Here is a 115,343-nt window from a genome sequence, read left to right as displayed (position 1 = left end):
CAGAAAGTTTGCAGGAAATGATCCTGCACGGCGCCGGCGCCATTGCCGCCGGTGGACCATTTGTGCAAAATGAAGATAAAATCCGCCAGCATATGAACCTGCTGACACAAAATACTGAAAACATGTACCGCCTGCTGGATTATATGGCAGCGCTGTAAATAAAATATGATTGTATGACTGCTGCGTTTGACGTATTGATTATCGGCGGAGGACCTATTGGTCTTGCCTGCGGACTGGAAGCTAAAAAAGCGGGGCTTAGTTACATCATCCTCGAAAAGGGCTGTGTGGTGAACTCCCTCTATAACTACCCGCTGTACATGACTTTTTTCTCTACCTCCGAGCGGCTGGAAATTGGCAACGTTCCCTTTGTGTCCATCAATCCCAAACCCACCCGGCCGGAAGCCCTGGAATATTACAGGAGGGTAGCTACTTCACATGAACTGAACATAAAACTGTTTGAAGAAGCGGAGCAGGTAATACCCAACGCCAACGAATATACGGTTATAACCAAAAAGAGTAGATATCATGCACGGCACGTAGTTATTGCTACCGGCTTTTACGACATTCCCAACCTGCTGAACATACCCGGCGAAGATCTTCCTAAAGTAACACACTATTATAAAGATCCCCACTTCTACGCCACACAGGATGTAGTAGTGATAGGCGCTCATAACTCCGCCGTGGATGCCGCCCTGGAAACTTACCGCAAAGGCGCCCGCGTAACCATGGTGATCCGCCAGGAAGACATTGGCTCCCGCGTAAAATACTGGGTACGGCCGGATATTGAAAACCGCATCAAAGAGGGATCTATTAAAGCATGGTTTAATTCTTCACTTACCGCCATCCGGGATAAGGAAGTGGATATCGCAACGCCTGACGGTCCCGTTACCATTGCCAATGATTTTGTGATCGCTATGACTGGCTACCAGCCTAATTTCAGCCTGCTGCAAAAGGCAGGCATTGCGCTGTCTGATGACAATCTCAAACTCCCAACATATAACCCTATCACCATGGAAACCAATATGCCGCGCATCTACCTGGCCGGCGTGGTTTGCGGGGGGATGAATACCCACGTGTGGTTCATTGAAAACTCGCGGGATCATGCGGAGAAGATTATGGCGCATGTCCGTGCGAATGCGTAGAGCGGGGGGCGCCTTCGGCGCTGGTAAATTGTCTTGGAGCGCTGATTATACTGATTGGCTTGATTTGATTATGTTTGATTTTACTTTTTTGATTTTTATTTGATTTTATTTAAGATTTAAAAATAGATAAGGGAAATACATGCGGATCTATCCGCTTATATCTCCCTTCATTCTTATAAAAATCAAAAAAGTAAAAATCAAGCCAATCAGTATAATCAGCGTAATCAGCGCTCCAAGACAATTTACAAGCGCCGAAGGCGCTCCCTCCGTATCAAACAATGTTCACCTCGCGCTCCAGTTCCACTCCGAATTTGGCCTTTACGCTGTCCAGTACCTGTTGGGACAGGTGGTAAATATCGGCGCCTTTGGCGTGGCCGTAATTTACGAGTACCAGTGCCTGGCGGGCGTGTACGCCTGCATCGCCGTTACGGTATCCTTTCCAGCCGCATTGCTCGATAAGCCAGCCGGCGGCCAGTTTGAAATGGTTGTCCGCTACGGGGTAGGCTACCATGGCAGGAAATTCGGCGTGCAGCTTTTCGTATTCCACTTTGGTGATGGTTGGGTTTTTAAAGAAGCTGCCTGCATTACCTATTTCTGCGGGGTTGGGCAGTTTGGAAGAACGGATGTTTATCACTGCCTGGCTGATGGCCTGGATAGACAGCTCCTGCACATTCATCCGCTGGAGCTCTTCATTGATAGCGCCGTAGCTGGTATTGAAATGTGGCTGCTTGCTTAACCGGTAGGTAACAGATAAAATAGCAAACTGGTTTTTATATTCTTTTTTAAAGATGCTTTCGCGATAACCAAAATGGCAATCGGCATTGTTGAAGGTAACGATGCTGTGATCCTTCAGGTGGAGCGCTTCCAGCTCATGAAATACATCTTTTATTTCCACACCATAAGCGCCGATATTTTGCATGGGACTGGCGCCTACGTTACCCGGTATCAGGGAAAGGTTTTCCAGGCCGGCGAGATTTTGCGCGATGCAGTGCTGCACAAACCCGTGCCAGTTCTCTCCTGCGCCTGCTTTCACATATACGTAGTCGTTATCTTCCCCAGTAACGGTGATACCTTTGATCTCGTTTTTCAGCAGCCAGCCATTGAAGTCCTGTGTGAACAGGATGTTGCTGCCACCACCCAGGACCATCCGGGGCAGGCCGTCGCTCTGCGGTTGTTCTGTGAATGACTTCAGCTCTTCTGCTGAGGAAAAGGACGCGAAATAACGTGCAGTGGCGTTGATACCAAAAGTATTATATGATTTGAGCAGAACATTTTCTGATACCTGCATAATAACTTAAATTTATGGTGAGCAAAGATAGCCGCAAATCATTTAGAAATCATAAATCCAGTTTCATGAATAAAACGGCGATTGTAATAGGCGCAACAGGACTCACAGGCACCCACCTGGTGGCGGCCCTGCTGCATGACCCGGCATTCAGCAAAGTAAAGGTGCTGGTCCGGCAGCCCTGGGCCCATGACCGGCCGAAACTGGAAAGCATTATTGCAGACTTTGAATCGGATGAGAGCCTGGCGGCAGCGCTACAGGGAGATGTTCTTTTTTGCTGTATCGGTACCACCATCAAAAAAGCCGGCAGCCAGGAAAATTTCAGGGCGGTGGATTACGGTATTCCTGTAAAATGCGCCAGGATCGCCAAACAACAAGGCGTCACACAATTCCTCCTGATGTCGTCCATTGGCGCCAATCCGCACTCGCGCAACTTTTATCTGCGTACCAAAGGAGCAACCGAAGAAGCCATTCAACAGGTGGGTTTCCACAGTGTTAATATCTTCCGTCCTTCGGTACTGATCGGGCAGCGGAAAGAATTCAGGTTAGGCGAATGGATCAGCAGATATCTTATCCAGCTTTTTTATTTTTTATTACAGGGAAGATGGAAAAAATACCGGGGCATCAAAGCGGCAACCGTTGCCAATGCCATGATCATAGCAGCAAAAGAGAATGATGAAGGTGTGAGCATCTTTGAATCAGATGCTATCCAGAGCATGGGCGAGTCGTGAAAATCCGGAATTTGAGTCTTATCTTTAACCCGTATGAAAAAATGGGTCCTTCTTCTGGCTGTTGCAGTTATTGCAATACTGCCGCTATCTATGCAGGCGCAGGTAAACAGCTACTTTCCTGAAATATGGAAAGACAATCCACAGCTGCATACCACTCCAGCTACCGATGCTCCTTACACGATCGTGGATTACAGAATGGTCAGGGATTTTAATGTTAGTCCGCGTGATAAAGCACAAGCCACTTCCCACTATAAAACACTCTACAAAAATATAAAAGTCAACACCCAGCGTGCAGCCGACAGCCTCACCCGCCTGGTAATGTCGATGGAGCCCAGCGAAGCGTTGCGTGGCCTGCGCATCCGCGTAATACATCCGGGCGGCAGCGTGACCAGTCTCAACGAGCAGGTACGGATGATTGAAATGGATCGCGAGCGGAAAGCAATAGTAGCCAACAACCTCGTACTGGAAGCCGGCTGTGAAATTGAATATGAGCTGAGCCTGAAAGTGCAGTACGATTATGCAGGCACCGATTACCTGCAATCCGGTATCCCGTGCGACCAGCTTAGCTTTGTACTGATAGCGCCCAAAACTTTGGATTTTGTAGTGAAGCCCAGCACCGGTTTGCCAGCACTGAAGGACAGTATTACGGATACCAACCACTACTACCAGCTGAATATGCAAAATATGCCGGCCCTGCCCAGCAGCGACCTGTATTTTTACCTGCCACAACTAAAGCGGATTGATTTCGGATTGAAGCAGGCAATAGAAGGAAAAGATACAGTACACATGACGTGGCAGAAGTTTGGGGAAGATAATTATATCCCTTTTGTGGCGGTATCAAAAGCAGAATATAAACAACTGGAAAAAGAACTGCAGAAATGGCCTTTCCTGAAACAACGGATTCCTGTTCCGCAGATGATCTACCTGGTAGAACAATTTATAAAATCTAATTACCGGCTGGTAGAGCCTTCTGAAACCGGTGAAACGGTGGATATCATTTCCATCATCCGTAATAAGCAGGCAGAAAAAGCAGGCTTTACCCGTTTGCTGAATGCGGTGTATTATATGCTGAATATTCCCACGCAGATATTATTTACTACTTCACGCGACAGTTTGCTGATGGACAGCCAGCTGGTATACCGGCAGCTGCCAACCAATGTACTACTGTATTTCCCGGGATTGCAACAGGCGCTGGCGCCAACGGAAATGAATACACGCTTTCCGTGTTACCCGTCGTTATGGACCGGCATTCCTGCGCTGCGCTGCCGTGATACGCTGGTGGCGGGGGAGAGCAAGGTGCTGACCGATTTTATTCAAACGCCGGCGCCGCCATACACACTCAGTAACATTACCACCGAGGCCACGCTCCGGTCAGTAACAGATCCTACCTGGGAGGTGAAGCAATCTTTTGGTGGTTATCCCGCATCCAATCTGAAAACAGCTTTTGGCGGTACCGGCAGTACGCCGGATGGCAGGCTGCAGGTATACAATGCCATCCTTCCTTTTGAACCTGGTATCAGGAAACCCACGGAAGTGAAAGCAGAAAACGAAGTGTTTAATAACCGCTCCCTGGATAAACCTGTATTGCTGAACAGTACGTTGCTTACCACATCTTCGGTAGAAAATAAAAACAACAGCATTGTTATCCACGTGGGTCCTTTACTGGGTGGTAATATGCCGGTTGACATCCCGCTTCCGCCGGGCGATCTTCCTGTGCAGATCACATTTCCCTATTACCAGGAAAAACGCGTGATTGTTCCGGTGCCGGCGGGTTATAAAGTAGCGAATAAGGGAGATTTTTCGGCAGAAATAAGTGATAAAGGAGCCGATCCTGCGCTGGGTTTTAAAATGCGGTGTGAACAGGACGGCAACCAGCTGCGCATTTTTGTACTGGAGTGGTACAAACAGACTGATTTCTCCGGAAGCAGTAAAGCGGTATTCGGTCAATTGCTGGAAAGGATCCATACACTCCAGCAGCAGGACCTGATACTGGTGAAAGAATAATTTTATACGCCGTCTACATCCGGTATGATCACTACCGAACGGAACCTTTTTTCCGTTTTCAGCTGAATAATAAATTCCTGTAATACCCTTTTGATATGAGTGATCAGCCTGGCTTCACGTGGCAGTTTGATCAGCATTTCCTGTAAATAATTATTACGTACCCTTGCTACCAGCGGAGCTGCTGGTCCTACCAGTTGTGCACCGATATGCGGCTGCAGCCAGCTGGCCAGGATCTGCGCCGCCTGTTCAGCTGTTTGCTGGTTTTTATGCCGGATAGTAAGCTTCAGTAAACGGAAAAAGGGTGGGTAACCAAATACCTGCCGTTCAGCGATTTCTGCTTCAAACATGCCTTTATAGTCGTGCGCCATTACATAGTGCAATACCGGGTGCCGGGTGTTGCTGGCCTGGATCAATACTTTTCCCAGCCCGTTTTTACGGCCGGCACGGCCGCTTACCTGTTCCATCATCTGGAAGGCCCTTTCATTCACCCTGAAATCGGGGAAGCCCAGGAGGTTGTCGGCGCTGAGGATGCCTACCAGGTTCACGTTTTCAAAGTCCAGCCCTTTTACCACCATCTGCGTGCCTACGAGTATATCTATACTGCGATCCTCCAGCAGCTGGATGATTTTATTGTGGCTGTCTTTGTTCCTCACCGTATCCACGTCCATACGGGCGATACGAGCTTCCGGGAAGGCCACCTGGAGGTCGTCTTCTATTTTCTCGGTACCAAAGCTTTTGGGTTCAATGGTTTGCGAGCCGCAGGCTGCGCAGGTATGTACGTATGGGTACCTGGTGCCGCAATAGTGGCAGTGCAGTTTATCCTGGTTTTTATGATAGGTGAGGGAAACATCGCATTGTTTGCAATGCGGGATCCATCCGCAGGTAGTACATAGCAGGAAAGGTGCATAACCACGGCGGTTCTGGAACAGGATCACCTGTTTACCATCGGCGATAGTTTGTGTGATGGCTGCTTTCAGGGCGGAGGTAAAATGGCCGTCCATTGTTTTTTCCGCCATTTCTTTTTTGATATCCACTATTTCTATCACCGGCATTTCTACACCACCGAAGCGTTCTTTCAGTTCAACAAGCCCATATTTTCCCTGTTGGGCGTTAAAATACGATTCCAGGGAAGGTGTGGCGGAGCCGAGGAGCACTTTGGCCTTAAAGAGGCCGGCATAATAAATAGCGGCATCCCTTGCATGGTAACGGGGAGCCGGGTCCTGTTGTTTATAGGAGGCATCGTGCTCTTCATCGAGGATAATAAGGCCCAGGTCGCGGAAGGGCAGCAACAGGCTGGAACGGGCGCCCAGTATGATTTGCAGCTCCCCTGTTTTCACCTTGTTCCATATTTCCACGCGTTCGTTGTTATTGAACCGGGAGTGATAGATACCAATGCTGGTGCCGAAATGCTTCTGCAGGCGGCGGATGATCTGCGCTGTGAGTCCTATTTCGGGCAACAGATACAGCACCTGTTTGCCCGCAGCCAGGCATTCTTCCATCATCTTCACGTATACCTGTGTTTTACCACTGGAGGTAACGCCGTGAAGCAGGGTTACCTGTTTATCTTTGAAGTGTGTTTGTACTTCTGCGAAGGCAGCTTCCTGTGCAGGGCTCAGGTCAAAATCGATCTGTGTATCTACCTTACCGGTAGGAATCCGGTCTACCGTGCGTTTTTCTATCCAAAGGATATTTTTATCTACCAGTCCTTTTAACTGGGCGGTGGTGGCGCCGGATTTTTTCAGCAGTTCTTTCTGCAGTACCACGCCCTGTGTTTTGAGCAGGTGGAGATAAGCGAGCAGCAGCTCCATTTGCTTGGGTGCGCGGCCCATATCGTTGAACAATGCGGCCAGTTGTTCTTCTTCCTGGTAGTCCGCATGCAGCTGCACATAATTCTCCTGTTTCTCGCGGTATACTTCTTTCAGTTCTTCATATACCAGCAATACTTTTTTCTCTATCAGGGATTTGATAACAGAGTAAACTTCTGATTTATCGAGAATCAGCTGTACTTCTTCGATGCGCAGTTCCTTGCGGATGAGGAGGGCTTCCGCGATGAGGTATTCATCATCGTTGAGGGAAGTGAAGTCGTCACCGAAGGCATCGTTGAAGAGCAGGAGTGTTTCGCTGGACAGCTTGAGATGGGCTGGCAGGGCGGCATTCAGCACTTCCCCTTCCGTACACATATAGTAAGCGGCCACCCATGTCCAGAAGGCTAACTGTGTGGGATACACGATAGGTTCTGCATCCAGCATATCCAGCAGCGGCTTGGTTTTATACAGGGGGGCCTGTTCGTGAATGGCTTTCACAATACCGGCGTACTTCTTTTGTTTCCCTAGCTGAACGGCTACCCGGCTTCCTACCTTGAGGGTGGACATATTTTCGGGAACCGCGTAAGTATAATTTTTTGGTAACGCCAATGGCAATATTACGTCTGCGTACTTCATCCTATTGGCTGCAGGGTTGGATATTTGTGATACTTGCGTAATTCGGTGTCCATTGCATCAAACACCTGTTGTTTGAGGGTGTTGATATCATCGAGTGTCATTCCTGTTACGGGTATTGGTGGCAGGAATACCACGCGGCATTTGCCGGGGGAGATGTGCATAGGTCCTTTATGTGGTAAGCGGTGGCCTGCATCGAGGTAGAGCACCGGTTTGATTGTTTTTTGCAATTCGATGGCCATACGGAATGCACCGTTATGAAAGGGGCGTAATGGCTGATCGGTATCGTTGGTGGTGCCTTCCGGGAACACGAGGATGGAAATACCTGCTTTGAGGGCGGTCATCATTTCCCGTACGCTGCGGGCCCTGGCGGCTGCGCTGGAACGGTCCACCGGTACTACTGAATTTTTATAGATAAAACCGAAGAAAGGAATTTTAGACATTTCTACTTTTCCCAGCGGGCGGAAAGGGAGGCGCATTACTTTTACGGCGATGGCTGCATCAAGATAAGAGCGGTGGTTTACCACATAGATGCAGGGTTCATTGTCGCGTTCGCATAAATATTTGCGGGTAACCCACATGCCTACCAGCGGAAACCAGGTATGTGCCCAGAAGCGCAGGAAATAAAATATGATGTTACCTCCTTTTTGCCGGCCCAGTAAAGAGGCCAGGAAAATGGGGGGCAGTATCAGGAACATGATGCCCAGGAAAGTAGCGGCGGCGTATATCACATAAATAACACGCAACGGTTTCAGTAAAAAATTCATAAACGCCTCGAAAGGTTTAATATGGCGGAAAACTACGAAGAAAATTACTAATTACACCGAACCGGTGGCCGATTTAATCGCAGTGGCAGACCCAGTCCTTATCCAGGTCGATGCAGGTAATTACTTTGGCGTGCTGTGAATCGCAGGGCGCAAAAACGATCCGCAGGTGCTGACCTTCACTGGAATAACCTTCCAGGGCATACGTTGGGCAGGGGCGGTCTTCCGGGTTAGACTTTTCCGCATTGATCTTGCCTTCCGCCAGGATCTCCTCCACTTCTGCGGTTGTCACCTGACGGCAATCCATCCGACAAATGGCATGTTTGGTATATTCAAGATGGGCATGCCTGTTAATTACCTCATTGGCGATAGCGGGACTGCTGGAGTTATTGCGAACCACTACAGGGCGGCTGCCTGGGGAAGGAGCTGCGGGCGCGCTTTTCCACCACTTCTGCTGCCAGCCGGCAAGCAGTAAGATGGATAACAGGAAGACGGGCAGGTATTTTTGCATTGATTTCATAAAACAATAGAACGCCGCGCAAAATAGTCAAAAATTCCTTACCTAACTATGACATAAAAAGTTCCTACCTTTGCCTCCCTTTATGGAACAGGTAAAAACAGTAGCATTTCATACTCTCGGCTGTAAGCTGAATTTCTCAGAAACCTCCTCAATAAGCAGGTTGCTGGAACAGGATGGGTTTGTAAAAACGGATTTTGACGGAACAGCGGATGTGTATGTAATCAACACCTGCTCTGTAACAGATAATGCTGATAAAGAGTGCCGTATGCTGGTGCGCCGCATACAGCGCCGCGCACCCGGCAGCATGGTAGTAATCACCGGCTGCTATGCCCAGCTGAAACCTGAGGAAATTGCTTCTATTGAAGGGGTGGACCTGGTACTCGGCGCCGCTGAAAAGTTCAACATCGCCGAACACCTGAAAACGCTCACCAAAGGCGACAGCGCTAAAATCTGCTCCTGCGATATTGAAGAGGTGAATAGTTTTCATGCTTCCTATTCTCTTAACGACCGTACCCGCACCTTCCTGAAAGTACAGGATGGCTGTGATTATACCTGTGCCTTTTGCACCATTCCAATGGCGCGGGGCAAAAGCCGCAGCGACAGTGTTGCCAATGTAGTAAAACATGCGCACGACCTGGCCGCTACCGGCGTAAAGGAAATTGTGCTCACGGGTGTAAACCTGGGTGATTTTGGAAAAGGCTTTGAAGGCGGCAAGAAAAGGGAAGAAACCTTTTTTGAACTGGCACAGGAGCTGGATAAAGTAGAAGGTATTTCCCGGTATCGCATTTCTTCTATAGAACCTAACCTGCTCACTAACGAGATCATTGAATTTGTGGCCAACAGCCGCAGGTTTATGCCTCATTTCCATATTCCACTGCAAAGCGGCAGTAATGAGATCCTTGGCCTGATGCGCCGCCGTTACCGCCGTGAGTTGTATGCAGAGAAAGTAGCGCTGATCAAACAATTTATGCCACATTGCGCCATCGGTGTAGATGTGATCGTAGGCTTCCCGTCTGAAAGCGATGCGCATTTCCGTGAAACGTACGACTTTCTGCATGAACTGGATGTATCTTATCTGCACGTATTTACCTACTCAGAACGCGCCAACACTGGTGCGCTGGATATTAAACCGGTAGTACCTGTGCATATCCGGAACGAACGCAATAAAATGCTGCGTAACCTCAGCCACAAAAAACAGCAATACTTTAATGAGCAACACCTGCATCAAACCAGGAAGGTGCTGTTTGAATCGCTGGGAAAAGATGGTATGATGGAAGGTTACACCGATAATTACATCAAAGTAACGACTCCTTTCCGCCAGGAATGGCACAATCAGCTGATCGACTGGGATCTGCGCTAACCGGATTTTCTGCGGAGTAAAAATCCGCGGAAATGGTCATGCCACGAAATCAGGTTGCCGATCAGGTAATAATCTTTCAGGTTATTTTTAATACTGCTGCGCATAATGCGTACGACTATACTTTTGCCCACTTCTCCCTTTTCCTGCACCAGCAGCAGCAGTTCCAGTGATATCAACGACAGGATGGCGCTAATGAGGAACAGGAAATTCCATTGATGCAGGGCCAGCAGGTGCAGCACCTTTGATTTGTGTGGACCCGTGAATGTTGCATCAATCTGTATATGTCTTGACTCAAAAAAGTCGGCCAGGATACCACCAACCAGCGGCGCCAGGGCGGAAAAAACGGCGGTAATGATGTTCCTGGCGGATAAGTATACCACCGCATCCTTTACCGGGGCCAGTTTAAGCCCGATATTGGTTAACGAGAGATTGATACCTGCATTGGCAATACCAGTGAAAATATGGATGAGCACCAGCAGGATTATATTAGCATACATCTCCGAATAAATTCCAACAAAACACCACCCGATCACGCAAAAAATATATAACGGACCGCTGATGGCCAGGATGGTTTTATTGCTGTACCTGTCTGCAAACACGCCCCACATCCGGAAAGTAAATACTCCTGTGAGCTGGCTTACCATCAGCAATATAGTGATAACAGACAGGGACAAATGCATCCCCTGCATCATGAATACCGTAAAAAAAGGTGTGGCAATATTCAGGGCAAACACCCAGGCTGAATTGAAAACGAGCAGCCGGAGAAAATTATTGTCGCGCAACGGGCGCAGCAATAATTTGAAAAAATTTTCCTTGTCCATATACGACTGTGGTTCCGGCGCTCCTGCCAATATAAAAGCCCCCGCGATGCCGGCAACACCGGCAGCAATAAACATACAGTAATAGGTAGTAAGTTCATATGCAGGGTAATGCCTGCGGATATAATCCACGCCAAAAGCGGCTGCCAGGCTCAGTACTACGTTTAGTCCCTGCGTATAGCTGCTTCGTTTGGCAAAATAGGTGCCCATGATCTGTTCCGGGATAAGGTCTTTTATCCAGGCGTTCCAGCTGGGACCGGCGATAGAGCCAAAGAAGTAGAAAAAGAAAAGAAAGAAGATGAGGAAATTGATATTGCCTGTTTGCGGGAACATCAGAGGAATAGCGCCTATCAGTAACAGCGGTATCCTTGCCAGCAGGGAACACAGCACTGTTACCATTCTCCGGTTGTTGGTGCGCCGCACCAGCCAAATGGATATTAATTGAAACACGTTGGTGAAAGTGGGTAAGGCAGACAACAATCCTATCTGCAGATTATTGGCGCCCATGAGCAGTGCCATTGCAATCAGGAAGGCGCCGCCGGTGAGTGTGATCATGGCTTCCGCCGCCAGCCCGTCGCCTATGATCAGCCTCATGCCAATTTTCCTTTCGGGTTCAGTAATGTCGGTGCGCGGTCTCAGATTCATACTTTTGTATTTCAGTATAAACAGATACATGTGCACCGGCAATGATTATACCATGCCAACAGCAGGGATGGCTATATTACTTCGGAAAACCGGGATCAGCTTTTACTTCTTCCAGCTGTTGTGTGTGCCGGTTAGTATGCGCCGCATCCAGCAATAGTAACTGGTAAGCATCTACTGGTCCCAGTGCCGGGTGATCCATAATATGATCCCGCAACGCATCTTTTGTGTTGGTGACATATTCAATCAGTTTATCCCGCTGGTCTGTAAAAGCTTTTATGGTTTCTGCATTAGAGGAATAAGTGTGTTTTGGAACACCATATTCGGGCGCCTTTACTTTATGGCTGCGGTCTTCCACATTCTTAATAATCTGTTCGTCGGTGGCTTTAATATCCTTTTTTCTTTCAGGATTGGCAGGTTGTTGTATGAGGTGTTGTTCCCCTTCCATAATTGCTTTTTCAATCAGGGTAATATGCTCCACGCACTCAATCACTGACCAGCGATCGGCGGCGGGCTTATATTCCAGCTGTGCATCGGTAAGTCCCTGCACATCTTTGAGGAGCTGTTCCTTTGTTTGTTGCAGTTGATTGAGCAGAAGGGACCTGTCTTCCCTGGCGCTGGTTACAGGCTGGAATGCGGTAACAGCAGAAAAGACTGCAATAGCAAACAGCAGCGATAGCTTTTTCATCGTGGATTACATTTAGGAGTTAAAAAGAAGATAGGTAAGTTACGAAAAACCAATGATCTCCAGAAATTCCTCGCGGGTAATAAAACCTGCGCCCAGCGAGGCCAGGTGGTCGGTATGCACCTGGCAGTCGATCATTTCCAGTTCGTGTGCATAAGTTTGCACAAAGGTGATAAAAGCTGCTTTGGAGGCGTTGCTCACAGTGGCAAACATCGACTCGCCAAAAAAGAAGGGACCTGTTTTAACACCATAAAGACCGCCCACCAGTTCGTCGTTTTGCCAGCACTCCACCGACATCGCGTAGCCGGCGTGGTGCAGCCGGATATAGGCTTCCTGCATTTCGGGCGTGATCCAGGTACCGGTTTGCCCCTCCCTGGGAATGCTGCTGCACCGGGCAATTACGCCTGCAAAATCTTCATTGAAGGTAATCCGGAACTGTTTTTTGCGCAGTACCTGTTTCATGCTGGCGGATACCTTTAATTCATCCGGAAATAATACGAAGCGGGGATCAGGGCTCCACCATTGGATAGGCGGTTCATCGTACCAGGGAAAGATCCCGGAACGGTAAGCGAGCAGCAATCTTTCTACCGACAGATCACCGCCCACGGCGAGTAGTCCGTCCGGCTCCGAAAGCTGAACAGGGGGGAAAATCAGTTGTTTGTTAAGACGGAAAACGGACATATCAGGAATCAGCTGCCTGCCATTTCTTCAATAGTAACGCTTAGTCCTCTCTCCTGCAGGGCTTCACACAGGGGACGCAGTTTCAGGTATTCTCCCTGTTTTACGGCATACTTTCCATTAAAATGAATGATCAGCGCGCACTGCTCTGCCTGTTCATGCGTGTGACCACATACCTCCATCAGTGAAGCAATGACCCAGTCGAATGTATTCACCTCATCATTCCAGACTACCAGGCTGAACGGAAACTGTTCATCTTCCGCCACCAGCACATCTACCTCTTCCTCCGGTAATCCTTTTGTACTTGTACGATCGCTCATCTTTAATAAAAGCTTTATGCAAAATTACATGGATTATTCGTTAATTTATCCATATTTAGCAGAGATCTGTTGATTTCAGGATACTTCCGAATTTAAAAAATGGTTATGATGAACGGACTGGTTTTATTGATGAATACAAATTTACCGCTGAAAGATCCGGTGCCTATCTTTTCGCTGGTGTTGTTTATAATATTGCTGGCGCCCATCCTGTTACGTAAACTGCGGATACCGAGTATCATAGGGCTGATTATTGCCGGTATGCTGATCGGCGATCATGGTTTTAAAATTATACAGAAAGACAGTATTGACCTCTTTGCCAAAGCCGGGCTATTGTATATTATGTTTCTCGCGGGGTTGGAGCTGGACATGACAGAATTCCGTAAGAACCGCTACCGCAGCATGGTTTTCGGCGCTTTTACCTTCTTTATTCCTCTTACAATGGGGTTTGTGGTATGCACCTATGTACTGCAATTTAACTTCATGGCTACCCTGCTGGTATCCAGCATGTTTGCTACTCATACGCTGGTGGCATATCCGCTGGCAAGCCGGCTGGGTATTACAAAAAACGAGGCCGTTACCGTAGCCGTGGGTGGTACCATTATCACCGACACTGCGGTGTTGCTGATACTGGCCGTGATCACCGGTGCGCAGGCCGGCAACCTGAATACTTATTTCTGGGTGCGGCTTGGCATTTCACTGGCCATTTTTGCCGCCATCATCCTCTGGCTGATGCCTATGCTTGGCCGGTGGTTTTTTAAAAAGATTAAAGACGATAAAACTTCACATTTCATTTTTGTGCTGGCGCTGGTATTTGCATCCGCATTCCTGGCCGAGCTGGCCGGCGTAGAAGGTATTATCGGCGCCTTCCTGGCGGGGCTTGCGCTTAACCAGCTGATCCCACATACTTCCCCGCTGATGAACCGGATTGAGTTTGTGGGCAACGCTATTTTCATCCCGTTTTTCCTCATCAGCGTAGGTATGCTGGTAGATTTGCGGGTATTACTGAAAGGCCCTGAAGCCCTGATCATTGCCGGCGCGCTTACCCTGATGGCGCTTAGCAGCAAATGGCTGGCCGCCTTGTTTACACAACTGGTTTTCAAGTACAGCGCCAACCAGCGCAAAGTGATCTTTGGACTCAGCAGCGCGCACGCCGCTGCTACCATTGCGGTAATACTGATTGGGTACAACATGCATATCGTAGATGAACATGTGCTGAATGGCACCGTGATACTCATTCTCATTACCTGCCTGGTGGGCTCTTTTGTAACCGAAAATGCCGGCCGCCGGCTGGCCATACAGGAAGCTGAAGGCAAACCGGAAGTGGACGATCAGCCAGAGCGCATACTGGTGCCGGTTTCCAACCCCGACCGTATTGAGGCCCTGCTTGACTTTGCAGTAATGATCAAAGACAGTAACGCCCCTACTCCTATTTACCCGTTGGCGGTAGTTCAGGATAATGAAGAGGCGAAAGAGAAGATCCATCTCACCAACAAGATGCTGGAAAAAGCGGTGATACATGCCGCTGCCACGGAAAGTGACGTGCAGGTGGTGACCCGCATAGACCTCAACGTTTCCGATGGCATTACGCGTGCCACTAAGGAACTGCTGATCAGCGATGTGATATTGGGCTGGACGGATAAAACAAGTACCACCGACCGTTGGCTGGGCAACATCTTTGGTACCACCCTCGATAACGTGTTACAGCGGGTATGGGAAACCGTGTATGTGTGCAACTTCCACTCACCGCTGAATACCACCAAAAAAATGGTGCTGGTGATGCCGCCCAACGCTGAATACGAGCTGGGCTTCCTGCATTACATGCAGAAAATGTTTATGCTGGCCAAACAGGCAGGCGCCAGGTTGCTGGTTTTCTGTAATGAAAAAACACAAACGATCACCACCGCTTTTGCAGAGCAAACGAAGATGAGCGTGGACCTGGGTTTCCGCCAGTTTGATACCATCGAGGACTTTCTGGTTCTTTCCAGGGAAATTACCCGGGACGACCTGGTAGTGGTGGTTACCGCGCGTAAAAGCACGCTCTCCTATCATGCATATATGGATGGTATTCCTGCTAAATTAGAGCGGCATTTTAAGGACAATAATGTAATCCTGCTGTACCCGGAGCAAAGAGAGTTTGATTCACTGGAAGCGGGCCTTCAATCGGAAGATCTGACGCTGGCGCCTATACAGGAACAAATTGCCAACCTGAATAAACTGGGTAAAGCGGTAAAACGGATATTTAAGAAATAACTATTACAGTCCTTAGTGGCTAAACGCAAAAAGGTCCCGCATTGCTGCAGGACCTTTTTATTTGTGTGTAGTGTGGGAGCTACTGGATTCGAACCAGTGACCCTCTGCTTGTAAGGCAGATGCTCTGAACCAGCTGAGCTAAGCTCCCGTAAAGATCTTTTGGAGGTAGGTGTAGTGTGGGAGCTACTGGATTCGAACCAGTGACCCTCTGCTTGTAAGGCAGATGCTCTGAACCAGCTGAGCTAAGCTCCCTCTTTAAGATCTTTGGAAATATGTCAAATTACTATTGTGTGGGAGCTACTGGATTCGAACCAGTGACCCTCTGCTTGTAAGGCAGATGCTCTGAACCAGCTGAGCTAAGCTCCCTCTTTTGTTTCTTTCCTATCGTCCCTTTCGTTCGATTGGATCGCAAAGGTATAAACTATTTTTATTCTACCAAATATTTTTTAAAAAAACGCGGGGATCGCCTTCGGCGATTTTAAATTGTCTTGGGCACTGATTACGCCGATTATACTGATTTGCTTGATTTTTGTTCATTGGATTTTTTGGATTTTTTTAAAAGATTCCTAAAAAGATTTGGGAAGATACAAGCAAATCTATTCGCTTATATCTTCCCAAATCTTTTTAAAAATCCTTTATAAAATCAAAAAAGTAAAATCAAACGAATCAGTATAATCAGCGAGAAAGACAACATCCGCGTTATTTCTTTTTCTTCTTCTCCGCCTTCTTCGCGAAGCCGCCTTCAAAGAAGCATTTGATGCCGCGATAAGCGCCGCAGCCGCCTATTTCGCGGATATTCACCCGGTTGCCGGTGAACTGGAAGGCGATACCACAGGAAGATTCCTTGTCTTTGTATTCGCCCCGGTTGCCACCAATATAATGTCCCCGGCCGCTCAGTTCTCCCTTGCAGTTACCGTTATCTTTTGAGAAGGTGATGAAGAACTGGAAGGATTTTGGATCATCACCATCCCTGATGGATACAATGCTCATGTCGCCGGCTGTATAATCGCCGGAAAATTTGTGTTTGCGGGGTAATGTATCAATCGGGTTGAAGATCTGGCCGGCGTTCGTAGGTCCGTTGGAGTTAGTCATGATAAGTGTTACCGATCCATCAGGATTCACCATGTAAAAATCTTCTTTCAATGCGCTCCGGCTGCCCGACAATTTTGTTTCGCTGCTGATCTTCACTACATTTTTACTGTCTATCAGCAGGGAGGTAACCGTACCGTCCGCACTACCTGTGTTGGCTACACGGATCCGGTTGAGATACTTGCCTTTTTTATCCAGGAAGCAGAGATAACCTACCGATTGTGACCTGCCGGCAGCTTTTATAGTCATATAGTTCACAGTGTTGCCGGGAATCCGCTGCAGCGGGAAATATTTCACCGGTTCGTTTTTACCGAAATCACCTTTCGTCAGCGTATCTGTTAAAAACCGCATGGCGGCTGTATCCAGTCGCAGTGAATCCGGTTGTTTCAGTTGGAGCGTATCCGGTGTAAGCCGGTATGGCAGGGTACCAGGTGTAAACAATGCCTGGAAGTCTTCAAATGTCATGGGCTCAGTGCCGCTGCCTGATTTCTTCTTCGATTTGCAGGCCGCTAAAACTCCGATTGCCAGTAATAATAAAAGGAAACGCTTCATTAGAAAAGTTAATTCTGGGCGAAAAGTTAGATATAATTTTTATATGTGCGCGTTAAAAATCAAAAAACATACCGGATAGAGAAATGTTCAGAATTATTATTTAGATTTGTCTAAATAATATTTTAGATAGCATGAATTTATCTATCGCAGAGGAAAACCATATTAAGTCGATATATAAGCTGCAGGAAGGCGACGCTGTTGTAACCACCAACGCGCTGGCTTATGAACTGGAAACCAAGCCTGCATCGGTAACAGACATGGCCAAGAAGCTGAAAGAGAAAAAGCTGATTGAATATGAAAAGTACAAAGGCATCACGCTGTCGGCAGACGGCAGGAAAGCAGCCCTGCAAATTGTGCGGCGACACCGCCTGTGGGAGTGTTTCCTGGTAGATAAGCTCTCCTTCAGCTGGGAAGAAGTGCATGAGCTGGCGGAAGAACTGGAACATGTGCGCAGTGAAAAGCTCACCAACCGGCTCAGCGAATTCCTGGGCAATCCCGTGATAGACCCGCACGGCGACCCGATTCCCGACGCCAATGGCAAACTGGCAAAACCTCGCCCCCAAACTTCGCTGGATCAGGCCAACGCCAAACGGCTGGTGGTAACAGCCGTATCAGATCAATCTACCGCGCTGCTGGCCTTTCTCAACGCCAAAGGGATTAAGCTGGGTACTCAGCTGGAAATAGTGGCGCATTACGAGTACGACAATTCTATTGAAATAAAAGTAAAAGGACAACCGGCCATCACCATCAGTGAACAGGTTGCAAAAAACATTATGGTCAGACCCGTTTAATTATCAGCAATATACTATGAGCATCGAGCATACACATTCATCAGCATCGTTAAGTGAGGTACATCAGAGTGTAGAAACGAGTGGAAAATCCAGGTGGAAAAAGATCTTCGCCTTCTTCGGCCCCGCCTATCTCGTAAGCGTTGGTTATATGGACCCTGGCAACTGGGCCACCGATCTGGCCGGCGGCAGCCAATACGGCTACAAATTATTGTGGGTATTACTCATGAGTAACCTCATGGCCCTGCTGCTGCAAAGCCTGAGTGCCCGGCTGGGCATTGTGCGCGGCCGCGACCTGGCACAGGCTAACCGGGAAACCTATCCGCCGGTAGTGAATTTCATCTTATATGTGCTGGCGGAAATCGCCATAGCAGCTACCGACCTGGCAGAAGTACTGGGGATGGCCATTGGTATTCAACTGCTGACGGGGCTGCCACTTGTATGGGGCGTAAGCTTAACCGTACTCGACACTTTTCTGCTCCTCATATTGCAACGTTATGGCATCCGCAAAATGGAAGGATTTATTATCAGTCTCGTTGCCATTGTGGGCGCTTCTTTCCTCGTGGAGCTGATCCTCGTGAAGCCGCAAATGCATGAAGTAATACGGGGCTTTATCCCCGGCATCCCCGATAACACCGCGTTGTATATTGCCATCGGTATTATCGGCGCCACCGTAATGCCGCACAACTTGTACCTCCATTCGGCACTGGTACAAACACGGAAAATAAAAAGGGATGATGCGGGTATCAGGCAGGCCATTAAAATGAACTTTATCGACAGCACCATTGCACTGAACCTGGCGTTCCTGGTAAATGCTGCTATCCTGATCCTTGCTGCCGCCGTATTTTTCAAAAGTGGCAGAACAGATGTGGCGGAGATCCAGGATGCACACCGCCTGCTGGATCAGCTGCTGGGAAGCAAACTGGCTCCCATCCTGTTTGCCGTGGCATTGATTGCGGCCGGTCAGAGTTCCACAGTAACCGGCACCCTGGCCGGGCAAATTGTAATGGAAGGCTATCTTCGCCTGCGTATCAACCCCTGGCTGCGGCGATTGATCACCCGGCTGCTGGCCATCATCCCTGCCCTGCTGGTAATCCTTATTGCCGGCGACGAAGAAGTAGGTGCGCTCCTGGTGTTCAGCCAGGTATTGCTCAGCCTGCAACTGGGCTTTGCCATCATCCCCCTTATCCATTTTGTAAGCGATAAAAAAACGATGGGCACGTTTGCCATTAAACCTGTTACCAAAATTTTCAGCTGGCTGGTCACCAGTTTATTGGTGTACCTTAATATGCGGATGGTATTATCAGAAGCCTTTGATTATATGTCTGGTACCGGGAATATTTTTGTAGACGGATTAATTATGGCCGGCTGCCTCGGCTTCGTGGTGTTGCTACTTATCACCATTGTATACCCGCTGCGCCGCCGTTACCGCGAAGATGCTGCGGCAGGCATCCATACTACCCAGGTTACACTGGGAGAAATGGAAAAGCCCACCTATCAGTGTATTGCCATGGCCCTCGATTTTTCGCAACGCGATAAAGATATTGTAACCAACGCTATCGCTCACGGTAACGAACACACGCAATATATCCTCATTCATATCGTGGAAAGCGCTTCCGCCAAATACTTTGGAAAAGAGTCGGACGACCTGGAAACACGCCGCGACCAGGAACAGCTGGACACCTACATTGCGCTGCTGAAAAGCCGCAACATCAGCGCCAGAGGCGTGCTCGGCTTCCGCAGGCGCGCACGTGAAATTGCCCGCATCGTACACGAAGAAAAAGCAGACTTCCTGGTATTGGGCGGCCACGGCCACAGGGGCTTTAAAGACTGGCTGTATGGTGAAACAGCTAACCAGGTAAGACACCAGGTAAAGATCCCGGTACTGGTAGTGCAATAAAATTTAAAAAGTATGCTTCCGTTATTCAAACCCGGTGATACCAAACATTTCAGCCGCACCGTGCGGCAGGAAGACTGTGCCTCTTTTGACAGCGGCCATGTTCATCCCGTATACGCCACCTTCGCACTGGCGCGGGATGCAGAATGGTGTTGCCGCCTGTTTGTGATGGAAATGAAGGAAGCACAAGAAGAAGGCATTGGCACCCGCCTTACCGTGGAACACTTCTCCCCCGCTTTAGCCGGCAGCCAGGTGGACTTCACCGCAGTGATCACCGGAATACAACACCACGAAATCACCTGCAGCTACGAGGCCGTTTGCAATGGCCGCGTGATTGCTACAGGCATACAGGTGCAGAAAATTCTTCCCAAAGCAAAGCTGGATCGGTTGTTTGCTGGATTGTAGCGAGTTTTGTCTTTCTCGCTGATTACGCTACAATCCCAGCGCCGCCTTCAGTCGCGGGTAACCGGTTTTGCTCACCAATACCCTCGCGCCACTGCGGAGAATGGCCAGGTGGTTTTCTTTTTCGTAGGGGTCTATACGGGTTACCTGGTTTACGTTGAGTATGTAAGAGCGGTGTACCCGTGTGAATTGTTGCGGGTCCAGCATTTTTTCGAAGAACGACATGGTTTTATTTTTCAGGAAGCTGCCTTCCTGAGTTACTATTTTTACGTAGTCGTCTGCTGCTTCCAGGTAGTGGATATCCTGTACCGGGATAATTTTAATTTTACCGTTAATCTTTATTACCACGCGGTTGCTTTGCAAAGGGGTGGTGGCGGCGGTTTCCAGCAGGGCTTCTGTGTTGGTGGCGGCGGGTGTTTGAAAATGATCCAGCCATTTTTGTACGGCCTTATCAAAGCGATCGCTGGAAAAAGGTTTCAGCAGATAGTCGACCGCATGTACTTCAAAGGCCCTGATGGCATGTTCTTCAAAGGCCGTGGTAAAGATCACTGCGGGCATATTTTCCACGAGTTCCAGCATTTCAAAACCGGTGATCTTTGGCATCTGTATATCCAGGAAGATGATATCCGGCTGATGCTGTTGTATGGCCTTTAGTCCTTCAAACCCATCATTGCATTCCTGCACCACTTCTATTTGCGGGAAGCTTAACAGGTATTCCTTCACCACTTCACGGGCCAATGGTTCATCATCAATTAATACTGCTTTTATCATGCGATTGTGGTACTTTAATAATGGTAGTAAAAATATTGTCAATGGCGGTGGTTTCCAGCAGGTCTTGCCGTGCAAACAGCAGGTACAGCCTGCGTTGTATGGAAGTTAAGCCGAAACCGGTTCCTTTGTTTGGCTGTTGCAGTTCGTTGTCGAACGGATTTTGTATGGCGATATACAACATGTTATCCTGCAACCATGACCTTATGCTGATGGTGATATCACCGGTGGTATCGTATAGTCCGAATTTAATTGCATTTTCTACTACGGGCTGCAGCAGCATTGGCGGCATCATCATTTTATCCGCTTCTTCGTAAGGGATAACGTTGGTGGTTAAACGATGCCCGAAACGCACTTTCTCTATATCCAGGTACAGCTGCAAATAGTTTAGTTCGTCGGCTAGTGTGATCCATTGATCATCCTCGCGCTTCAATGACCCTCTTAAAAAATCGGAGAGCTTCAATACCATCTCGCGAGCTTCTTTTGGCCGCAGCATGATGAGTGCGTTGATGGAGTTGAGGCTGTTAAACAGGAAATGCGGCTGCAGTTGCTGCCGCAGTTTAAAGAGCTCTGCTTCTCTCACTATCTTTTCCGTAGCTTCCTGGCGCTGGCGGTATTCCTGTTGTTCTTCCGCATCGTACCACATCTGGCTTCTGAAGCCGATACCTGCAATCAGCATGCACCCTACGATGGCGTGAACGGGGATGGCGTTGTTCAGCCAATTGAGATACAGCGGATCAGCGGGAAATGCGGATACCAGTATCCAGCGGCTCAGGCATACCCACAAAACAGACAGGGCAAAGCTTACTATGGCTACGTAGCCAAACTTCATGGTGCCGTCTGCCGGGCGGTAGTAAGCCACGTTATGGCTTATTACAATACCGGCGGCCCCCAGGAGTATAACGTGCACTGCACTGTCTGTGGCCGATAGCCAAATGGGAAGGTCGAACCAGTACCACAGCAGCCCGCCATAAAGGAACATCCAGATGGCGAAGGATGCGAGGAAAGCCCACCAGGCGTTACCTTTAATCATTTGTTTTACCAAAGAAGGTGATTTATCAGTTATACGTTAAGCTCAAAGTATTGTTGTCCCTGTAACTGGGCAGATTTCATCTGCAACCAGGCGATGTAGGAATTGGGGTCTCCCGGTTCTTCAATGCGGGAGTACAGTTCCATGCCGTCTGTCAGCTGATCCAGGGTATATACTTCCGGTACGTTGATGAACTTCCATTGTACCAGTTCCTGTTGTTGATTTTTAAAAGCATATTGTTCCTGCATACCAATTTCGCGGGCTTTATCGCAGGCGTCTTTCTTGGTAACAGCGCTGATTAATCTTAATTGTTCATCAAATTGCGGGGTATGATTGCCTTCACCGCAGATGATCTGGTATACAACTTTCGCAACAAACCAATGCATAAAATTAAAATTTAAAAGTTGGAGAAGATAGAATACAGGTTGAGAGATATGGATGTTTTATGATCAGTAACTTTTTATTTCTACACCACCGAATACGCAGGATCCTTTCAGGACCAGCAGTTTCTCAATGGATCCGTTAGACATCATGCCGGTGTGACGTTTGTCTTCCACCCCGCCGAGCACAACATCAATATCCACCTGAACTTTCCAGTGGGCCGGTACAATGATTTCACAACCACCGAAAATGGCTGAAACATCCATCACAGCGGTGCCATTGACATCTGCATTCATGAAGTTGATAACGGCGCCTCCAAAGACAGCGCTTACATCGCCTCCTTTAAAGTTTTTAGACATCACCATTTTATTCACACTGCCAAAGATAGCGTTGGCACTCAGCGTATCCTCGCCACTGGCAAATTCCTGGCTGGAGCCGAAGGCGTGTTTTTTGAATGTCCAGTCCGTACCGTGATAACTCTTTTTAAAGATCAGCACCACACCTACCAGGATCAGCAATACCGGCCATATAAACTGGGCGGTGGCGTATGGCAGCTCGAGTATTTCGTTTGCCATGAAAATTCCGCCTACCAGGACCATCACAATCCATCCCCCGAACCTGAATTTATGTTTTGCCCCTACAACGATACCGATAGCGATCAGGATCATTTGCCAGGAGAACAGCCAGTGGGGCAGATTAAGATCCAGGCGTTGCAATAACAGGCAGGCACCAACGATGATGAAAACTGCACCGCCTATAAAGCGGCCTTTTCTTTTTGATGCTTCGATATCCTCGTTTTTCATTTGTTTTACTATTTATGATACAAATGTAGAACGGCGCACTGTTATTGGAAACAGGGTTTAGGCTAATAAAGTACCCTTACCGGTAAAAAGCAGGAAATCGCCGGTGAAAACGGCGGGCTATATTTCTACCGTTACCAGGGCATCGTTTCCGGCCAGTTTTACCAGGATGGCTTTCAACTGCTGTACCATAGGATCGGGGCCACAGATATAGAAATGCTGGTTGAAATCACTGATCTTCTCTTTCAGGTAGCTTTCATCGATGGTGTGGTGGTCGTAGCCCGGCACTTCCTGTGCTGTCAGCGTATTAATAAAGCGGTTGCTCAGCATGGCTTCAAATTCATCTTTCAGAATAATATCCGACAGGGTTTTATTAGAGCAGATCAGCTGGTTGCTGCCCAGTTGGCCTTTGTGCTGCAGGTCACGCAGGATGGCGATGAAAGGGGTAACGCCTGCGCCGCCGGCGATGAAGGTGCCTTCTCCTTTATACTGAATGGTCCCCCATACATCGTGCAGGATAAGTTGATCGCCGGCTTTCAGGTGTCCGAGTTCGCGGGTAACGCTGTTATGGTCGTCGTAGCTCTTGATCGTGAATTCCAGGTGATCCCATTCGGTGAGACTGGTAAAGGTAAAGGGGCGTCTTTCTTCTTCCCATCCGGGTTTATTAACGGCTACTTCTGTAGCCTGACCGGGTACAAAGGTATATCCGGCGGGCTTTTCCACGGTGAATTGACGGACGTTGTGTGTTACGGGGGTAACGGCCAGGATTTTTACAATATGGCTTTCCATTGGTTCAGGTTTTCTTTAAGATGAATGTAGGATATTTTTTTTCTCAGTGCAACGCTTGTAGCAACAAAGGCAGCAGGGCTTTGGCCCAGCGGCTGTAGTCCTTTCCGGAAGGGTGCAATCCGTCGCCTGCCAGCAGTTCGGGATCCTGAGCGGCTTCCCTGGTAAAGTGCGTGATATCCAGGTAAGGCACCAGCCACTCTTCCGCAATGGCTTTATTGACCGCGTTATACGCATCAATTTCCCGGCGGATCAGTTCCCGGTCGCGGCCGGTGGCAAATGGCGTTACGCCCCAGTCGGGAATAGACAGCACTACCACATGTGAAGGATTGTTGCCGGCAAAAACGATGGCCTTTTGCAAAAGGGCGGTAAATGCTGTTTCATACTCTTCCACGGAACGGCCACGGTATTGGTTATTTACACCTATCAACAGTGTTACTATATCGTAGGTTTTACTTATATGTGCTGCGGCAATGCCGGCTTCCAGTTCGTCGGTGGTCCACCCGGTGGTGGCGATGATCTGCGGATCTGATACGTCAAAGCCTTGTTCCCGCAACAAAGCGGCCGCCTGCACAGGAAAACGTTCGGAGGGGGAAACTTGTTCACCTATAGTATAACTATCGCCGAGGGCGAGGTACGTAACAGGAATCATGATGGTATGTAAGATTTTGTTGCTGCGAAAAATGACCAGCAAAATAACATTAATCCTAACATAAGCAAAAAGTTATATGTAGGTGTTAAATTTGGGGAATAAAGGGTAAATGTTCCCCCTGCGTAAACGGAAAAGCCTTACCTTTGCCCGCGATTACAACAATTACGTAACGCATAAGAAACCGTTTTATGCCGGCAGAAAAAATATCGATGAACAATGGCCTGTTACAGGTCCCTGCACACCCCATCATTCCATTTATAGAAGGCGACGGAATAGGTCCGGACATCTGGAGAGCCAGTGTACGTGTATTCGACGCAGCTGTAGAAAAGGCTTATGGCGGTGACAGGAAAATTGAATGGAAAGAAGTACTGGCAGGTGAGAAAGCCTTCCAGCAAACAGGTGAATGGCTGCCAAAGGCTACACTGGATGCGCTGAAAGAATACCTGGTATCTATCAAAGGTCCCCTGTCTACTCCCGTTGGCGGTGGCATCCGCTCCCTGAACGTTGCCATGCGCCAGGAGCTCGACCTCTACGCCTGTGTAAGGCCTGTACGCTGGTTCAACAAAGTACCTTCCCCGGTGAAACACCCGGAGAAAGTGGACATGGTGATTTTCCGCGAAAATACGGAAGACATCTATGCCGGCATTGAATATATGACGGGTACGCCTGAAGCAAAGAAACTGCTCGATTTCCTGCAAAATGAAATGGGCGTTAAAAAGATCCGGTTCCCGGAAACCTCTTCCCTGGGTATTAAACCGGTATCTATTGAAGGTACGGAAAGACTGGTACGCGCCGCTATCAGCTATGCGCTGGAGCACAAACGTCCGTCGCTCACCCTGGTGCACAAAGGCAACATCATGAAATTCACCGAAGGTGGTTTCAAAAACTGGGGCTATGCACTGGCAGAAAGAGAATTCGGTGATAAAGTATATACCTGGGAACATTGGGAAAAAACCAAGAAAGACCTTGGCGAAGAAGAAGCCAACAAAGAACTGAAAGTAGCCCTGGCAAAAGGAAAGCTGCTGATCAAGGATGTAATTGCGGATAACTTCCTGCAACAGATCCTGCTGGCACCACAGGATTATTCTGTAGTAGCCACACTGAACCTGAACGGCGACTACATTTCTGATGCACTGGCCGCTGCGGTAGGCGGTATTGGTATTGCCCCAGGCGCCAACATCAACTACCTGACCGGCTATGCTGTATTTGAAGCCACACACGGTACTGCACCCCGCTTCGCCAACACCAACACCATGAACCCATCCTCCGTGATCCTGAGCGGCGTAATGATGCTGGAATACATGGGCTGGAAAGAAGCGGCTGAAATCATTGTTCACGGCCTCAGCACCGCCATCATGCGCAAACGTGTTACCATCGACTTCTACAACCTGATGGACGATGCCACCCTGGTGAAAACCAGCGAATTTGCGGATGAAGTGATCAAGCAGATGCTGCATTAAGCGCGAATTTTGTCTTTCGCGAATTTTGTCTTTCCCGCTGATTACGCTGATTTTACTGATTTAGGGATTTGATCATTTTAGATTTAAAATGATTTGAGGAGATATCAGCGAGTGGATTTAAAATAATTCCGAGAAAATATAAGTGATATTTTTTTTGGGGAGATGTAAACGGATATATCCGCTTATATCTCCCCAAATCATTTTAAATCTAAAATGATCAAATCCGGGTAATCAGTAAGATCAGCGTAATCCTGAAAAAGACAAAATTCGCGAAATTTTGTTTTTTTCACAGCTATTCGTATTTTTCGTGATTATCCCAATTGGGACTCGCTTGAATAATTGTTGTGAAATGCTTTTAATTTAATTTTAAAAAACCCGAAATGGCAGAAAAAATTAAAGTTGCTAATCCGGTAGTTGAACTGGATGGTGATGAAATGACACGAATCATCTGGAAATTCATCAAGGATAAACTGATACTTCCATACCTGGATGTTGAAATTAAATATTACGACCTTGGCATGGAGCACCGCGATGCTACCAACGACCAGGTTACCATTGATGCCGCCAATGCTATCAGGGAAGTAGGCGTAGGTATCAAATGCGCTACCATTACGCCCGATGAAGATCGCGTAAAGGAGTTCAACCTGAAGCAGATGTGGAAGTCCCCCAACGGCACCATCCGTAATATCCTGGATGGCACTGTATTCCGTGAACCAATTGTAATGAGCAATGTTCCCCGCCTGGTGCCTAACTGGACTGCCCCGATCTGTATTGGTCGTCATGCTTTCGGTGATCAGTACCGCGCTACCGATTTCGTTACAAAAGGAAAGGGTAAACTTACTATTAAGTTTGAAGGCGAAAATGGCGAAGTGATCGAACACGAAGTATACAACTTCAAAGGCGATGGCGTTGCATTAGCCATGTATAACACCGACGAATCTATCAAAGGCTTTGCCCGTGCATGTTTCAACCAGGCACTGATGAAAAAATGGCCTTTATACCTGAGCACCAAGAACACCATCCTGAAAAAATATGATGGCCGTTTCAAAGATATCTTCGAAGAAATCTATCAACAGGAGTTTAAAGCTGAATTCCAGGCAAACGGCTTAACTTATGAACATCGTTTAATCGATGACATGGTGGCCAGCGCACTGAAATGGCATGGTAACTTTGTATGGGCCTGTAAAAACTACGATGGCGACGTACAGTCTGATACCGTTGCACAAGGCTTTGGCTCTCTCGGCCTGATGACTTCTACCCTCATTACCCCCGATGGTAAAACAATGGAAGCAGAAGCCGCACATGGTACTGTAACCCGTCACTACCGCGATCACCAGGCAGGTAAACCTACCTCCACCAATCCCATCGCTTCCATCTTTGCATGGACCCGCGGTCTGGAATTCCGTGGTAAACTGGACAACAACGAGCAACTGATCAAATTCTGCCAGGCACTGGAACAGGTTTGTATTGAAACCGTTGAAAGTGGTAAAATGACCAAAGATCTGGCTGTTTGTATCCACGGTAACAAAGTAGAACATGGTAAACACTACCTGTATACAGAAGAATTCCTGGAAGCACTGGATACTGCGCTGAAAGCGAAACTGGCGTAAGTTCATAAAGACAATAAAAAAAGCAGCGGATAAAGTATCCGCTGCTTTTTTATTTTAACCAGATGGGTTGCTTACAACTTCATCCTCTTTCTTAATATTTTATCTTCTCCATAAATATCATCGTAAAAAACAAGATTACCATTTTGTCCTTCTGCAGTAAAATACCGCAGGTAAATAGGAATATGTTTAGGCAGATCTACCTGTTTCTTTTCCTCCCTCGCCAGCCATACGCGAACACTGTCTCCAACATGCCGTAAGCTATCCGCCCGCACCAGGTACTGCGCCAGGCTATCCCATTGCTGCACCCGCACACAACCATGACTCATGGCGCGCATGGAATTTTTAAACAGTCCGCGGTTATTGGTATCATGCAGGTATACGCTGTACTTATTCCTGAAGTTAAATTTCATGATGCCCAGTGAATTATCTATTCCATCCATCTGGCGTAACACATAAGGAAAATGCCCTTTACCGAGTTTCGACCAGTCGATGGTATAAGGATCTACTGTATTGCCATCTCTATCTATTACTTCCAGGTTCTTAGCCGCAAGATAGCCGACATTCTTTTTAATAGCCGGCAGCATTTCCTTAAATACAATACTGTAAGGTACCCGCCAGTAAGGGAACATCATGAAGTTGGTCATATAGGAATTGAGCAACGGCGTGCGGGTACGGGGTGTACCCACAATTACGCGCGATTCCAGCACCACTTCTCCGCTATCCACTACCTTCAGATTGTAGCCGGGCAAGTTTACCATGATATACCGGGACGGCAATGTATCCGGCAGCTTACGCCATCGGTCGAGGTTTACAGCGGCCTGCATGATCCAGTCGTGCATAGAGCGGTTCATTGCCATCACTGTTCTCTTTCCTGCTACGCCATCGGCATAAATATTAAATTCTTTCTGGAAAGTTTTTACACCGGTTTTCAGTAAGGCTGAATCCAGCTCCCGGCCCGTGGTATCGAGATGGCCGCTTTGTACCAGCCGGTTGATCACCAGTTGCCGGAATCCAAGCGTGTCGGTATAATTGAGCGGTAAGGTATCCCAGTGATAGTTTTCGTATTTGGCTTTGAAAGACTGGATCCCTTCTTTCAGGGCGATATACCCTTCATGCGTAGGCTCCAGTGAATGCAGGATGTTTGCTACATTTTTTTCGTTCAATGCCTGCCGCAATTGTGTGATCAGTTGTTCGTCGGTAAACGCTGAATCCTTTTTAAGAGTGATGCTGTCACGCGGAGCAACGCCGTAGCGGAGATCGGACGCCATTTTCATGAAGGCGTCTGTCATCAGCACATCGACTTTTGCCCACAGGGCGGCATCTTTTTTTGCGGTAGCATCGTTGGTAATCTGTTCCCAGGCAGCTGTTAGCGCGGGCTCATGATATTGCGCAGGCAACAGCCCCACGTCTTCCGCGTGCTGGATCATATACAGCATGGAATCGGCTGCGGGATTGGTAATCCCGTTCTTTGACCATTGGCTGGACGGTTTATCGGCTCCGTAAAAATCCTGTATAGCTGAAGCACGGAAAGATTGCAAACTGTCTTCCAGTTCGCCATCATTATCTTTCAGGGCCGACAATCGTTCGGTGATACTCTCCGTGATCACTTCATCCAATTGTTTGATGTTTGCTACAATCTGTTTTTGTTTGGGGGCGGTATGCTTTTTTTTATTTACACAGGCTAACAACAAGCACATTCCAGATCCGCATAACAAACTGATAATAAAAATTTTGTTCTTCATCTGCAGTAAATCGCTATGGTAAAGATAGGAATTTACAAATACTGTGCTGAAAATTTTTGGAGAACGGGAAATGGAAGCGGTTAGCCTTCTACTACGGCTGCCACTATAGAAAATGAATGTTTTCCGGTTTACAACTATGAATCATGAAGCATGTTACATAAAAAATTGCAGTGAGGAATATGACGTTGAAGGGTTTGCTGGTGTATGAGTATTCTTCTGCATAAAGTGAGAAAACCAACTTTTACCGGAAATGGTAATCCGGATCAAAGTTTTACACTATAATCTTATATTTTAATCATGAGTAAAGAAAGAAAAGAAATGGTTTTACATGATGAGGTATTAATCAGTAAAATCTATTATATCAAGGGACAGGAGGAAGTGGAAAGCATGGTATCGCAAAATGCGATACCATCCAAAAAGCACCTTGGTGACTATCTTCCATATGTTTTTACTGAACATGGTGTGTTAATGCTGGCAAATGTATTACGCAGCGAAAGGGCTATACAGGTGAGCATCCGTATTATTGAAATCTTCGTAAAAATGCGGGAAATGTTGTCTACGCACAAAGATATTTTATTGAAGCTGGAGCAACTGGAAAAGAAGCCCGGTAGCCACAATGCTGACATACAACTGTCTTTGAATATCTCAGGGAATTACTGAGTCCACCCCAGCAGCCGCGTAATATGATTGGCTTTAAACGGCATGATGAAGCAGGAGGATAGTCTCCCACAAAACCCTTTCTGCAACAATCCTGCTTCACAAAAAGCGACCGAGTTGGTATCCTACTAGTATATTTAGCTGACTTTGCTTTATCCTCCCTTTTATTTTGCTTGCATTCGCTACCAGTAAATCATAATGCCCGCTTTAATTTACCTACGCAGACAACACACATATCATTTATTCGCCATCTGAAACGGGACATAGTGTATTGGGAGTGCATGGGGAGTGCATCAGGAGTCCATGAGGAGTGCATGAAGAGTCCATGGATTCCCCATAACATACGCATGTCTGAAGCATGGCTGAGGCATCTGCGAAATAACAACGCGCCAAAATACAAAAGCCGCAGACACTACATCTGCGGCTTTAAAAATCATTCTCCCTGCTATCTATCTGCAACAATCTTTCTTCACAAAAAGCGACTGAACAAATTTCAATATGCTTATAACAACTTTCTTCATGTCCGGATTTTTTAAAAAGAGAAGCCACGATGTGCAGCAGCTTCTCTTTAAACTAAAACTAAAACAACTAACTTCTATATCTTATCTAATGGTATACGCTCAGGCGCTTTCAATTGTTTGAATTTACTTGGCGTGAGACCCGTTACTTTTTTGAACTGTGCTGAAAGATGGGCCACGCTGCTGTATCCCAGCTTGTAACTAATTTCACTTAAGCTTAATTCATTGTATACCAGCAACTCTTTTACCCGTTCTATTTTCTGCTGAATAATATACTGTTCAATGGTAGTGCCTTCCGTTTCAGAGAAAAGATTACTCAGATAGTGATAGTCCTTCTGCAACTTTCCTGCCAGTAAGGTGGAAAAGTTTTCTTTCATTTCATCCAGCTCTGAATGATGCACCGCCTGTACAATAATACTTTTTATGCCGGCAATCAGCTGCTGTTTTTTATCATCTATCAGTAAAAATCCTTCCTGCTGAAGCGCTTCGGACAACTGCTGCAGCTGTTTCTCTGAAACATTACCTGCAACGGTTACCTTGCCCAGTTGTATATCCTCAACGTCCAGTTGCTGCGCGGCAATGGTGGTAGTAACCACTTTGATGCAGCGCGGACAAACCATATTCTTTATAAACAGATCTGTTGTTGCCATCGGTTACTTTTTGATATTAAAAATGTTATGCTCCACCCTGATTAAAAAAGAGTTGGAGGTATTCCTAGCCATATCTCCGGTTAACTGGGTGCGGTAAGACAAGTCCAGCCTGGTGGTGCTGTTAAAAATAAACTGCACTGCGGGCGCTATGTCCAGGTAGGAACCTCTGCCCACCGCGTCTGTATTGGTTTTGCCCAACAGTTCCACGTAAAGGTTTAAATTGGTTTGCTGGAAGCTTTTATACTTCACCGGCAAAACCAGGTACCCTGCAGAGAGACTATAATTTACGGAACTCCGGGAGAAGTCGTCCGGAATTTCATCCTTCACATTGTTCATATAACGGGAGTAGCCCAACGTTGTGGACAATGCCAGTTTATGTAACAGTTGTGTAGCAATAATACCCCCGTTTACACCCGAAGTAGCTCCTTCCAGATCCAGTTCCTTATTGTCGTACGGTCGCATGGCATGTGAGCCATCGGGCATTTCCGGGTAATATGGATTGTTGATCACGGCGCCTCTTACATAGGCAGCCATGCGGAAATGCGCGTGCTGCTGGTCCAGCGACAGGAAACGGTATTTGGCGTATACACCACCACCTTCGAGTTTTACAGAGTTCTGCATCATATTGGACGCATATCCCAGCACATGCAGCATGAGCTTTTTATTAGCGCCCCACATTACTTCCGGCTCAAAGCGCATTCCGTTATCGCCCGAATGCTTCATGTTGAAAAATTTATTGGTGAGCCTGATCCCCAGTGAGTTGGCGGGCATATTGCTCGCCGGTTCTGTATTTACATACAATTCCTGGGCAGCTGCTATGCTGTTACCCGCCATGATGATCGTGGCTATTATTAAAATTCTTTTCATATACCGGCCAGCTATTAAATGGTGACGTGATAAATTCTTTTGGAAGCAGCAGCGCCATCAGTCTTACAGCAGTCGCCCATCATACCTGTTTTATAACAGGGCATAGTGGTTTCAGTACTGAATTTTTTAAATTGTTTGGAAGAAATAAAGTCTTTGTCAATTACGGTGATGTCCTTATCCCCGGATAATACCTGGTTCTTTACATCCATAAAATGGAGAGTGCTGCCGGCAAATGCTACGTGCGTATCGTTTTGCACGCTTACAGCATCGAAATTAGCAGTCATCACCAGCTTACCTACAGAAAAACCGGCATCTTCCACTTTACCTTTAATGGCATCAATGCTCACCGGTGCACCGGTTTTGAAGGTAAGAATGAAAGTGGTGTTATCGAGGTCGGTATCTATTTTATCAACAAAAGGAAGTGATTCCAGGGCCTCATATGTAGCTTTTGAACACATAGCGCAGGTAAGGCCGGTGGCGTGTACGCTGGCTTTTTTAAATTGCGCGTTTGCGCCGAAAGATATGCCCAGTGCGAGCAATATAATGGATACTATTTTCATGATCTGATGAAATAAATTGAATAATAAGATGAATAACAGTCAAAGCAATAGCGGTGCTGCCTTACAGCAACCAACACTACATTAAAAACTGCATCAGATCAGGAAAGTACAATTGCGGAGGAAAATAGGCGCAGACGGAATGTCTGGCGGATCGTGGGGGCGGCTCACGAAAAATAGTTCCTGCGCCGGCAAAGCGGAAACAGGTAAAATCCTTACGGGCAGCTGCATATCTGTGGCAGGGCTGAAACCGGCTTGCAGCGCTTTGGCGGCCTGGTGCGATTCAGTAACCTTACAGAACTTAAACTCATCTTTACAGCAATCCATGCCTTTTGAAGGCTTTCCGCATTTTCCACAGTGGTCAGCCGGAGCTTCCTGCAGATCTACAGAGGCCAGTTTGCCCATGCAATAATGCACGTTTACTGCAAACCCGCTGGTGAGCGTGATATACAGTACTGCAAATAATATGGCGAAAAATTGCTTCATGATGAATTACAAAGATAAGAAAAAAAATGACCGGGATTGCGTCGCCACAATACCGGTCATCATATAGTTATATGTAATAGCTAGTTAATAAACCACCATCTGAGCCCCAACCTGAAGGCGAAGTTATTATACGGGTATAATGGTCCCGCATAATTGTTATCACCCAGGAAAGTATTCAGGTTTTCTGCACGCACATATGCGGAGAAGGATTTGATCCGGAAGTTGGCGAATGCTGCAATATCCGGCAAAGCGTTGCTGATCTTGGTGGCATTCTGGTAAATAAACTGACCGGTGAGCGGGGAATAGTCATCTGCATAATAACCGGTGTTATAGCGCAGTTCGATCCCTGTCATGAGGTTCAGGTTTGTATACAGTCTTTTTTCGAAGGCAAACCGGTTACGGGTCCAGAAAGTGGGCACGTTCAACGGGCCGTTGCCATGCAGCTGCTGGAAGGCGATATCTACATACCAGGCAAACGGCTTGATGTTAAACTTCTTGCTAAACGTTATTTGTAACAGGTTAAACAGCGAGTTATACTGTTCGCTGTGATAATAATCTTTAAAATAGGTGTAATTGGTAAACAAGAAATAATTGGCCGCCAGGCTGTAATTCAGCTTTTTGTTTTCGGTGGCAAACTGCAGCTGGGTAATATTTTCCTTCGACAGGCCCGTATTATACCAGGCATCATTTGTACTGTTAAAATATTTGAAGACGTAAGAGGGTTCCTTATTTACGTTGCTGACCGACAGGCGGACATCCCCAAGGAAGTCGTTAATATGTCTCCTTAACATTCCATAAAAACCATAATCCCCGATATTCTGTCCTACTACATAAAACTCACCTCTTGCAGAGAAATCCCATTTCTGGTTGCGCGTTTTATTGCGGTATTCTCCATGCACGGCCAGGTTGGTAAAATTAATATCTGCGTCCAGGAAGGTACCGGTGAGACTTTCGAAACGAGCGCCAATGTTAATAAAGTGTCCCTGGTTACCGAGTACAGGGAACTGGATCAGCGACAGGTCGTTGGAAATCATTTTCCACTGGTGCTTGGATGCTACCGTATCGCCAGGTAAAAAGTTATAGTGACCGGAATAAAAAGCGGTATCAGGGCTGCTATCCAGGAATTCGTAGTTATTACTCTGATAATTGAACGTGTATTGTACACGGAATATCGGATCATACTTATAATAATCGGTGGTATCGTTTACGTGGATACTGTCGCCGCGGCCCCAGTCGTACTGCTGCTGGATCAGGAACCCTGTTTCGCGGTAGTTGGATTTCACCGGTATGCTGCCTCCAAAGAAAGCATATGTTGTTGACGCATCATTACCCAGGTTTACCGGGATGGTTTTGCGTTGTTTGTAAGTGCTGATGTTCATGAAGGAATCGTTCCTGATCCCTCCGTTCTCCCCGCCGTTGATCTTATTAAAGTAAAAGCTCAGGTAGGTATGGGCGCGTTTATTTTTGCTCTGGTACCGGGCCGTAAAGCGGTAGATATCGTGATTGGTATTTTGCGAGCGAAAATAGCCGGGGGCGTTTATTTTGCGGTAGTCGAATGCAAAGTTGAAGCGCTCCGTCCGGTTTTGGGTATGGGAAAGCCCGATAATCTGTTCCTGTTTGCTGCCTACCAGGTACTGCAGCTCTGTGTAAGGGCGTGTAGTATAGTAGAAGCGGGCATCCTTATGGGAATTGGAATATACGTCGTACGCGTGAAAGCCGGCGTCAAAACCGGGTTTCATGCGTGGTGTATAAATCATGTTATAAGCTGCGCTGCCGGTGTTACCGAGCGTGGTGTACGAGGAAGGTACTTTCAGATAATTGGTCTGAAAATCGGCCACGGAGGAGTCGAGCTTATAATCGGTGGGTTCACCGAGGATACGGTAGGTTAATGTCAGCGTATCCGGCTCGTGTTCATGTTTCCCTGTATCCCGCTGCATTTTGCTGGTGCCGCCGCCGCCACCGCCCATATTGTTGATGCGTCCCGAGTTAAACTGGGCCATTAATTGATTCCCGCACAATAACAGCAGGGCTATGAAAATGAAAATTTGCCTCATCCGAAAGTAACAAAAGCGTTTATAGTTGCCGGATTAATTCACTAAATATCAGCGTAAGCTTAGGTTCTGCTGCTTTTGCAGCTGCCAGTACTTCTTCGTGGGTGATCACATTTTCTTCTTCACGGATACCGATATCGGTGATCACACTCATGGCAAATACTTTCAAACCGGCATGTGCCGCTACAATTACTTCGGGTACGGTACTCATCCCAACGGCATCGCCGCCGATGATGTGCATATATTTGTACTCTGCCCGTGTTTCAAAGGTAGGCCCCTGAACGCCTACATATACGCCGCTATGTAAAGATATATTGTTGGCCGCAGCAATTTTATTCGCTGCATCGATCAGTGTTCTGGCATAGGGTTCACTCATATCCGGGAAACGTGGACCCAGCGTGTCCTCATTTTTGCCCCGCAGCGGGTGTTCCGGCTGCAAGTTGATATGATCCCGGATGATCATCAGATCGCCTACCTGGAAAGATGGGTTCATCCCCCCGGCGGCGTTGGAAATAAATAAAGTATGGATTCCCAGGGCCTTCATGACCCGCACAGGAAAAGTTACCTGCTGCATGGAAAATCCTTCATAAAAGTGAAAACGCCCTGCCATAGCCACTACCGGCTTCCCCTGCATGAATCCGAGGATCAATTTGCCGGAATGCCCTTCCACCGTAGATTCGGGGAAATGGGGTATGTCGCTGTATGGAATTTCAATGCTATCCTCAATTTCCCCTGTCAGGTTACCCAGGCCGCTGCCCAGGATAATGCCCGCCACTGGCTTGTTTTGCCAGAATTTGCTGATATACTCCCCCGCTGCCGTGATCTTTGCTGTTAATTCACTCATCTGTTTATACATTAAAAAAAGCCGGATTTAAAAAACAAACCCGCGCAAAGTTATTTTTTAATTCACAAATGACTGCAGTTTTATATTTAAATCATAATGACCTATTTTAGCGGCAAATTTTATTCCGATGAACTTACACGAGTACCAGGCTAAAGAACTGTTGAAAAAATATAATGTACCGGTACAGGAAGGTATCCCGGTGGATACCCCTGAAGCGGCTGCGGAAGCATACAAGCAGCTGAAAGTGCAATTTGGTAATGAATTTGCCGTTGTAAAAGCCCAGATTCATGCGGGCGGACGTGGAAAAGGTAAGATCCGTGGTACGGAACAGAGAGGTGTGGCAGTAGGAAAAAATGCAGAAGATATTAAAAATATAGCAGGAAATATCCTGGGAGGCACCCTGGTTACCATTCAAACCGGCGATGCTGGTAAACTGGTAAATAAAGTACTGGTAGCACAGGATGTTTATTATCCGGGCGCTAACCCTGTAAAGGAATTCTACCTGTCCATCCTGCTGGACCGTGCTAAAAGCCAGAACGTTATCATGTATTCCACTGAAGGTGGTATGGATATCGAAGAGGTAGCACACAGCACTCCTGAAAAAATATACAAAGAGTGGGTAAAACCAAATATGACCCTGCAGCCGTTCCAGGCGCGTAACATCGCTTTCAACTTCGGTTTGAGCGGCGAAGCGTTCAAAAACATGGTGAAATTTGTAACCAACCTCTATAACGCATACGTAGGACTGGATTGCAGCATGCTGGAAATTAACCCGCTGTTCAAAACCAGTGATGAGAAGATCATTGCCGTGGATGCCAAAGTAAACCTGGACGACAACTCCCTGATGCGTCATCCGGATCTGGAAGCCCTGCGTGATATTTCTGAAGAAGATCCTACCGAAGTAGAAGCCAGCAAATACAACCTGAACTTCGTGAAACTGGACGGTAACGTAGGCTGTATGGTAAATGGCGCCGGTTTGGCCATGGCTACTATGGACATGATCAAACTGAGCGGCGGTGAACCGGCTAACTTCCTGGACGTAGGTGGTACCGCCAACGCACAAACCGTGGAAGCAGGTTTCCGTATCATCCTGAAAGATCCTAAGGTAAAAGCTATCCTGATCAATATCTTTGGTGGTATTGTTCGTTGCGACAGGGTTGCCCAGGGTGTTATTGATGCTTACAAATCTATCGGCAACATCACCGTGCCTATCATTGTACGTTTACAGGGCACCAATGCTGCTGAAGCAAAAGTACTGATCGAAGAAAGCGGTCTGAAAGTACAGTCAGCCATCCTGCTCAGCGAAGCAGCTGCGCTGGTAAATAAAGCCGTTAGCTGATAATAATTGTCAGAAGATATAAAAAAAGGAGCACAGGTCATCTGTGCTCCTTTTTTTATGTTATCTCCCGGAGATCAGCTTCCCAGCTTTTCCAGTTCTTTTCTGTAATTGTCTGCCGGCTGTCCCATAGCAGTAGCTTTGGATACCGCCCAGGTGAAGTATTTCTTTGCCTGCTCCTTATACCCTTCCCGGCACATATACGCCATCATGGAGATGGCTTCCAGGCTGGAGTTTTCTGTAAGAGCCGGCGCCGCCCAACGCACATACAAATCTTTCAGTTCCGGTTGTTTTTCCAGCTCCCCCGCCATATAAAAGCGCATGTAACGCACCCGGTTATCGTTCAGATCCTTATGGGCGATGGCAAACTCCAGGAATGCCTTTGCGTTTTTGCAGGTTTTAAAAAGATAATTCTCTGCGTAGTACATCTCTATTTCGTGCCAGTCGGCCGCACTGTATACCTGCTGCTGTTTTGCCAGGAATGCCTCAAATGCCATCGTATCCAGTTGTTTGGGCAGGGCAGCCAGGTCCTGCCTGAGCAGGCCGTTTAATATGTTCTTATTCAGCTCCACGCCAAAACGATCCTGGTAAGCAGTCCTGTTTTTTATATAGAACTCCCTGTAGTTAGCTGGCAGGTTGCGGCATACCAGCATTACCTTGAATACGGATTCCTTAAACAGGTCTTTTTGTTTTAACAGGTATTCCTTTACCACGGCGCTATCCGGATACTTCCTGTCTTTTGCAAAAAAGAAGGTTCGATAAAATTCCGGGTCATCGGTTTTCAGGCTGTTGCCAAAACCGCCCAGGTACTCACCCGCTTTATATCTGGCAATATTATTTTCCAGGAATTGCAGGAACTGCGGTGGTTCCTGGTAACCCATACCGGTATTGATCAGCTTTCCTTCCCCGGAAATGATCAGGTAAGTAGGAAATCCGGTCATGAAGTACTTGGCGCAGAGTTCCTTCCCAAACTCCTCTTTAAATACATCATAACCGGTGCAAATGAAGTGCTCGTTCATGTACTTCTTTACTTCCGGTCGTGGAAATACTTTTACTTCCATGTCTTTACAGGCATGGCATCCTTCAAAATACGTGTCGATGAAAATGGGTTTGTGTTCCTTTTTTGCTTTGGCGGTGAGTTCTTTCCAGCTTCCCTTGATAAACTGGGTGCTGTCCTGCGCAGCCGATGCCAATGGCAACAGGCCTGCCAGCAGCAGTGCTTTGATTGCATTTTTCATTGTACTGTTTTTTTAATGGTTTGGTGGGGCGAAGCTAATAAATAAGTGCGGATTTTGTCTTTCTCGCTGATTACACTGATTATAATGATTTGCTTGATTTTGCTTTTTGGATTTTATAAAGGATTTTAAAATATTTGAGGAGATATAAGCGAATACATCCACTTATATCTCCTCAAATCTTTTAAAATCAAAAGTGATCAAATCTCCTGAATCAGTATAATCAGCGTAATCAGCGAGAAAGACAACCTTCGCTCACTCGCCTTTTTTGGGCGCGGGCGGCATGGTAGCTTTCGGCTTGTTTTCTTTATTGTCTTTGTGTTCTTCTTTTGGCTTTGCGGGCGCGGGTTCCTGGCTGTCGGCGCCAGGGGTGGCGTAATCGCTGGCATCGCCGGAGCCGTAATCGTCGGCTGAACCGTTGCCTACGTTTTCAGATTCAGCGCCCGGTTTTACATTGGAATCGTAATTCATGTAAATATCGTCTTCGCTCATATTGGGCGGTACCGGGAAATGATCGTTGGAGCTTACTTTCAGGGTTGGATCGGCATATACTTTCTGCATGAAATACGCCCAGATGGGTAAGCCGGTATTGGCGCCCTGACCAATGGCGGTGGTGCTGAAGTGGATAAAGTTGTTTTCGCAACCTACCCATGCGCCGGCCAGTATTTTAGGCGTATAGCCCATGAACCAACCATCGGTGTTATCGTTGGTGGTACCGGTTTTACCGGCTATTTCACCCTGAATGTTAAAGCGGGAACGGACACGGGCGCCGGTACCACCTGGTGCTACCACGCCTTCCATCATTTTCACCATGGTATAAGATTCCCTTTCGCTGATCACCTCGCGTTTCACCGGCGCGAAGGTTTCCAGGATGTTACCATTCCTGTCTTCTATGCGGGTGATGTAAATAGGTTTGGTATTAATACCTCTGGCGGGGAACATGGTGTACCCTTGCAGGAGTTCATACAGCGACAGCTCCACGGCGCCCAACGCAATGGCCGGGTACGCAGGGATATCGCTGGTAAAGCCTACTTTATTTTTAGCGAAATCAGCGAACGGCTTGGCCCCTATCTGTTTGATCAGGTAGGCGGCCACCAGGTTCAGTGATTTTGCCAGTGCGCCCGCCATCGTAATGCTGCCACCGGTGCTGCCTTCCGAATTATGCGGCGTCCAGCCGTTGATGGTAATCGGTTCGTTTGGCAAAATAGTATTTGGCGACATGCCATTCATAATGGCGAAGCAGTACAGGAAGGGTTTAAATGTAGAACCCACCTGGCGGCGTGTTTTTGCCACGTGATCATTTTTGAAGTAGCGGAAATCCGGTCCGCCTACCCAGGCCTTTACTTCACCACTTTCAGGGTCCATTGCCATAAAGCCTGCCTGTAAAATGGCACGCATATATTTAATGGAATCCAGCGGGGTCATGGTGGTATCTATTTCATTCAGGTCTGGTTCGGTAGAACTTCTCCAGCCAAATACCTTCATGCGTACCGGCGTATTGAATGCCCTGGCAATGGTAGAATCGTCTGCTTCGTCCTCTTTCATGGATTTATACCTGTCAGATTCCTTCATATACTGATCCAGGAATTTGGGCCATTTCTTCCAAACATTGCCAGTTTTGATATCGTTTTGTGCAGAGAGTGATTTTTGCAGCACCGCAAGGTGCTTGGCCACCGCTTCTTCTGCATACAACTGCATTCTCGGGTTGATGGTCGTATATATTTTGAGTCCATCGCGGTAGAGGTTATACTCTGATCCGTCGGCTTTCTTATGCACTTTGCACCAGCTCTTCAGTTCATCGCGCAGCACTTCCCTGAAATAAGGGGCCAGTCCTTTGTTGTGATCAATTTTATTATAGTGCAGTACAATCGGTTTGCTTTTCGCGGATGCGGCCTCCGCTGGCGTAATAAAGCCGGCTTCCTGCATATTGCTGATCACGGTGTTACGGCGCTGGAGGGCATTTTGCGGGTTCCGGCGCGGGTTATACAGGGTGTTGCCTTTAAGCATTCCCACAAGGATAGCAGCTTCTTCGATAGATAAATGGCCGGCATCTTTGCTGAAGAATGTTCTGGCCCCGTTTTCAATACCATATACGTTATCGCCGAAGGCAACGGTGTTCAGGTAGAGGGTAAGGATTTCCTGTTTGGTGAAGTTCCTTTCCAGTTTTACGGCAATGATCCACTCCTGCACTTTCTGAAACGCCCTGCCAATCGGGTTACCGGAGCGTTGTTTTCCCAGATTATCCGTTTGCAGGTTCAGAGCCAGCTGCTGGGTAATGGTACTGGAACCACGTTTTTTACCGATGAGCAGGTAAAAAGGGATAGCCAGTGTGCCTTTGGGGTCGATACCGGAGTTATCATAAAAACGGGTTTCTTCTGTTGCTATCAGCGCGTTGATCACGTTTTTGGAGATCTCATTATAGTCGCTGCTGGAACGATCCACCTGGTAGTACTTACCGAGAATGGTACCGTCGTCGGCAATTACCTCTGCGGCCAGTGCTGCCCGCGGATTTTCCAGTTCTTCCATCGACGGCATGCTGCCGATGATCCGGAAGTTAATGAGTAAAACTAAGAGAACAATTAATGCTAAGATACCAAAAGCCACCCGCCACAATATTTTCACCGATTTTTTCATGCGCTTATTTAATTTGTTTTATGGCCAGATTTTGCCCGATTTCTTTATATGAAAGACAATTTATCACTATCTGTTGGCTATATATATAATTTTTTCAATAAAGTTTATATGCAATAAACAAGCCTGTTTATGGCAGCCCGACCGACAAAGCTATTTAAAATTCCAAAAATACTTACTGGGTCACATAATTATCTGTAAAAAACTTACGGTAACCGGCCAGGTCTTTGGTGCTGTTTAATAAGATGAAATTATCCCTGGAAATCACAAAGAAATTGTACTCTGTGGGTCTTATCCGGGGAATGATATTCGCAGCAGCCTCATCTCGGATCTCATCGAAGTAGGCCAGGGCTTTGTCTTCGTTGGGGAAAAGCCGGAAAATCAGCATCACGTCGTTAGGGGTGAGCACAAAACTGCCGACTTCAATTTTATCAGTGGCATGTTTGGCAGCGTTATAACGTGTAAACTGGTTAAGGCCCTCATCCATGAGCTCCTTAGACACGCGCTGGAAGGAAAGCACTACAAAAAACGGGTTGTCGGGCGATATTTTATAGGGCGTTACCGGTTTTGGCGGTGCGATGGGCACTATGGGCGCAGGCAGTGTGCCAGCCATACCGGCGGCTATTTTAGCCGAATCGACCGGCGTTTTGGCGCCGTTGATCCTGTCGGCCAGTACCGGTTGTGGATTTTGCCAGGGGTATCGCATAGAAACATCTTCATCCAGCAATACGCCGTTGGCGTCCTTCTTCCTTACTTCCAGCTTGGCGAGATAGTCGGAAAGTTCTGCGCGGCGGTTCAGGGCATCCATAAGAGCCTGTGCCTGAGCGCGTACCGGCTCATCCGCGGCGTACTTGGTAAGTACTGCCTGTACTGCTTTACGCGACAACTGCAGAGTATCGGTGGCGTACAGGGTATCTGTTTTCACGATCAGCATTGCTTCCAGCAGATCGAATTTGGACTGGAGGAAGTTAACGCCGAAGGTGCTGTCGGCCTGTTTTTTCATAGCCATCGATTCCGCATAGTTACCGTGGCGGAAGGCTTCATAAGCGGCGTCATAAGCGGCGCTGATCTCTTTCTTTTTCTGGCTGTCGATATCCCTTAACCCGCCTGAGCGGATGATGTCCGCAAAATTGGTATTACCGTACTGGTTCAGCACCATTGATTTATAGTGATTAGCCTGGGCGGTATGATTGAGTTTGCTATGCCATACATACAGGGAATACAATACCTCCGGTTTCTTTGGATGATCCGGGTAGAGGATCAGCAGGGAGTCGTAGGTTTCTATGCCCAGTGAATAGTTTTCCAGTTTATCGTGATATAATTTGCCGAGATCGAACCAGGCTTCGTGTACTGCTTTTTGTGAGGCGGCCAGTTTTTCCGGTGTCAGCGGCAAGCCTGCGGCAAGGGATGCCGTGCTGATCGTGTCTGCCGGCACGTCGCCCAGGATGACAGACTTTGTTTCCTCTGTAATTTCTATCGGGCCGGCGCTGTTGGTAGCATTTACCACGCCGTTCTGGCTGCGGCGCCAGTTGTCTACCGGCTGCCGGCTGCCCCATCTGCGTTTGAATTCAGAATAGCCGGCTGATTTACTGCCTGCATTATAAAAATACCAGTCGCCTTTTTCTTCTTTTGGTGAATAGGCGGTGCCTGCTCCGGTCATGCTGAAGGAGGATGCGCTTTCCTGCGGATTGGCGGCGGCCAGTTTATCTTTCTTTCTCTTTTCGGCGGCTTCACTTTCCATGACGGCCACCATTTTCGATAACACAATGTTCCGGTCGGACGGGGACATGGCGGCTAATTTCTGGAGACTGTCTTCCCGGTGAATGGTTTCCAGCCGTGCCACCACTTCCGTGAGCACTTCTTTGCGGGTTTCCACGGTAGGGGCGTCTGCAAAATCCTTTGTCATTACACCCGCGGTGCTGTCGTAATATTTTTTTGCATCGGTATAATTGCGCTGGTCGTAGTAAATATCCGCCATGCCTTTGTAGGTGATGGTGCGCTGCATGAGGTTGTCACTGGGTATTTTCAGTGATTGTTTCATATAGTTAAGCGCCGCTTCCGGGTGATCGGGATATTCGAGCACGCCCATGGTATAGTAGATCCCGTCGCGGAACCGTTCGAACCGTTGCTTTTTGAGCATGCGGCGGAGACCTGCTATGCTGCCTGCTATGTTACCGGTGGTTTCCGCGTTGGTTCTGGCAATCTGTAACCGGGCCTGGAAATCCATCATAGGATCGGGTTTCATGCTGATCACGTTGCGGAACTGGTCGAGGGCGGAATCCGGGTGCTGCTGCTGCAGGTAGAGCTGGCCGAGGATGTACGACATCCTGGCTTTGGCCACTTTATCATGACTTTTATCGATGGCCACTTTCAGCGGTTCTATTGTTTCGGGGTACCTTTTCTGGATATAGTGGCTGTAGGCACGTACTTCCGCCAGGTCGCCGTCGAGGCGGTGGGGGAAGTTAGGATCATTGTTCAGGATATTGAGCAGCGCCTGTACTTCATCGTATTCCTGTTGTTCCAGCAGGGTACGGGCCCTCCACAGGAAAGCGTCGTTACGTGCTTTGGTATGTTTAAGGCGGCCGAAGACACCTTTTCTTTTTTCTTTTGTGGCGATGGAGATCTGGTCATTTTCATGCGCTCCCACTACTGTTTTGTATTCCGACTTCGTTTTGGGTGCGAAGGCAATATTGATGTACTGGAATGTTTTATTGGCATTTTCGAGGTCGCCTTCATAAAAGTAGGCGCGTCCCATGAGCAGGAAGCAATCGTCGATCCATTTACCGCGGGGGTCATGGAGCTGGATGGCCATGTTTGTTTTATCGATCACGGAGTCCAGTTCACCTTTGCTGAAGCCCTGGCTCTGAAGACTGAAGGGATAAAACGGCAGGAGGATATTATAATTATCCTGGCCGTCGCGGTTAGCGGTTTTCACTACCCGGTCGAGTTTAACCCTGGCATGAAAGTAATAGTTGAAGCGGGTAGCCATGTTCTGGAAGAATTGTCTTTTCCAGGTCCATTTCTTTTTCTCCAGCATTACTTCAGAAGGGGGACGGCGGTCCTGCACGCGTTGTTCGCGCGGTTTAAAAAGGGGCTTGACGGCAGGCTTTTGCTGCTGTTGCTGTTTACCGGGGGCCTGGCCCTGGGAATTTGTTTGCGGAGGCTGATTTTGAGGGTTATTTTGTGCCCGGGCAGCCTGCAAAACCAGGCAACATGACAAAATTATTATTCCCGAATATTTTGGTAGCAGTTTGATGATGCAATTCATGGATGCCAGGGTGTATAGGCTAAATATATATAACTTACAGTTTGAAAAAATATTTTAAAGATAGGATAAAATAGTTGATTGAATATGCGTCTGGAAGAAGTGATGCAGACTTTTTCCGGTAGCAGATACATTTTAATCGGCTGGTTTTCAGATAAAAAGACTTCTTTCTGCCGGCAATCCTCAAAACACTGTTTCCTATTTTACAATAATGATTAACTTTAGCCCGCCTTAAAAGAAATAGCATTCTTTAAGAAGTACCGCAAAACATGGCCAAGAAGGGGAATAAAAACAGCAGACGAAACCTGGAAAAACTAAGTCATAAATACCGTCTGGTAATTATGAATGACGATACCTATGAAGAAGTGACCTCATTCAAACTCTCCCGGATGAGCGTGTACATTGCCTTCAGCACCCTTTTTGTGTTACTGGTAGCCATTACGGTAGCTACGGTGGTATTTACGCCGCTGCGTTATTACATCCCAGGTTATGGAGATCTGAAACAACGAAAAGAGTTTATCCATCTGAAAATGAGGGCTGATTCGCTGGAAACGGCTATCAATGCCCGCGACCAGTATCTGAACAATATCAAAAAGGTAATTAACGGCGATTTTACCGGGAAAGTGGACACCACGATGTTAAAAGTGCCTGCCGTAGATAACAGCACCTATTAGTATATAAATACAAAAATTTTATATATATTTATTTATATTACACACTAAACTTGAAAAACCTAACTCCCTATGTTTAATAGCAATCAAAAATCGAAAGGTGACAGCAAGTCCATGTTGCCAACATCAACGGTTAATATTATAGGCAATGGCACTTCTATCCAGGGCGACATTGTATGTGAAGGCGATATCAGAATTGACGGACAGGTGAATGGCCTGGTATCTACCAAAGCTAAGATAGTGGTAGGACCTGAGGGTGAAATCACCGGTGACCTGGTATGCCAGAGTGCTGACATCCTGGGCAGGGTAACAGGAATTATCAAGGTAGAAGAATTATTATTTCTGAAAGGGAATGCATTAGTAAAGGGCGATGTATACACCGCTCATTTTGAAATGGAGCCTTCTGCTAAGTTCAATGGCCGTTGCTACATGGACGATCAGCAGCCGGCTGATAACCAGAAACATGGAAAAACCGTCCTCCAGGAAGCCGAATAACCGAAATCTCCTCTTACGATATGTCGGATTAGCCTTCCAGATGATGGCTACACTGGGTTTGGGAGTATTTGCGGGATATAAACTAGACCAATGGATTGGCTGGCGGTTCCCGGTATTCCTGATCATTTTTTCTTTAATTGCTTTAGCCATACTTTTGTGGCAAATTATAAAAGACACCCGACGGCATGAGTGATAGATTTTTTATACGGTTATTCGCAGTTTTTGGAATTCTAAACGGACTTGTTATCATATTCAAACCCAGGTTGCTGGACCTTGGCACACATGTGAATGTGCTGATGGCCGGTAACCTGATCATGGCTATTATTTCCCTGGTGTCTTATATTATGAGCCGCCGGGGACTCGCTTCTTCCAACCACAATGCATTTATCAGGGCCGTTTATGGCTCTACGCTCAGCAAACTTTTTCTTTGCGTCATTGGTATAGCTGCTTACGTGCTTATTTATAAGCCCAATGTGAGTAAGCTCACCATTTTCATGCTGTTGTTCCTGTACCTGGTGTATACTGTATTTGAAACAATCAGCCTTTTCCGGCTGACAAGGCTAAAAAAATAATCTATTTGAAAAAAGAGGCGCCCTTAAATGCACTAGCGTCCTACTTACCGGAAGGAACTTTCGGACAGGTAATGGATTTTCTGAGTACCTATAAGGTACACCTGACGGTTACACGCGAACGGTCGAGTATACTCGGCGACTACCGTCATCCCGATGGGCAGGGCAAAGGACACCGGATCAGTGTAAATGGCTCCCTGAATAAATACGCTTTCCTGCTCACCCTGCTGCATGAAATTGCACATCTCACCACCTTTAATAAATACGCCAACCGCGTGGCGTCGCATGGCAAGGAATGGAAGCAGGAGTTCTCTTTTATTTTGCGCGACTTTGTAGGTAAAAGCCTGTTGCCACCCGATGTGGAAACTGCGGTGCGCCAGAGCATGGCCAATCCCGCTGCCAGCTCCTGCGCAGATGAAAACCTGATGCGGGTATTGAAAAACTACGACCTGCAGAAAGAAAACCATTTCTTCGTGGAACAGGTTCCCTTAAACGGACTGTTTAAAACCAAAGACGGACGCGTATTCCGCAGAGGGGATAAAATAAGAAAACGCTACCGCTGTGAAGAGGTAGCGTCTAATAAATGGTTTCTTTTTAGCCCGGTATACGAAGTAGAACTTATTTCCTAACTCTTCTCCCCTACATAATGCAATACCGGGAAAGCCATGGCACGGTTGATCAGCTGAATTTCCAGCTGCACGATGCCGGCTTCTGCTTTGGCCTGTAACTTAGGCGCATCATCGGTAGGTTTATGATAATCGTCGTGACCACCGGTATGGAAAAACATCACCGGTACCCCGCTTATATAGAAATTATGATGATCAGAAGCGCCTTTCCCCGCTGCATCTGTAAAGTATTTAATGTCCGGTTGCTGTACATCTTTGAACACCGCAGGCCACTCTTCTGCGCTGCCATAGCCACCAATCCCGATGCCCCTTTCCGGGTTGTAGCGGCCAATCATATCCATATTGAGCATGAAATGCACTTTATCCAGCGGCATCAGCGGATGTGACGTGTAATATTTTGAACCCTGCAACCCCATCTCTTCCCCACCGAAAGCGATAAAGAGGAAGTTAAAGGGCTCGCGGCCCTGGTTCTTTACATAGTGCCGCGCCAGTTCCAGCAGGCCTGCCACGCCGGAAGCATTATCATCTGCACCGTTGTGGATTTCACCGATGGGATACTTTCCATCGAATAAAGCGGCCGTTCCGAGGTGATCATAATGGGCGCCAATGATAATCGTACGTGCGGCGCCGTTATCGAGATACCCGATTACGTTCCTGCTGGGAATATCTTTATGTTCTTTCCGGGTAAATATAAAATCCTGGAAGAAGCTGTTGCCGTTTACCGGCTTCAGTCCCAGTTTTTTAAAACTGTTTTGCCACGTAGTGGCTGGCTGTTTTCCCGCCCTTTTCTGCGGTGCCCCTGCCTTTCAGTTTGTCGGACGCCAGGTAGTTCACTATTCCCTGAATGCGTGCAGCATCAGGAATAGTGTCCTGTGCCTGTGCGGCGGTGATTGTACCGGCGGCGCACATCAATAAAAACCATCTCTTTGTCATATCCGTTCAAAAATAGAGAAGGCTTCCTTAACGGGAAGCCTTCTGCGAAAAAATATTATTGAAATGTTCAGATTGTATTAATCCTACTTTTTCTTCTGTATGTCCTGCTGGCGTTTCTGGACTTCTTCCAGTTTCTCCTGCCATTTGGATTTGCTCTTTGGTTTCTTTTTATTTTCCTGGATCTGTGCGTGGATTTTATCATGGTTGATGATAAACTTCTGGATCACAAACTGTAACAGAATACTGATCACGTTAGACAGGAAGTAGTAGAAGGTAAGTGCCGCAGCAAGGCGGTTGAAGATACCCAGCAACATTACCGGCATTACGTAAGGCATGTATTTCATTACCGGGTTGCTCTGGTCGGTCATTCCACGATTGTAGAACGCCAGGATCAAGCTGGTGATGGTCATGAGGATGGTGAACAAGCTCACGTGGTTGCCATAGAACGGTATGTTGAAGCCAAGGTTCAGGATAGAATCATAAGTAGACAAATCCTTTGCCCATAGGAAGCTTTCCTGGCGCAGCTCAATGGAAGACGGGAAGAAGCTGTACATCGCCACCAGGATAGGCAGCTGCAGCAATGCGGGTAAACATCCGCCCAGCGGGTTTACGCCTGCACTCTTGAACAGTTTCATTTGTTCCACACCGAATGCCTGCTGGTCGTCGCCATGTTTTGCTTTCAGCTCATCAATTTCAGGTTTCAGCACTTTCATTTTAGCCTGGGAAACATAGCTCTGGTAGGTAAAAGGAGCTATCAACAGGCGAATGAAGAGGGTGAGCAGGATAATGATGATACCGTAGTTGCTGATAAATCCGCTGAGGAAGTTAAACACCGGGATAATGATAAAGATGTTTACATACTTCACAAAAGCAAAGATACCGGTACCCAGCGGAATGATCTTCTGCAGGCCGATATCAAAAGATTTCAGTGTTTTATAGTGGTTGGGACCATAATAGATCTCAACCGGGAAGGAGAAATCATTGGTGCGGCTATACGGAATCTGTATAGTGCTGAATGTTTGTCCTACGATATTAGGGCTTACCGGCACTTTCGTGTTTACATCCACGTTAGTGAACAGTTCCTTTTTAGCGATCAGGGTGGTATTGAAGAACTGCTGTTTTACGCTCACCCATTTCAGTTTGTTTTCCAGTTTTTCATGACTGGTGCGGCTGAGGGTGAAGTAATCATGTTTATCATTTTCCAGCATATAATGCACCTGGTTGTTCAGGCGCTCATTTTCAAGATCGTGTTCCTGTTTGTCTTCCTGGCTGTTCCACTGGAGGCTCAGGTAGTTCTGGTTGCCTGGCAGTAAGCCTTGCATACCAACTGCGTGAATGGTATAATCCACTACGTAGCTGCCTGGTTTCAGGGAATAGATAAATTCCAGGTAAGAAGCCGGGTTATTGGTATTGAGACGGTATGCGATTGTTTTTACGCCACCTGCGCCTTCCTGGGGTTGGCCGGCGGTGAAGAACAGATCCGCGCTGTTCAGCATTTTTGTTAAGCTGGCAGGCACTTCAACCGAAAGGCGGTTAAAAGAGCCTTCCACGAGCATCAGCGGACCACCATCATAAGTTTTGTATTTTTTCAGTTGTACACTTGCCGGTTGGCCACCTTTATTGGAAAAAGTGATCTTTACCACATCGTTTTCCAGTACTGTGTTCTGCATGTTGCCGGTGGCAGCAGCGGCAAATACGCCAAATTCGCCGTTTAACAGCGCCTGGTGGGCTGAATCCAGCTGGCCTCCTGCGGCGGCAGCAGCAAGGCTGACAGTATCTGCTAAAGGTGTTTTAGGCTTGTTAAGCTCTGCGATGGAATCTTGCCTGGCTTTTTCCCTTGCGGCTCCTGCCTGTTGTTTCTGGTTGAAGAATATATATCCTACCAACAAAACGCCCAACAGTAAAAACCCAATGACCGAATTTCTATCCATGAAATGCAATTAAAATTTAGGCAGCAAAGGTAAGCAGGATTTTATGAATTGACCATGCTTTTTAGGTGAAACCCCTGTTAAATGCGGTTAAAATAATAAATAAGTAAAGGAAATGCGTATTATGTTGAGGATCAGAGCGGGTTTTGTCTTTCCCGCTGATTACGCTGATTATACTGATTAACCTGATTTGAACACTTTTGATTTTAAAAGATTTGGGGAGATATAAGCGGAAATTGCTTATGTCTCCCCAAATCTTTTAAAATCAACAAAATCTATACAATTACCGGTAAGTATAAGGGAGATAAGAGCGATGTATCCGCTTCTATCTCCCTTAATCCTTTATAAAATCCCAAAAGTAAAAATCCGGTTAATCAGTATAATCAGCGTAATCAGCGGGAAAGACAACCTCCGCGCAGGTTACTTCGCGATGGTTTCTTCCATTTTGGCTTTGCCGTTTTTGGCTTCTGCGTACTGTTTGGCGGCCTTAATAAAAGACACGAAAACAGGCGCCGGGCTTTCCACGGTACTTTTCAGTTCCGGGTGGAATTGTACGCCCACGAAGAACGGATGGGTAGGCAGTTCGATGATTTCAACAAGACCGCTTTCCGGGTTTTTACCGGAAAGAACGAGGCCGGCGTCTTCAAACTGCTGGAGGAAGTCGTTATTAAACTCGTAGCGATGGCGGTGTCTTTCACTGATGTTGGTGCCACCGTATATTTCGGCTGCTTTGCTGCCTGGTGTGAGTTCACAGGCATAAGCGCCCAGACGCATGGTACCGCCTTTAGCTGTCACTTTCTTCTGCTCTTCCATGAGGTTGATCACCGGGTGAGCGGTGTCAGGATTCATTTCCACGGAGTGTGCATCTTTCCAGCCGAGTACGTTACGGGCATATTCCACTACGCTCATCTGCATTCCCAGGCAGATACCAAAGAAAGGCAGCTGATTTTCACGGGCATACTGGATGGCGATGATCTTTCCTTCAATGCCGCGATGACCGAAGCCCGGAGCTACCAGGAGCCCGTCGAGGTTCTTCAGCTTTTCACATACATTTTCAGGTGTAATATGTTCTGAGTGGATATTTTGTACCACTACTTTGCATTCGTTCAGGGAGCCGGCATGTATAAATGACTCCAGGATAGATTTGTAGGCATCCTGTAATTCCACGTATTTACCGATCAAACCGATGGTAACTTTGGATTTAGGATATTTCAGTTTATCCAGGAATTCACGCCATTTAACCAGTTCAGGTTCTTTTTCCACAGGTAATCCCAGTCTTTTCAGTACAGAAACATCGAGTTTCTCGCGCATCATTTCCAGCGGTACTTCATAGATGGTAGGAACGTCGTTTGCTTCGATCACGGCATCTACCTGTACATTACAGAACAGGGCGATTTTCTTTTTCAGATCGCGGTACAATGGTTCTTCTGTACGGCAAACGATAATATCCGGGTGCACGCCATATTCGCTCAGCAGGCGTACAGAGTGTTGCGTAGGTTTGGTTTTCAGCTCTTTAGCTGCACGCAGGTACGGGATCAGTGTAAGATGCACTACCAGGCAATCTTCTTCACCCAGCTCCCATTGCAACTGGCGAACCGCCTCAATGTAAGGGAGTGATTCAATATCACCTACGGTACCACCAAGTTCTGTAATAACGATATCGAATTTGCCATCCTTACCAAGCAGGAGGATACGGCGTTTGATTTCGTCCGTAATGTGAGGGATTACCTGTACGGTTTTACCGAGATAAGCTCCTTCCCTTTCCTTATTAATTACTGTCTGGTAAATACGGCCGGTGGTAACATTATTGGCCTGAGACGTGGGCGTATTCAAAAAACGTTCGTAGTGCCCGAGATCCAGATCGGTTTCTGCGCCATCTTCCGTTACATAACATTCACCATGTTCATAAGGGTTTAATGTACCCGGATCCACATTGATATATGGATCAAATTTCTGAATAGTCACTCTAAAGCCGCGTGCCTGCAATAATTTTGCAAGGGAAGCTGCTATAATTCCTTTACCCAAAGAAGATGTAACACCTCCTGTAACGAAGATATATTTTGCCATAAAACTAAAATTCTGCTAAGAATACTTGACCTATAAACGGGGAAGTGCCGGACTGCGTTTGGTGTAAAACCGATCAAGTAAACTACTTCCGAAGGTCATGCAAAGTTACACAAATTTGCGTCGCTCCCAAGTTTTTTACGGCAGCGCTTTATTTGTTTGTTAATTTTTTGGAGATAATATTCAGCTCTCATCACTTATCTACAGGGCGTTTTAAAGAATTTTCAAGTACCGGAAATTATTTGTTAAAAACCTTTATCTGCCAACGCTGTTCTGTAAATGCGTACGCGACTATAAATATATAAACAGTAAATTTGCGTCCGAAATACATAAAAGATGACTTTAACGCCAAAGAGAGCCCAAGACTCGCTGATACAGATGACCGAACTGGTTTTACCGAATGATACCAATACATTCGGTAACCTCATGGGAGGCCGTTTGATGTACTGGATGGACATTGCCGCGGCACTGGCCTGCATGAAACACTGCAGCGCACCCGTAGTAACCGCTTCTGTAGATAATATATCTTTCGAAAATCCCATTAAACTGGGAAACGTGGTACATATTGAATCTAAAGTAAGCCGGGCCTTCAATACTTCCATGGAAGTACACATGAGAGTTTGGGGAGAAGACCCGGTACAACAGTACCGCTATAAATCCAACGAAGCTTTCATGACCTTTGTAGCCCTGGACCCCAACGGCAACTCCCGGCCGGTACCTGGCATCTTGACCGACACAGAAGAAGAAAAAAAGTTATATGAAGGCGCTTTACGCCGCCGTCAGCTGCGCCTGATCCTGGGAGGCAAAATGAAACCCGAGGATGCGGATGAGCTGAAAGCACTGTTCTTCGAGAAGATATAGCTGGATGTTGTCTTCCTCAGGATTACACTTATTACACTGATTACGCTGATTTGATCATTTTTTGATTTTAAAAGATTTGGGGAGATATAAGCGGATATATTCGCTGATATCTCCCCTGGTCTTTTAAATCATTTACAAAATCAAAAAAAGTAAAATCAAGGTAATCAGTATAATCAGCGTAATCAGCGAGAAAGGCAACCTACGCTTCCCCCTCCCACTCTTTGTAAAACCGCTCCAGGAATGCTTCCATAAATGCGTGTCTTTCTTCGGCCAGTTTTTTACCGGTAGCGGTATTCATCCGGTCTTTCAGCAGCAGTAATTTCTCGTAGAAATGTGTGATGGTAGGAGCGCTGCTGTTTTTATATTCCTCTTTTGTCATTTGCATATTGGGCTTTATGGCAGGATCGTAGAGCGACCTGTTTTTGAAACCGCCGTAATTAAAAGCCCTGGCGATGCCGATGGCGCCGATAGCGTCGAGCCGGTCGGCGTCCTGTACCACGGCTAACTCTGCAGAGAAAAATGTTTTTTCCTGGTTGCCTCCTTTAAAAGAAATGTGACGGATAATATTCTCCACCTGTGTGATGATACCGGCCGGCACTTCCAGTGATTGCAGGAAAGCCCCTGCTTTTGCCGGGCCTATATTTTCATCGCCGTTATGAAATTTTGAGTCTGCAATATCGTGTAGCAAGGCGCCCAGTTCTACTACCAGCATATCGGCTGTTTCGGTGGCGGCAATATGTTTTGCCTGTTGCCATACCCTGTAAATATGCCACCAGTCGTGGCCCCCTTCTGCTCCTGCTAATTCCGTTTTTACAAAATCCACCGTTGCGTTGATGATCTGACCGTGAGTTATCATAGGTACAATGATATTAATTTTTGGGAAGACGATGGAGGAAAACAATACGGTTCCTGTGAACGTTATGTAAATATGTTACAGGTTAAACGGATATACGAAGATTATGCAGATACCGATGGCTACCGCATCCTGGTAGACCGCCTCTGGCCGAGGGGTATTTCAAAAGAGCGGGCCCATGTTGATGAATGGGCAAAAGAAATCGCTCCCAGCAACGAACTGCGCGAATGGTTTAACCATGACCCGGCGCGGTTTGCTGAGTTCAAAACAAAATATAAACATGAATTACAGGAGAAAAAAGAGTTGCTGGCCGGTATTAAAAAGAAGGCGCAACATCAGCGGGTAACATTGCTGTACGGGGCTAAAGACGAAACACACAACCAGGCACAGGTGCTGCTGGAGTTGTTGAAAAAATAATTACACACCTTCACTTTCGGGCTTCACCAGTACCTCTGTGATGCTGTTCAGCTTTTTTACTTTGCTGGCAAAATCACCGGTCAGTTTTTCGCGGATCAGCGATAATTTGTTCAATACTTCATCGAGGGTATCCGGGATGGCTTCCTGCAGCACCTGTTTCAGGCGTTTGGCAATGGTGGGTGATTTACCATTGGTAGAAATAGCGATCTTCAGATTTCCCTTTTTTACGATAGAGCCCAGGTAAAAATCACAAAGCTCAGGGGTATCAGCTACATTGATCAGCACTTTGCTGCCTTTGGCTTTTTCCCACACGTAATAATTAAAGTCCTTGTTGTTGGTGGCTGCTATTACCAGGTCTTTCCCCAGCAGGTCGCCACATGAAAATGATTTCTGAACAAGGGTAATATTGGGATACTGGTGTGTTAACGCCTCCAGTTCAGGCAAAAAATCCAACGACACTACTGTAATGGTTGCATCTGCGCAATTTTCCAGCATGGCATTGGCTTTTTCCAGTCCGATATTACCACCACCCACAACGAGTACATGCAGGCGGTGTAATTTGAAAAACACCGGGAATAAATGATTTTCTTCCATTATACGGCAATTTTTAGTTCCTCTGACACCTTGTTCTTCAAGGCCTGGAAAGCTTCATGGAAGCTCACCACTTCGCCTATCACCAGAACGGCAGGATTATGCAGATCGTGCGTAGCGGCTATTTCCAGCAGATCGGCCACGTTGCCCACTCCCATTTTCTGGGTTGGCAAAGTACCATTCTGGATGATAGCGGCGGGGGTTTCCCCTTTTCCTGCTGCGCTGTAGATACCTGCAATCTCTGCGAGTTTGCTCATCCCCATCAGTATGATGACCGTGGTATTGGCCCTGATGGCGTGATCCAGATCTCGGGATAAATTCCCGTTCTGTGTATTACCGGTGATCACCCAAAAACCTTCACTTACGTTACGTGCAGTGACCGGAATTTTGTTGACGCCTGGCACAGAGATCGCGCTGGAAATACCGGGAATCACTTCCGCGGTAATTCCAAACTGCTGAGCAAAGGCAATTTCCTCCTGGCCACGGCCGAAAACAAAGGAGTCTCCTCCTTTTAAGCGGACAACGCTGCCATAAGTTAATGCATATTTTACAATCATCCTGTTTATTTCGTCCTGTGAATATACATGCATTCCTGCACGTTTACCCACAAAACGACGGAGGCAGTTAGCCGGCGCATGGTCCAGCAGTTCATTGCTGGACAATGCGTCATAAAGGATTACCCTGGCGTTTTGAATAGCCTTTAACCCTTTAACAGTGATCAATTCCGGATCACCTGGGCCTGCACCTATCAATGTGAGTTTGGGTTGTATCTTTTGCATGAGTGGTCGTGTTTTTGATAAATAAATAATTAAGCCTGCACCAGTTCGCTGGCTCTCTGACGGTATACCTGTGCAGCATTATAAAATGACTGCGCCTGCTGGAAATAAGTTTTTGCAAAACTTTCCGTAGGCTCGTTACCGTTAATCTGCAGCACTACTGTTTTAAAATCAGGCTCAAAGCTGAATTTACCGGCAGCCACAAAATGTTTATCGAAATCGTTCATGATACCGATCTGCGTATTGCCGCTGATGGCTTCGCCGAGTAACAGTGCTTTTGCGCCCTGCACAAAGGAAGAATAAGCGTGATAAATTCCATCTGAATAGGCGCCTTTAATAATGGCGGCACTGCTCAGTTCCAGTTTTTCTTCTGCTTCCAGCAGCAGCGTAGCCACCAGGTCGATGATTACACCGGCGCACTCTCCCACGCCGATGGCTGTAGCGTAGTCCTGTGCCTGTCCCCAGTCGATAAAGTCGCCCGCGGTAAGGGAACTGAGATCTGCCAGTGGTTTCAGCAATTCGTAGAAATACTTTTCACCTTTACGGTCGTAGTACTCGTTGAACAGTTCATTTTCCTGGGCATTGATTTCATAGTCGTGCAGCAGGCTGCGTAATACGTCCGGGCCGCGGCGGCTTGGTACCTTAATTACTTTATCGGCAACGCGGCCTGCGCCATCGCCAACAATACCGCCACCGAGCAGTACCTGCAGGGCGGGAAGTACTTTACCGGCGCTCTTCATGGAGCTGCCGTGGAAACCAATGCTGGCAATACCGTGCTGACCGCAGGAGTTCATACATCCGCTGATCTTTATTTTGATGTCTTTGTTATAAACGAGATCCGGGAATTCATCGGTGATCACATCTTCCAGTACTTTGGCGATGCCGGTGCTGCTGGAGATGCCGAGGTTGCAGGTATCGGTACCGGGGCATGCCGTGATATCTGCGATGCTGTCGAATCCGGGATCTGCAAAGCCTGCTTCTTCCAGTACGCTGAAAACATACGGGAGATTTGCCGGCAGGATGTATTTCAGTAACAGGCCCTGGTTGGCAGTTACACGTACATCGTCGGCTATTACGGGGCGCAGCGCTTCGATAAGTTTGCGGCTGATCGCTGAACCGATGTTACCCAGTGTTATTTTAACGTAAGCCGCGAAGTATCCTTTTTGTTTTTGCTCAAAGGTGTTGGTAGCTTTCCAGGCTTCGTATTTCTTTGGATCTTTTATGCTGTAAGCCGGTGTTGGCACTGCGGGAGGCGGTGTTGTTGCCTGCCATGCGTCTGCATCTACCGGTACGCTTTTTACTTTTATGGCTTTGTATTCTTCTTTAATGAGGCGCTCAAATTCTTCCATTCCAATTTTCTGGATGAGGAACTTCATGCGGGCTTTGTTCCTGCTGGTTCTTTCACCGTAGCGGTCGAACACGCGCAGTACGTTTTCGATATATGGAATAAGCTGATCTGTTTCGAGGAACTCGTATACTACTTTAGCGAGAAAGGGTTGTGCGCCCAAACCGCCGCCTACCAATACTTTGAAGCCACGTACTTCTTTACCATCGATGATCTTTACTTTGGGGATCATGCCAAAGTCGTGCATAAATGACCAGGCTGTATCTTTTTCAGAAGAGGAGAAAGAGATCTTTATTTTGCGGCCCATTTCCTGGCTCACCGGGTTACGCAGGAAGTAGCGGAAGGTGGCATCGGCGTATGGCGTAACGTCAAATGGTTCATCCGGATCGATACCGGCGCGGTCTGATGCGGTGACGTTGCGAACGGTGTTACCGCAGGCTTCGCGGATGGTGATGCCATCCTGTTCCAGTTTAGACCATAATTCGGGTGTTCTGTCGAGGCTCACGTAGTGGATCTGTACGTCCTGGCGGGTAGTCAGGTGCAGATTACTGGTGGCATATTCATCTGAAATTTCGGTAATGCGGTGCCATTGTTTCAGGGTCATTTTACCGTATGGCAATTTGATGCGGATCATTTGCACACCGGGCTGACGCTGACCGTAAATACCTCTGGCCAGGCGGAGGCTGCGGAACTTTTCGTCTGACACGGCGCCTTCGCGGAACAGGCGGATCTTCTTCTCCAGGTCTATAATATCTTGTTCAACGATTGGATTTTCTAGTTCTGTTCTGAAGCTTTGCATAAAAAGTATTTTCAGTGGTGGTAAAGCAATTATTTAATTCTGGTTTGGGGGTGTTGGTCGTTTTAAATAAAAAAGCCCCCGGATTGTTAGCGGAGGCCTCGTATAATGTTGATTTACAGCAAGATGATCACTGATTTTCCATATTACACGCGCCTCATGGGTGTTGATGAACAACAACTGTTTCTACGACAATTCCTTCTATCATTACCCATATTCCCTATAATTTTAGTAGAGTAATACAAAGATATAAATGCAGGGCATCTTTCCAAAACTTTTTTCAACATTCAATAAGGCTCCAAAAAGGGGGGAAATTAGCAGAGGCCGCAGGTTTGCAGCGGGCAGGCGGCGTAAACGCCGGTCTGGGACGGATTGGCGGAGAGCGGCCTGCCTGGTTACCGCAGCAATGCGATAACCAAAGTTTATGGCGTATAACTTATTGTTATGGGATAACGCGTGCCGGTACGCTGGTACGGGGTTAAGGGGAAGCATCCCCGGCGTATACCGGAAGTAAAGGTGGACTTGAAGCCCAAATGCAGGCTGGCAAACAGTTAGCGGCCCACTGCAATCTCCCCGCATAACTTCTTATCTTTGCCGCGCATAAATGGAAAACATATGATAGATACGGTAATATTTGATATGGATGGCCTGCTGATAGACTCAGAACCTTTATGGGGCATCGCCATGCGGGAGGTGTTTGCAACGGTGGGGGTAAACCTTTCGCCAGAGCTGACGCATCTGACCACGGGGCTTCGCACCAAGGAAGTGGTGAGTTACTGGCATAATTACTATAAATGGGAAGGAAAGAGTGCAGAGCAGGTAGTAAATGAAATTATTGACAGCGTAATACAAAAAATTATAGCGGAGGGCCATCCTATGGAGGGGTTATCGTATATCCTGCAATATTTCCGGGAGAAAGGGTTCAAAATGGGGCTGGCTTCTTCTTCCCCGTTGCGCCTGATTAATGCGGCACTGGAGCATTTGCAGATAAAAGACGCTTTCCAGGCGGTATATTCTGCTGAGTTTGAGGATTATGGGAAGCCGCATCCGGCTGTGTACCTGGCCTGCGCCAAAGCGTTGGGCAGTGATCCGCTGGACTGCATCGCTTTTGAGGATTCTGTAACGGGTATGACTGCTGCCAAGGCGGCGCGGATGACTACGGTGGTGGTACCGGAGGCGCATAACCGGCATGATCCGCGGTATGCGTTGGCTAATATGAAACTGGACAGTTTGCTGGAATTCAATGATGCGAAGCTGTCGTTGCTGATGAAGTAAAGACCGGTAACTATTATAAAAAAAATCCCGCTCCGATGTTACTCGAAGCGGGATTTATTATTTAATGAAACCGGATCTTATTGCGCGCTTTTTTCTTCGCCGCCTTCGGATTGTTTCAGTTTTTCTCTCAGTTCAGCTAAAGCGCCGAGATCACCTAAAGTGGCTTTCTCAACTTTACCCTGGATGTTTTTCACAGCCTTACGGGTTTTATCAGCTTCTTCTCTCTTCTCTTTCACTACAGCCTGTTTTTCTTCCGCCTGTGCTTTTTCCCAAACCCTGGTATGAGAAACGAGGATACGTTTTTCGCTGCGATCGAATTCGATGATCATGAATTCTTTCACATCTTCAACGTTGATTGGTTTTTCATCTTCAGTTCTGAGGTGACGTGCAGGAGCGTAAGCTTCCAGACCGTACTGCAGTTGAACCGTAGCGCCTTTATCATCTTTCTTCACAACGGTACCTTCGTGTACAGAGTTGATCGGGAAGATAGTTTCAAAAGTGTTCCATGGATCTTCTTCGATCTGTTTGTGACCGAGGCTCAGTTTACGGTTGTCTTTATCAATACCCAGGATTACTACATCTATTTCGTTACCTACTTTAGTGTATTCAGATGGGTGGTTGAAACGTTTGATCCAGCTCAGGTCAGAGATGTGGATCATTCCACCGATACCAGTTTCCAGTTCAACGAATACGCCATAAGGAGTGATGTTTTTCACGATACCTTTGTGACGGCTTTCAACCGGGAATTTAGTTTCGATAGTAGACCATGGATCTTCTGTCAGTTGCTTGATAGACAGGCTCATTTTGCGTTCTTCCTTGCTCAGGGTAACTACAACGGCTTCGTATTCTTCTCCTAATTTGAAGAATTCTTTAGCGTTGATTGGCGTAGAAGCCCATGAGATTTCAGATACGTGAACCAGACCTTCCACACCTGGCATGATTTCCAGGAATGCACCGTAGTCTTCAATGTTTACAACTTTACCTTTTACTTTAGCACCTTCGGTGATAGTAGCTGGCAAAGTATCCCACGGATGCGGGGTCAATTGTTTGTAGCCGAGGCTTATGCGACGTTTTTCGTCATCGAAGTCAAGCACAACAACGTTGATTTTCTGATCCATCTGCAGTACTTCGCTCGGATGGGAGATACGGCCCCAGCTGATATCTGTGATATACAGCAAGCCGTCCAGACCACCCAGGTCGATGAACGCACCGAAGTCGGTGATATTTTTGATGGTACCTTCCAGCACCTGGCCTTTTTCCAGTTTGCTGATGATATCCACTCTCTGTTGTTCGATATCGCTTTCGATGAGCGCTTTGTGGGAAACAACGGCGTTGCGGATGGTTTCGTTTACTTTCACCACCTTGAATTCCATTGTTTTGCCTACAAACTGGTCGTAATCTGTAACTGGTTTCACATCGATCTGAGAACCCGGCAGGAATGTTTCCATACCATATACATCTACGATCAGGCCGCCTTTGGTTTTGCTGGTAACGGTACCAGTAACCACTTCGCCTGTTTTGTAAACTTCCACGATTTTTTCCCATGCACGTTTCTGGCGAGCCTGTTTACGGCTCAGGTGCAGGTTACCATCGCGGTCTTCTTTTTCTACTACCAGCACTTCCACTTCATCACCGATCTTCAGACCTGGTAAATCACGGAATTCGTTCAGAGAAATCAAACCATCAGATTTGAATCCGATGTTGATCACTACATCTGTGTTGGTTAAACCTACAACAGTACCTGTCAGCAGGCTGTTTTCTTCAAACACCTTGAAAGTGCTGTCGTAAGTAACATCGTACTTTTCTTTTTCCTCTTTGCTGTAAGAAGAAACGTTACGTTTGTCAACGCTCCAGTCAAAATCGTCGTGTGCCGTTTCAACTTTTGCTACAGGTGCCTTTGGTGTCGCTGTTTCAACCACAGCAGCTTCTGCTTGTGGAGCCTGTTGTTCAGCGTTTTGTTCGTTAGAAATGTTGTTTTCGCTCATAAAAAATTAAAATTTTACCCGGAATACCCGGATACCCTGTTTTATGGGACGGCAAAAATACGAAAAAATACCCGTTTATACGTATTTTTATTGAAGAAATCCACCTTCCGCTGCGGTATTGGCTGGTCTTCTCAGATATTTTTTAATTGCATTATTAATAATCTTACTACGACAAAAAATTAAACTGCGTAAACGGCATTTTTTTTGCCGCAGGAAGAACCAGTATCCGGATTAATTGTTGTTAACAGGTGCAGGAGAGATGATATTCATTAGCAGTGAACGGGCTTACTTTTCGTGCTTTCAAAATGTTAATTACTATTATTTAATCCCGGATTTTATTTTAATTTGTGTATATGAACGGGACCTCATTTCAATCGGATATTCGCTACTGGCTCAGGCAGGGAAACACAGTTAACTATTTGCTTTTCTGGAATATCGTCATCTTCCTGGGATTAAATATACTGCGTCTTATTGCGTTCCTGACCAAGCAGCCCACTCCTTTTGAATGGACCTATGACCAGCTGGCCATGAATGTTCCGCTCAGCGCATTTATCCTAAAGCCCTGGGGGCTGATCACTTACATGTTTACACATGTTGGCATCTTCCACGCCCTCTTCAATATGATCAACCTTTACTGGTTTGGTAACCTGTTCCGGGATTTCCTGGGAAATAAGCGGGTACTTCCCCTTTATTTGCTGGGAGGTATTGCGGGCGGTTTATTGTACCTGCTGAGTGCCAGTCTTTTTCCGGGCTTCGTAGGTACCACTATGGTGGGCGCTTCAGCTGCCATCATGTGTATCCTGGTGGCAGCGGCAACCCTGATGCCCAATTTTGAAATTGGCCTGATGTTCCTGGGCAGCGTGAAACTGAAATGGCTGGCGATGGCCCTGGTGATACTGGGATTGATCTCTATCCCGGATGGTAACATCGGCGGCCTGATTTCCCACATGGGCGGTTCCCTGCTGGGCTTCCTCTATATACGCACCCTGCAGGCAGGTACTGACCTCTGCCAGCCCCTGATATGGTTATTTGATTTCAACAACCGCCGACAGCAACGGCCGACACGTAAATTCAAACCCAAGAAGTCGCCGCTGAAAGTGGTAAAAAAAGCCGAAGACAGGGACCCTTCCAGGTTAGACCAGCTCCTGGATAAAATCAATGAAAAAGGTTATAATAGCCTCAGCGCCGAAGAAAAAGCATGGCTGGACAAAGTGAGCAAAGAAAACTGATTAACTTTGTCCTTCAATTTTCTGCCATTTAACACATGAAAACATTTAACGTTCCGGTTATATATCGCAGTCCGCTGATCAGCGCCATCAAAAACCAGCGCAAGCAGCAGGACCGCATGAAAAAGGACTTCACGCCCACCGAGCTGGATTTTGGTCCGCTCCGGATTTTACTGGCCCGGCACTTCGGATTCTGTTATGGTGTGGAAAACGCCATTGAAATTGCCTTCAAAACCGTGGACGAAAACCCGGGCAAACGGATCTTCCTGCTCAGTGAAATGATTCACAACCCGCATGTAAACAACGATCTGCTTGACCGCGGCGTGCAATTTATTATGGATACCGCCGGCCATCAGCTGGTTCCCTGGGAAAGCCTGCAAACAGATGATATTGTGATCATCCCTGCATTTGGCACTACCCTGGAAACCGAGCGGCAGCTGGCCTCCCTGGGTATTGAACCGCTGAAATATAATACCACCTGTCCTTTTGTGGAACGCGTATGGAACAAGGCGGAACAGATTGGTAAGAAAAACTATACGGTAATTGTACACGGCAAGCCAAAGCACGAAGAAACCAGGGCTACCTTTTCCCATAGCGCCTCCGGCACGCCTACCGTGGTAGTAAAAGATATTAAGGAAGCGGAGCTGCTGGCAGAGTTTATTACCGGCCGGCGTACCCCGGAGGAATTTAATACCTTGTTCAAAGGACAATATTCACCCGGTTTTAACCCGGCTACCGATCTTCAACGGGTAGGCGTAGTGAACCAAACCACGATGCTGGCTACCGAAACGCAGGCCATTGCCGATTACATCCGGCAGGTGATGATCACTCATTTCGGGCTCACAGAGGCCACCGCCGACGAAAGGTTTGCCGATACCCGCGATACGCTCTGTTACGCCACCAATGATAACCAGACGGCCGTTACCGGCATGCTGCAGGAACCTGCTGACCTGGCCATTGTAGTGGGAGGCTATAACAGCTCTAATACTTCGCACCTCGTGGAACTGTGTGAAGAAAAGCTGCCTACTTATTTTATCTCATCTCCCGAAAAAATACTATCCGCAAAGGCGATTAATCACTGGGACTTTCACCATAAAGAAGAGATTATTGCTGACCGCTTTTTACCGGAAAAAGAAAAGGTAACCATCCTGCTTACCAGCGGCGCTTCCTGTCCGGATGCCCTTGTGGAAGGCGTGATACGCCGGCTGCTTTCGTTTTACCAACTGGAGCACAAGGCAGATGAAATGGCTATAATTGATTAAAAGTATCTATCTGTACAAAACTGATTAAAATGTCATAAAAGCAAAAAAGACACCACGTGGTGTCTTTTTTCTTTGGGGCTAATCACGCTAGTAATGCAGAGTATAAAATCTTTATATTGCGTTTATATTGAAATCGTAATTCAAAAGTAGTTTATCTCCAATATGCCCGCAATAGCCATTTATTATATGGTAGGTAATTAATTATAACTGGCATAAAAACGAATAAAATCGGAATACGCACTTCTGCAAATACGCTGTACATCCTCATTTAGAACTGCATCGCCTTTTTCAGGAACTCTGCTTTGCGTCTTCTGGACACTTCTACCTGCGTACCATCACTCATCAGTGCAAAGCCTCCTTCTCCCTGGATATACGATTGCATTTGCTGCATATTTATCAGGTGGGAATTATGTACCCGGAAGAAATCCACATCAGACAGCAACTCCTCAAACTCTTTCAGGGGGCGGGATACCATGAGATTTTTCTTATCCGTAAAAAAGATGCGGGTATAGTTACCGGTCGATTCGCAACGGACAATGTTCTGCACAGGCATAAACACCAGGCCGTTGATAGTGGGTAATGCAATTTTCTTGTGTGTTTGCTGTATTGTTTTCATGTTCTGCAAAAACACTTCCATCGGAGAAATGCCCTGGTCCTTTGGCCGGTTCAATTTCTTCTCCCTGCATTTTTCCAGAGCATCCTGTAATTCCTTTACACTAAAGGGTTTCAGCAGGTAGTCGAGCGCATTGAACTTAATTGCTTTTAAAGCATATTGTTCATAGGCTGTTGTGAAGATGACGTCGAAGTACACCTTTTCAAATAGCTTCAACAGCTCAAAGCCATTCTGATAGGGCATTTCCACGTCGAGAAATACCAGATCCGGCTGCAGTTCATCAATCATTTCCTTCGCTTCCCTTACACTTTTAGCCCAAACCAATCACCTGTACACCGGGACATTTTTTTTGCAGCATCGTTTGTAGTGCATCAATGCAGTGTTGCTCATCATCAACGATGATAGCTTTTATTTCGCTCATACAAGTAGCTTTTGTTAGCTGTTAGCTATCAGCTGTTTTTATGGTTTATCAGTGAGTAAGCTAAAATATAAATTCCGCAGGTAAAATTATAGTCACCTTTGTTCCGGTGGCCTTTCCGGCTTCATCTTCCAGGTCTGTTACCGTTACTTTTGCTTCCTTGTTATTAATCTTACGGATCAGGTCTATCCTGCCTTCCGTTACTTTCATGCCTACAGAATTATGTAGCCGTCCTTTCTTTTCTTTTATTTCCATTGCTTTTTTTCTGCCTATGCCGTTATCGGTGATCGTGCATACCAGGCTTCTTTTTTCCAGTACAATTTCAATATCAAGGATTCCTTTTTCATCCGGGTGTTTATGCACGAGTCCATGCCAGATAGCGTTTTCCACATATGGTTGTAATATCATGGGGGGTATCAGTACTTCATCATCATTAATCTCCGCATCTATGAGGAACCGGTATTCAAAGATGCCGTTACAGCGTAATGATTCCAGGTCAAGATACAACCTTAATGATTCCAGTTCTTTATTCAGGGTAACAAAAGTGTGCTGGGTGTTATCGAGGATGAGGCGCATGAGCCGGGAAAACTTGGTCAGATAGTCGGATGCTTCTTCCTGGTTATTGCTCCAGATGTACCGGTGGATGGAGCTGAGGGAGTTAAAGATGAAGTGCGGATTCATCTGGGAGCGGAGCGACCGCAGTTCCAGCTGTAAGGTTCGTTTATTTGCCTTCAGGTTACGGTGACGGATATAGAACAACCCGCCCACGATGGCCATTAACAGGAATGCCGCCAGGAAAAAGGTGACCACCACATTGCGTTTGGTGCGTAGCGCCGCTATCACTTTATCATGTTCCAGGTTACGGATCTGGTTATCTTTCCGGTCTACTTCGTAAATGGTTTGCATCTGGGCGAGGGCCATTGCCGACTTCTCATCCAGGATACTGTCTTTATACAACAGTGATTTATCGGTCGCTTCCAGTGATTTTTTAAAGTCCCCGCTTTCTTTAAAGTCTGCTGCGAGTGCTTTATATGCGTCCATCAGCATGGCTTTGAAGCCCCAGAAGGTGCTGATCTCGATCGATTGCAGCATATTTTTCCTGGCTTCCTCGTGTTTCCCTTGTGCGCCCAGCAGTTTACCGATACTGAGATAGCTTTCCGCCACATGTACCTTATCGTCTACCCGGTCGTTTACTTCCAGTGCTTTTTTCAGGTAGTCCATGGCGGCCGTATAATCTTTCTTTTCCTTATAGGCGGCGCCGAGGGCATTATAACATATTGCCATACCGATGGGGCGGTCCATTTTCTGGTTGATGGCCAGGGAACGTTTATAGTATTGGATGGCCAGGTCCAGTTTATTCTGGCCCTGGTATGCGTAACCGAGATTGCCGAGGTTAATGGCTACGCCCAGTTGGTTATCACTTTTCTCTTCCAGTTCGAGGGCGTGGTTAAAGTGGGTGATGGCATCCGCATATTTTTCTGTAGTGAGCTGTATATTCCCGATACTGTTGGTGGCCACGCAAACATTGCGGATGTCGTTGATCTTTTCGGCAAGTATGAGGGCTTTTACGTGGTAGTCGAATCCCTTCTGCAGTTTATCCTGCCGCCGGCAATCTACCCCAGCGTTATTCAGGGAAAATACGATGAGGGAAGTGTCTTTCGCTTCCTCCGCAGCTTTGAGTGCTTTTTCGTGATAATCTTCTGCAACGATATACTGCGACTTATTTCTTTTGGCGGTGCCTAATTCGTTGTATGCCTGCGATACTCCTTTGGGATATTTGAGCTGTAGCGATAAGGTGAGCGCTTCCTGCCAGAAGGGATTTTCTATTTTATGCGATTCAAAAAAGCGGTTGTTTACTCCGCCCTTTTTCAGCAGTAAAGACACTTTCCCGGTATCGGAGGGGAGCCGGCGAACAGAGTCGAGCAGGTTGTATATCCGCAGGGAGTCCTGGGCTATCGCCTCAAAACAGGCCCCCAGCAGGAGCAAGCATAAAAAACATACACCTTTTATAGACATTGGCTGGTCTGTGTGACTACACAATTTAAAAAAAGAATTACGAATAACGCATAGCGATCTAAAGATATCCGGTTAAACGGGATAGCGTTACCCTTTCACTGACAATCAAAGTGTTTAAAAAAGCGAAAGGGCGAAAGAATTCGCCCCTTCTTCCTATTAACCGAATACACCTACTGAAAACATGGAACGGCCATGGCGTGCCACGCCATCCCACATTACCTTTAAATGCCTGCTGGCAGCGGTTATGCTCACGCAGACCAAATTTTATATTATAGCAACATTATAATCGGTTAATAGCAAAGGGTCCTTGTGGATATAGCTAGGATAAGACCTTTCCGGGAGCACGATATATGATAACGCGTCTTACGCACTTGTTCTTAATGTCTTATACAGTCGACAGCACTACATCAACAGCACGGACTTTTCCATACAAAAATTACCTAAGCAGTATTTTTCAGGGAGGATCAGGTTGGCTATGCAGAAATGGTCAATAAAAGTTGACATCATTTGGGCATGAAAATAAAATTCTACTGGAAATTCGGGAGGATGTGGAAAAATTATCGGGTTGGTGACCAACAGGCCACATAACAAATGTATAAAAGAGTTTTAATAAAAGGAAATAATATTTTATGAGGAGTGCGCCATAATAGCGTCTTCCACCCATTGCATCACCAGTTGAAGCTGGTCATCGAGGTTCAAGTAGCTGTTATCCAGGATGATAGCATCTTCTGCTTTGCGCAGCGGGCTTATTTCCCGGTTGGCATCAATATAATCTCTCAGTTCGAGGTTTTGTTTTACTTCTTCGAGGGTGATGTTCTTATTTTTCTCATACAGTTCCTTAAACCGGCGCTGCACGCGGATCGCGATGTCGGCGGTCATGAAGATCTTAAGTTCCGCATGGGGAAATACTACGGTACCGATGTCGCGGCCATCCATCACGATGCCTTTACGGGCGCCCATCTTCTTTTGCTGGGCTACGGCCAGATCACGGACTTCCTTTACAGCGGCTACCTCGCTCACTTTTTCAGCTACGATCATTTCGCGGATCAGGTGTTCCACGTTTTCATTGTTGAGATACATTTCGCTGATGCCGGTGAGTGAGTTAGGAACAAAATCCAGGTGTACATCTTCCAGTGCAGTGGCCACGGCTTCATGCGACGTCCAGTCGATCCGGTTTTGAATAAAGTAAAGGGTAATCGCACGATACATGGCACCACTGTCTATATAGGTATAGTTCAGCTTTTTAGCCAGTTGCTTGGCCAAAGTGCTTTTGCCACATGAAGAGTAGCCATCTATCGTGATGATTATTTTTTTCAAAACTATCTGTTTAAATGAATCGCCTATAGGGAAGAACCCTACAAAATTGGGGCAAATCTCCGAGAAAATCAAAACAAAAGGCTGGAATTTCCGGTAGGGGGAAATTCCGGCCTTTTATTGGGCTACTACTACCTTGCAGGTATAAGCCACTTTCATGGTGTCTTTATGGTAGATCACGAGGAAGTAAACGCCTGACGGCAGATCTGAGATATTCACTTCGGCGTCCCTTCTTATCTCGTACTGGCGCATTACCTGGCTCCAGGTATCGTGCAGCTGCATCAGCATATCACCGCGGATACCGTGGATAGTGACTTTGAAGTTACCATTATTCGGATTCGGGAATACCTTGATCTGTACAAACGGAGGCACCGCGCGTATTTCAGAATAGGTAATTTTGCCGTTCCTGCCTATTGCCTTGATGCGGTAATAGGTCCAGTCGTCGTAATCATTCACATCCGGGAAGGTATAGCTCAACGGTATGCTGCTATTGCCATTGACGGCTTTTGTTGGCAGCACGCCGATTTTCACGAATGCTTCCTGTCTTTCGTAGCGGCGTTCCACTTCAAATGTGGCATTATAAATTTCACGGCTGGTAGTCCAGTTCAGCTGCACCAATAACGGGGCAATCCTGTAGGCTTCAAAGCTGAGGAACATGGCTGGTTTGGCGGAGCCGATCAATGCTGTTTTTGTAAAGTATTCGCTGGCGCCTAATGCGTCGAGATGCCGGAGGTGCATGGTTGACGGTTGTACCATCGTCGTGGTGGTTAGTGTACCAGGCAGCGGCCTGTTGGTGATTACCGGTACGGCGTCCCATACGCCGCCAACGAAGCGGGTAATGAAGCTGCTGTCGCGCGATGTAGCATAGGCCGGCAGTTCGCTGACGTCCATGTGTTGCAGGATCACATCTACTTCTCCCCCGCTGTTATCTACCCGGCGGATATTCCAGGATTTGTTCACGAAGCTGTCAGGATAAGCCCTGCCACCGGCCGCTACGGTAAATACGCTGTCGTATACACGCGCGCCTATCATATCTTTTGCGCCTGTGATGAGCACAGCGGCGGGTGAATAGCTATCATCATCCGTTCCTACGGGGAACACCACTTTTCCACTTGCGTTGGTGATAGCGGCGCGGTATAGTAATCCGCCTGCTATTCCTTTCCCGGTAACCACATAGCGGTAGTCGCTGTAGCCGGTAATAGTACCGGGTGTTTTATCGCCTACCTGGAGATTCCAGCCGTTCAGATAAATGCGTCCGCCCGCAAAATGAAGGTTATTCCTGATCTTCAGATCGCTGAAGTCTTCCAGCAGTAAGCCCGCCGGGTTATTGAGCTGCAGGTTTGGAAAGCTGGCGCCTGTTCCGGCAATAAAGCTGTAAGCGCCAAATATCCTTTGCTGACCGGCGCCGGAAAAGAGGAAGGTGCCGCCGGTACCGGAAGTACCGTCTGCACTTTCATCGGGCAGCGTAGCACCGTTTCCGTTAGTCCATAATTTGCTGAGGAAATAAAAGGTGGCATTGGGATTAGAGCCGAGGACACCGTTGTTTGTCATATCAGCGAAGATGCCTACGTTGGTATTGCCGGCGAGCCATACGGTAGCGCCGGCGGGGATGTAAACGCCTTGCTGGGCGGATGTGAAACCCACCAAAAACAAAAGGGATAATATCAGCAATAGTTTCTTCACCAATGTTTTTTATTGGATTACAGTAATATCGAAAAGTCTGGTGGTTCCTGACAAAGAGTAGGCAGCAACACCAGTATTGACAAAAACTGCTGTTACGGTGTTATCAGCGGATACCCTTGAAGAAATTAAGCGTAAAGTAAAGGGAAAATCAAACCTCGGATTGATGATAACATTGCCGCCCAGCGCAAGCCTAGCACCCGTTACGGCGAATGTTACGGTGGCAGTTGCTGTTGTGCTGTTAGGAATGCTGGTTGCACCGGTAACACCGTTTACACCAGTACAATTCACATTTGACACCCTGTATACACCGTTTAGCACCGTACCGTCAGCGCCAAGTATGGCCGTACCATTTACATCCAGCAAAGCGCCGGGAGCGCTGGTTCCTATACCCACGTTTCCACCGTTCTGCAGGAACAAACGGTAATCCTGCACGTTGGTTTCCACAAAGTTCAATCCGTTGCTTAACAGATTCCAGTGCCATTTTGGGGTACCTGCGGCATCTTCAAATGCCAGCACATCATTTCCATTTGCACGTACAATTAACGGGTGCCCGTTAAATTTCACGGCGCCGTTGAACAAGGTTAAAGTAGAGGCGGAAAAATCAACGCCGCCGCTTTCGGCAGCGGTTTGTCCCCTGCTTCCCCTGAAAAGTTCTTTATTGTTATACTTCACCACCATATCAATGGCATTGGTGGTTCCGAGGAATTGCGTGGCAGTGGCTGCGTTACCGCCGGTAAGCCAATTGGTGGTAGCAGGGTTATCTGTTAAAATAACGTCGCCGGTACTGTTTATTGAAAGCACTTTAGAAGTAGCTGCTGCCGGCGTAGCAGTGGCCAGGTTTGTTAAGCGCAACCCGGAAGTATTTGCTGAGAAAGGAGCTGAAGTAGACGGTGGCCCTGCTATTTCCACTTTATTCACGGGAGCGCTGGTGCCTATTCCTAACAACAACTTTGTAGCATCCCAGAATAGCTGTCCGTTATTTTCAGCAATAACATTTCCCGTGCCCACATAGGGAATGGAACCGGGTGTTAACCCTTTCACGGTAAGCGTTGTGCCGATCACACCACTTCCGGATATATTAAAATTTGAAGATGCCTGTGTAGTAGTGGTATTCTGAATAAAAGTAGCTGCACCCGCTTTAGCAATCCACTGCGTTCCATTGAAAGTAAGTACATCGTTATTAACAGGGGTGGTACCAAACAATATATCATAGTCAGCTATTTTATTAGCGTTCCATAATTTGTTACCGTTTTTCACCGTCAGTTGTCCGGCTGTGATGGATAAGTTATTATCGATGGTCATGGAAGCAACATCTCCGCTGGCATCCTTTCCTAATATTTTTATGGGTGTACTAACGTCGTTGGCTACACGCAGTGAGTAGGTTTGCAGTCCTTCTGTAAAGTTCTTTAATCCTTTAAACGACTGGGCGCTGTAATTAACAAATCCAGGCGCTGTGAGAGAAGCGTCCGGAATGGTAAGGTTATGAATACCGCCGGCCGAGGCAAAGCCAAAAGTGCCGCCTGGCGTGTACGTGGCTTTAATTTGCTGTGCGGGGGAAAAGTCGTTGTTAATGGATTTGATGGCGGCGCCATCTGCTATCAGTTTTGTCCAGTAGTTATTGGCCCGGACGCGGAAAGTATTATCAGATTCCAGGTAGATGATCATCCCGTTTACCGGGGTAACGATCTGATTGGTATCTGCAATGCGGGTAAGGAGGAGTGCCTGCTTTTTGCTTTCCAGTTCAAGTAAAGCAGATTGTTTTATCAGAGAAGGATTAGTTCCCAGCTTTAATTGTTGTGCCGTCAGCTGTTGATTGCCCAGGCAAAACAGCATTGCAGCACATACTTTTATAAGCCCTTGCAGCTTCATACATCAACATTTAAGGAATGTACCCAAAGGAATAGAACGGCTATGATTTGCACATAGCCGTTCCTATTATTTTCTCAGCTTATTTCTTAATTACGTACCAGTTTGTTCCATTAGACTGGAGTGTGTAGAAGGTCCAGTCGTTGTAGATGGTCAGTTTAGCTCCACCTTCCAGCGTGCCGCCGGCGGAGGTTATCTGTACATCGTTATCAATTTTGGTATCGTCCGGTGCGGAGGCAGCGGGTATCTTTTTAACTGTATAGATACGTCCGGTACAGGTGGTAGCATCTGGTAATACCACGCTGCAAACAGCGTTTGCGCTTACGAGGATGGTATTATCTGTTGCAGCTACCGTGTAAGTGCCGCCGGCAGTAACGGTAGTAATAGACATGGATACAGAACCGGTTACCTGCAAGGTAGAGTTGCCGATGTTATTGGTATCACCGATGTGTACATTTTTCTTTATGGAAACTTCATCGCCAAATTTCTTGGCCCCTGCGAAACTTTGTGCAGCGTTGCTTACCAGGCCACCGGTGGTAGCGGGTGAGGCTACGGGAATGCTCACGGTCACTTCATCTGCCACCTGGGCTACTGCCAGATCGAGACCGGCGTGACTTGATTTGAAGGTCAGGTCTTTAAATGCGCTGGCGGAAAGTTTTCTTTTCACCACATTGCCTGAAGTACCGTCACGGAGTAATACTACATCCTGCGTGGTTCCGTCTGCGATATTGGTGAGCACCACGTTATTGTCGAGCTGTGTATTTCCTTTTACCTGGAGATCGTTATCCAGGGTAGCTTTACCAGTAACACCGAGGGTGCCGGCCAGTGCAGTGGCGCCGGTTACATTCAGGGTACCGCTCAGGGTGGAATTTCCTCCTACAGAGAGATTGCTGGCAGCGCCAGGTAATGTTAAGTTACCGGTGATAGTAGAGTTGCCGGTGATAGTGGCGCCATTAGCCAATACGGTTAATCCTGTTCCGAACTGACCTTTCTTGAGGATGGTCAGATCTTCATTGCCTGTAACAGATTGCAGGAAGGTTTTTAAACCGTCGAACGACTGCGCGCCCGTAGAAACCGCACCGGGATGGGTGGCATCCGCGGCGTGCAGGATCAGTTTAGGCGCTACTGCCGGGTTGGTGTTGTCGATAGTTAAACCGTCGTTCACCGGTGTGGCATCGAATGCGCCGATGATCATTGCCAGTGTGGCTTTATCAAAGCGCTTGTAGTCGGCCAGGCTCAGTAAACCTGCGGTTACTTCACCGGCGCCGGTTACACCTTTTTGTGTGGCGATAGTGAGTACGTGTGTATCTGTTCCGGTAGTAGTGAAAGCGTAATCATTGGGTGTGGCCGTAGGCGCGGCAGTGGTCAGTTTCTGATCGGCTGCGGTTAAACCGTTGATCTTATTGATCGCTGTGGTAAAGGCTGTTTCCGAGATGGTGCGTTTGTTGATTTTGCCGGTAACGGGATCAATCAGTAGCACATCCACGCCGGCGGTTACCGGGTCCAGCTTTTTCAGGAAGGCATAACCGTTGTCGATCACAAAACCTTCCACATTGTTTCCTTTGAGGGAAAACGGTACGTTGGTGGTGGTGCCGATAAAATCGCCGGTGGTGCCGGGGTTACCCCTGAGGCCCCAGGTGTTGGCTACATCTCCTGTGTTAGCCATTCTTTGCCAGTAGCCGTGATTTCTTACATAGAAGCCTTCTTCACCGGCTTTTTTGAGGTAGATGACCATCCCATCCGGGGGAGTTAAGCCTGTGATGCCCACTGTGTCGGTTAAACGTGGGAGTAATAAGCCTTGTTTATCTGCGTCCAGATCCAGGATAGCGGATTTTTCTATCGTAGTTGGATTTTTACCGACTTTCAGCTGTGCATTTGCCTTTGAGGCGATCATGCCCACACCGCCAACCAGCATCACCCGTACTACAATGCGTAGAGATTTTCTCATAGATATAGGGATAAATATTAAATGTCAAGCCCATCTCCGGCATTTGGTCTTTGCCGGTACGACAGTAATAAGGATAAATAGATTCAATTATCGTGGTGTAAGGGATTCATGTTTCTATATAATCTAAATAATAGTAAAAATATTAAACTGTTATAGTTTGACATAATTTGGATTACATAGATCATATAAAAATCTATGCTGCAAATGTGACATATTAAATCTTTTTAAAAAATGACATGATCATACCATTTTAGTTCCGATAATTATTCACTGACGGGGTAAGGACTCACTATATGTGGGTCGTAAAATATGGTATCGGAAGAAATATATGCTGTTATGGGATGGGGGTGCTTAAAATAATCTAGTGCGGGTAGGGAGGTTAACATGTTCATGTTATAAAAAAAAGCAGCCCATCATTTCTGATGGGCTGCTTTGGTTATGTTTTGCGTGTTATTACGCTTCTGATTTCTCTGATTTACTCTTGGAAGAGTTGTTTTTCAGGGTAAAGATCAGCTTTTGATTTTCCTTATCCAGGTCAGCTACGAGGATATCTCCATCATGAATGTTCATGTTGAGGATTTCTTCTGCCAGCGGATCTTCCAGGTATTTCTGGATGGCTCTGTGGAGCGGTCTGGCGCCGAACTGCTGGTCGTAACCTTTATCTGCCAGGAAGCCTTTGGCTTCGTCTGTCAGTTCCAGGCTGAATCCGAGGTTGTTCAGGCGTTTCAGTACACTTTTCATTGTGATATCAATGATGGTGTAGATGTGCTCTTTCGCCAGGGAGTTAAAGATGATCACGTCATCGATCCTGTTCAGGAATTCGGGAGAGAAGGTACGTTTCAGTGCTTTTTCGATCACTGACTTGGTATTCTCTTCTTCATTTACGGCTCTTGCGCTGGTGGTAAAACCTACGCCGGCGCCGAAATCTTTCAGCTGACGGGCTCCGATGTTGGAGGTCATGATGATGAGGGTATTTTTGAAATCCACTTTACGGCCGAGACCATCGGTGAGGATACCATCATCCAGTACCTGCAGCAGGAGGTTATAAATATCCGGATGCGCTTTTTCAATTTCATCCAGGAGGATTACGGAGTAAGGTTTGCGGCGAACTTTTTCAGTCAGCTGACCACCTTCTTCGTATCCAACATATCCCGGAGGGGCGCCAATGAGGCGGCTAACAGAGAATTTCTCCATGTATTCGCTCATGTCGATGCGGATAAGCGCTTCGTCGGAGTCGAACATATAGCGGGCCAGTGATTTGGCGAGCTCTGTTTTACCTACCCCGGTAGGGCCGAGGAATATGAAGGTACCTATTGGTTTTTTCGGATCTTTCAGACCTACGCGGTTACGCTGAATGGCTTTGGTGACTTTGCTGATGGCTTCATCCTGTCCAACCACGGCGCCTTTAAGGTCTTCACCCATGCGGCGGAGTTTTTCAGTTTCAGCCTGTACCATCCTTTTAACGGGGATACCGGTCATCATGCTTACCACTTCTGCAATAGCTTCCTCGTCGATCGGGTAGCGTTTATGCTTCACTTCTTCTTCCCACATTGCTTTTGCGCGTTCCAGGTCTTCACCCAGTTTCTTTTCAGTATCGCGTAAAGCAGCTGCTTCTTCGAAGCGTTGGCTTTTCACTACCTTATTCTTTTCCTGTTTGATATCTTCTATCTGTTTTTCCAGGTCGAGGATATTCTGAGGAACATTGATGTTTTTCAGGTGAACGCGGGCGCCTACTTCATCGAGTACGTCAATTGCCTTGTCGGGCAGGAGGCGGTCGGTCATGTAGCGGTCGCTCAGTTTCACGCAGGCATCAATGGCTGCATCTGTATAGCTTACGTTATGGTATTCTTCATAACGCGGCTTGATGTTATTGAGGATCATGATGGTTTCATCCACGCTTGGTGGTTCAACCATTACTTTCTGGAACCTGCGGTCGAGTGCGCCATCTTTTTCGATGTACATGCGGTACTCATCGAGGGTGGAAGCGCCAATGCATTGGAGTTCGCCTCTTGCGAGTGCCGGTTTAAAGATGTTGGAAGCGTCCAGTGAACCGGAAGCGCCACCAGCGCCCACGATTGTATGAATTTCATCGATAAACAGGATTACGTCCCTGTTTTTCTCGAGTTCATTCATGATGGCCTTCATCCTTTCCTCAAACTGGCCGCGGTATTTGGTACCGGCCACCAGTGCGGCGAGGTCGAGGCTTACCACGCGCTTATCGAAAAGCACGCGGGAAACTTTACGCTGCACGATACGCAGCGCCAAACCTTCCACGATGGCGGTTTTACCCACACCGGGTTCACCAATAAGGATCGGATTGTTCTTTTTACGGCGGGAAAGTATCTGGGATACCCTTTCAATTTCCTGCTCGCGGCCAACAATCGGGTCTAAGCTGCCACTCTCGGCCAGCTTGGTAATATCTCTACCAAAGTTATCCAGTACGGGCGTCTTGGATTTGGTATTTGTCTGTTTGGCTTTGCTTGCGTAACTCTTTCTTTCGTCCTCAAACTCTTCTTCGCCCGGATCGTCGAATTCAGATTTAGGGTCCGCAGATTTTACAAAGCCCAGTTCGTTTTTAAAAGTATCGTAGTCCACGTCAAATTGTTGTAAGATTTGTGTACAAACGTTTTCCTTATTCTTGAGTATAGAAAGCATGAGGTGTTCCGTTTCCACCGTAGCGCTTTTCAGTGCTTTGGCTTCCAGTACGGTAACCCGTATAACTTTCTCTGCCTGTCTGGTAAGCGGGAGACTATTGATGTTAGCGATATTCTTTCCTGTCTTATCTTTAACAGCCAGCTCTACTTCCTTACGTAACTCATACAGATCTACGTTCAAAGCCTGCAGAATCTTTACGGCCGTGCCCTCGCCTTCTCGAATAATACCTAACAGCAGGTGTTCAGTACCTATGAAGTCATTGCCCAGGCGTAAAGCTTCCTCTCTGCTGAACGAAATGATCTCCTTAACTTGCGGTGAAAAATTCTGGTCCATTGTGAGATTATTAAATTATCAAAAACCCTTACGGGGGCTTGCTTATACAATAATAACGAATAATTCTGACTTAAGATTATCACGCTTTATGCGGAAATGAAGTTATTCCTTTTTAAACTTAAACAACTTACACTTTAATAGTATAAGATTATTTTTGTGGTGATGCGGGTACGTTCGTTTAAAAATATCTACGAAGAAAAAGAGGTTTTTGTTTTCAATCTCTTGCGGTTATATTTTATAGGCGGGTCCCTCTGTTCAAAATTTATTTTTACTAAAAGTATAAAACAACGTCCAACGCATGAAATTCAAAATTGATACCAAAGAAAAAATAGTCGTTTTTTGTCCGGAAGAAGCAGCATTGGATGCTAATTTGTCAGACGACTTTGTGGCTACTGCAACAGGATTGCCGGAGCTGGAAGGACGCAATCTCATACTGGATATGACATTGGTACAAAAAATTGATGCAAAGGGCGTTGAAGCCATTTTAACAGTTTATCAGCGTATGTATGACACTAATTTATCCTGCGCAATCACCGGTCTTAACAACACTTTAACAGCTGAGTTGAAATCTGCGGGAGATGATATGCTCAATCTGGCGCCTACCATGGCAGAGGCAATAGACCTCATAATGATGGAAGAGCTGGAAAGAGAATTACTGAATGGATTGGAGTAAGGATGGATTGCAGCTCTTTTTTACTCCCACGTAAGGGTGATTTGAAAAAAGAGGCAATTGAACGATTAAAGCTATTTACATGTTCGCAGTCACGATATTAGGTAACAATTCTGCTATCCCCACCCTGGACAGGCACCCCACTGCCCAGGTAGTTACCTGCAATGAGCAGCTCCTGCTGGTAGATTGCGGAGAAGGCACACAATTACAGATCGCACGGTACCGGATCAGGCGCAGTAAGCTGAGATATATTTTCATCAGCCATCTTCACGGCGATCATTACTTCGGGCTGATCGGCCTGTTGAATACGCTCAGCCTTATGGGCCGTACCGACCCGATCAGCGTATATGCGCCACCGGAGCTGGAACAAATTATCCAGCTACAGCTGGATTGCTCTGGCACTGTGCTGAAGTTTGAACTGACCTTTGTGCCGCTTCAACCGGGATACAGTGGTATTATCCTGGAGGATAAGGATCTTACGGTAAGCTGTTTTCCTACCCAGCACCGGATCACCTGTTTTGGTTTTTCTTTTGAGATGCAGAAACGCAAGCGCAAGCTGATCCCCGAACAGGCCAGGGCTTATGAGATCCCGGCTGCTTATTTCAGCAAATTGCAGGATGGCGCCGATTATCAGCGGAAAGACGGCACCGTGGTAAAAAATGACTGGGTAACTTTACCTCCGCCTCCCGGCAAGCGGTATGTGTATTGTGCCGACACCCTGTATGATGTAAACCTGTTGCCGGTGCTGAAGGATGCGGACCTCATGTATCATGAAACCACCTACCTGCACGATTTAGAGCAGCGGGCCGCAGAGCGCTTTCACAGCACTTCTGTGCAGGCGGCCTCCCTCGCAGCTGCAGCGGCGGTAAAACGGCTACTGATCGGCCATTTTTCTTCCAAATACACCGAATTACAACCTTTCCTGGATGAATCCAGGCCAGTTTTCCTGAATACGGAGATTGCGGAAGAGGGCGTAACCTATATTATCTAGGTTTATAAAATGAAAGCAGCAGCCATCCCTGGTGGATGGCTGCTGCTTTTTTTATTTACATTTTACTGTTAGTAGTTCTTCAGATAGGCTGCTATCTTGCTATACAGTCCGTCGGTAACGGGCAGTACAGGCAGGCGGAAAGTATTTTCCATAATCCCTGCGTAATGCAGGAATGCCTTGATACCGGCAGGATTATTTTCGGAGAACATCAGTTCAAATCCTTCCAGCATTTTGTAATTGAGCGTCCGTGCAGCGGGATAATCGTTTAACAGGGCAGCGTGTACCATGCTGGAAAAATCGGTCGCAAAATAGTTGGCTGCTACCGAAATAACGCCGTCCATGCCGCAGGCCAGCTGACCCAGCGCCAGTGCGTCGTCGCCGCTGATAACGAGGAAATCCTTTGGTTTATCACGGATAATCTGCATGCACTGCATAATATCGCCGGAAGCTTCCTTCATGGCCACGATGTTTTCCACTTCATGCGCCAGGCGCAGGGTGGTTTCCGCAGTCATATTCCGACCGGTACGGGCGGGAACATTGTACAGGATCACCGGCTTGGGAGAGGCTTCAGCAATGGTTTTATAGTGCTGAAAGATACCTTCCTGGGTAGGTTTACTATAGTATGGCGCTACGCTGAGAATGGCCGCCGCTTCATCAAGCGGGCATTTCTCCAGCCGTTTTACCACATCCCTTGTGTTATAATCGCCAACGCCAATCACTACAGGCACCCGCTTCGACACCTTTTCGAAAGTGAATTTTATCAAATCCAGCTTTTCATCTGCAGAAAGAGTAGGTGTTTCGCCAGTTGTGCCTAAAGACACAACATAGTTCACGCCGCCATCGATCACGTAGTTGATCAACTTTTCCAAAGCATTCCAATCGATGCTTTCATCTGCTTTAAAGGGTGTTACCAATGCCACCCCGGTGCCTTTTAGTTGTTCCATATTGCGTTTACGGGAAAATAAAAATTTCGAACTTCGAAGGCCGAAATTCGAAATTTTTATTGTTATCTCTAAATATTTTTTATTTCTCTTCGTAGAAACCCATGCGGGAGAACTTATCGATCCTTTGTTCGATGCGGGTATCCGGATCAATTTTCTTTAATTCTGCGAGTGTTTCCTTGATGCGGACCTTCAGTAGGTGGGCCATTTCATCGGGATTTACGTGAGCGCCGCCGAGTGGTTCACGTACGATGCCGTCTACCAGGCCAAACTGGCTCATATAATCGGAGGTCAGCTTCAGCTCTTCTGCCGCTTTTTCCTTGAAATTCCAGCTACGCCAGAGGATTGTGGAGCAGTTTTCGGGAGAAATTACCGTGTACCAGCTGTTTTCAAGCATAAATACGCGGTCGCCGATACCGATGCCGAGTGCACCACCGGAAGCGCCTTCCCCGATTACGATACAGATGACGGGGACGCGGAGTTTTACCATTTCAAAGAGGTTGCGGGCAATGGCTTCTGCCTGGCCTCTTTCTTCCGCTTCCAGGCCGGGATAAGCGCCGGGGGTATCGATGAGGGTAACAATGGGCTTATTGAATCTTTCGGCCAGTTTCATCAGGCGCAGGGCCTTGCGGTACCCTTCGGGGTTGGCCATACCAAAGTTCCTGAGCTGGCGCATTTTGGTGTTTACGCCTTTCTGCTGACCAATAAACATGACTGTTTCGCCATCCAGGTCGGCGAAACCGCCTACCATGGCTTTATCGTCTTTTACATTCCGGTCGCCATGCAGTTCCGTAAAATTGGTGGACATTTTTTCGATGTACGCCAGTGTATAGGGCCTATCCGGATGACGGCTCAGCTGTACGCGCTGGAATGCGGTGAGGTGGTCGTAGATATTCTGGCGGGTATCAGCAATTTTTTGCTCATACTCGCTAACAGTAGCAGAAACATCCACACCTGATTTTTCACCATTTTCCTTCAGCTTCTCCAGCTGATCGTATAAGTCAGCGATAGGTTTCTCGAAATCCAGGAATTGCATAATTTGATTAAATTGGTTAAAGATCGGATGTAAAGATAATGCTGAAAATATTTTTTAAAAAAGATTTGCTTAATTGGGAACTTTGTTGCTATCTTTGCAATCCCAAAACGGAAGAACACAACGGATTGGGACACAAGTTCTTAGGACAAAAAAGGAATGGATCGGTAGTTCAGTTGGTTAGAATGCCGCCCTGTCACGGCGGAGGTCGCGGGTTCGAGTCCCGTCCGGTCCGCAAAGCCACTCTTAAAGAGTGGCTTTTTTGTTGAAACCACGTCAGTAATCAGACCTGCCTACCCTACTCTTTTAAAGGTGAGTTGCGGAAATTATTAAGTCTGCAACGTCCTTGGGATGGCTTATATAGACACTATGGCTTGCACCTTCTACTTCAACTATTTTCTTACTATTAGCCCTTTTTGCATACATCCGTTCTAAATCAGGGTTAATAATCCTATCGGATTTTGCTACCATATACCAAACCGGTTTCGTTTTCCAGGCCGGATCTTGAATGATGGCATGGAATACCACGTCAGCAGTAGGCGTTTGCGAATTTGCCATAAACGCTGCTTTTGCTTTTTGCAGGTCACCTGAGAAATCAGCGGCAAACATCTTTGGGTTGATGTAGTCCCAGCCGTCATTTCCCTTGATCAGTGATTTATAGGCAGCCGGGAAAATTTTGCCATTGTCAGCTTCAGATTCACCATGATCCGGTGCATGCGCGGCAATATATACCAGTCCGCTAACGAGGGAATTATTACCCGCCGTTGTTATTACTGCGCCTCCGTAGCTATGCCCTACCAAAATACAAGGCCCGTCCTGCAGGTCAATTACCCGTTTTACCGCAGCTACATCGCCGTCAAAGGTAGTCAGTGTAGGCTGGGCAATGCTGACCTTATAACCTTTTTTGGTGAGGATTTCATAGACCTGTTCCCACCCCGAGCCATCTACAAATGCGCCATGAACAAGCACAATGTTTTGGACCTTTGGGGAAACCTGGGCTTGTAACTTTGCGACGAAAATCGTCATAATACAAATAACCAGCATTTTAAATGTGCGAATGCCACGATTGGGATGTAGGTTCATAGTATACTTTTTTAAAAATTTGTTTATAAAATGACAGAGTGCCGTCAGTTTTCAATTCTGTTGCCGGAAATCCGACGGTGACTTACCGGTTTTGTTTTTAAATATCTTTGTAAAATGAGAGGGGTGTTCAAAACCCAGTTCAAATGCAATTTCACTGATGTTTTTCTCTGTGCTCCACAGCAGGGATTTCGCTTTGTCCACCAGTTGCAGGTGAATATGTTCCAGGGTGGTTTTACCGGTATACCTGTTCAGCAGATCCGAAAGATAATCAGCAGAGAGGTTCAGCCGGGATGCGAAGTATTTTACATCGGGAAGTCCGTCATCTATCAGCGAATCCTTTGAAAAATAGTCCAGCAGCAAGCTTTCAAACTGTTGGACCAGGTCCTGACTGGGTTTGGAACGTGTGAGGAACTGCCGGTCGTAAAAACGGCTACAGTAGTTGAGCAGCAATTCAAGGTTATTTACGATCAATTCCTGTGAGTGTTTGTCTATGTTTTGCGAATACTCCTGCGTCACGTTATCCGCGCAATTACGCAACGTCTTCTTTTCATCACCTGACACATGCAGCGCTTCATTGGCATCGTACTGAAAAAATGAGTATCCATGGATCTTTTTGCCCAGTGCGGTCCGGTACAGCAAATCAGGGTGGAAGAATAATCCCCAGCCATCATCATAAGAAATGTAACGCTGTGTAGAAACAGCCTGCCCTGGTGCGGTAAATACCAATGTGCCCTGATCAAAATCATAATGGGAACGCCCATAGCCCATTGATCCTTTTAACTGTTTAAGATACACCGCATAAAACCCCAGGCGGAACACGGTTTCCTTTTCCGGAAAGTTATTCCTGCTGACCTGCTGCAACGGAAGGAAGGAAACTAATGGATGCTTCGGTGGAGGGCAGCTGTAGAGCTTATGCAGCTCATGTATGGTATTGATATCGACGAATGATTTTTGCATGCAGTAACAGATTAGGGAGCCAAGTAAATTTACTAAAAAGTGCTGACCATTTTCAAGGCTGCCACCTGTACCGCCAGGCTTCTGTAACGATGATTGTACGTTTCATAATTGTATTTCTTATAATGATTTTTTTATTGTCAGGTGTTAAACAATGAAGCAGAGGTAATTTTCTCCTTCAGGCGATAGCACCTCCACTGACCAGAAGCTGCTGGCCGCTTACAAATCCAGACAGTTCACCAGCGAAAAATTCTGCAACATTTGCTACATCCTCCGGTGTGCCCATCCTTCCCATGGGATAAAATGTTGGTACGATGGCCCTGATAGGCGCTTCTGCGTCAACAACAGTATGGATTCCTGCGCCTTCGGTTGCCGTGGGCAGTATGGCGTTTACAGTTATGCCCCTTTTACCTAACTCTTTGGCCAATACCTGCACCAGGTACAAAGCAGCGGTTTTGCTTCCACCATGCAGCGCATAGCCGGCGTTGGGCAGTCCGGTAGTGCTGGAACCGATATAAATAATCCGGCCATTGTCGGCAACATGCCTGGCTGCCGCCTGCATAGTGAAGAATGCGCCCTTTGTATTGGTATCAAACAGGCTATCAAATTGCTCTTCGCTAAACGCAGTAACCGGCACGCCTACCAATTCCAATCCTGCATTTACCACAACAATGTCAATTTTCCCAAATTCCTGGATGGCAACTTCAAATAGCCGGTTTATTTCAGCGGGCTTGGAAACATCCGCTTTCACTGCAATAGCTTTTACCTGGTAACTTTCAATCTGTTTAACTACTGCATCGGCGGCCACGCTGTTACTTGCATAGTTAACTACGATATGTGCGCCCAGTTGGGCATACCTCAAAGCAATTGCTTTACCGATGCCTCTTGAGGCGCCAGTAACCAGTGCCACTTTATTTTTTAACGGATTCATAAATATGTTTTTGAGTTTGAAAAATTGAGGAACAAACGCAAAGCATGTTCCTCCCCAGAACTAAATAAACATCCCACCCGATATCTCGATGCGTTGGGCATTTACAAAGCGGCTGTCTTCGGATAGCATTGATGCGACAAACATGCCCACATCGTCCGCATTTCCAAGACGTCCAAGCTCGGTCATGCCGGCAATTTGCTCGCGATGGCTGTCATCACCTTTTCCACCACCAAATTCTGTATCAATTGCCCCTGGTGCAACACTATTTACACGGATCTTCCTTCCGGCATATTCTTTGGCAAAATACCGTGTCAAGCCTTCTATCGCGGACTTAAGAGCACCATATACGGCAACACCAGGAAAGGCGAAGCGGGCAAGCCCGGAGGAAATATTAATAACCTGGCCACCATCAACGATCAATGGAATCAGTTTTTGCGTAAGGAAAAACACACCTTTAAAATTTACGTCCACAAGTTCGTCGAACTGTTCTTCGGTTGTATCCTTGATGAGGGTTCGCTGGGATATCCCTGCGTTGTTTACAAGATAATCGAAGTTCTCCCGGTTCCATTCCTGCTTTAGCACCTGCGAAATCTGATTGGCAAAGCCATTAAAGGAGCTGGTTTTGGATGTGTCTAATTGCAAGGCAACGGCCTTACCTCCGCTGCTGTTGATGGTATCAGCAACAGCTTTCCCCTGATCGGAGTTGCTGTTGTAAGTGAGGATAACGTCAATACCACGTTGAGCGGCATTTAACGCAATACTTTTTCCTATTCCACGGCTTCCGCCAGTTACAAGGACAATTTTTGATGCTGTTGTTTTCATCTTTTTAAAGTTTTAATTTATATAGCAAAGTTCAACAGCGCGGCGTAAGGCTACTTATACATTTCCGGACAGGTTTTATACATTTCGGAGATGCTGGGAATAATGTAGATATTTCAGTGAAAATCTCTACTAACAATTCAACACAAAACGCCTCCCATCAGCGTGGCTATGCAGACTGGTAATCGTATGAATAAGTCACTGCATTCCCTGCAGGAATGGCAGAACGAAGTAGTGATTGTACGACTTAAATTCCGGCTGTAAGATTTAGAAATGAAGAGAATTAACAAAGCTCCGGAGTACCGGAAGGGTAGGCGCCTCTGACGATTCCAATTAGTTTAGTTGAACACGCTGAATTAAACAGCTGTAAAATAAATGACAGCATCCACGAATCGATTATCGGGTTTTTACCTGATCCTGTTTGATGTAATTTATATCTTCACATTAAATTCTTTTAAAGAAAAACTCAAAGATTCAGCGCTATAGCAAGCCCTTTTACTGGTGCCGGAAAATCGCCCACTGCCGTTGCAGCGCCTGTTTCCAGGTTAATCATATAGAGCTTTGTTGTGCCTCCCTCTGTAAATAATGCGTATGCTTTATTTGAAGCGCCGCTGATGTCAAAACCATTGGCTTCACTCGCTCCTATACCAAGTCGCCCTAGTAAAATAACAGCTCCTCCGTTTGGTGGATCCTGCCTGTAAAGTGAGTTGCTCGCGTAGCCTATGTCGTACAATACAGTGCTTGCCGATCCGGCGGTATTATTGCTATAAGCCACAGCAGATATACCACTGCCAGGAGGATTAATATCAGTGTCTTTAGCGACTAATGTGCCGTTTTCCGGATGTATGCGCAGGTTCTGGCCTGTGTTGCTGACGATTCTTAACCGGTCTACGGATGGATTGAAGTCCACTCCAAAAGCGGTACCATTTAGTACTTCGGCGAAGGGGCTCGCGTTCACCGGAGTAGCCGCTCCGGTGGAAGTATTAATCCGGTAAAGACGGCTGGCGCTTCCTACTGCATACAGCTGGTTGTTGGCAGGACGGATATCCATGCCAACGATTGTTTCTCCAGGCAGAAGCCCGGTGATTGGTATGGCAGAAGCGGTAGCAGGTGAATTCAGGTTAAATGACAGCAGGTTGTTTCCGCTTGTTGCGAAGGCGTTGATAACAGGCTTATCTTCCTTTTTACTTTTTTTGCAGGCAATGTTGGTAGTGAGGCTAAATAATCCTAATGCTACTAAAATATAAAGTTTCATGATAGGATGTTTTATGGGGTTAATATCTACATAAAAGTAATAATTTTTGAATAAACTCTTATTTAGTCCATCAAATTGCCTCATTGCTATGCAATGTTCTTCCTTCTCCGGGATTCCATCCGGCCAGTACCAGGCCATCACTGAAAAGTTATCACCTGAAAGGTAAGCAGGTGATTCCCTTTAATACGAACGGGGGTGATGGTATCGGGAGCAGTTTTGACAAGTGAAAGAACTTTGCCCTGATAGTAAAGTGCCCGAAGGCTTTACGATGACCAGCGGATCTGAACGCGATGGTAAGTTGCTGTTATTGCAGGCAATAAAGCAGTGGAAGCTGAAACTGAAGTGGTAAAATGGTTAAGGAAAATTAATTTCATAAAATGATAGGAGGCTAAAGTCCTGTCAGTCTCAACACATCTGGACACCTCAACTGTTCATTATTTTTATCCAGTCTTTGACTACTTTCTGAAGATTTGCCTTCTGCTTTTTCACCTCCTCCATTGACCGGAATTTGGCATATGCCTTACCTTTAGGTCCGGGTTCGAGGAAACCGGTAGTGTCATTTAACAGCTCTCCTTTGTGAAAAATCACTGCTACAAAATCAGTTATCCTTGGATTTAGTGTCGCCATGGGCTCTTTGTAGTCGAAACTCGGGCCGCCCCATTTTACGTCTTCTTCTATCCCGGGACTGACTTCGCGGATTATTTTTACTACCGATGCTATTTCAGCTTTTAAAGGATGGTTAAGCTTACTTAAAAATTCGTCAATTTTGTTTGCTTTGTTCATGATTATTAGTTTTTCGATCTGGTAAAAATGAAATGATGTGCTAAAAACAATACCTGTTATCGATGAGTTGATTAACTGGTACCACAAATATGAGGCAGTTGTTTTTTTTAGACATTTACATTTGTTGAGGAAATGAAAATATTTTTGTGCATCCTCAACAAATGTTGAGGATGCACAAAAATCAGCGCGTTAAACTATTTTTTAGCCGAAAAGATCCTGCTCACCTGGGTTGGAGTAATTCCCAGATATGAAGCAATGTGGTGTTTTTTGATGCGCTTAATCAGGTGGGCATATTTTTTAATGAAGTCTTCATACAGATCTTGCGACGCATGTTGCCTGAAACCAATTTCTTCCGGTTCTTTTTCGATTATCCAATGACGTTCCATATAGTGGATGTAAAATGCCGCGATATCCGGATATTTCAGCGTAAGTGCTTTAAATAATCCAAAGTCATATTCCCAAACTATTGAGTTTTCCAATGCCTGGATAGTGGTCACACTTGGGGTTTTGCTCAAAAGAGAAGTTGTTGATGCCGCAAAATAACCTTCAGAAAAGAAACGTTTGATATAAATTTTTCCATTTTCATCTGACCAGTACTGAGAAAATAAACCCCGGGAAACAAAAGAAACATTCCTTGCAATATCCCCCGCTTTCACCAGGAAACTGCCTTTTTTATATTCTTTTCGCTTAAGAATTTGCATCCATGCAAATTCTGCTTCGGGAGTCAGTTTCTGATAACTGTTTATTTTTAGAAAGAATTCCTCCATTGTATCGAAAGTAGATGTCTTGCTTAAAGATAAATTTTCTACTCAGCACTTTTACCTTTTTGGGTTATAAAGTTTAAGTTCTGAAAATCAATGCCTTAAAATAAAACCCATTGAGAAAGCAGTAAGTTTGTTACCCCCAGGTGTGGTTCCGTCCGGTCCGTAAAAATATTTCTTCATTCCGGCTACGTAGTTTGTCGCTCACAAACGTATTAGTTATTTATCAACCAATTTACTATTCTTTCACCCTTCAATTTTAATACATGCGTTGAAGCAGTATTTAGTAAGAAAAGGAAAAGGGGCAATTTTTTTTGACGAAAAATTTGTCCTCAGGGCGATTCCGCCGGGAGCTCACCGTTATCTTTAAGATCAGCCATAGTCGCCATTATTAAAACCTGATACAATTATTTTATAGCCGCGTTTTTGAAACATGTATCGTGTCCAGCCTCCGGACAACAGGTATATCCAAACAAACAGACCAGGATAAATTTAAAACAAGCCTAATAAATTCCACTATGAACATGAGAGCGATTTACACTTTACTACTAACAATTTTTTATCTGACTGCTTCGCAGGAAGTACATGCGCAAGCGTACACCTGGAACCAGGTCCGGATAGGCGGGTCCGGTTCGTTGCCCTCTTTTGTGGCGCACCCTATGGTACCCGATCTTTATTTCATCACCACCGATGTAGGCACTCCTTACCGATGGAATAAGAACCTGCAGAAATGGGAGCATTTAATGCTGTTCAAAAAAATACCAGTCAACTACTGGAACTGGGAAGTTAACCAGCGTTGCGGCAGCATTGGTGTAGATCCCAGTGATGCCACCGGCAACATTCTTTATGCTACCGTGGAAAACGGCGCCGGTTCGGCGCCGGGCAAAGGGTCGAGCTCAATGGGTACTATCATGAAGAGTACCGACAGGGGCGACTCCTGGACTGACCTGCAGGTTCCTATTGTTGTACACCCTAACAGCACGCAGACTTACGGGGATCGTATACAGGTGGATCCCTCCAATAGCAATACGGTATGGGTTGTTACCGACCAGAATGGCGCCCTGAAAACGGACAATGCCGGCGCCAGCTGGTCGCAGGTAAGCGCCATCACCACGCCTGGCAACTGTTCCTTTATTCTTTTCGACAAAAGCGCCGGCACCGTTTCCATAAACGGGCAGAATGTTAGCAAGCGCATTTACATCGGCCGGCCTACAGGCGTTTGGGCATCAGATGACGGCGGTGCTTCTTTCACGTTGATGAGCAACAGCCCATTGTATCCTATCCGCGCCGTAATTCACGGCGATGGCACCCTGTACGTATCTGCCGGAACCGAGAATCAAAAAAAAGGCGTCTACAAGTATAAGAGTGGCAGCTGGCAGGACGTGTCTCCTGTAACTTTAGATCCAGATCCGGTTAATAGCGACAGATACTTCTCTAAAGTAGCAGTAAACCCTGCCAATTCAAATGATATTGTTGTAAGCACCCGCGGCAGCTGGCAAAAAGATCCTTATTATATTTCAAGGCAGGGCGGCGCCCCGGGCTCCTATACCCAGGGAAAGATCACCCGCGATAATTCGGAAGCGCCGCATTCGGCGAACGACGGGTTATATTATAATTCACCCGGGCATAATGCGGCTGCTTTTACCTGGGATCCTTTTTACCCGAACCGGATATGGCTCAACGATATGCTGGACGTGCTTTCCACAGATAATATCTTTGACCCGATTTCCAACTGGAAGATCCGCGTAGTGGGCCTGGAAGAAATTGTGGTAACAGGCCCTATGGCAGCTCCTCCGAGCGGCAAGAACCTGTTGCTCACCGCTACTGCAGATGTGGGAGGCGCCCATCACCGTTCCCTTACAGAACCATTGAACCAGGGCGCTGTTTCCGGCACCGCTCTGCATTACGGCATCGGCTCAGCGTTTAACATGCAGGGAGTAACTTTCCAGTATACCGACCCTAATTTTGTTGTCCGCGTAGGCTGCGACGGCCCTGCGGCTAATAAGATTGAAGCATCACGCGCGGGTTACTCCACCGATGGTGGTGATACCTACACCCTTTTTGGGAAATCGCCCGGTTTGCGTGGGCGTGTAGCCGTATCCGCTAATCGGAGAAATATCCTCTGGCTCACCCAAATAGATGTTAATGATGCTCCCGGTAACGTTTACTGGTCGGAAGACCTGGGCACTACCTGGACCAAATCCACCGGTACTTCTTCGGGCATCTTACCCGCTGGTCCGCAGTTCAACCTATATCCCGGGCAAAACCATCTCGTAGCGGATAAGGTAAACGGCGATTATTTCTATATCTGGGACCGCGGTTCTTTTTATGTAAGCACCAATGGCGGAAAATCATTCCAGAAAACAACTGCCACTGGTCTTACTGCAAACGCCGGCAACAACACCAATGGCTCTTCTTATGCCACTACCTCCAACATTGAAGCAACGCCGGGAAAAACAGGGGATGTATGGATCGCATTTTATGATGACGCCTATCCTCAATACGCCGCCCTTTACCATACCTCAGACACTGGTAAAACATTCAGTAAGGTAGGTGGCGAAAATTTCAAGCCCAAATGGATAGCTGCCGCCATGTCGGACACCACGGCCAATGCGCACCTGGCTTTGTACGCCACCGCCCAGATCCTTCCCATCAATGGCATTACCTACGGCGCCTTCCGCTCAGATGATACCGGCCGTACCTGGACCACCATCTTAGACCGGGTACCAGGCGTGGTGCAGAATATTACGGCAGACAATAAAGGAAGAATGTTTCTTGCCATCAGCGGGAATGGCATCTTCTTCGGCTCCCCGGTAGCCGGTCCTGTTCAGTCGGTAGAAATAGTCAATCCCGCATCAGACACTATTGTAAGAGGATTCTCCGTGAAACTGGGTGCAAAGCTCACGCCCACCTATCCCACCAATCCTGCCATTACCTGGAGCTCCTCGGATACCGCCATCGCTAAAGTAGATCAGGTCGGGAAGGTGAGCGGCATTAATGCAGGTACCGCCACTATTACCGTTACATCGGTCGATGGAGGGAAAACGGATACAATACAGATTGTCGTCGTTCCTCCCACTATATCCACCGGTATTACGATAGACAGTGTGACGTATGGTACTATGAATACGCCCAAGCAGCTTATCGCTACTCTTGTGCCCTCAAATACCACTAATAAAACGCTGAACTGGTCCGTGGCAGATAGCACCATTGCAAAAGTGGATGCCAACGGCGTGGTTACCGGCTTAAAGCTGGGCACTACTACCCTCACCATTTCCACAGCGGACGGAGGTGCTACTAAAACCGTACAGCTGGTCGTGAACACCATTGTAACAGCCATCAATGCAGGTACAACGGCCACCACGGGAAGCCCGGCAACGCCACTTCAGAATACGGCAGTCGGTCAATACATACCTGAAGGGCCCACCGGAACCGATAAACTATGGCATGCAGGATATACCTGGAGTGGTCGCAATACCGCAACGATGGACCTGAGCCAGGTAACATCGCCTGCTCCCCGTCCCGTATATGAGTATATGCGCATCGGCAAATATTCGTCGAGCCAGCTGCGTTACTTTTTCCGCGACCTGATTCCCAATGCCAACTATTCGGTGCGCCTCCATTTTGTTGAGCCCAGCGATGCTGACAAGGCTAACCGGGTGTTTAATGTGAAGACCAGCGGCGACAGTCTCATCAACTTCAACATTTACCAGGCTGCAGGCAATAAGCTGAATACCGTGATCACACGCACGCTTCAGGCAAAAGCTGACAACGCTGGTGTAATAACGGTGATGTTCATTCCTAAAACGGGTACCAACGATCCTTACAGTGCTTCTATATCCGCCCTTGAGGTATCTATCATCCCGCTCCAGGGAATCAGCATCAATTCAGACAGCAGTAATCTCTATGTAAGCTATAAAGACACGCTGAAGCTGACCACTACACCGGCAAATGCCACCAACCGGAACCTGGTCTACAAATCTTCCAACGACGCTATCGCTACAGTAGATCTGAACGGTGTGGTAACAGGAAAAGGCGCCGGCACGGTTACTATCACCGCTACCTCTGCGGAAAGTAAATTTACGGCTGCAAAAACCTATACTGTTATCTACATACCTGTTACATCCTTAACGCTGGATAGCACTTCGGCCAACGTATTTGTAGGATCAACTTTACAACTGAACGCCAGCATCAGCCCGGCCAAAGCCAGCAATAAAGGAGTAGTGTGGACATCCTCAGATACCACCGTGGCTAAAGTTAGCACCAATGGCACCATCAGCGGTATCAAACAAGGCGATGCAATCATCACCGCCACCTCGGCAGATAACCCGGCTATTAAAGCACAGGCCAATATTCATGTAGCCAATGTACTGGCCACCGGTCTTACATTACAACCGGCCACCGCTACTATCGGGGAAAGGGATACACTGCGCGTGAAAGTTAATTTCGTGCCGGCTAATACCTCCATTAAAAAAGTAAGCTGGAGCAGTTCTAATACAAGCTTTGCTACAGTTGACAGTACAGGCCTTATCACCGCCATTAAACAAGGTACCGTTACCATTACCGTCAATACACAAGATGGCTCAGGGGCTTCAGCAGTTTTGCCGGTAACCGTGGTGCCGTTTGATTCCTGTGGAGGAATACCCAATTATGGTTTTGAAAGCGGTGTTATTAACTGGATAGCTTATAAAGAGTCTGTCGCTACAGTGGGCGCCGTGTACGCCGTTAGTGGTAAAGGCCATTCGGGCGACAAAGCCGCTACGCTGGGTTCCACTACAGCAAGCACCGCTTTGAACATAAAAGATTCCATACCTGTGAGAGGCGGCAGCGTCATCGTACTTAGTCAATGGGTTAAAGTAGAAAAAGATGCTACGGGTTATCCCTGGTGGTCAGGATATGGTGTTGGGTTTGTAAATAACCAGGGCGCTGCTACCGGTACCGCTTACCAAAAACAAATAGATAATGTGAACGCATACCGCGAGAACTGGGCTCAGATAAGAGATACCATTAACGTGCCTGATAGTGCCACAGGGCTTACTTATTGGGTTTCCAAGGTTGGATTCGGTACGGTATGGGTGGATGACTATTGTATAGAAGTTTTAAAAACAAATCAATCGGCTGTTTATGGCATAAACGCGGGTACTACGAACACGCCTCCCGGCCCGTATGCAAACACTACCTTTGCGCAATATGTTCCCGAAGGACCTACCGGAACCGATAAACTATGGCATGCAGGTTATACCTGGATACAAAGAGTGAGTTCTCCCGTAGATGTTTCATATGTAACCGATCCCGCTCCTCCGCAGGTATACGAGTATATACGTGTGTTCAAAAGCAATGTTTCCCAGATGCGTTATTACCTGCGTGGCCTCACCCCTAACACGGTGTATGCTATCCGGATGCACTTCGTTGAGGCACAGGACGCAGAGAAAAATAAGCGGATATTCAGCATCAGAGCCTCCAATGGACTGGACAGTCTTACAGACTTTAATATATACCAGGCCGCAGGCAACAGGTTGAATACCGCCGTAATAAAAACCATCAGGGCAACAGCCAACAGCGCAGGTTTGATAACGGTGATGTTTTACCCTAAAACAGGATTGTATGATCCTTACAGTGGTTCAATTGCCGGTATCGAAGTACGGAACTTAACAGCGGCAGATTCACTGCAAAGTGTAAATCAAAAACAAAGCATGGTCGCAGTGGCTGGCAATAAATTAAGCAGCGGTGCTAAACTGGATTTTACAACGGATGTATATCCGAATCCTTCCGGCGGCGTGTTTAATGTAAAAATGACTTCTTCCTCGAAAGCGCCGACGCTACTCAGGATTGTTAATAACTCCGGCACCATCATTTATTCTACAAAAATAAATGCCGGCGTGAATTACCAGGTTGGTGAAAACCTGCAACCAGGTATTTATTATATAAATATTAGTCAGGGTACACAAAGCAAAACGATGAAGGTGGTGAAACAATAATTTTGTTTTTTCTTTTAAAAAGGAGAACGCCTGTTAACAGGCGTTCTCCTTTTTTTATTCCTTTGCTCACCGGTTCAAGATTAACCGATATTCCATCTGCCGCTTTCTTATAAAAGATAATTGTTTACTGTTTGCTGTACATCGTGATTTCACTCATGTTTATTGAATTGGAATTATTCACCGTATGCAACACTCTTATGCGAATGTAACGTGCCGGCGGGGCCTGTGGAATGAAGTTAAATTTCATCGCTTCATTTCCGTCGTCTCCTCTTATGGCAGTGGTTAATAATGTCCACCCTTTACTGCTCATTTCAGCAGCCCATCCCGGATCCGTGCTTTTCAGCGACGTGGCTGCATTGGAAATATCCGCAATACCCCATACTTCAAACTCGGAAGGATTATTACAACAGTTCCTGCCTGTTTCCTCGATCTGACCCAGGTTGTATAATTTGCCCATGTCAAAAGTGAGGGTACGTGGCAGTGGGTCGTTGGAACCATTATCGTCGCTATGGAAAATGTTGGGATATCCCTGCGGACCTACGCTGCCATCCCATAATTTGCTGACGCGGGTGTCCGACTGGTAGATGCCCATATCATTTGGCAGGTCGTGTTCCTGGAACAGGCTTTTATCGCAGGCCACCAATCTGTAGATATCTGGGAAGGTATCGTAGCTGTTGGTATAAAAAGTATCCAGTGCGCTTTTTGAAGGAATGTAGGACGATTGGTAAGTGACTGCCTGACCGGCCTTGTAGCCGGGTAAATTAACAGAATCCTGGTCGCCGGCAATGGAGGCTACAGCAGCCACACCGGCGGCATTGGTATACCTGATACTGGTGCTGATATTAATAGTATCAGGTATGGAGAAGAACAACGTTACGGAGCCGTCGTCACGAACCTTATAAGGCGTAGTCGCATCCGGGAGACGGTTGTGTAATGAGCTTTTATAAATATTGCCGTATACATGCGCATTATCAATTTCCGTTACAATAGACCGGTTACCGGCGGCATCATAGGAATACAGGAAAAACGTATAGGCGTATTCGTTTAACCCGGTGATAAGGCAACGTACCGTATCTGAAGGATTATGCGAAGTGGCATTGATGGTTACGGAATCCTGCCGGTTGTTCCAGAACAACACATACTTGCTGATGCTGGGATCGGGACTGGGCTTCCATCCTATGGCCAGGCGGCCGTTGCCGGGAAACAGCGTAATCCCTGATACGGTACCGGGGTACTGCACCTCTGTATTGCCGAGGAAGTCGCGGAAGTCTGTTGCCTTCCGTGTACAGGCTATGAAGAAGAATAAACCGCAAAATGGTAAGAGGAGTTTTGCAGTTATGGGATACTTTCTCATCTCTTTATATTTTTAATAAAATAACTTTAAACAATACCGGTAGAGGGGATCAGGTAAGATACGCTACCTGTTATCGCCCCAAATACTGAGTTCCATGATGTGAAAGAATTCATTACTATGCGCTGCATTGGTAACACATTCAAACCGCATATACCTTACTTTGGGCAGGTTCAGCGAAAAGTTATATCCAAAGCCGGCATTCCAGAAAGCCAGATCGGCATTGTTATACGCCGGTGATACCAGTCCGGATGGTTGTGCAGGCAAATGATAAACGCCCATATTAATCCATCCGCCGGGCGTTGCCTGTCCCAATGCAGGAAGATTGGTGGTATCCGGTAGTATTTCATCCACCGGTTCATCTGCCCGGCCCCACATCACCCAGGTATCCGGATTGCCGTATCCCCAGAGATAATTACCATCATCCAGGCCCCTGCCCCAGAGTGTAAACCGGCTCAGTTTAGCTACCTGTCCCATGTCGAATGTTACCCATTTAGGTAATGGCGCCGTGGTAGGATAGGTAGAGTGATAGCCGGGCCGGCCGAGGTTATTATCCCACATGTAACGCAGTTCCCATCCAAAGCTCGATCCATCATCGGAATTGAGCTTGTAAACGTTGAACTTCGATTTATCCATGATTGTTTCGTAGATGGGCTTGATAGTGGCATACACCGTGTCGGAGATATTCCCGAATTCATCTGCCAGATATATTCCAAACTTCCTGGGGATGGTATCATATCCCCTGATGCTGTAATTGATATTTTCCAGGTTGGTGTAGTTCTGGTTTTTGATCTCCATCTTCTTTGTGGTGGCATCTTCCGTGATGGTCACCACCCCGATATTATCTTTAGCAGTGTTGGTAACACTGATGTTGATGCCGCCAAAATCTGCACGCATAACCACGGTGGGCAGCGCCTGAAGATATGTGGGGGTGCCGGGATGCACCGTTACTTTTACAGGATCAGATTTCACATCCGCACGGGTAACGGTGTACAGCGTTACCGTATAATCCTGGCTTTTTGCAAAACCGCCTACTGCGATGGTATCGGAATAAAAGGAAGACTTGGTTTGCCTGCTTTTGGTATCGTTGATCATGTATTCTGCCTGCACGTAGAGTACATTTTTTGAGTCGGGTAAGGTGTAGGTGATATAAGCGCCACCGTTTTTATTGATCACCCTGATATTAGAAACCGGCTGTGGTTTTGTTTTATCATCCGAAATTACATCGTTGTATCCATCATTCTTCTTACACGAATACTGGATCATCAGTAATGTAACCACCGGTATCAGCACGCGGAATATTTTATATATAGCATCCATATAAAAAATTAAAAACTGGTTTGAAATGATTTCGTTTACGCATGCCTGTTATCACCAATAAGGTGTTTGTACCAGGTTGGGATTGGTGAGCATGTCGTAGTCCTGGATAGGAAACAGGTAATCCCTTAGCCCGAATACCGGCTGGTATACGTTGGTGAGCTGGTAGAATCCCTGCGTGGTACGTTGTTTCGCGTTCCAACCCTGGAAAGGACCGTTGAGTACTGCCTGCAGTTCTTTCCATCTTCTCAGGTCCCATCCTGCCTGTCCTTCAAAGGCCAGTTCTATTCTTCTTTCCTGGTGGATGATCGCTCTTAATCCTTCTTTAGAACCGTATTTGGTGGGATTACGGGAGAAGTTGGACCATGCCTGCACCACTCCCGGCAAGCCGGCTCTTTCCCTTACCTTGTCGATATAGCTGTATACTTCTGCACCCGGACCATTGGCTTCGTTCAGGCATTCTGCGTACAACAGCCACAGGGCTGGTAAACGCATGAATGGCCAGGAGTAATTGGTTTGCACGGATGTTTGTCCGAAGGCAGTTTGCCATGGCACCAGTTTCTTTGGCCAATAGCCGGTAGCGTTATAACGGGTAGGGGTATACGCAGCAAATCCATTTACCGCATTTACATAGTTGGCGTTGTTATCGTCTGTGTTGGCAGAGCCAAACCAGATGCTGCCGTCGAAGGCTACGTCGGCATAGTACCGGGCTTCGCGGTAAAAGTTACCGCGGGCAGTGGTGTAGCCTTTGCGGATATAATACCGGTGCGCATCATCGCCGGTTTGCACTTTGTAACGGTTGGCATAATCCCAGGTACGGTCTTCATTGATAGGTACGCCGTTTTGTGTATAAAACAATTCCGACTGCGCCATTGGAACGGAGAAATTGGAATATACGGCAAAACCGTTGGAAGCTGCATCAGCAGTTACTCTTGGGGAAGCCATATACTGCCAGCCGAATTGCGGGTTGAGGGTCCATATTTGTTCTGTATTCCACGGATCGGTGAGTGCACCCTGCAAGGTTACCAGTTGTTTGGTAGTGTCGGACATATGCACGATACCTCCGCTGGCCCTGAACTGGTAGATGGCGGCACCCGTAGCTACAGCGGCATCAATAGCTACTTTGCAGGCGGTGGCTGCGCGTTGCCATTTAGTGGCATCATACGCCACCGGGAAAAGGTTTTGCCCTTCTTTTCCTTTGATGGATGCGTAATCAGGATTCCCGTTAAACAACGGGCTTGCCTGTGTAGCCAGCACTTCTGCCTTTACTGCTTTGGCAATTACGGCCGTAATACGGCCTGCTTCTGCACCGGCATTCTGTATTACATCCGGCAGGTTGGGAATGGCCTGGTCCAGCAGGCTTACTACATAACCAAAGCAGGAGTCAACGGATTGTTGCTTCAACCTGGTTTCATCTGTAGGCGTATTCACGGGCAAGGCTACATCCGAAATAGGAATGGGGCCATACATCCTGATGAGCCAGTAGTGATAGTACGCCTTCAGGAATTTTGCTTCTGCCACCCACCTGTTGCGCTGGTATTCCGGAAGGTCCAGCGGCTGATCTACGTTATCGAGAAAGGTGTTACACATGCGGATCGACTGCCACAGGTTCAACCCCATATTATAACCATCCCAGTAATTTAATAATGGATTGGGGCTGTTCTGCAAACCGCGCATTACGTTAAAGCCGTTGTCTCCGCCTGCACCACCGAGTGTGTTCTTATCCAGCAGGTCAATCGGGAAGATCACTTCGCCGGAGCTGGTGAAACCTGCGTTACGCCTCACATCCGCCAGGCCCTGCATGTTGGAATAACAACCAAACAGGTAAGCCTGTGTTTCATTTGCGTTGGCAAATGAACTGTTCAGCGTAGCGACATTGTCCGGTGTTACATCTAAGTATTTCTTACAGGATACTGATAAGATGACCGGCAATACTACCAACAATGTTCTTTTAAAAAATCTCATTGTTTTATATTTTTTATACTTAGAAATTAAGATTTACACCCAGGTTGAATACTTTCTGGATGGGGTATGCGAAGCCGTTGCCAGCCTGCTCCGGATCCCACAGTTTGAATTTGCTGAAGGTGAGCAGGTTCAGGCCACTGAAGTATACCCGGAAGTTGGTTAACCGTAATGGTGCGATCCATCTTTTCGGTAATGAATAACCCATTTCAACAGACTTTAACCTTACGAAACTTCCATCGCGCAACCACCAGGTGCTGCTTTGTTCGTTGTTGGCAATATGCGAGGTGGATAACCGCGGCCAGAGGGCGTACAGGTTCTGGTTTTCCTCGGACCAGTGATTGTCGGCGTATACCTGCAGCAATTGCGCGTTATCTGCAAATGGTGCGGTCGCTTTCGGATCAATAAAGAATGATTCCCTTGCCAGTCCCTGGAAAAATGCGCTCACATCGAAACTCTTATACCCGAAGGAAAAACCAAAGCCATAAATAATCTGTGGCGTGGTAGGCAAACCGATGGGCACCTGGTCGTCCTGGTTAATTACGCCATCCCCGTTAATGTCTCTATACTTGATGTCGCCGCCTTTAGGGAACTCGCTGCCAAAGTTTTGTACAGGAGAATTAGCGGCTTCTTTATCATCTACAAAAAGCCGTTCTGCCACATATCCGAACTGCTGGTTAACGGGGTTGCCGGTGGAAAAGCGGTATGCATATTTATACTCCGGTTCTTCGTAATAGCGGACTTTATTGTCTGTTACCGTGAGATTGCCCATAACAGACAACCACATATCTTTTGAAAAATTCTGTTTGTAATCGAGATGAAGATCGAACCCTTTTGAATCTACTTTACCCAGGTTTGCCTGGAGATTGTTGGAGGCGGAACCTTCAATACCAGCGGTAACGGGGATATATCCACGTTTGATCAGGATATTGTACCGGTTCTCGTTATATACTTCTGCGGTTACATTGAGTTTGTTGGCGATCGTCATTTCCACGGCGAGGTTACCTTTTTTGGAGGTTTCCCAGGTTACGTCCGGATTGGGGTAAGCCTGTATGGTAGTACCTTTAAGTGTGAAGCTATTGTTGGTACCGAAGGTAGCGCCCGGACCATTCGCGTCATCAGGCGTTACGCTGGAGAGATAGAAGAAACGCTGGCTGCCAATATTATCATTTCCTACCAGGCCGTAACTTCCGCGGATTTTCAGGCGGGAAACAATTTTGGCGATGCCGCCTTCCCAGAAAGATTCATTGGATACCACCCAGGCGCCGCCGATGGTGGGAAAGAAGCCCCAGCGATGTTGCGGTGCAAATCTTTCTGATCCATTGTAACCAAAGTTAAATTCAACAAAGTACTTTTTATCGAATGAATAGGTAGCTCTTCCTGAAAAACCGAGGTTCCTGTAAGGTAGTGATCCTAACAAACTACCGGCGTTACCGTAAAGTGTTTGCTGGCGGGTACCTATCACGGTACCGCTCAGGTTACTTTTTCCAAAGTCGCGGTTATAATCCACTGCGCCCTGTAAATAGATGTAGCTATAGATATTTTTAGCCCCTTCTGAATAACCGAGGAATTCCTGTGCTTGTCCGGGTGAACTGTTCAGCCAGTTGAGCACATAAGTATTAGCATCGGGGTCATAGCTTCCCACTCCATAATAGAACGGTTTATAGGAGCGGCTCAGGTCAAAATAGGAATAGCGGTTGGTGCTGAAAATACCTCTGAAGGTAAGTCCTTCTGTGATGAAGTTGAAGTCCTGGTTCAGCTCAAACTGTGCCGACATCCTGGATTCCGAAAAGTTTTTATACCCGTACATCAGGCTGGCATAGGGATTATTCAGCAGGGAGCCATCGTTGCCATAGGCGCTGCCGAATAAGATATGATTGGTGTTCGCATTTGCCGCATCCGGTTCGTAATAGGCAGGGAATGCCACCGGGCTGGTGTGCAGCGCCCTGGAATACAGGTCGGTGGCTAACCCGGAGGCATCGCCGGTGATAGGTCCCGTATAGTCGTTGAAGTTACCCCAGAGACGTACCACTGCTTCGGTTGTTTTGGTAATCTTTACGTTTACATTGGAGCGCAGCTGGTAGTTTTCGAACTTCATGCCGGAGTTGAAGTTGTTCACGGGATTTACCTGTAAGATACCATTGTCGCGGGCATAGGATCCGGCGATATAATATTTGGTTACATCTGATCCGCCTTGTACGCTGAAGTTGGCGCGCTTGGTGGTCGTTTGATCTTTGAACAATGTTTTCATCCAGTCGACCGCCGGGTATACATACGGATTGCTCCCTGGCGCTTTATCGATAGTAGCTTTGGTAGCGAGTATGGCGTTGGGCGTGAAGTATGGCGTAGCCAATGGGTTCCTGGTAGTTACTGCTTCATTGTATTGATTCATGAAAGTAATCGGATCTGCCAGTTTCAGGTTTTGCGTGGGTGTTGAAATGGCATCTTCCAGGCGTACGCTTACCCTGGCTTTACCTGGTTTGCCTTCCTTGGTAGTAACGAGGATTACGCCGTTGGCGCCCCTGGCGCCGTACAGGGCTGCAGCGCTGGCATCTTTCAGGATAGAAAAGCTGGCGATGTCATCTACCTGTAAACGGGCCAGGTCGTTGGCGCTCAGTTCCACGTTATCAACGAGGATGAGCGGGCTGGCGCTGTATCCCAGGGTAGTAACCCCGCGGATAAAGAACTGGGAGTTATCTGCTCCCGGCTGACCGCCGCGCTGGAAGGCGATTACGCCGGCCATCTGGCCGGCCAGGGCGTTGGTTAAGTTACTGGTGGGGATTTTCAGGTCCTCCGGGTTGACGCTGGTGACCGAGCCAACCACGGCTTCCTTTCTTTGCTTGCGGCCGAAGGCAGTTACCACTACTTCATCTACCGAGGCGATCACACTTTTTAACCGGATGTGATAATCTTTTTGTGTGGCGCTTACCACAAACCGGTGTTCGATAAAGCCTACGAAGGTTACCTGGATGGTGGCGCCGACGGGTACGTCGAGGATAAATTTACCATTCCGGTCGGTGGCGGTTCCACTGGAACTTTTGCCGTTTACCGAGATGGTGGCGCCTTCCAGGGATCTGCCGGTGGTGTCGGACACCGATCCGGTAATCGTTACCCGGGCCGGTGTTTGCGCGTGAGCGCTGCCTGCCAGTATCAATAACAGCAGGGTCAAAAGGTAGCGGGGAGCGGATAATGCCGTTGGCAAAACGGCAGTAAATCTCTTCTTGTAGCAAGTAAATTTCCTGAACATATTAAGAGCAATTATTGGAAGTATAAAAAACATAACGTGTATAAAATGCATAGCGATGCTTCCGGATATCCTGCAGGACAAACGGCCATCATAGTTATACGTGGCATTCAGTAACTAATGTAAAGGGAGAAAAAAAGTTTATTTCATAACGTTTACTTCATTCATTCCGTCATAACCTGGAAACCTGTAATTCTATCGTAATTAATGATTGATGTTGGTATCTCGCGAAATAGAAATGTGATCCTGTACTATCCTATACTATCCTATAGCAAATATATATTTTTTTCATAACCGCCAAAAGAAATGGGCAATTATTTTTTGCAGTGCCGCAAAAAAGGCACAGGAGGGTTAAACCGCAATCAGGTTAGGATAAAACAATATCATAAGAAGCGTAAAGGATACGTTTAACACGTATCCTCTCGCTTAAAAACTTTATAAATAGATTATAACGATTTTCTCCTGATAAGTACAGTGGGGATTATTTCCCGGATCTTTTCGCGGGTTAAAACAAAGGCAGCAGCCTTTTCAGCCATGAGTTTGAAGTCGGTGGTATAAGTGGTAATGCCGTCGAAAATCAGTTCTTTTACAATATCATCGTTGTGCGAGAGGATGCCAATATCTTTACCGGGCTTGAGTTTCATTTGTTTGCAATCCTTGAGCATGGTCCACAGCTCGGCATTGTTGATAGTGAAATAGACCTTCCCTTTTTCGAGGGTGCCTGGCAGGTATTCCGGTTTTATTTCGCTTTTGATATTAAAATCTTTTACAAACTTCTTAAATGCCTGCAGGATCTCTATGGGGGTATCGGCTACGGGCCGGTGATAATACACCATGCCTTTATATTGCTTGATCACTCCTGCCAGGGCAGAAAAGGCTTTGTAGGACGACTGCTTAAACTCCTGCGCCACATAGGAGTAGTCACCGGGAATAGGCTCGTAGCGGTCTATCATCAGGAACTTATCCATCGGCAATGCGCCGAGGATACCGGCGGTTTTATTGTGCGGGATAGGCGCCACCACGTACATCCCATACTTGCCTTTTATACTGTTAACGATACTTTGCAGTACTTCTATATTATTATGATGGAAGAAAATATCGATATGCACATCTTTGCCTAAACCAGCGCGAAAGGTTTTATAGAACATTTCCTGGAAGGCATCGAAGGCAAACAATACCAGGGCAATGCGCAGGTGCTGTTTGATATTCACATTGGCCACGAAAAAACCAACCCGGTTCCTCGGCTCTACAATTCCCCTGCTTACCAGCTCCTTATAGGCTTTCGCAATTGTTTCCCGGGCGAAACCAAACTCATTGATCAGTTCATTCACAGAAGGCAGCATATCCCCCTGTGCCAGTCCTTTATTTTGGATAGCATTTAAAATACCATTCACCAATTGTTCATGCTTGGATAATCCGCTCACTGCCTCCATTTCATAAACCTGTTCAAATACGTGGTTCATACCGGGTTAATTAAATTGTCACTGTTGAATATGTATTTCCGGAAAGCAATGCTGCTGTCCTATCCTATACCAACAAAAATAGCATTCCCTTTTTATATCTCCTGAAGAAAAAATCCGTTAAAAGCCGGGCTTTATATTCCCATCGATTTGTTATATTCGGTCAATTTCAACAAGATGGCAAAAAAACACAGTTTTGGCCCTGAAATTATAGAAGGCCATATCGACGAAAATATGCTTACCGCCAAAGTGAAGCTGGCGGCTATTCCCGAACCTGTTTCCCTGATGATAGACCCGGAAACGGTTAGTACGGAGCCGGACGACTTTAGCGCCCTGGTGGAAGCAACAAAGAAACTGGTGGCCTACCTGGATGGTGGGAAGTTCGGGGAAATTGTTGACGCCGTTGCAAGGGAAATCAACGAAAGTGCCTATGGCCAGCAGGATGTACCGCCTTCGGCTGATGAGTTAACCGCCCTTATTAATGATCTCGCCTTAACAGGCATTGAAGTATTTCCGGAAGGTTTCATGCTAAATTTCATCGCTGAAAAGATCTTTCCGGGATCGGAGATCAAAGTACAGCTGGAAGAGGATTTCTCTATTGACGACGTATCCATTTATGACTAAATAAAAAATACAGATATGCAGTTACCAGGTAACTGCATATCTGCATAACATATCCGGCAATTAGTATCCCGGGTTCTGTTCCAGGTTAGGGTTCAGATCTTTTTCCCCTACCGGGATCGGCCACAGGTAGTCGCGCAGTTTATCAAACGTGCGGGTTTCAATCTTCTTACCATTGTAGTTTTCAATAGGTGCATTCATCACGGTTTCAGCGGTTTTCCAGCGGCGGATATCGTTGTAATACAATCCTTCCCCGGCAAATTCCACGCGTCTTTCATGACGGATTTCTGCGCGCAGCGCATCTTTGGATAAAGAAGTGGAAATATGTGGCATTTTCACCCTGTCGCGGATCTTGTCGAGCGCAGCGAAGATGGTAGCATCCGGTCCGCTTACTTCGTTTTGTGCTTCTGCGTACATCATCAGGATGTCGGCATATCTCAATACGATAAAGTTGATATCAGACTGGCCGTCTTTCAGATCCGACTTATCTTTTGGCGGTGCAATACTGTCATAAAGGCTATACTTCTTCATACCATAACCCGTAATAGCAAAACGGCTGGCAGGAATAATGGCGCCGCGGTACATATCGGTCGGATAGGTGAAGGTGCCGTATAAGCGCGGATCACGGCGGAGATACGGACTATCTGCTTTATATCCTGAAGCCGGATCAGTGATGGGCAATCCATTATTCATGTAATAGGTTTTCGCCAGGTCCAGCAACGGTGCGTTGGTGTTGTATTGCGTACAGATCAGGTCGAATGAGCTGCCCTGCTGCGGGAAAATATACTGCACATCAAAAATAACTTCCTTGTTATTTTCATTGGGCTGCAAAAACAATCCCCGATAATCGGCAAAGAGTCCATAGCCGGTGCCGGCCAGCCCCATAACGCTATAGGCGGCATCGGCTGCTGCCTTCCATTTCGTCAGGTCGTTGGATGGATTCAGCAACGGGCTGGCTTCGTACAACAGCACCCTGGCTTTCAGCGCCATGGCTGCGCCTTTGGTAGCCCTGCCTACATCCGCTCCTGTGTATTTCACTGGCAGAAGCGTAGCAGCCATATCCAGGTCTTTCAACACATTGGCTACCACTTCTGCACGTGGAGTACGCGGTAACTTAGCCTGGGCAGTTCTATCAGGCGGATCGAGGATTAACGGCACTGCACCATAATAATTTTCAAGTATAAAGTAATAAAGCCCTCTCAGAAAATATGCTTCCCCTTTCATCCTCTTCCGGATGTCCGCCTCAATTGCAGTTACTTCATCTACCTTCTTCAAAAAAGTATTGCAACGGCCAATGCCGCTGTAGCAATCGGAGTAACGGGCAGTAACGATACCACCGGTACTCGACATCTGGGTACCACGGGCAATGGAATTAAAGCTCATGGCATCCGTTTGGTTGTAGGCGTTGGGAGAAAGGGTTTCTTCCCAAAGCGCGGTGGCATTGTTGGAGGTTTTACCACCAAATATGCCCTGGTTGCGCAATACAGAGTAGCAGCCTACGAGGCCGGCGTTGGCCGCTTCCGGTGTTTGCCAGAAGGTTGATTCCGGGTAACGGTCGTGCGGAGAAGTATCGAGCAGGCTTTTGTTGCAACCTGCAGCAAGGAGACCCGTGCAGGAAAGTAAGAGATATATCTTTTTCATACTATTCATAATTTGGATGTTTAGAAGGTAACGTTGATACCGCCATTAAAGGTTTTCAGCATTGGATAAGTATACAATGTTGTTTGATCCAGTATAGATTCCGGATCAAAATCTTTATAACGGGAGAAGGTGAGCAGGTTTTCCGCGTTGATAAACACACTCACTTTCTGGATCCTTGCTTTCGACAACCATTGCTGTGGCAGTGCGTAACCCAGCTGAATATTCTTCATTCTCAGGTAAGAGTTATCCCTTAACCAGAAAGTAGAGCGCTGGAAATTATCGATGCTGCCCGGTGCTGGTAGTTACGATAGGCAGGCGTGCATCTCTTTTTTCCGGTGTCCAGGCGTCTCTTGTCCATTCCCAGGTAGCATTGGCGCCGTTGTTAAACGGATAAGCCAGGTTAGCAGTAGGCAGCACTTTTACACCGCCAATTCCCTGAAATGAGGCACTCAGGCTGATGCCTTTATAGCCTACATTGAATCCGAAACCATAGGTATACTTCGGTACGGATGAAGAGCTGTTCACAATTACACGATCGTCGCCGTTAATGATGCCATCTTTATTAACATCCTTAAATTTGATATAGCCTGGTTTTGTATTGGCAGATTGTTTTGCGCTGGCATCTATTTCTGCCTGGCTCTGGAAAATGCCTTCTGCCTGTAAAATATAAAAAGACTCAATGGGCGATCCTGCCTGAGTAATGGTACCTGTACCATAAATAATTTCACCATGCAGGTCCACTACTTCATTTTTATTGTAGGCCACACTTCCATACACATTCAGATCCACTTCGCCAATATGATCACGATATTGTGCTACTACTTCGAGACCCGTATTATCTACCGTACCTACATTCTGTTTGGCGCCGGCCAGGTTACCCACCTGGGAAGGCATGCCTACTTCACGAAGGATACCATTGGTGCGTTTCTTATAGGCATCAACGGTAAGGCCTATACGATTATTCCAGAAGTTTACATCAACGCCCATATTGTAAGCATTGGTGATTTCCCATCTGAGCGTGGAATCTGCATCCGCAGTTTTCGCAGCGCCGGAATTTAATACGCCGCCAAAACTGTAGTCTTCACCCAGGTTGACGGTTGGGTCTGTCGTGTACAGTGCAATGGCCTGGTTACCTAATTTACCGGCGGAAGCACGCAGCTTCAACACGTTGATGAAATCAGAATGAAAGAAGGCTTCTTTATCAATACGCCAGCCGGCAGATACGGAAGGGAAAAACGCCCAGCGGCTGTGTCTTCCCAGGCGGCTGGAACCATCATAACGGAAGGTGGCCTCCAGCAGGTATTTGCCATCATAGTCGTAGTTCAAACGGCCAAAATAAGATTCCAGCACATCGCGGGTAAGATTTCCGGAGGTAGCGTTCCAGGTAGTGCCCGCGCTTAATGCATCCAATCGTCCATCCAGGTAACCATACATACTGGTGGCCCATGAGTCGGAATCGAAATTGTCATAACTGGCGCCCAGCATGGCAGAGAGATTGTGTTTCCCTTTGAACTGGTGTTTCCAGTCGAGCGTGTTATAGAAATGGATATTCATGTCGTTATAATCCGTTTTGGCTGACCGGGGCGCAGTAGCGGGACTGTTCCAGTTGATAGCCGCGCCTGTTTTCGGATTAAAAGTTTGCATACGTGGTGTAAAGCCGCTGAGCAAACCATCATATTTATCCACACCAAACTTGATGTTATAGTTGATATCGAAAGGCAGTTTATATTCTGCGAAAACGGTGGTCAGGAAGCGCTGGATCTGTTTGGTCTGTAAACCGTTGTATGCCAGCATACGCGGATTCTCCCAGTTGTTGCGGCCAGCTGTTCTGAGCCAGGAGTTGCCATAGCGGCCATCCGGCAGCGTATCTGTGAGGATAGGCAATGTACGGGCCAGGTAAGTCCAGGTATCTGTATAAAACGGCGTGGTGTAGGTTCTGTAGTAACCATCCATGGTGATACCCGCGCGCAGGCGTTTGGATACTTCCATGGAAGCATTCAATCCAACGGAATATTTCTTTTCATGGTTACCAGGTCCGAAGAGGATACCGTCCCTGTCGAGGTAACCGAGTGATAAGCGATAATTATACTTTTCGCCGCTGCCGGAAATAGCCAGGTCATGTTTCTGGATCACGCCGTTTTTCAAGGCAATATCATACCAATTATTTGCGGGATAAGTGAAAGGATCAGTCGCCATTCCTTTCTGGTACTCGTCTATATCCGCTTCTGCGTATTCAATGGCTTTTCCTTCATTGATGAGCGCCTGATTTTTCAGTTTCATATACGCGATAGGATCGCTGATCACATCCGGCAGGTAGGTTGCTTTTTGCTGACCGTAGTAATAGCTGTAGTTAACGCGGGAGCTGCCTCTTCCCTTTTTAGTGGTAACGAGGATAACGCCGTTGGAACCGCGGGAGCCATAAATGGCGGCAGCAGCATCTTTCAGTACCGTAACGGTTTCAATATCGTTTGGATTGAGTTCATCCATGGAGTACTCGATACCGTCTACCAATACCATCGGCTCATTGGCTCTTGCATCGGTGCTGCCAAAAGTATTCAGTCCCCTGATACGGATGGTGCTGCGATCCACACCTGGCTGACTGTTGCTCAGGTTGGCGAATACGCCGGGCACGCCATGCAATGCGTTACTTACGTTGGTAAGTGGCTGGCCTTCCTTATCCACCATATTCACGGTGGTGATGGCGCCGGTGAGCGTGGCTTTTTTCTGTGTGCCGTAACCGACCACCACTACATCGTTTAATTTCTGGATATCTTCCTGTAACACTACCAGTACATCGGAAGATTTTACTTTCACCTCTTTAGGCAGGTAACCTATGAAGGTAAATTTCAAGGTAGCGTCTTTAGGCGCGGTGAGTTTAAAAGCACCGTTTACATCGGTGGCGGCGCCGCGGCTGGTACCTGCCACCTGTACGTTCACCCCGATCAGCGGCGTGCCATTGGCGGCAGTTACCTTACCGGTAACGGGAATGTCCTGCGCCTGCAGGGATAAGCTGCCGGCGCCGATGATCCCGATACACAGCAACAGGAACGTGGCCGGTTTTAACAGGCGGAATCGTGAAAAGAATTTCATAAGTGTGTTTGTTTTTTTTGTTAGTATACTGGTAGATAAATAATGGTCAGAGCCCTGCTTCGCGTAATCTGTTTGGGTAATCGGTTATAATACCATCAACGCCCAGTGCTTTCAGCTTTTTCATTTCGTTAACGTCATCCACTGTCCACGGAACAATCTTAATATGTTTAGCATGGCATTTGCTCACCAGCTCCGGTGTTAACCAGCTTGTAGTTAGGATTATAGAAAAACGGTGTGAAGCCCAGTTGCTCCAGGTGCTGATCGAACCCGTTCTTTTTATCATCTGTCAGAAATCCCAGTGCCATATCAGGATATCTGCGGTGCAGTACCTGTAACGGGCGCATATCGAAAGACTGCACCAGCAGGCGTTTCCCGAGTGGCTGCAATTGCTTTACCGCCATCAGTTTATCCATATACTCTTCCGGTGCGGGTTGTTCTTTACCATCTGATTTTTCGGAAGATTTTATTTCCAGCAGATAGTAAGGCGCCGGCATATGATGCGCTTTCGTATAGGCTTCTACGGAGTCTATCATTTCAGACAGCAATGGTGCGTAAGAACGCATGCGCTGTTGTTCCGGATAAGCCGGGTATGGTTTTTCCCCGATGATAAACGGCCGGATATCGGCATAGTTCATCTGGTAAAAAATATAGTCCGTGCGCTTTTCTGCCGGGATATCTTTTCCATCCGGCGTGGTGGTGTATGATGGCGTAAACGACGCGTCGTGGTACACCATTACCTGGCCGTCTTTCGTGATATGCACATCAAACTCAATGGTATTGGCGCCTTCCGTTAACCCGCGGTACATGGCAGGAATGGTATTCTCCGGCATTAAACCTCTTGTGCCGCGATGTCCTACTTTATAAAAGGAAGGATACCCATTTTTTGCAGCAGTAGTTGTTTTAGTTGTTTTACATGCATTAAAGGTGCATACAGCGGCTACCGCCATGGCGCAGCCTATGAGACTGATATTAAACTTTGTTTTCATTGCGCGTGGTTCTAACGTGTTATTAATTGCGTATATAGGTAAACGTTATCTACTTTAGTAACAGGTACAGTGAAGCGGCGATTACAGCGCCGGCCAGTGGCCCGAAAACAGGTACCCAGGAATAACTCCAGTCGCTGTGTCCTTTTCCTTTTATGGGCAGCAGTGCGTACATGATGCGCGGACCCAGATCCCTGGCAGGGTTGATGGCGTAGCCGGTAGTGCCGCCAAGCGACAACCCGATAGACCATACCAGCAACATTACCGGCATGGCGCCGAGCGAACCCAGGCCCACCGGTGTTTTCTCCGGTCCTACTTCTGCGTTGGTGAAATAGAAAATGGTAAACAGCAATACAAAAGTGCCGGTAGCTTCACAGATGAAGTTGCGCCAGGTATTTCGTATAGCCGGCTCCGTGCAAAACACGGCACGCTGCAAACCTTTGTCGGGCGTATTATTAAGATGATCTTTGTAATTGAGCCATACCAGTGAAGTACCCAGCATAGCGCCCAGCATTTGCATGGCAATAAACAAAGGCACATCTGCCCAGTTGAATTTGCCCGCGGCAGCCAGTGCAATGGTAACAGCGGGATTAAGGTGTGCGCCGCTGTAAGGGCCGGCGAACACTACGCCTATATACACCGCCAGCGCCCAACCGGTGGTGATCACGATCCAGCCGCTGTTGTTACCTTTGGTTTGATGCAGTACCACGTTGGCTACCACGCCGTTTCCCAGCAGCAGCAATAAGGCAGTACCTATGAATTCAGCTAAAAAAGGATACATAGTTTATAATTTTATTGGTGAGCCCATGCTTTTGCGGCATTTACTGCGCGGTTCCATCCATTGATCCATTGCTGGCGTTGTTCCTGTTCCAGGTTGGGAGAGAAACATTTGTCCATTTTCCACTGGCTGGCAATTTCTTCCAGGTTCTGCCAGTAGCCTGTGGCCAGTCCGGCGAGATACGCGGCGCCCAGCGCAGTTGTTTCTGTAATACCTGGCCGCACTACTTTCGTTTGCAGGATATCTGCCTGGAACTGCATCAGCAGGTTGTTACCGGTAGCACCGCCATCTACTCTCAATTCCTTTATGCTGATATTGGCATCTGCTTCCATCGCTTTCAGCACTTCCATTGTTTGATAGGCAATGCTTTCCAATGCAGCGCGTGCGATATGCGCGGCGTTGGTACCACGTGTCATGCCTACGAGTGTACCGCGTGCGTGCTGGTCCCAGTGCGGAGCGCCGAGTCCTGCAAAGGCGGGTACCAGGTATACGCCATCGTTTTGTTCTACGCTGGCAGCAAGTGCTTCCACTTCGGAGGAGGCCCGGATGATACCGAGACCATCGCGCAGCCATTGCACAATAGCGCCGGCGATAAAGATGCTCCCTTCCAGTGCGTATTGTACCTGTCCGTTTACTTTCCAGGCCACCGTGGTGAGGAGATTATTTTTACTGATGATGGGTGTGTCGCCGATGTTCATCAGCATAAAACAGCCGGTGCCATAGGTATTTTTTACCATGCCGGGAGCGGTGCACATTTGCCCGAAGAGCGCCGCGTGCTGATCGCCTGCAACGCCTGCAATCGGGATCTGTACGGCAAAGATGCCGGGAGCGGTTTCGCCACATACTTCACTCGATTGTTTTACTTCCGGCAGCATAGCGGCAGGAATATCCAGCATGGCCAGCAGTTCATTGTCCCATGCCTGGGTGTGGATATTAAACAGCATGGTGCGGGAAGCGTTGGTGATATCGGTAGCATGCACCGCGCCATGGGTGAGGTTCCAGATCAGCCAGGAGTCTACTGTTCCGAAAGCCAGCTTGCCATCGTTGGCGCGTTCCCGTGCCCCGGGTACATTGTCCAGGATCCACCTGATTTTTGTTCCGGAGAAGTAGGCGTCAATGACCAATCCTGTTTTTTCGCGTACCAGGGTTTCTTTACCTGCTGCTTTGAGATCGTCGCAGAAACCGGCCGTACGCCTGTCCTGCCATACAATGGCATTATACACGGGCTTACCGGTTTCGCGATCCCATACCAATGTGGTTTCGCGTTGGTTGGTGATACCGATAGCGGCAATGTTACCACCTTCCAGGCCCACTTTCGCCATTGCTTCGGTGGCTACGCCGATCTGGCTGCTCCATATTTCAGCGGGATCGTGTTCCACCCATCCTGGTTGCGGGAACAGTTGTGTAAATTCTTTCTGCGCCGTGGAAATAATTGCGCCTGCTTTGTCGAAGATAATGGCCCTTGAGCTGGTCGTGCCCTGATCCATTGCCATAATGTATCTGATCATGTTTTTCTTTTTTCCCGTGGATTTTTACGTGGATGTTGATTCCGTTTAGTCTATGCCGTAACCTTCAGTTGTTTATAGGTAGTGCCATTTTTCAGGAGGTAGTGTTGTGCCACCTGTATAAAATCCTTCACTTGTTTTTGTTGCCAGTTGATATCCCTGTTCATTTCTGCGGCCATAATGGCGGCTGTTGCGGGCGCCATGTCTATAGCGGCCTGCGCATCCAGGAAGAGTGCGCGCAGGCGCCTGGCCAGCACATCTTCCACAGTTTGGGCCATTTCATGTTTCACTGCCCATATCACCTGTGCTTTGATGTATGGCAGGCGTGGATGCAGTTGCTCTTTCATGTCGGGATGCAGTGAAATAAATGCCTGTATCCTGGCGGCATCGCTGCCGTATATGTCCAGCGGTGCGGGCGCGGATGGTTGTTGCTGATACCCGTGGATATGCAGTGATTTTGTTTTGCATCCTACCGGTACCAGTCCACCGGTTTTGATGGCCTGGTCCACCGTATCTTCTGCCATTTTGCGGAAGGTGGTCCATTTACCGCCGGTGATGGTAATCAGTCCGGAGGGCGCTACCAGTATCTTATGGCTGCGGGAAATTTCCTTCGTACTGCCCGTTTCTTTTTGCGGTGCTGCCAGCGGCCGTAATCCGGCAAACACGCTGAGCACATCTTCCCGTGCAGGTGGACGGTCAAGATATTTACCTGCGGTATTTAAAATAAAGCTGATCTCTTCTTCCAGTGCGATGGGTTCCATGCTGTGTTCATCGAGCGGTGTGTCGGTTGTTCCCAGGAGTACTTTGTTGTTCCAGGGTACAGCAAACAGTACGCGGCCATCATCCGTTTTCGGGATCATGATAGCGCTTTTACTGTTGAGGAAAGAAGGGTCCAGCACCAGGTGCACGCCCTGGCTCGGCTTTACCATATTGGGCGCCGCCGGGTTATCCAGTTGCAGTACTTCATCTACAAATACGCCGGTGGCGTTGATCACTGTTTTGGCCCGGAGCGTATAGATTTCATTGGTTTCCAGGTCCTGTGTGCGAACGCCGCTTATTTTGCCGGCGCTGTTTTTAACGAGGCCGTTTACCTTAAAATAGTTGAGCAGTACGGCGCCGTTTTCAGCAGCGGTTTGCGCGATATCAACCGCGAGACGGGCATCATCAAACTGACCGTCGTGATAAACGATTCCACCTTTCAGTCCTTCCTTCCGGATAGTAGGGAGCCTGTTGATCACTTCCGACCTGCTGATATGCCGGGAGCGTCCGAGGCTGAGTTTCCCGGACAGCAAATCATAGATCTTGAGGCCGATGGTATAAAAGGGGCCTTGCCACCAGTTATACTGCGGGATGATGAATTGCTGGTTGTGTGCCAGATGAGGGGCATTGTTAAGCAGCAGTCCTCTTTCGTACAGGGCTTCCCGTACGAGGGCAATATCGCCCTGCGCCAGGTATCTTACCCCGCCGTGTACCAGTTTGGTACTGCGGCTGGAAGTGCCTTTGGCAAAGTCGGCCTGCTCCAGTAGTAATGTCCGGTAGTTCCTGGTAGCGGCATCCATTGCTATACCAAGACCCGTAGCTCCGCCACCTATAATGATAAGATCCCAGGGTTGTTCACCGGCTTCCTTTAATTGCCTGATTGATTCAGTTCTTTTCATTTTATTCCCCTATAACTTTTAATTTGTTTCATTTATTTTCTTTGCAATAGTAATAAAAACAAAAAGAAATAATTTGAAACCAAAGTATAAAATAAAATGAAAAAGGTGAAAAAGTTATTGATGAATGGAAAAGAAATAAAAAGAAAAATGTAATATATTATTAATCAAATAGATAGATATAAATATAATATCACTATATCTTCATTTGATTTCATATTTCAAATTTTAGAGGTCAGAATGAAGGATATTAACTACCTAATACGTAATCATATTTAACCAAATGAAACAAAATTGCCGGATATTTGTAAGGAGCATCTTTTTCAGATTATCCCGTGTCAACACACTTTAATACGTTATTTTTATCTGATATGTCTATGATCAATATTGCGGAACGTCATAAGTTTATTCTCGGCAAACTGCACGAGAAGGGATATGTTAATGTACTGGAGCTATGTAAGGAGCTGGATGTATCGGGCGTGACTATACGAAAAGATCTCAAGCTGCTGGAGGATAAGTCGCTGCTATTCCGCTCACACGGAGGCGCTACGGTGCATAATCCATATACCATGGACAAACCGGTGAATGAAAAGGAGAATATACGCCGGGAGGAAAAACAACTGATAGGGCAGGCTGCCGCTGCACTCATCGTACCGAACGATGCGATCATCATCGCCTCGGGTACCTCTGTGCAGGCATTGGCAAAAAATATTCAACCCAAAGGGCATCTTACCGTTATCACCGGCGCGCTGAACGTAGCGCTGGAACTATTGCGCCGGCCGGAGATTGAAGTGATCCAGCTTGGGGGGCATCTCCGTAACAGCTCTACTTCTGTTACCGGGTCTTATGCAGAAAAAATACTGGAAGATTTCTCCTGTAGTAAACTATTCCTCGGGGTAGATGGTATCGACCTGGAGTTTGGTCTTACTACCACCAATATTATGGAAGCGCACCTGAACCAGAAAATGATGGCCACTGCGCAGAAAACCATTGTACTCGCGGATTCCACCAAATTCGGAAAGCGAGGCTTCGGTCGCATTTGTGCCCTCGAAGAAATAGATGAAGTGATTACCGACAGCGGAATTTCCGAACATATCGTCAGGAAAATGGAAGATATGGGTGTGAAAGTAACGGTAGTGTAAGAGGAAGACCGTTGTCTTCCTCTTTTTTTTATTTAATATTCTGCAAACGTTCCGTCTTTATAACACCATAACCACTGCTCGCCCGGCTCCGCGGACGATATCACGGGATGGTCCGTTTGATGATAATGTTGCGTCATGTGCTTTGACGGTGAATCATCGCAGCAAAGCGTAACACCGCAGGTTTGACAGGTACGCAGGTGCAGCCATTTGCCATGTTGTTTGATGCATTCTTCGCAAACATGCTCGGCACTAACCTTTACTTCGGTTATTGCTTCAAGGTGTGAACATAAAGCCATAAAAAATATTTTAAACTTCTGCCAGGTACTTATGCACCAGGCTAATACTCATGGAGCCCTCCCCTACTGCGGAGGCCACGCGGCTCATAGCGCCGGACCGTACGTCGCCGGCTGCAAAGATACCAGGACAGCTGGTTTCCAGCAGATACGGTTCGCGGTTGAGTTTCCAGAGCTTACCAAAATAATCAAATGATTTCATTTCCCTGCCGGTTTGCACATAGCCTTTTTCATCTTTGATGATGAGATCTCCCAGCCAATCGGTGTAGGGCCTTGCGCCGATAAAAATATATAACGCATCCGCAGGCACTTCTTTTACTTCCTGTGTTTGCAGGTTTTCTATCTTCAGCTTTTCCAGCCGGTCGGTGCCCGAAGCCTCTACTATTTCACTGTTGTTTAGAATGCTGATATTGGGAATATCCCGGATCTGGTCTATCAGGTAGGACGACATAGTTGCATTCAGATTTTCTTTCCGGATAAGAATGAATACCTCCTTTGCGAACTTTGACAGGTACACCGCTGCCTGGCCGGCGGAGTTACCACCTCCCAGGATGTACACGCTCCGGTCGCGGCACGAGGCGGCTTCCGTGGTAGCAGCGCCGTAATAGATGCCTGCCCCGGTGAACTTTTCTATGCCAACGGTATCCAGCTTGCGGTAATCCACCCCGGTGGTGATCACAACGGCGCGTGCATTTATTTCCGTACCATTTTCCAGGCAAACAATTTTATAATCTGCTTTGAGTTTGATTTCTTTCACCGACTGTGGCGATAAAAACTCCGTACCAAACCTGGTGGCTTGCGTAATCGCGCGCCGTGTGAGTTCTGCCCCGCTCAATCCCGAAGGAAAGCCCAGGTAGTTTTCAATACGGGAGCTGGTGCCTGCCTGTCCGCCGGGCGCATGACGTTCTATCAGCAGGGTTTTTAATCCTTCAGAAGCGCCGTATACAGAGGCGGCCAATCCTGCCGGACCGGCGCCGATGATCACTACATCATAGATCTCATTTTTTAAGGTAGGATTCAGTCCGATTTTCGCTGCAATATCAATGATCGCAGGAGCCGTCATCACTTCTCCATGCTCCAGTATTACAACAGGTAAAGCGGATGTATCCAGGTTATTCAGCTGCAACAGCAATTTTCCTTCGTCGCTGTTAGCATCAACGGAATGATAGGGAATCAGGTTGCTGGCCAAAAATTCCTTCATGCGGTAGGCATCTGACGAAAAAGGATAACCCACTACTTTAATCCCCTGGAACTCCGGGCGGTAATTGGTTTGCCAGTCGTCGAGCAGATCATTGATAACGGGATACAGCTTTTCTTCCGGCGGGTCCCAGGGCTTTTGGAGATAGTAATCCAGCCGCAATTCATTGATGGCTTTTATGGCGGCGTTAGTATCTGAATAAGCGGTGAGTAACACACGTTTGGCGGCAGGAAATATTTCCATTGCCTGCTGCAGAAAATCAACACCTTCCATTTCCGGCATCCGCTGATCGGAAATAAAAATGGCCACGGTATCATTCCGGTTTTTCAGTTCCACCAGGCTTTGCAGCGCTTCATTGGCGGAAAGGGTGCTTAAAATGCGGTACGATTTCCGGTAATACGATTTCAGGTCCTGCGTGATGGCGTTCAGCACCTGTCTATCATCATCTATAACAAATATTATGGGCAGACTCATATCTTCTACATTAATTATTCTCTATGGGAAATGAAATGGTAAAAATGGTTTTACCGGGTACAGAAGTTTGTTTCACTGATCCGCGATGACGCTGCACAATTTGCGATACTACATCCAGTCCCAGTCCTGTCCCTTTTCCCAAATCTTTGGTGGTAAAAAAAGGTTCAAATATACGTGATTGTATTTCTTCCGGTATGCCCGGGCCGTTATCGGTAATGGT

At 47.1% G+C, this 115,343-nt stretch carries 95 protein-coding genes and 4 tRNA genes (2 of these 99 only partly in view); 30 read left to right on the top strand and 69 right to left on the bottom strand.

Features of this window, described 5'->3' with window-relative positions; genetic code table 11:
- Nucleotides 1–158: the final stretch of a type 1 glutamine amidotransferase gene (locus tag QFZ51_RS09625; protein WP_429045387.1), read on the top strand. It extends 538 nt beyond the left edge of the window; only the last 158 of its 696 coding nucleotides appear in the window; its start codon lies beyond the left edge, outside the window; its stop codon occupies nucleotides 156–158.
- Between the two features lie 15 nt (nucleotides 159–173).
- Nucleotides 174–1,142 carry a YpdA family putative bacillithiol disulfide reductase gene (locus tag QFZ51_RS09620; RefSeq protein ID WP_429045385.1) on the top strand — a complete coding sequence of 323 codons (969 nt, stop codon included), beginning with the start codon at nucleotides 174–176 and terminating at the stop codon, nucleotides 1,140–1,142.
- Nucleotides 1,143–1,413: 271 nt separating this feature from the next.
- On the opposite strand, the gene murB is transcribed toward QFZ51_RS09620, so the two are convergent.
- Nucleotides 1,414–2,430, bottom strand: a complete 1,017-nt coding sequence (gene murB / locus QFZ51_RS09615; protein ID WP_429045383.1) for a UDP-N-acetylmuramate dehydrogenase — start codon at nucleotides 2,428–2,430, stop codon at nucleotides 1,414–1,416.
- 65 nt (nucleotides 2,431–2,495) lie between these two features.
- Here murB and QFZ51_RS09610 point away from each other — a divergent pair, with 65 nt between their 5' ends.
- Complete coding sequence (locus QFZ51_RS09610) at nucleotides 2,496–3,158, top strand: oxidoreductase (protein ID WP_429045382.1); 663 nt, start codon at nucleotides 2,496–2,498, stop codon at nucleotides 3,156–3,158.
- A 33-nt stretch (nucleotides 3,159–3,191) separates the two neighbouring features.
- Nucleotides 3,192–5,162 carry a hypothetical protein gene (locus tag QFZ51_RS09605; protein ID WP_429045380.1) on the top strand — a complete coding sequence of 657 codons (1,971 nt, stop codon included), beginning with the start codon at nucleotides 3,192–3,194 and terminating at the stop codon, nucleotides 5,160–5,162.
- Nucleotides 5,163–5,164: 2 nt separating this feature from the next.
- Here the strand turns inward: QFZ51_RS09605 and priA are convergent, their stop codons facing one another.
- From priA to QFZ51_RS09590, 3 genes are all read right to left on the bottom strand, one after another.
- Nucleotides 5,165–7,603, bottom strand: a complete 2,439-nt coding sequence (gene priA / locus QFZ51_RS09600; protein WP_429045378.1) for a replication restart helicase PriA — start codon at nucleotides 7,601–7,603, stop codon at nucleotides 5,165–5,167.
- Nucleotides 7,600–8,367 carry a lysophospholipid acyltransferase family protein gene (locus QFZ51_RS09595; protein ID WP_429045376.1) on the bottom strand — a complete coding sequence of 256 codons (768 nt, stop codon included), beginning with the start codon at nucleotides 8,365–8,367 and terminating at the stop codon, nucleotides 7,600–7,602. The genes priA and QFZ51_RS09595 overlap by 4 nt, the downstream gene beginning before the upstream one ends.
- A 73-nt stretch (nucleotides 8,368–8,440) precedes the next feature.
- A complete protein-coding gene (locus QFZ51_RS09590) occupies nucleotides 8,441–8,884 on the bottom strand; it encodes a DUF4258 domain-containing protein (RefSeq protein WP_429045375.1) in 444 nt (147 codons plus the stop codon).
- 82 nt (nucleotides 8,885–8,966) lie between these two features.
- Between QFZ51_RS09590 and mtaB the strand changes: the two genes are divergently transcribed.
- Entirely contained in the window at nucleotides 8,967–10,244 is a 1,278-nt protein-coding gene (mtaB, locus tag QFZ51_RS09585) for a tRNA (N(6)-L-threonylcarbamoyladenosine(37)-C(2))-methylthiotransferase MtaB (RefSeq protein WP_429045373.1), read from the top strand.
- On the opposite strand, the gene QFZ51_RS09580 is transcribed toward mtaB, so the two are convergent.
- The 4 genes from QFZ51_RS09580 to QFZ51_RS09565 form a co-directional block, all read right to left on the bottom strand.
- Nucleotides 10,241–11,707, bottom strand: coding sequence for an MFS transporter (locus tag QFZ51_RS09580; protein WP_429045371.1), 1,467 nt, complete (start codon nucleotides 11,705–11,707; stop codon nucleotides 10,241–10,243). The two genes, mtaB and QFZ51_RS09580, sit on opposite strands and share 4 nt — an antisense overlap.
- 76 nt (nucleotides 11,708–11,783) lie before the next feature.
- Nucleotides 11,784–12,392, bottom strand: a complete 609-nt coding sequence (locus tag QFZ51_RS09575; RefSeq protein WP_429045369.1) for a DinB family protein — start codon at nucleotides 12,390–12,392, stop codon at nucleotides 11,784–11,786.
- Between the two features lie 39 nt (nucleotides 12,393–12,431).
- Nucleotides 12,432–13,070, bottom strand: a complete 639-nt coding sequence (aat, locus tag QFZ51_RS09570; RefSeq protein ID WP_370909690.1) for a leucyl/phenylalanyl-tRNA--protein transferase — start codon at nucleotides 13,068–13,070, stop codon at nucleotides 12,432–12,434.
- 8 nt (nucleotides 13,071–13,078) lie between these two features.
- Complete coding sequence (locus QFZ51_RS09565) at nucleotides 13,079–13,387, bottom strand: ATP-dependent Clp protease adaptor ClpS (RefSeq protein ID WP_079469023.1); 309 nt, start codon at nucleotides 13,385–13,387, stop codon at nucleotides 13,079–13,081.
- A 105-nt stretch (nucleotides 13,388–13,492) separates the two neighbouring features.
- On the opposite strand from QFZ51_RS09565, the gene QFZ51_RS09560 reads away from it, so the two are divergent.
- Entirely contained in the window at nucleotides 13,493–15,637 is a 2,145-nt protein-coding gene (locus tag QFZ51_RS09560) for a cation:proton antiporter (protein ID WP_429045366.1), read from the top strand.
- Nucleotides 15,638–15,710: 73 nt separating this feature from the next.
- Here QFZ51_RS09560 and QFZ51_RS09555 read toward each other — a convergent pair.
- The 4 genes from QFZ51_RS09555 to QFZ51_RS09540 all read right to left on the bottom strand — a co-directional run bounded on the left by QFZ51_RS09555 (nucleotide 15,711) and on the right by QFZ51_RS09540 (nucleotide 17,278).
- Nucleotides 15,711–15,785 (bottom strand) — tRNA-Val (locus QFZ51_RS09555).
- 29 nt (nucleotides 15,786–15,814) lie between these two features.
- A tRNA-Val gene (locus QFZ51_RS09550) sits at nucleotides 15,815–15,889 on the bottom strand.
- A 39-nt stretch (nucleotides 15,890–15,928) separates the two neighbouring features.
- Nucleotides 15,929–16,003, bottom strand: a tRNA-Val gene (locus QFZ51_RS09545).
- A gap of 333 nt (nucleotides 16,004–16,336) precedes the next feature.
- Nucleotides 16,337–17,278 carry a hypothetical protein gene (locus QFZ51_RS09540; protein WP_429045365.1) on the bottom strand — a complete coding sequence of 314 codons (942 nt, stop codon included), beginning with the start codon at nucleotides 17,276–17,278 and terminating at the stop codon, nucleotides 16,337–16,339.
- A gap of 131 nt (nucleotides 17,279–17,409) precedes the next feature.
- Between QFZ51_RS09540 and QFZ51_RS09535 the strand changes: the two genes are divergently transcribed.
- From QFZ51_RS09535 to QFZ51_RS09525, 3 genes are read left to right on the top strand one after another with little or no spacing between them, the layout of a single operon-like run.
- Nucleotides 17,410–18,069: a metal-dependent transcriptional regulator gene (locus QFZ51_RS09535; RefSeq protein WP_370909687.1), complete on the top strand. Its 660-nt coding sequence runs from the start codon at nucleotides 17,410–17,412 to the stop codon at nucleotides 18,067–18,069.
- Between the two features lie 16 nt (nucleotides 18,070–18,085).
- Nucleotides 18,086–19,966: an Nramp family divalent metal transporter gene (locus QFZ51_RS09530; protein WP_429045363.1), complete on the top strand. Its 1,881-nt coding sequence runs from the start codon at nucleotides 18,086–18,088 to the stop codon at nucleotides 19,964–19,966.
- Nucleotides 19,967–19,978: 12 nt separating this feature from the next.
- Nucleotides 19,979–20,368, top strand: a complete 390-nt coding sequence (locus QFZ51_RS09525) for a thioesterase family protein (RefSeq protein WP_429045361.1) — start codon at nucleotides 19,979–19,981, stop codon at nucleotides 20,366–20,368.
- Between the two features lie 27 nt (nucleotides 20,369–20,395).
- On the opposite strand, the gene QFZ51_RS09520 is transcribed toward QFZ51_RS09525, so the two are convergent.
- From QFZ51_RS09520 to QFZ51_RS09495, 6 genes are all read right to left on the bottom strand, one after another.
- Nucleotides 20,396–21,136, bottom strand: a complete 741-nt coding sequence (locus QFZ51_RS09520) for a LytR/AlgR family response regulator transcription factor (RefSeq protein ID WP_429045359.1) — start codon at nucleotides 21,134–21,136, stop codon at nucleotides 20,396–20,398.
- The gene (locus QFZ51_RS09515) at nucleotides 21,114–22,166 is read right to left on the bottom strand and encodes a sensor histidine kinase (protein WP_429045357.1); all 1,053 of its coding nucleotides are present in this window, start codon (nucleotides 22,164–22,166) and stop codon (nucleotides 21,114–21,116) included. Before QFZ51_RS09515 ends, QFZ51_RS09520 begins: the two co-directional genes overlap by 23 nt.
- Before the next feature lie 29 nt (nucleotides 22,167–22,195).
- Nucleotides 22,196–22,549 carry a DUF4288 domain-containing protein gene (locus QFZ51_RS09510; protein WP_079469030.1) on the bottom strand — a complete coding sequence of 118 codons (354 nt, stop codon included), beginning with the start codon at nucleotides 22,547–22,549 and terminating at the stop codon, nucleotides 22,196–22,198.
- A 63-nt stretch (nucleotides 22,550–22,612) separates the two neighbouring features.
- Complete coding sequence (locus tag QFZ51_RS09505) at nucleotides 22,613–23,347, bottom strand: LiaF transmembrane domain-containing protein (protein WP_429045355.1); 735 nt, start codon at nucleotides 23,345–23,347, stop codon at nucleotides 22,613–22,615.
- A 117-nt stretch (nucleotides 23,348–23,464) separates the two neighbouring features.
- Nucleotides 23,465–24,133 carry an FAD-binding oxidoreductase gene (locus QFZ51_RS09500; protein ID WP_429045353.1) on the bottom strand — a complete coding sequence of 223 codons (669 nt, stop codon included), beginning with the start codon at nucleotides 24,131–24,133 and terminating at the stop codon, nucleotides 23,465–23,467.
- 43 nt (nucleotides 24,134–24,176) lie between these two features.
- Complete coding sequence (locus tag QFZ51_RS09495) at nucleotides 24,177–24,782, bottom strand: SGNH/GDSL hydrolase family protein (RefSeq protein ID WP_429045352.1); 606 nt, start codon at nucleotides 24,780–24,782, stop codon at nucleotides 24,177–24,179.
- Nucleotides 24,783–24,970: 188 nt separating this feature from the next.
- Here QFZ51_RS09495 and icd point away from each other — a divergent pair, with 188 nt between their 5' ends.
- A complete protein-coding gene (gene icd / locus QFZ51_RS09490; RefSeq protein ID WP_370909679.1) occupies nucleotides 24,971–26,242 on the top strand; it encodes an NADP-dependent isocitrate dehydrogenase in 1,272 nt (423 codons plus the stop codon).
- Nucleotides 26,243–26,622: 380 nt separating this feature from the next.
- Nucleotides 26,623–27,852, top strand: coding sequence for an NADP-dependent isocitrate dehydrogenase (locus tag QFZ51_RS09485; protein ID WP_370909678.1), 1,230 nt, complete (start codon nucleotides 26,623–26,625; stop codon nucleotides 27,850–27,852).
- A 71-nt stretch (nucleotides 27,853–27,923) separates the two neighbouring features.
- Here QFZ51_RS09485 and QFZ51_RS09480 read toward each other — a convergent pair whose 3' ends face one another.
- Complete coding sequence (locus tag QFZ51_RS09480) at nucleotides 27,924–29,549, bottom strand: L,D-transpeptidase family protein (RefSeq protein ID WP_429045349.1); 1,626 nt, start codon at nucleotides 29,547–29,549, stop codon at nucleotides 27,924–27,926.
- 342 nt (nucleotides 29,550–29,891) lie between these two features.
- On the opposite strand from QFZ51_RS09480, the gene QFZ51_RS09475 reads away from it, so the two are divergent.
- Complete coding sequence (locus QFZ51_RS09475) at nucleotides 29,892–30,254, top strand: ORF6N domain-containing protein (RefSeq protein WP_429045348.1); 363 nt, start codon at nucleotides 29,892–29,894, stop codon at nucleotides 30,252–30,254.
- Nucleotides 30,255–30,846: 592 nt separating this feature from the next.
- Here the strand turns inward: QFZ51_RS09475 and QFZ51_RS09470 are convergent.
- The 6 genes from QFZ51_RS09470 to QFZ51_RS09445 form a co-directional block, all read right to left on the bottom strand.
- Complete coding sequence (locus QFZ51_RS09470; RefSeq protein WP_429045346.1) at nucleotides 30,847–31,419, bottom strand: helix-turn-helix domain-containing protein; 573 nt, start codon at nucleotides 31,417–31,419, stop codon at nucleotides 30,847–30,849.
- A gap of 3 nt (nucleotides 31,420–31,422) precedes the next feature.
- Entirely contained in the window at nucleotides 31,423–32,286 is an 864-nt protein-coding gene (locus QFZ51_RS09465; protein WP_429045345.1) for a hypothetical protein, read from the bottom strand.
- A gap of 14 nt (nucleotides 32,287–32,300) precedes the next feature.
- Complete coding sequence (locus tag QFZ51_RS09460; protein WP_429045343.1) at nucleotides 32,301–32,846, bottom strand: heavy-metal-associated domain-containing protein; 546 nt, start codon at nucleotides 32,844–32,846, stop codon at nucleotides 32,301–32,303.
- Between the two features lie 93 nt (nucleotides 32,847–32,939).
- Complete coding sequence (locus tag QFZ51_RS09455; RefSeq protein ID WP_429045341.1) at nucleotides 32,940–33,329, bottom strand: HYC_CC_PP family protein; 390 nt, start codon at nucleotides 33,327–33,329, stop codon at nucleotides 32,940–32,942.
- An 80-nt stretch (nucleotides 33,330–33,409) separates the two neighbouring features.
- Nucleotides 33,410–35,329, bottom strand: a complete 1,920-nt coding sequence (locus tag QFZ51_RS09450; RefSeq protein ID WP_429045339.1) for a putative porin — start codon at nucleotides 35,327–35,329, stop codon at nucleotides 33,410–33,412.
- 73 nt (nucleotides 35,330–35,402) lie between these two features.
- The gene (locus tag QFZ51_RS09445; protein ID WP_429045338.1) at nucleotides 35,403–36,224 is read right to left on the bottom strand and encodes a purine-nucleoside phosphorylase; all 822 of its coding nucleotides are present in this window, start codon (nucleotides 36,222–36,224) and stop codon (nucleotides 35,403–35,405) included.
- Nucleotides 36,225–36,351: 127 nt separating this feature from the next.
- Between QFZ51_RS09445 and sucC the strand changes: the two genes are divergently transcribed.
- Nucleotides 36,352–37,563, top strand: a complete 1,212-nt coding sequence (gene sucC, locus QFZ51_RS09440; RefSeq protein ID WP_079469042.1) for an ADP-forming succinate--CoA ligase subunit beta — start codon at nucleotides 36,352–36,354, stop codon at nucleotides 37,561–37,563.
- Nucleotides 37,564–37,637: 74 nt separating this feature from the next.
- Here sucC and QFZ51_RS09435 read toward each other — a convergent pair whose 3' ends face one another.
- From QFZ51_RS09435 to QFZ51_RS09425, 3 genes are all read right to left on the bottom strand, one after another.
- Nucleotides 37,638–38,798, bottom strand: a complete 1,161-nt coding sequence (locus QFZ51_RS09435; protein WP_429045336.1) for a thioredoxin family protein — start codon at nucleotides 38,796–38,798, stop codon at nucleotides 37,638–37,640.
- A gap of 252 nt (nucleotides 38,799–39,050) precedes the next feature.
- Nucleotides 39,051–41,429 (bottom strand): penicillin-binding protein 1A, encoded by a 2,379-nt coding sequence (locus QFZ51_RS09430; protein ID WP_429045334.1) that lies wholly within the window; start codon nucleotides 41,427–41,429, stop codon nucleotides 39,051–39,053.
- Between the two features lie 172 nt (nucleotides 41,430–41,601).
- Entirely contained in the window at nucleotides 41,602–44,628 is a 3,027-nt protein-coding gene (locus tag QFZ51_RS09425; protein ID WP_429045332.1) for a tetratricopeptide repeat protein, read from the bottom strand.
- Between the two features lie 332 nt (nucleotides 44,629–44,960).
- Between QFZ51_RS09425 and QFZ51_RS09420 the strand changes: the two genes are divergently transcribed.
- The 5 genes from QFZ51_RS09420 to QFZ51_RS09400 all read left to right on the top strand — a co-directional run bounded on the left by QFZ51_RS09420 (nucleotide 44,961) and on the right by QFZ51_RS09400 (nucleotide 47,055).
- Nucleotides 44,961–45,365 (top strand): hypothetical protein, encoded by a 405-nt coding sequence (locus QFZ51_RS09420; RefSeq protein WP_370909667.1) that lies wholly within the window; start codon nucleotides 44,961–44,963, stop codon nucleotides 45,363–45,365.
- A 69-nt stretch (nucleotides 45,366–45,434) separates the two neighbouring features.
- A complete protein-coding gene (locus QFZ51_RS09415; protein WP_370909666.1) occupies nucleotides 45,435–45,857 on the top strand; it encodes a bactofilin family protein in 423 nt (140 codons plus the stop codon).
- Complete coding sequence (locus QFZ51_RS09410) at nucleotides 45,778–46,050, top strand: AtpZ/AtpI family protein (RefSeq protein ID WP_429045329.1); 273 nt, start codon at nucleotides 45,778–45,780, stop codon at nucleotides 46,048–46,050. The genes QFZ51_RS09415 and QFZ51_RS09410 overlap by 80 nt, the downstream gene beginning before the upstream one ends.
- Nucleotides 46,043–46,429 carry a hypothetical protein gene (locus QFZ51_RS09405; RefSeq protein WP_079469049.1) on the top strand — a complete coding sequence of 129 codons (387 nt, stop codon included), beginning with the start codon at nucleotides 46,043–46,045 and terminating at the stop codon, nucleotides 46,427–46,429. Before QFZ51_RS09410 ends, QFZ51_RS09405 begins: the two co-directional genes overlap by 8 nt.
- Before the next feature lie 5 nt (nucleotides 46,430–46,434).
- Nucleotides 46,435–47,055: a SprT-like domain-containing protein gene (locus QFZ51_RS09400; RefSeq protein ID WP_429045326.1), complete on the top strand. Its 621-nt coding sequence runs from the start codon at nucleotides 46,435–46,437 to the stop codon at nucleotides 47,053–47,055.
- Here QFZ51_RS09400 and QFZ51_RS09395 read toward each other — a convergent pair.
- The 4 genes from QFZ51_RS09395 to QFZ51_RS09380 all read right to left on the bottom strand — a co-directional run bounded on the left by QFZ51_RS09395 (nucleotide 47,052) and on the right by QFZ51_RS09380 (nucleotide 51,980).
- Nucleotides 47,052–47,660, bottom strand: coding sequence for a M20/M25/M40 family metallo-hydrolase (locus QFZ51_RS09395; protein WP_429051577.1), 609 nt, complete (start codon nucleotides 47,658–47,660; stop codon nucleotides 47,052–47,054). The two genes, QFZ51_RS09400 and QFZ51_RS09395, sit on opposite strands and share 4 nt — an antisense overlap.
- Before the next feature lie 133 nt (nucleotides 47,661–47,793).
- A complete protein-coding gene (locus QFZ51_RS09390; protein ID WP_429045324.1) occupies nucleotides 47,794–47,985 on the bottom strand; it encodes a hypothetical protein in 192 nt (63 codons plus the stop codon).
- An 83-nt stretch (nucleotides 47,986–48,068) separates the two neighbouring features.
- Entirely contained in the window at nucleotides 48,069–49,916 is a 1,848-nt protein-coding gene (gene yidC / locus QFZ51_RS09385; protein ID WP_429045323.1) for a membrane protein insertase YidC, read from the bottom strand.
- 417 nt (nucleotides 49,917–50,333) lie between these two features.
- Nucleotides 50,334–51,980 (bottom strand): CTP synthase, encoded by a 1,647-nt coding sequence (locus QFZ51_RS09380; RefSeq protein WP_429045322.1) that lies wholly within the window; start codon nucleotides 51,978–51,980, stop codon nucleotides 50,334–50,336.
- A gap of 333 nt (nucleotides 51,981–52,313) precedes the next feature.
- Between QFZ51_RS09380 and QFZ51_RS09375 the strand changes: the two genes are divergently transcribed.
- Complete coding sequence (locus QFZ51_RS09375; protein WP_370909659.1) at nucleotides 52,314–52,838, top strand: acyl-CoA thioesterase; 525 nt, start codon at nucleotides 52,314–52,316, stop codon at nucleotides 52,836–52,838.
- 199 nt (nucleotides 52,839–53,037) lie between these two features.
- On the opposite strand, the gene QFZ51_RS09370 is transcribed toward QFZ51_RS09375, so the two are convergent.
- Nucleotides 53,038–53,694, bottom strand: coding sequence for an HD domain-containing protein (locus QFZ51_RS09370; RefSeq protein ID WP_429045320.1), 657 nt, complete (start codon nucleotides 53,692–53,694; stop codon nucleotides 53,038–53,040).
- 72 nt (nucleotides 53,695–53,766) lie between these two features.
- On the opposite strand from QFZ51_RS09370, the gene QFZ51_RS09365 reads away from it, so the two are divergent.
- On the top strand, nucleotides 53,767–54,108 hold the full coding sequence (locus QFZ51_RS09365) for a DUF488 domain-containing protein (RefSeq protein ID WP_429045319.1): 342 nt from the start codon (nucleotides 53,767–53,769) through the stop codon (nucleotides 54,106–54,108).
- Here the strand turns inward: QFZ51_RS09365 and QFZ51_RS09360 are convergent, their stop codons facing one another.
- From QFZ51_RS09360 to QFZ51_RS09350, 3 genes are read right to left on the bottom strand one after another with little or no spacing between them, the layout of a single operon-like run.
- A complete protein-coding gene (locus QFZ51_RS09360; RefSeq protein ID WP_370909656.1) occupies nucleotides 54,109–54,702 on the bottom strand; it encodes a precorrin-2 dehydrogenase/sirohydrochlorin ferrochelatase family protein in 594 nt (197 codons plus the stop codon).
- Nucleotides 54,702–55,478 carry a uroporphyrinogen-III C-methyltransferase gene (cobA, locus tag QFZ51_RS09355; protein WP_370909655.1) on the bottom strand — a complete coding sequence of 259 codons (777 nt, stop codon included), beginning with the start codon at nucleotides 55,476–55,478 and terminating at the stop codon, nucleotides 54,702–54,704. The genes QFZ51_RS09360 and cobA overlap by 1 nt, the downstream gene beginning before the upstream one ends.
- A gap of 29 nt (nucleotides 55,479–55,507) precedes the next feature.
- Nucleotides 55,508–57,619 carry a nitrite reductase gene (locus QFZ51_RS09350; RefSeq protein ID WP_429045316.1) on the bottom strand — a complete coding sequence of 704 codons (2,112 nt, stop codon included), beginning with the start codon at nucleotides 57,617–57,619 and terminating at the stop codon, nucleotides 55,508–55,510.
- 612 nt (nucleotides 57,620–58,231) lie between these two features.
- Between QFZ51_RS09350 and hxpB the strand changes: the two genes are divergently transcribed.
- Nucleotides 58,232–58,891: a hexitol phosphatase HxpB gene (gene hxpB, locus QFZ51_RS09345; RefSeq protein WP_370909653.1), complete on the top strand. Its 660-nt coding sequence runs from the start codon at nucleotides 58,232–58,234 to the stop codon at nucleotides 58,889–58,891.
- A 77-nt stretch (nucleotides 58,892–58,968) separates the two neighbouring features.
- On the opposite strand, the gene rpsA is transcribed toward hxpB, so the two are convergent.
- Nucleotides 58,969–60,876 carry a 30S ribosomal protein S1 gene (rpsA, locus tag QFZ51_RS09340; protein WP_370909652.1) on the bottom strand — a complete coding sequence of 636 codons (1,908 nt, stop codon included), beginning with the start codon at nucleotides 60,874–60,876 and terminating at the stop codon, nucleotides 58,969–58,971.
- Between the two features lie 353 nt (nucleotides 60,877–61,229).
- Here rpsA and QFZ51_RS09335 point away from each other — a divergent pair, with 353 nt between their 5' ends.
- A complete protein-coding gene (locus QFZ51_RS09335) occupies nucleotides 61,230–62,105 on the top strand; it encodes a rhomboid family intramembrane serine protease (RefSeq protein WP_370909651.1) in 876 nt (291 codons plus the stop codon).
- A gap of 35 nt (nucleotides 62,106–62,140) precedes the next feature.
- Complete coding sequence (locus QFZ51_RS09330) at nucleotides 62,141–63,364, top strand: 4-hydroxy-3-methylbut-2-enyl diphosphate reductase (protein WP_429045314.1); 1,224 nt, start codon at nucleotides 62,141–62,143, stop codon at nucleotides 63,362–63,364.
- A 268-nt stretch (nucleotides 63,365–63,632) separates the two neighbouring features.
- Here QFZ51_RS09330 and QFZ51_RS09325 read toward each other — a convergent pair whose 3' ends face one another.
- The 7 genes from QFZ51_RS09325 to QFZ51_RS09295 form a co-directional block, all read right to left on the bottom strand.
- A complete protein-coding gene (locus tag QFZ51_RS09325; protein ID WP_429045312.1) occupies nucleotides 63,633–64,265 on the bottom strand; it encodes a LytR/AlgR family response regulator transcription factor in 633 nt (210 codons plus the stop codon).
- Between the two features lie 193 nt (nucleotides 64,266–64,458).
- Nucleotides 64,459–66,411 carry a tetratricopeptide repeat-containing sensor histidine kinase gene (locus QFZ51_RS09320; protein WP_429045310.1) on the bottom strand — a complete coding sequence of 651 codons (1,953 nt, stop codon included), beginning with the start codon at nucleotides 66,409–66,411 and terminating at the stop codon, nucleotides 64,459–64,461.
- A gap of 627 nt (nucleotides 66,412–67,038) precedes the next feature.
- Nucleotides 67,039–67,728: a (d)CMP kinase gene (gene cmk, locus QFZ51_RS09315; protein WP_429045308.1), complete on the bottom strand. Its 690-nt coding sequence runs from the start codon at nucleotides 67,726–67,728 to the stop codon at nucleotides 67,039–67,041.
- Between the two features lie 114 nt (nucleotides 67,729–67,842).
- On the bottom strand, nucleotides 67,843–69,408 hold the full coding sequence (locus QFZ51_RS09310) for a T9SS type A sorting domain-containing protein (RefSeq protein WP_429045306.1): 1,566 nt from the start codon (nucleotides 69,406–69,408) through the stop codon (nucleotides 67,843–67,845).
- A gap of 9 nt (nucleotides 69,409–69,417) precedes the next feature.
- Entirely contained in the window at nucleotides 69,418–71,277 is a 1,860-nt protein-coding gene (locus tag QFZ51_RS09305) for a hypothetical protein (protein WP_429045304.1), read from the bottom strand.
- A 79-nt stretch (nucleotides 71,278–71,356) separates the two neighbouring features.
- Nucleotides 71,357–73,222: a hypothetical protein gene (locus tag QFZ51_RS09300; protein WP_429045303.1), complete on the bottom strand. Its 1,866-nt coding sequence runs from the start codon at nucleotides 73,220–73,222 to the stop codon at nucleotides 71,357–71,359.
- Nucleotides 73,223–73,675: 453 nt separating this feature from the next.
- Complete coding sequence (locus tag QFZ51_RS09295; RefSeq protein ID WP_370909643.1) at nucleotides 73,676–76,210, bottom strand: ATP-dependent Clp protease ATP-binding subunit; 2,535 nt, start codon at nucleotides 76,208–76,210, stop codon at nucleotides 73,676–73,678.
- Between the two features lie 298 nt (nucleotides 76,211–76,508).
- Between QFZ51_RS09295 and QFZ51_RS09290 the strand changes: the two genes are divergently transcribed.
- Nucleotides 76,509–76,883, top strand: coding sequence for an STAS domain-containing protein (locus tag QFZ51_RS09290; RefSeq protein WP_429045301.1), 375 nt, complete (start codon nucleotides 76,509–76,511; stop codon nucleotides 76,881–76,883).
- Nucleotides 76,884–76,962: 79 nt separating this feature from the next.
- A complete protein-coding gene (locus QFZ51_RS09285; RefSeq protein ID WP_429045299.1) occupies nucleotides 76,963–77,871 on the top strand; it encodes a ribonuclease Z in 909 nt (302 codons plus the stop codon).
- Nucleotides 77,872–77,939: 68 nt separating this feature from the next.
- On the opposite strand, the gene dapA is transcribed toward QFZ51_RS09285, so the two are convergent.
- Nucleotides 77,940–78,815: a 4-hydroxy-tetrahydrodipicolinate synthase gene (gene dapA / locus QFZ51_RS09280; RefSeq protein WP_370909640.1), complete on the bottom strand. Its 876-nt coding sequence runs from the start codon at nucleotides 78,813–78,815 to the stop codon at nucleotides 77,940–77,942.
- A 79-nt stretch (nucleotides 78,816–78,894) separates the two neighbouring features.
- The gene (locus QFZ51_RS09275) at nucleotides 78,895–79,848 is read right to left on the bottom strand and encodes an acetyl-CoA carboxylase carboxyltransferase subunit alpha (protein ID WP_079469072.1); all 954 of its coding nucleotides are present in this window, start codon (nucleotides 79,846–79,848) and stop codon (nucleotides 78,895–78,897) included.
- A 158-nt stretch (nucleotides 79,849–80,006) separates the two neighbouring features.
- On the opposite strand from QFZ51_RS09275, the gene QFZ51_RS09270 reads away from it, so the two are divergent.
- Nucleotides 80,007–80,080, top strand: a tRNA-Asp gene (locus tag QFZ51_RS09270).
- A 71-nt stretch (nucleotides 80,081–80,151) separates the two neighbouring features.
- Here the strand turns inward: QFZ51_RS09270 and QFZ51_RS09265 are convergent.
- The 5 genes from QFZ51_RS09265 to QFZ51_RS09245 form a co-directional block, all read right to left on the bottom strand.
- Complete coding sequence (locus tag QFZ51_RS09265; protein WP_429045297.1) at nucleotides 80,152–80,928, bottom strand: alpha/beta fold hydrolase; 777 nt, start codon at nucleotides 80,926–80,928, stop codon at nucleotides 80,152–80,154.
- A gap of 51 nt (nucleotides 80,929–80,979) precedes the next feature.
- Nucleotides 80,980–81,885 carry a helix-turn-helix domain-containing protein gene (locus QFZ51_RS09260; protein WP_429045295.1) on the bottom strand — a complete coding sequence of 302 codons (906 nt, stop codon included), beginning with the start codon at nucleotides 81,883–81,885 and terminating at the stop codon, nucleotides 80,980–80,982.
- A gap of 175 nt (nucleotides 81,886–82,060) precedes the next feature.
- Nucleotides 82,061–82,813, bottom strand: a complete 753-nt coding sequence (locus QFZ51_RS09255; protein ID WP_429045293.1) for an SDR family oxidoreductase — start codon at nucleotides 82,811–82,813, stop codon at nucleotides 82,061–82,063.
- 60 nt (nucleotides 82,814–82,873) lie between these two features.
- Nucleotides 82,874–83,635 (bottom strand): SDR family NAD(P)-dependent oxidoreductase, encoded by a 762-nt coding sequence (locus tag QFZ51_RS09250; protein WP_429045291.1) that lies wholly within the window; start codon nucleotides 83,633–83,635, stop codon nucleotides 82,874–82,876.
- 463 nt (nucleotides 83,636–84,098) lie between these two features.
- Nucleotides 84,099–84,887, bottom strand: a complete 789-nt coding sequence (locus QFZ51_RS09245; protein WP_429045290.1) for a DUF4394 domain-containing protein — start codon at nucleotides 84,885–84,887, stop codon at nucleotides 84,099–84,101.
- Nucleotides 84,888–85,110: 223 nt separating this feature from the next.
- On the opposite strand from QFZ51_RS09245, the gene QFZ51_RS09240 reads away from it, so the two are divergent.
- Nucleotides 85,111–85,236, top strand: coding sequence for a hypothetical protein (locus tag QFZ51_RS09240; RefSeq protein ID WP_429045288.1), 126 nt, complete (start codon nucleotides 85,111–85,113; stop codon nucleotides 85,234–85,236).
- Between the two features lie 74 nt (nucleotides 85,237–85,310).
- Here the strand turns inward: QFZ51_RS09240 and QFZ51_RS09235 are convergent, their stop codons facing one another.
- Both QFZ51_RS09235 and QFZ51_RS09230 read right to left on the bottom strand, forming a co-directional pair.
- Nucleotides 85,311–85,670 (bottom strand): DUF1801 domain-containing protein, encoded by a 360-nt coding sequence (locus tag QFZ51_RS09235; RefSeq protein WP_429045286.1) that lies wholly within the window; start codon nucleotides 85,668–85,670, stop codon nucleotides 85,311–85,313.
- Nucleotides 85,671–85,864: 194 nt separating this feature from the next.
- Nucleotides 85,865–86,437, bottom strand: a complete 573-nt coding sequence (locus QFZ51_RS09230; RefSeq protein ID WP_429045284.1) for a Crp/Fnr family transcriptional regulator — start codon at nucleotides 86,435–86,437, stop codon at nucleotides 85,865–85,867.
- A 518-nt stretch (nucleotides 86,438–86,955) separates the two neighbouring features.
- Between QFZ51_RS09230 and QFZ51_RS09225 the strand changes: the two genes are divergently transcribed.
- The gene (locus QFZ51_RS09225) at nucleotides 86,956–92,409 is read left to right on the top strand and encodes an Ig-like domain-containing protein (RefSeq protein ID WP_429045282.1); all 5,454 of its coding nucleotides are present in this window, start codon (nucleotides 86,956–86,958) and stop codon (nucleotides 92,407–92,409) included.
- 124 nt (nucleotides 92,410–92,533) lie between these two features.
- Here the strand turns inward: QFZ51_RS09225 and QFZ51_RS09220 are convergent, their stop codons facing one another.
- The 5 genes from QFZ51_RS09220 to QFZ51_RS09200 form a co-directional block, all read right to left on the bottom strand.
- Nucleotides 92,534–93,763 carry a DUF4998 domain-containing protein gene (locus QFZ51_RS09220; protein WP_429045280.1) on the bottom strand — a complete coding sequence of 410 codons (1,230 nt, stop codon included), beginning with the start codon at nucleotides 93,761–93,763 and terminating at the stop codon, nucleotides 92,534–92,536.
- Nucleotides 93,764–93,826: 63 nt separating this feature from the next.
- Nucleotides 93,827–95,080, bottom strand: a complete 1,254-nt coding sequence (locus QFZ51_RS09215) for a DUF4959 domain-containing protein (RefSeq protein ID WP_370909625.1) — start codon at nucleotides 95,078–95,080, stop codon at nucleotides 93,827–93,829.
- A 51-nt stretch (nucleotides 95,081–95,131) separates the two neighbouring features.
- The gene (locus tag QFZ51_RS09210; protein WP_429045278.1) at nucleotides 95,132–97,042 is read right to left on the bottom strand and encodes a RagB/SusD family nutrient uptake outer membrane protein; all 1,911 of its coding nucleotides are present in this window, start codon (nucleotides 97,040–97,042) and stop codon (nucleotides 95,132–95,134) included.
- 19 nt (nucleotides 97,043–97,061) lie between these two features.
- Entirely contained in the window at nucleotides 97,062–100,286 is a 3,225-nt protein-coding gene (locus tag QFZ51_RS09205) for a SusC/RagA family TonB-linked outer membrane protein (protein ID WP_429045275.1), read from the bottom strand.
- Nucleotides 100,287–100,729: 443 nt separating this feature from the next.
- Entirely contained in the window at nucleotides 100,730–101,746 is a 1,017-nt protein-coding gene (locus QFZ51_RS09200; RefSeq protein ID WP_429045273.1) for a GntR family transcriptional regulator, read from the bottom strand.
- Nucleotides 101,747–101,920: 174 nt separating this feature from the next.
- Between QFZ51_RS09200 and QFZ51_RS09195 the strand changes: the two genes are divergently transcribed.
- The gene (locus QFZ51_RS09195) at nucleotides 101,921–102,367 is read left to right on the top strand and encodes a hypothetical protein (RefSeq protein ID WP_429045272.1); all 447 of its coding nucleotides are present in this window, start codon (nucleotides 101,921–101,923) and stop codon (nucleotides 102,365–102,367) included.
- 60 nt (nucleotides 102,368–102,427) lie between these two features.
- On the opposite strand, the gene QFZ51_RS09190 is transcribed toward QFZ51_RS09195, so the two are convergent.
- From QFZ51_RS09190 to QFZ51_RS09155, 8 genes are read right to left on the bottom strand one after another with little or no spacing between them, the layout of a single operon-like run.
- A complete protein-coding gene (locus QFZ51_RS09190; protein WP_429045270.1) occupies nucleotides 102,428–104,005 on the bottom strand; it encodes a RagB/SusD family nutrient uptake outer membrane protein in 1,578 nt (525 codons plus the stop codon).
- A gap of 20 nt (nucleotides 104,006–104,025) precedes the next feature.
- Nucleotides 104,026–104,235, bottom strand: coding sequence for a hypothetical protein (locus QFZ51_RS09185; protein WP_429045269.1), 210 nt, complete (start codon nucleotides 104,233–104,235; stop codon nucleotides 104,026–104,028).
- Between the two features lie 46 nt (nucleotides 104,236–104,281).
- The gene (locus tag QFZ51_RS09180; RefSeq protein ID WP_429045267.1) at nucleotides 104,282–107,095 is read right to left on the bottom strand and encodes a SusC/RagA family TonB-linked outer membrane protein; all 2,814 of its coding nucleotides are present in this window, start codon (nucleotides 107,093–107,095) and stop codon (nucleotides 104,282–104,284) included.
- A 46-nt stretch (nucleotides 107,096–107,141) separates the two neighbouring features.
- The gene (locus QFZ51_RS09175) at nucleotides 107,142–107,378 is read right to left on the bottom strand and encodes a glycerophosphodiester phosphodiesterase (RefSeq protein WP_429045265.1); all 237 of its coding nucleotides are present in this window, start codon (nucleotides 107,376–107,378) and stop codon (nucleotides 107,142–107,144) included.
- A complete protein-coding gene (locus QFZ51_RS09170) occupies nucleotides 107,263–108,081 on the bottom strand; it encodes a glycerophosphodiester phosphodiesterase family protein (RefSeq protein WP_429045263.1) in 819 nt (272 codons plus the stop codon). The genes QFZ51_RS09175 and QFZ51_RS09170 overlap by 116 nt, the downstream gene beginning before the upstream one ends.
- A gap of 49 nt (nucleotides 108,082–108,130) precedes the next feature.
- Entirely contained in the window at nucleotides 108,131–108,859 is a 729-nt protein-coding gene (locus QFZ51_RS09165) for an MIP/aquaporin family protein (protein ID WP_429045262.1), read from the bottom strand.
- 11 nt (nucleotides 108,860–108,870) lie between these two features.
- On the bottom strand, nucleotides 108,871–110,364 hold the full coding sequence (gene glpK / locus QFZ51_RS09160; RefSeq protein ID WP_429045260.1) for a glycerol kinase GlpK: 1,494 nt from the start codon (nucleotides 110,362–110,364) through the stop codon (nucleotides 108,871–108,873).
- A gap of 50 nt (nucleotides 110,365–110,414) precedes the next feature.
- Nucleotides 110,415–112,019 carry a glycerol-3-phosphate dehydrogenase/oxidase gene (locus tag QFZ51_RS09155; protein ID WP_429045258.1) on the bottom strand — a complete coding sequence of 535 codons (1,605 nt, stop codon included), beginning with the start codon at nucleotides 112,017–112,019 and terminating at the stop codon, nucleotides 110,415–110,417.
- A 368-nt stretch (nucleotides 112,020–112,387) separates the two neighbouring features.
- On the opposite strand from QFZ51_RS09155, the gene QFZ51_RS09150 reads away from it, so the two are divergent.
- Nucleotides 112,388–113,158 carry a DeoR/GlpR family DNA-binding transcription regulator gene (locus tag QFZ51_RS09150; protein WP_429045256.1) on the top strand — a complete coding sequence of 257 codons (771 nt, stop codon included), beginning with the start codon at nucleotides 112,388–112,390 and terminating at the stop codon, nucleotides 113,156–113,158.
- A 32-nt stretch (nucleotides 113,159–113,190) separates the two neighbouring features.
- Here the strand turns inward: QFZ51_RS09150 and QFZ51_RS09145 are convergent, their stop codons facing one another.
- The 3 genes in view from QFZ51_RS09145 to QFZ51_RS09135 are tightly spaced (at most 10 nt apart) and all read right to left on the bottom strand, a layout consistent with a single transcriptional unit that may run on beyond the window.
- Nucleotides 113,191–113,454 (bottom strand): UBP-type zinc finger domain-containing protein, encoded by a 264-nt coding sequence (locus QFZ51_RS09145; RefSeq protein ID WP_429045255.1) that lies wholly within the window; start codon nucleotides 113,452–113,454, stop codon nucleotides 113,191–113,193.
- 10 nt (nucleotides 113,455–113,464) lie between these two features.
- Nucleotides 113,465–115,123 (bottom strand): FAD-dependent oxidoreductase, encoded by a 1,659-nt coding sequence (locus QFZ51_RS09140; protein ID WP_429045254.1) that lies wholly within the window; start codon nucleotides 115,121–115,123, stop codon nucleotides 113,465–113,467.
- A 10-nt stretch (nucleotides 115,124–115,133) separates the two neighbouring features.
- Nucleotides 115,134–115,343, bottom strand: partial view of an ATP-binding protein gene (locus QFZ51_RS09135; protein WP_429045252.1) — the final stretch only. 1,191 nt of this gene lie beyond the right edge of the window; 210 of the gene's 1,401 nt are visible here — the last part of the coding sequence; the start codon falls outside the window, past its right edge — the gene reads right to left on this strand; the stop codon is at nucleotides 115,134–115,136.

The organism is Chitinophaga sp. W3I9 (genome assembly GCF_050434025.1).
In the GTDB taxonomy this organism is placed as follows: Bacteria; Bacteroidota; Bacteroidia; order Chitinophagales; family Chitinophagaceae; genus Chitinophaga.
Note: the sequence above shows the minus strand (reverse complement) of the source record. Positions and strands in the feature narration are given on the sequence as shown.

Excerpts from the sequence above, each read along its gene's own strand:
- QFZ51_RS09620 (WP_429045385.1), top strand. The coding sequence starts at position 174 with ATGACTGCTGCGTTTGACGTATTGATTATCGGCGGAGGACCTATTGGT.
- murB (WP_429045383.1), bottom strand. The coding sequence starts at position 2,430 with ATGCAGGTATCAGAAAATGTTCTGCTCAAATCATATAATACTTTTGGT.
- QFZ51_RS09610 (WP_429045382.1), top strand. The coding sequence starts at position 2,496 with ATGAATAAAACGGCGATTGTAATAGGCGCAACAGGACTCACAGGCACC.
- QFZ51_RS09605 (WP_429045380.1), top strand. The coding sequence starts at position 3,192 with ATGAAAAAATGGGTCCTTCTTCTGGCTGTTGCAGTTATTGCAATACTG.
- priA (WP_429045378.1), bottom strand. The coding sequence starts at position 7,603 with ATGAAGTACGCAGACGTAATATTGCCATTGGCGTTACCAAAAAATTAT.
- QFZ51_RS09595 (WP_429045376.1), bottom strand. The coding sequence starts at position 8,367 with ATGAATTTTTTACTGAAACCGTTGCGTGTTATTTATGTGATATACGCC.
- QFZ51_RS09590 (WP_429045375.1), bottom strand. The coding sequence starts at position 8,884 with ATGAAATCAATGCAAAAATACCTGCCCGTCTTCCTGTTATCCATCTTA.
- mtaB (WP_429045373.1), top strand. The coding sequence starts at position 8,967 with ATGGAACAGGTAAAAACAGTAGCATTTCATACTCTCGGCTGTAAGCTG.
- QFZ51_RS09580 (WP_429045371.1), bottom strand. The coding sequence starts at position 11,707 with ATGAATCTGAGACCGCGCACCGACATTACTGAACCCGAAAGGAAAATT.
- QFZ51_RS09575 (WP_429045369.1), bottom strand. The coding sequence starts at position 12,392 with ATGAAAAAGCTATCGCTGCTGTTTGCTATTGCAGTCTTTTCTGCTGTT.
- aat (WP_370909690.1), bottom strand. The coding sequence starts at position 13,070 with ATGTCCGTTTTCCGTCTTAACAAACAACTGATTTTCCCCCCTGTTCAG.
- QFZ51_RS09565 (WP_079469023.1), bottom strand. The coding sequence starts at position 13,387 with ATGAGCGATCGTACAAGTACAAAAGGATTACCGGAGGAAGAGGTAGAT.
- QFZ51_RS09560 (WP_429045366.1), top strand. The coding sequence starts at position 13,493 with ATGATGAACGGACTGGTTTTATTGATGAATACAAATTTACCGCTGAAA.
- QFZ51_RS09540 (WP_429045365.1), bottom strand. The coding sequence starts at position 17,278 with ATGAAGCGTTTCCTTTTATTATTACTGGCAATCGGAGTTTTAGCGGCC.
- QFZ51_RS09535 (WP_370909687.1), top strand. The coding sequence starts at position 17,410 with ATGAATTTATCTATCGCAGAGGAAAACCATATTAAGTCGATATATAAG.
- QFZ51_RS09530 (WP_429045363.1), top strand. The coding sequence starts at position 18,086 with ATGAGCATCGAGCATACACATTCATCAGCATCGTTAAGTGAGGTACAT.
- QFZ51_RS09525 (WP_429045361.1), top strand. The coding sequence starts at position 19,979 with ATGCTTCCGTTATTCAAACCCGGTGATACCAAACATTTCAGCCGCACC.
- QFZ51_RS09520 (WP_429045359.1), bottom strand. The coding sequence starts at position 21,136 with ATGATAAAAGCAGTATTAATTGATGATGAACCATTGGCCCGTGAAGTG.
- QFZ51_RS09515 (WP_429045357.1), bottom strand. The coding sequence starts at position 22,166 with ATGATTAAAGGTAACGCCTGGTGGGCTTTCCTCGCATCCTTCGCCATC.
- QFZ51_RS09510 (WP_079469030.1), bottom strand. The coding sequence starts at position 22,549 with ATGCATTGGTTTGTTGCGAAAGTTGTATACCAGATCATCTGCGGTGAA.
- QFZ51_RS09505 (WP_429045355.1), bottom strand. The coding sequence starts at position 23,347 with ATGAAAAACGAGGATATCGAAGCATCAAAAAGAAAAGGCCGCTTTATA.
- QFZ51_RS09500 (WP_429045353.1), bottom strand. The coding sequence starts at position 24,133 with ATGGAAAGCCATATTGTAAAAATCCTGGCCGTTACCCCCGTAACACAC.
- QFZ51_RS09495 (WP_429045352.1), bottom strand. The coding sequence starts at position 24,782 with ATGATTCCTGTTACGTACCTCGCCCTCGGCGATAGTTATACTATAGGT.
- icd (WP_370909679.1), top strand. The coding sequence starts at position 24,971 with ATGCCGGCAGAAAAAATATCGATGAACAATGGCCTGTTACAGGTCCCT.
- QFZ51_RS09485 (WP_370909678.1), top strand. The coding sequence starts at position 26,623 with ATGGCAGAAAAAATTAAAGTTGCTAATCCGGTAGTTGAACTGGATGGT.
- QFZ51_RS09480 (WP_429045349.1), bottom strand. The coding sequence starts at position 29,549 with ATGTGCTTGTTGTTAGCCTGTGTAAATAAAAAAAAGCATACCGCCCCC.
- QFZ51_RS09475 (WP_429045348.1), top strand. The coding sequence starts at position 29,892 with ATGAGTAAAGAAAGAAAAGAAATGGTTTTACATGATGAGGTATTAATC.
- QFZ51_RS09470 (WP_429045346.1), bottom strand. The coding sequence starts at position 31,419 with ATGGCAACAACAGATCTGTTTATAAAGAATATGGTTTGTCCGCGCTGC.
- QFZ51_RS09465 (WP_429045345.1), bottom strand. The coding sequence starts at position 32,286 with ATGAAAAGAATTTTAATAATAGCCACGATCATCATGGCGGGTAACAGC.
- QFZ51_RS09460 (WP_429045343.1), bottom strand. The coding sequence starts at position 32,846 with ATGAAAATAGTATCCATTATATTGCTCGCACTGGGCATATCTTTCGGC.
- QFZ51_RS09455 (WP_429045341.1), bottom strand. The coding sequence starts at position 33,329 with ATGAAGCAATTTTTCGCCATATTATTTGCAGTACTGTATATCACGCTC.
- QFZ51_RS09450 (WP_429045339.1), bottom strand. The coding sequence starts at position 35,329 with ATGGCCCAGTTTAACTCGGGACGCATCAACAATATGGGCGGTGGCGGC.
- QFZ51_RS09445 (WP_429045338.1), bottom strand. The coding sequence starts at position 36,224 with ATGAGTGAATTAACAGCAAAGATCACGGCAGCGGGGGAGTATATCAGC.
- sucC (WP_079469042.1), top strand. The coding sequence starts at position 36,352 with ATGAACTTACACGAGTACCAGGCTAAAGAACTGTTGAAAAAATATAAT.
- QFZ51_RS09435 (WP_429045336.1), bottom strand. The coding sequence starts at position 38,798 with ATGAAAAATGCAATCAAAGCACTGCTGCTGGCAGGCCTGTTGCCATTG.
- QFZ51_RS09430 (WP_429045334.1), bottom strand. The coding sequence starts at position 41,429 with ATGAAAAAATCGGTGAAAATATTGTGGCGGGTGGCTTTTGGTATCTTA.
- QFZ51_RS09420 (WP_370909667.1), top strand. The coding sequence starts at position 44,961 with ATGGCCAAGAAGGGGAATAAAAACAGCAGACGAAACCTGGAAAAACTA.
- QFZ51_RS09415 (WP_370909666.1), top strand. The coding sequence starts at position 45,435 with ATGTTTAATAGCAATCAAAAATCGAAAGGTGACAGCAAGTCCATGTTG.
- QFZ51_RS09410 (WP_429045329.1), top strand. The coding sequence starts at position 45,778 with ATGGCCGTTGCTACATGGACGATCAGCAGCCGGCTGATAACCAGAAAC.
- QFZ51_RS09405 (WP_079469049.1), top strand. The coding sequence starts at position 46,043 with ATGAGTGATAGATTTTTTATACGGTTATTCGCAGTTTTTGGAATTCTA.
- QFZ51_RS09390 (WP_429045324.1), bottom strand. The coding sequence starts at position 47,985 with ATGACAAAGAGATGGTTTTTATTGATGTGCGCCGCCGGTACAATCACC.
- yidC (WP_429045323.1), bottom strand. The coding sequence starts at position 49,916 with ATGGATAGAAATTCGGTCATTGGGTTTTTACTGTTGGGCGTTTTGTTG.
- QFZ51_RS09380 (WP_429045322.1), bottom strand. The coding sequence starts at position 51,980 with ATGGCAAAATATATCTTCGTTACAGGAGGTGTTACATCTTCTTTGGGT.
- QFZ51_RS09375 (WP_370909659.1), top strand. The coding sequence starts at position 52,314 with ATGACTTTAACGCCAAAGAGAGCCCAAGACTCGCTGATACAGATGACC.
- QFZ51_RS09370 (WP_429045320.1), bottom strand. The coding sequence starts at position 53,694 with ATGATAACTCACGGTCAGATCATCAACGCAACGGTGGATTTTGTAAAA.
- QFZ51_RS09365 (WP_429045319.1), top strand. The coding sequence starts at position 53,767 with ATGTTACAGGTTAAACGGATATACGAAGATTATGCAGATACCGATGGC.
- QFZ51_RS09360 (WP_370909656.1), bottom strand. The coding sequence starts at position 54,702 with ATGGAAGAAAATCATTTATTCCCGGTGTTTTTCAAATTACACCGCCTG.
- cobA (WP_370909655.1), bottom strand. The coding sequence starts at position 55,478 with ATGCAAAAGATACAACCCAAACTCACATTGATAGGTGCAGGCCCAGGT.
- QFZ51_RS09350 (WP_429045316.1), bottom strand. The coding sequence starts at position 57,619 with ATGCAAAGCTTCAGAACAGAACTAGAAAATCCAATCGTTGAACAAGAT.
- hxpB (WP_370909653.1), top strand. The coding sequence starts at position 58,232 with ATGATAGATACGGTAATATTTGATATGGATGGCCTGCTGATAGACTCA.
- rpsA (WP_370909652.1), bottom strand. The coding sequence starts at position 60,876 with ATGAGCGAAAACAACATTTCTAACGAACAAAACGCTGAACAACAGGCT.
- QFZ51_RS09335 (WP_370909651.1), top strand. The coding sequence starts at position 61,230 with ATGAACGGGACCTCATTTCAATCGGATATTCGCTACTGGCTCAGGCAG.
- QFZ51_RS09330 (WP_429045314.1), top strand. The coding sequence starts at position 62,141 with ATGAAAACATTTAACGTTCCGGTTATATATCGCAGTCCGCTGATCAGC.
- QFZ51_RS09325 (WP_429045312.1), bottom strand. The coding sequence starts at position 64,265 with ATGATTGATGAACTGCAGCCGGATCTGGTATTTCTCGACGTGGAAATG.
- QFZ51_RS09320 (WP_429045310.1), bottom strand. The coding sequence starts at position 66,411 with ATGTCTATAAAAGGTGTATGTTTTTTATGCTTGCTCCTGCTGGGGGCC.
- QFZ51_RS09305 (WP_429045304.1), bottom strand. The coding sequence starts at position 71,277 with ATGAAGCTGCAAGGGCTTATAAAAGTATGTGCTGCAATGCTGTTTTGC.
- QFZ51_RS09300 (WP_429045303.1), bottom strand. The coding sequence starts at position 73,222 with ATGAGAAAATCTCTACGCATTGTAGTACGGGTGATGCTGGTTGGCGGT.
- QFZ51_RS09295 (WP_370909643.1), bottom strand. The coding sequence starts at position 76,210 with ATGGACCAGAATTTTTCACCGCAAGTTAAGGAGATCATTTCGTTCAGC.
- QFZ51_RS09290 (WP_429045301.1), top strand. The coding sequence starts at position 76,509 with ATGAAATTCAAAATTGATACCAAAGAAAAAATAGTCGTTTTTTGTCCG.
- QFZ51_RS09285 (WP_429045299.1), top strand. The coding sequence starts at position 76,963 with ATGTTCGCAGTCACGATATTAGGTAACAATTCTGCTATCCCCACCCTG.
- dapA (WP_370909640.1), bottom strand. The coding sequence starts at position 78,815 with ATGGAACAACTAAAAGGCACCGGGGTGGCATTGGTAACACCCTTTAAA.
- QFZ51_RS09275 (WP_079469072.1), bottom strand. The coding sequence starts at position 79,848 with ATGCAATTCCTGGATTTCGAGAAACCTATCGCTGACTTATACGATCAG.
- QFZ51_RS09265 (WP_429045297.1), bottom strand. The coding sequence starts at position 80,928 with ATGAACCTACATCCCAATCGTGGCATTCGCACATTTAAAATGCTGGTT.
- QFZ51_RS09260 (WP_429045295.1), bottom strand. The coding sequence starts at position 81,885 with ATGCAAAAATCATTCGTCGATATCAATACCATACATGAGCTGCATAAG.
- QFZ51_RS09255 (WP_429045293.1), bottom strand. The coding sequence starts at position 82,813 with ATGAATCCGTTAAAAAATAAAGTGGCACTGGTTACTGGCGCCTCAAGA.
- QFZ51_RS09250 (WP_429045291.1), bottom strand. The coding sequence starts at position 83,635 with ATGAAAACAACAGCATCAAAAATTGTCCTTGTAACTGGCGGAAGCCGT.
- QFZ51_RS09245 (WP_429045290.1), bottom strand. The coding sequence starts at position 84,887 with ATGAAACTTTATATTTTAGTAGCATTAGGATTATTTAGCCTCACTACC.
- QFZ51_RS09235 (WP_429045286.1), bottom strand. The coding sequence starts at position 85,670 with ATGAACAAAGCAAACAAAATTGACGAATTTTTAAGTAAGCTTAACCAT.
- QFZ51_RS09230 (WP_429045284.1), bottom strand. The coding sequence starts at position 86,437 with ATGGAGGAATTCTTTCTAAAAATAAACAGTTATCAGAAACTGACTCCC.
- QFZ51_RS09225 (WP_429045282.1), top strand. The coding sequence starts at position 86,956 with ATGAGAGCGATTTACACTTTACTACTAACAATTTTTTATCTGACTGCT.
- QFZ51_RS09220 (WP_429045280.1), bottom strand. The coding sequence starts at position 93,763 with ATGAGAAAGTATCCCATAACTGCAAAACTCCTCTTACCATTTTGCGGT.
- QFZ51_RS09215 (WP_370909625.1), bottom strand. The coding sequence starts at position 95,080 with ATGGATGCTATATATAAAATATTCCGCGTGCTGATACCGGTGGTTACA.
- QFZ51_RS09210 (WP_429045278.1), bottom strand. The coding sequence starts at position 97,042 with ATGAGATTTTTTAAAAGAACATTGTTGGTAGTATTGCCGGTCATCTTA.
- QFZ51_RS09205 (WP_429045275.1), bottom strand. The coding sequence starts at position 100,286 with ATGTTCAGGAAATTTACTTGCTACAAGAAGAGATTTACTGCCGTTTTG.
- QFZ51_RS09200 (WP_429045273.1), bottom strand. The coding sequence starts at position 101,746 with ATGAACCACGTATTTGAACAGGTTTATGAAATGGAGGCAGTGAGCGGA.
- QFZ51_RS09195 (WP_429045272.1), top strand. The coding sequence starts at position 101,921 with ATGGCAAAAAAACACAGTTTTGGCCCTGAAATTATAGAAGGCCATATC.
- QFZ51_RS09190 (WP_429045270.1), bottom strand. The coding sequence starts at position 104,005 with ATGAAAAAGATATATCTCTTACTTTCCTGCACGGGTCTCCTTGCTGCA.
- QFZ51_RS09185 (WP_429045269.1), bottom strand. The coding sequence starts at position 104,235 with ATGAAGAATATTCAGCTGGGTTACGCACTGCCACAGCAATGGTTGTCG.
- QFZ51_RS09180 (WP_429045267.1), bottom strand. The coding sequence starts at position 107,095 with ATGAAATTCTTTTCACGATTCCGCCTGTTAAAACCGGCCACGTTCCTG.
- QFZ51_RS09175 (WP_429045265.1), bottom strand. The coding sequence starts at position 107,378 with ATGATAAAAAGAACGGGTTCGATCAGCACCTGGAGCAACTGGGCTTCA.
- QFZ51_RS09170 (WP_429045263.1), bottom strand. The coding sequence starts at position 108,081 with ATGAAAACAAAGTTTAATATCAGTCTCATAGGCTGCGCCATGGCGGTA.
- QFZ51_RS09165 (WP_429045262.1), bottom strand. The coding sequence starts at position 108,859 with ATGTATCCTTTTTTAGCTGAATTCATAGGTACTGCCTTATTGCTGCTG.
- glpK (WP_429045260.1), bottom strand. The coding sequence starts at position 110,364 with ATGATCAGATACATTATGGCAATGGATCAGGGCACGACCAGCTCAAGG.
- QFZ51_RS09155 (WP_429045258.1), bottom strand. The coding sequence starts at position 112,019 with ATGAAAAGAACTGAATCAATCAGGCAATTAAAGGAAGCCGGTGAACAA.
- QFZ51_RS09150 (WP_429045256.1), top strand. The coding sequence starts at position 112,388 with ATGTCTATGATCAATATTGCGGAACGTCATAAGTTTATTCTCGGCAAA.
- QFZ51_RS09145 (WP_429045255.1), bottom strand. The coding sequence starts at position 113,454 with ATGGCTTTATGTTCACACCTTGAAGCAATAACCGAAGTAAAGGTTAGT.
- QFZ51_RS09140 (WP_429045254.1), bottom strand. The coding sequence starts at position 115,123 with ATGAGTCTGCCCATAATATTTGTTATAGATGATGATAGACAGGTGCTG.